Source organism: Nonomuraea sp. NPDC059023 (genome assembly GCF_042740095.1).
Taxonomy (GTDB): domain Bacteria; phylum Actinomycetota; class Actinomycetes; order Streptosporangiales; family Streptosporangiaceae; genus Nonomuraea.
The window spans coordinates 1-112,721 of record NZ_JBHYIO010000022.1 but is presented as its reverse complement, the minus strand read 5'-3'; the positions used below and the strand labels follow the sequence as shown (position 1 = coordinate 112,721).

101 protein-coding genes (1 of these 101 running past the window's edge) are annotated in these 112,721 nt (G+C 71.6%); 39 read left to right on the top strand and 62 right to left on the bottom strand.

Going from position 1 to position 112,721, the window contains the following annotated elements; genetic code table 11:
• Positions 1 to 411, top strand: partial view of an RNB domain-containing ribonuclease gene (locus ACFWYW_RS33080; protein WP_379623585.1) — the end only. Its footprint begins 1,011 nt before the window's first position; 411 of the gene's 1,422 nt are visible here — the last part of the coding sequence; the start codon falls outside the window, past its left edge; its stop codon occupies positions 409 to 411.
• 138 nt (positions 412 to 549) lie between these two features.
• Here ACFWYW_RS33080 and ACFWYW_RS33075 read toward each other — a convergent pair whose 3' ends face one another.
• Complete coding sequence (locus ACFWYW_RS33075) at positions 550 to 1,419, bottom strand: LysR family transcriptional regulator (protein WP_379623583.1); 870 nt, start codon at positions 1,417 to 1,419, stop codon at positions 550 to 552.
• 70 nt (positions 1,420 to 1,489) lie between these two features.
• On the opposite strand from ACFWYW_RS33075, the gene ACFWYW_RS33070 reads away from it, so the two are divergent.
• The gene (locus tag ACFWYW_RS33070) at positions 1,490 to 2,188 is read left to right on the top strand and encodes a hypothetical protein (RefSeq protein WP_379623581.1); all 699 of its coding nucleotides are present in this window, start codon (positions 1,490 to 1,492) and stop codon (positions 2,186 to 2,188) included.
• Here the strand turns inward: ACFWYW_RS33070 and ACFWYW_RS33065 are convergent.
• From ACFWYW_RS33065 to ACFWYW_RS33040, 6 genes are all read right to left on the bottom strand, one after another.
• The gene (locus ACFWYW_RS33065; RefSeq protein ID WP_379623579.1) at positions 2,178 to 3,041 is read right to left on the bottom strand and encodes an aminoglycoside phosphotransferase family protein; all 864 of its coding nucleotides are present in this window, start codon (positions 3,039 to 3,041) and stop codon (positions 2,178 to 2,180) included. The genes ACFWYW_RS33070 and ACFWYW_RS33065 overlap by 11 nt on opposite strands.
• A 99-nt stretch (positions 3,042 to 3,140) precedes the next feature.
• Positions 3,141 to 3,311, bottom strand: coding sequence for a hypothetical protein (locus ACFWYW_RS33060; RefSeq protein WP_379623577.1), 171 nt, complete (start codon positions 3,309 to 3,311; stop codon positions 3,141 to 3,143).
• A 184-nt stretch (positions 3,312 to 3,495) separates the two neighbouring features.
• A complete protein-coding gene (locus ACFWYW_RS33055) occupies positions 3,496 to 5,091 on the bottom strand; it encodes a hypothetical protein (protein ID WP_379623575.1) in 1,596 nt (531 codons plus the stop codon).
• Positions 5,092 to 5,106: 15 nt separating this feature from the next.
• Complete coding sequence (locus ACFWYW_RS33050) at positions 5,107 to 6,735, bottom strand: acyl-CoA dehydrogenase family protein (RefSeq protein WP_379623573.1); 1,629 nt, start codon at positions 6,733 to 6,735, stop codon at positions 5,107 to 5,109.
• A 28-nt stretch (positions 6,736 to 6,763) separates the two neighbouring features.
• Positions 6,764 to 7,039: an acyl carrier protein gene (locus ACFWYW_RS33045; protein ID WP_379623571.1), complete on the bottom strand. Its 276-nt coding sequence runs from the start codon at positions 7,037 to 7,039 to the stop codon at positions 6,764 to 6,766.
• 122 nt (positions 7,040 to 7,161) lie between these two features.
• Complete coding sequence (locus tag ACFWYW_RS33040; protein ID WP_379623569.1) at positions 7,162 to 9,723, bottom strand: glycosyl hydrolase family 18 protein; 2,562 nt, start codon at positions 9,721 to 9,723, stop codon at positions 7,162 to 7,164.
• Between the two features lie 154 nt (positions 9,724 to 9,877).
• Here ACFWYW_RS33040 and ACFWYW_RS33035 point away from each other — a divergent pair, with 154 nt between their 5' ends.
• Entirely contained in the window at positions 9,878 to 11,611 is a 1,734-nt protein-coding gene (locus ACFWYW_RS33035; protein WP_379623567.1) for a CBM35 domain-containing protein, read from the top strand.
• A gap of 226 nt (positions 11,612 to 11,837) precedes the next feature.
• Entirely contained in the window at positions 11,838 to 12,704 is an 867-nt protein-coding gene (locus tag ACFWYW_RS33030; RefSeq protein WP_379623565.1) for a lytic polysaccharide monooxygenase, read from the top strand.
• 45 nt (positions 12,705 to 12,749) lie between these two features.
• On the opposite strand, the gene ACFWYW_RS33025 is transcribed toward ACFWYW_RS33030, so the two are convergent.
• Positions 12,750 to 15,473, bottom strand: coding sequence for a DEAD/DEAH box helicase (locus ACFWYW_RS33025; protein WP_379623563.1), 2,724 nt, complete (start codon positions 15,471 to 15,473; stop codon positions 12,750 to 12,752).
• Between the two features lie 69 nt (positions 15,474 to 15,542).
• On the opposite strand from ACFWYW_RS33025, the gene ACFWYW_RS33020 reads away from it, so the two are divergent.
• Entirely contained in the window at positions 15,543 to 16,481 is a 939-nt protein-coding gene (locus tag ACFWYW_RS33020; RefSeq protein ID WP_379623561.1) for a BtrH N-terminal domain-containing protein, read from the top strand.
• Positions 16,482 to 16,501: 20 nt separating this feature from the next.
• On the opposite strand, the gene ACFWYW_RS33015 is transcribed toward ACFWYW_RS33020, so the two are convergent.
• Positions 16,502 to 17,392 carry a diacylglycerol kinase gene (locus ACFWYW_RS33015; protein ID WP_379623559.1) on the bottom strand — a complete coding sequence of 297 codons (891 nt, stop codon included), beginning with the start codon at positions 17,390 to 17,392 and terminating at the stop codon, positions 16,502 to 16,504.
• Positions 17,393 to 17,498: 106 nt separating this feature from the next.
• On the opposite strand from ACFWYW_RS33015, the gene ACFWYW_RS33010 reads away from it, so the two are divergent.
• On the top strand, positions 17,499 to 18,701 hold the full coding sequence (locus ACFWYW_RS33010) for a cytochrome P450 (RefSeq protein ID WP_379623557.1): 1,203 nt from the start codon (positions 17,499 to 17,501) through the stop codon (positions 18,699 to 18,701).
• Between the two features lie 9 nt (positions 18,702 to 18,710).
• Here the strand turns inward: ACFWYW_RS33010 and tatC are convergent, their stop codons facing one another.
• The 5 genes from tatC to ACFWYW_RS32985 form a co-directional block, all read right to left on the bottom strand.
• Positions 18,711 to 19,613 carry a twin-arginine translocase subunit TatC gene (gene tatC, locus ACFWYW_RS33005; RefSeq protein WP_379623555.1) on the bottom strand — a complete coding sequence of 301 codons (903 nt, stop codon included), beginning with the start codon at positions 19,611 to 19,613 and terminating at the stop codon, positions 18,711 to 18,713.
• A 26-nt stretch (positions 19,614 to 19,639) separates the two neighbouring features.
• Positions 19,640 to 19,963 (bottom strand): Sec-independent protein translocase subunit TatA, encoded by a 324-nt coding sequence (gene tatA / locus ACFWYW_RS33000; RefSeq protein ID WP_379623553.1) that lies wholly within the window; start codon positions 19,961 to 19,963, stop codon positions 19,640 to 19,642.
• Between the two features lie 68 nt (positions 19,964 to 20,031).
• Positions 20,032 to 20,220 (bottom strand): hypothetical protein, encoded by a 189-nt coding sequence (locus tag ACFWYW_RS32995; protein WP_379623551.1) that lies wholly within the window; start codon positions 20,218 to 20,220, stop codon positions 20,032 to 20,034.
• Positions 20,217 to 21,182, bottom strand: coding sequence for a helix-turn-helix transcriptional regulator (locus ACFWYW_RS32990; protein WP_379623549.1), 966 nt, complete (start codon positions 21,180 to 21,182; stop codon positions 20,217 to 20,219). Before ACFWYW_RS32990 ends, ACFWYW_RS32995 begins: the two co-directional genes overlap by 4 nt.
• Positions 21,183 to 21,222: 40 nt before the next feature.
• Positions 21,223 to 22,170 (bottom strand): helix-turn-helix transcriptional regulator, encoded by a 948-nt coding sequence (locus ACFWYW_RS32985; protein ID WP_379623547.1) that lies wholly within the window; start codon positions 22,168 to 22,170, stop codon positions 21,223 to 21,225.
• Between the two features lie 40 nt (positions 22,171 to 22,210).
• Here ACFWYW_RS32985 and ACFWYW_RS32980 point away from each other — a divergent pair, with 40 nt between their 5' ends.
• Both ACFWYW_RS32980 and ACFWYW_RS32975 read left to right on the top strand, forming a co-directional pair.
• On the top strand, positions 22,211 to 23,278 hold the full coding sequence (locus ACFWYW_RS32980) for a DUF3866 family protein (protein ID WP_379623545.1): 1,068 nt from the start codon (positions 22,211 to 22,213) through the stop codon (positions 23,276 to 23,278).
• Positions 23,279 to 23,358: 80 nt separating this feature from the next.
• Positions 23,359 to 24,543, top strand: a complete 1,185-nt coding sequence (locus ACFWYW_RS32975) for a monooxygenase (RefSeq protein WP_379623543.1) — start codon at positions 23,359 to 23,361, stop codon at positions 24,541 to 24,543.
• On the opposite strand, the gene ACFWYW_RS32970 is transcribed toward ACFWYW_RS32975, so the two are convergent.
• The 6 genes from ACFWYW_RS32970 to ACFWYW_RS32945 form a co-directional block, all read right to left on the bottom strand.
• Positions 24,480 to 24,968: a DUF3291 domain-containing protein gene (locus ACFWYW_RS32970; protein ID WP_379623541.1), complete on the bottom strand. Its 489-nt coding sequence runs from the start codon at positions 24,966 to 24,968 to the stop codon at positions 24,480 to 24,482. The genes ACFWYW_RS32975 and ACFWYW_RS32970 overlap by 64 nt on opposite strands.
• Before the next feature lie 32 nt (positions 24,969 to 25,000).
• On the bottom strand, positions 25,001 to 25,651 hold the full coding sequence (locus tag ACFWYW_RS32965; protein WP_379623539.1) for a helix-turn-helix transcriptional regulator: 651 nt from the start codon (positions 25,649 to 25,651) through the stop codon (positions 25,001 to 25,003).
• A gap of 24 nt (positions 25,652 to 25,675) precedes the next feature.
• A complete protein-coding gene (locus tag ACFWYW_RS32960) occupies positions 25,676 to 26,569 on the bottom strand; it encodes an FKBP-type peptidyl-prolyl cis-trans isomerase (RefSeq protein ID WP_379623537.1) in 894 nt (297 codons plus the stop codon).
• An 80-nt stretch (positions 26,570 to 26,649) separates the two neighbouring features.
• Positions 26,650 to 27,576, bottom strand: a complete 927-nt coding sequence (locus ACFWYW_RS32955) for an FKBP-type peptidyl-prolyl cis-trans isomerase (RefSeq protein ID WP_379623535.1) — start codon at positions 27,574 to 27,576, stop codon at positions 26,650 to 26,652.
• Between the two features lie 77 nt (positions 27,577 to 27,653).
• A complete protein-coding gene (gene pafA / locus ACFWYW_RS32950; protein ID WP_379623533.1) occupies positions 27,654 to 29,012 on the bottom strand; it encodes a Pup--protein ligase in 1,359 nt (452 codons plus the stop codon).
• Positions 29,013 to 29,097: 85 nt separating this feature from the next.
• Positions 29,098 to 29,826: a GntR family transcriptional regulator gene (locus ACFWYW_RS32945; RefSeq protein ID WP_379623531.1), complete on the bottom strand. Its 729-nt coding sequence runs from the start codon at positions 29,824 to 29,826 to the stop codon at positions 29,098 to 29,100.
• Between the two features lie 102 nt (positions 29,827 to 29,928).
• Between ACFWYW_RS32945 and ACFWYW_RS32940 the strand changes: the two genes are divergently transcribed.
• From ACFWYW_RS32940 to ACFWYW_RS32930, 3 genes are read left to right on the top strand one after another with little or no spacing between them, the layout of a single operon-like run.
• Positions 29,929 to 31,038, top strand: coding sequence for a mandelate racemase/muconate lactonizing enzyme family protein (locus tag ACFWYW_RS32940; protein ID WP_379623529.1), 1,110 nt, complete (start codon positions 29,929 to 29,931; stop codon positions 31,036 to 31,038).
• Between the two features lie 2 nt (positions 31,039 to 31,040).
• Entirely contained in the window at positions 31,041 to 32,330 is a 1,290-nt protein-coding gene (locus tag ACFWYW_RS32935; protein ID WP_379623527.1) for a cation:dicarboxylate symporter family transporter, read from the top strand.
• Positions 32,305 to 33,471, top strand: a complete 1,167-nt coding sequence (locus tag ACFWYW_RS32930) for a mandelate racemase/muconate lactonizing enzyme family protein (protein WP_379623525.1) — start codon at positions 32,305 to 32,307, stop codon at positions 33,469 to 33,471. The genes ACFWYW_RS32935 and ACFWYW_RS32930 overlap by 26 nt, the downstream gene beginning before the upstream one ends.
• Before the next feature lie 399 nt (positions 33,472 to 33,870).
• Here ACFWYW_RS32930 and ACFWYW_RS32925 read toward each other — a convergent pair whose 3' ends face one another.
• The 6 genes from ACFWYW_RS32925 to prcB all read right to left on the bottom strand — a co-directional run bounded on the left by ACFWYW_RS32925 (position 33,871) and on the right by prcB (position 39,598).
• Positions 33,871 to 35,484, bottom strand: coding sequence for an ATP-binding cassette domain-containing protein (locus ACFWYW_RS32925; protein WP_379623523.1), 1,614 nt, complete (start codon positions 35,482 to 35,484; stop codon positions 33,871 to 33,873).
• A gap of 181 nt (positions 35,485 to 35,665) precedes the next feature.
• A complete protein-coding gene (locus tag ACFWYW_RS32920; RefSeq protein WP_379641147.1) occupies positions 35,666 to 36,256 on the bottom strand; it encodes a class F sortase in 591 nt (196 codons plus the stop codon).
• A gap of 78 nt (positions 36,257 to 36,334) precedes the next feature.
• On the bottom strand, positions 36,335 to 36,898 hold the full coding sequence (locus ACFWYW_RS32915; protein ID WP_379623519.1) for a hypothetical protein: 564 nt from the start codon (positions 36,896 to 36,898) through the stop codon (positions 36,335 to 36,337).
• 75 nt (positions 36,899 to 36,973) lie between these two features.
• On the bottom strand, positions 36,974 to 37,537 hold the full coding sequence (locus ACFWYW_RS32910) for a hypothetical protein (RefSeq protein ID WP_379623517.1): 564 nt from the start codon (positions 37,535 to 37,537) through the stop codon (positions 36,974 to 36,976).
• Between the two features lie 405 nt (positions 37,538 to 37,942).
• The gene (prcA, locus tag ACFWYW_RS32905; RefSeq protein WP_379622125.1) at positions 37,943 to 38,728 is read right to left on the bottom strand and encodes a proteasome subunit alpha; all 786 of its coding nucleotides are present in this window, start codon (positions 38,726 to 38,728) and stop codon (positions 37,943 to 37,945) included.
• Between the two features lie 21 nt (positions 38,729 to 38,749).
• Entirely contained in the window at positions 38,750 to 39,598 is an 849-nt protein-coding gene (prcB, locus tag ACFWYW_RS32900) for a proteasome subunit beta (protein ID WP_379622127.1), read from the bottom strand.
• A 172-nt stretch (positions 39,599 to 39,770) separates the two neighbouring features.
• Here prcB and ACFWYW_RS32895 point away from each other — a divergent pair, with 172 nt between their 5' ends.
• Genes ACFWYW_RS32895 through ACFWYW_RS32880 form a run of 4 tightly spaced genes read left to right on the top strand, consistent with a single transcriptional unit; the run spans position 39,771 to position 43,886 of the window.
• Positions 39,771 to 41,123, top strand: a complete 1,353-nt coding sequence (locus tag ACFWYW_RS32895) for an extracellular solute-binding protein (RefSeq protein ID WP_379622129.1) — start codon at positions 39,771 to 39,773, stop codon at positions 41,121 to 41,123.
• Complete coding sequence (locus ACFWYW_RS32890; protein ID WP_379622131.1) at positions 41,120 to 42,031, top strand: carbohydrate ABC transporter permease; 912 nt, start codon at positions 41,120 to 41,122, stop codon at positions 42,029 to 42,031. Before ACFWYW_RS32895 ends, ACFWYW_RS32890 begins: the two co-directional genes overlap by 4 nt.
• Positions 42,028 to 42,846, top strand: a complete 819-nt coding sequence (locus ACFWYW_RS32885) for a carbohydrate ABC transporter permease (protein ID WP_379622133.1) — start codon at positions 42,028 to 42,030, stop codon at positions 42,844 to 42,846. The genes ACFWYW_RS32890 and ACFWYW_RS32885 overlap by 4 nt, the downstream gene beginning before the upstream one ends.
• Complete coding sequence (locus tag ACFWYW_RS32880) at positions 42,843 to 43,886, top strand: ABC transporter ATP-binding protein (protein ID WP_379622135.1); 1,044 nt, start codon at positions 42,843 to 42,845, stop codon at positions 43,884 to 43,886. The genes ACFWYW_RS32885 and ACFWYW_RS32880 overlap by 4 nt, the downstream gene beginning before the upstream one ends.
• Before the next feature lie 52 nt (positions 43,887 to 43,938).
• On the opposite strand, the gene ACFWYW_RS32875 is transcribed toward ACFWYW_RS32880, so the two are convergent.
• The gene (locus tag ACFWYW_RS32875) at positions 43,939 to 44,796 is read right to left on the bottom strand and encodes an alpha/beta fold hydrolase (RefSeq protein ID WP_379622137.1); all 858 of its coding nucleotides are present in this window, start codon (positions 44,794 to 44,796) and stop codon (positions 43,939 to 43,941) included.
• Between the two features lie 86 nt (positions 44,797 to 44,882).
• Here ACFWYW_RS32875 and ACFWYW_RS32870 point away from each other — a divergent pair, with 86 nt between their 5' ends.
• From ACFWYW_RS32870 to ACFWYW_RS32860, 3 genes are all read left to right on the top strand, one after another.
• Complete coding sequence (locus ACFWYW_RS32870) at positions 44,883 to 45,326, top strand: MarR family winged helix-turn-helix transcriptional regulator (RefSeq protein WP_379622139.1); 444 nt, start codon at positions 44,883 to 44,885, stop codon at positions 45,324 to 45,326.
• 64 nt (positions 45,327 to 45,390) lie between these two features.
• On the top strand, positions 45,391 to 45,813 hold the full coding sequence (locus ACFWYW_RS32865) for a luciferase family protein (RefSeq protein ID WP_379622141.1): 423 nt from the start codon (positions 45,391 to 45,393) through the stop codon (positions 45,811 to 45,813).
• 115 nt (positions 45,814 to 45,928) lie between these two features.
• Complete coding sequence (locus ACFWYW_RS32860; RefSeq protein WP_379622143.1) at positions 45,929 to 46,963, top strand: DNA polymerase IV; 1,035 nt, start codon at positions 45,929 to 45,931, stop codon at positions 46,961 to 46,963.
• Here ACFWYW_RS32860 and ACFWYW_RS32855 read toward each other — a convergent pair.
• The 3 genes from ACFWYW_RS32855 to ACFWYW_RS32845 are packed head-to-tail and all read right to left on the bottom strand — an operon-like array spanning position 46,953 to position 50,781.
• Positions 46,953 to 49,205 (bottom strand): ATP-binding cassette domain-containing protein, encoded by a 2,253-nt coding sequence (locus ACFWYW_RS32855; RefSeq protein WP_379622145.1) that lies wholly within the window; start codon positions 49,203 to 49,205, stop codon positions 46,953 to 46,955. The two genes, ACFWYW_RS32860 and ACFWYW_RS32855, sit on opposite strands and share 11 nt — an antisense overlap.
• Positions 49,202 to 50,011: an ABC transporter permease gene (locus ACFWYW_RS32850; RefSeq protein WP_379622147.1), complete on the bottom strand. Its 810-nt coding sequence runs from the start codon at positions 50,009 to 50,011 to the stop codon at positions 49,202 to 49,204. The genes ACFWYW_RS32855 and ACFWYW_RS32850 overlap by 4 nt, the downstream gene beginning before the upstream one ends.
• Positions 50,008 to 50,781 (bottom strand): ABC transporter ATP-binding protein, encoded by a 774-nt coding sequence (locus tag ACFWYW_RS32845; protein ID WP_379622149.1) that lies wholly within the window; start codon positions 50,779 to 50,781, stop codon positions 50,008 to 50,010. Before ACFWYW_RS32845 ends, ACFWYW_RS32850 begins: the two co-directional genes overlap by 4 nt.
• Before the next feature lie 58 nt (positions 50,782 to 50,839).
• Here ACFWYW_RS32845 and ACFWYW_RS32840 point away from each other — a divergent pair, with 58 nt between their 5' ends.
• The gene (locus ACFWYW_RS32840; RefSeq protein ID WP_379622151.1) at positions 50,840 to 51,592 is read left to right on the top strand and encodes a TetR/AcrR family transcriptional regulator; all 753 of its coding nucleotides are present in this window, start codon (positions 50,840 to 50,842) and stop codon (positions 51,590 to 51,592) included.
• 473 nt (positions 51,593 to 52,065) lie between these two features.
• Here ACFWYW_RS32840 and ACFWYW_RS32835 read toward each other — a convergent pair whose 3' ends face one another.
• The 5 genes from ACFWYW_RS32835 to lysA form a co-directional block, all read right to left on the bottom strand.
• Complete coding sequence (locus ACFWYW_RS32835; protein ID WP_184968246.1) at positions 52,066 to 52,275, bottom strand: ubiquitin-like protein Pup; 210 nt, start codon at positions 52,273 to 52,275, stop codon at positions 52,066 to 52,068.
• A gap of 430 nt (positions 52,276 to 52,705) precedes the next feature.
• On the bottom strand, positions 52,706 to 54,220 hold the full coding sequence (gene dop, locus ACFWYW_RS32830; RefSeq protein ID WP_379622153.1) for a depupylase/deamidase Dop: 1,515 nt from the start codon (positions 54,218 to 54,220) through the stop codon (positions 52,706 to 52,708).
• A gap of 86 nt (positions 54,221 to 54,306) precedes the next feature.
• Positions 54,307 to 55,410: an acyltransferase family protein gene (locus tag ACFWYW_RS32825; protein ID WP_379622155.1), complete on the bottom strand. Its 1,104-nt coding sequence runs from the start codon at positions 55,408 to 55,410 to the stop codon at positions 54,307 to 54,309.
• A gap of 90 nt (positions 55,411 to 55,500) precedes the next feature.
• On the bottom strand, positions 55,501 to 56,559 hold the full coding sequence (locus tag ACFWYW_RS32820) for a diaminopropionate ammonia-lyase (protein ID WP_379622157.1): 1,059 nt from the start codon (positions 56,557 to 56,559) through the stop codon (positions 55,501 to 55,503).
• Positions 56,560 to 56,570: 11 nt separating this feature from the next.
• On the bottom strand, positions 56,571 to 57,809 hold the full coding sequence (gene lysA / locus ACFWYW_RS32815) for a diaminopimelate decarboxylase (RefSeq protein ID WP_379622159.1): 1,239 nt from the start codon (positions 57,807 to 57,809) through the stop codon (positions 56,571 to 56,573).
• Positions 57,810 to 57,931: 122 nt separating this feature from the next.
• On the opposite strand from lysA, the gene ACFWYW_RS32810 reads away from it, so the two are divergent.
• Genes ACFWYW_RS32810 through ACFWYW_RS32785 form a run of 6 tightly spaced genes read left to right on the top strand, consistent with a single transcriptional unit; the run spans position 57,932 to position 63,747 of the window.
• Complete coding sequence (locus ACFWYW_RS32810) at positions 57,932 to 58,801, top strand: ABC transporter substrate-binding protein (protein ID WP_379622161.1); 870 nt, start codon at positions 57,932 to 57,934, stop codon at positions 58,799 to 58,801.
• A complete protein-coding gene (locus ACFWYW_RS32805) occupies positions 58,798 to 59,637 on the top strand; it encodes an amino acid ABC transporter permease (RefSeq protein WP_379622163.1) in 840 nt (279 codons plus the stop codon). Before ACFWYW_RS32810 ends, ACFWYW_RS32805 begins: the two co-directional genes overlap by 4 nt.
• A 2-nt stretch (positions 59,638 to 59,639) precedes the next feature.
• A complete protein-coding gene (locus ACFWYW_RS32800; protein ID WP_379622251.1) occupies positions 59,640 to 60,392 on the top strand; it encodes an amino acid ABC transporter ATP-binding protein in 753 nt (250 codons plus the stop codon).
• Positions 60,392 to 62,044, top strand: a complete 1,653-nt coding sequence (locus tag ACFWYW_RS32795) for an amidohydrolase family protein (protein WP_379622166.1) — start codon at positions 60,392 to 60,394, stop codon at positions 62,042 to 62,044. The genes ACFWYW_RS32800 and ACFWYW_RS32795 overlap by 1 nt, the downstream gene beginning before the upstream one ends.
• A complete protein-coding gene (locus ACFWYW_RS32790) occupies positions 62,041 to 62,775 on the top strand; it encodes a serine hydrolase (RefSeq protein WP_379622168.1) in 735 nt (244 codons plus the stop codon). Before ACFWYW_RS32795 ends, ACFWYW_RS32790 begins: the two co-directional genes overlap by 4 nt.
• A 48-nt stretch (positions 62,776 to 62,823) precedes the next feature.
• Positions 62,824 to 63,747, top strand: coding sequence for a LysR family transcriptional regulator (locus ACFWYW_RS32785; RefSeq protein WP_379638379.1), 924 nt, complete (start codon positions 62,824 to 62,826; stop codon positions 63,745 to 63,747).
• A gap of 64 nt (positions 63,748 to 63,811) precedes the next feature.
• Here the strand turns inward: ACFWYW_RS32785 and arc are convergent, their stop codons facing one another.
• Together arc and ACFWYW_RS32775 are read right to left on the bottom strand one after the other, a co-directional pair.
• On the bottom strand, positions 63,812 to 65,575 hold the full coding sequence (gene arc / locus ACFWYW_RS32780; RefSeq protein WP_184968230.1) for a proteasome ATPase: 1,764 nt from the start codon (positions 65,573 to 65,575) through the stop codon (positions 63,812 to 63,814).
• A 204-nt stretch (positions 65,576 to 65,779) separates the two neighbouring features.
• Positions 65,780 to 66,628, bottom strand: coding sequence for a tRNA (adenine-N1)-methyltransferase (locus tag ACFWYW_RS32775; RefSeq protein WP_379622173.1), 849 nt, complete (start codon positions 66,626 to 66,628; stop codon positions 65,780 to 65,782).
• 55 nt (positions 66,629 to 66,683) lie between these two features.
• Between ACFWYW_RS32775 and ACFWYW_RS32770 the strand changes: the two genes are divergently transcribed.
• Both ACFWYW_RS32770 and ACFWYW_RS32765 read left to right on the top strand, forming a co-directional pair.
• Positions 66,684 to 67,790, top strand: a complete 1,107-nt coding sequence (locus ACFWYW_RS32770) for a GNAT family N-acetyltransferase (RefSeq protein WP_379622175.1) — start codon at positions 66,684 to 66,686, stop codon at positions 67,788 to 67,790.
• 90 nt (positions 67,791 to 67,880) lie between these two features.
• On the top strand, positions 67,881 to 68,375 hold the full coding sequence (locus ACFWYW_RS32765) for a hypothetical protein (RefSeq protein WP_379622177.1): 495 nt from the start codon (positions 67,881 to 67,883) through the stop codon (positions 68,373 to 68,375).
• Positions 68,376 to 68,626: 251 nt separating this feature from the next.
• On the opposite strand, the gene ACFWYW_RS32760 is transcribed toward ACFWYW_RS32765, so the two are convergent.
• Both ACFWYW_RS32760 and ACFWYW_RS32755 read right to left on the bottom strand, forming a co-directional pair.
• Positions 68,627 to 68,983 carry a hypothetical protein gene (locus ACFWYW_RS32760; protein ID WP_379622179.1) on the bottom strand — a complete coding sequence of 119 codons (357 nt, stop codon included), beginning with the start codon at positions 68,981 to 68,983 and terminating at the stop codon, positions 68,627 to 68,629.
• 5 nt (positions 68,984 to 68,988) lie between these two features.
• Positions 68,989 to 69,951, bottom strand: coding sequence for a DUF4145 domain-containing protein (locus ACFWYW_RS32755; protein WP_379622253.1), 963 nt, complete (start codon positions 69,949 to 69,951; stop codon positions 68,989 to 68,991).
• Between the two features lie 203 nt (positions 69,952 to 70,154).
• Here ACFWYW_RS32755 and ACFWYW_RS32750 point away from each other — a divergent pair, with 203 nt between their 5' ends.
• The gene (locus tag ACFWYW_RS32750) at positions 70,155 to 73,199 is read left to right on the top strand and encodes an AAA family ATPase (protein ID WP_379622181.1); all 3,045 of its coding nucleotides are present in this window, start codon (positions 70,155 to 70,157) and stop codon (positions 73,197 to 73,199) included.
• A gap of 259 nt (positions 73,200 to 73,458) precedes the next feature.
• Here ACFWYW_RS32750 and ACFWYW_RS32745 read toward each other — a convergent pair whose 3' ends face one another.
• Positions 73,459 to 74,946 (bottom strand): FHA domain-containing protein, encoded by a 1,488-nt coding sequence (locus ACFWYW_RS32745; protein ID WP_379622183.1) that lies wholly within the window; start codon positions 74,944 to 74,946, stop codon positions 73,459 to 73,461.
• 195 nt (positions 74,947 to 75,141) lie between these two features.
• Entirely contained in the window at positions 75,142 to 76,230 is a 1,089-nt protein-coding gene (locus ACFWYW_RS32740) for a site-2 protease family protein (protein WP_379622185.1), read from the bottom strand.
• 152 nt (positions 76,231 to 76,382) lie between these two features.
• Here ACFWYW_RS32740 and ACFWYW_RS32735 point away from each other — a divergent pair, with 152 nt between their 5' ends.
• The 3 genes from ACFWYW_RS32735 to ACFWYW_RS32725 all read left to right on the top strand — a co-directional run bounded on the left by ACFWYW_RS32735 (position 76,383) and on the right by ACFWYW_RS32725 (position 79,644).
• A complete protein-coding gene (locus ACFWYW_RS32735) occupies positions 76,383 to 77,240 on the top strand; it encodes a RecB family exonuclease (protein ID WP_379622187.1) in 858 nt (285 codons plus the stop codon).
• 545 nt (positions 77,241 to 77,785) lie between these two features.
• Positions 77,786 to 78,964 carry a histidine kinase gene (locus ACFWYW_RS32730; protein WP_379622189.1) on the top strand — a complete coding sequence of 393 codons (1,179 nt, stop codon included), beginning with the start codon at positions 77,786 to 77,788 and terminating at the stop codon, positions 78,962 to 78,964.
• The gene (locus ACFWYW_RS32725) at positions 78,961 to 79,644 is read left to right on the top strand and encodes a response regulator (RefSeq protein ID WP_379622191.1); all 684 of its coding nucleotides are present in this window, start codon (positions 78,961 to 78,963) and stop codon (positions 79,642 to 79,644) included. Before ACFWYW_RS32730 ends, ACFWYW_RS32725 begins: the two co-directional genes overlap by 4 nt.
• A gap of 485 nt (positions 79,645 to 80,129) precedes the next feature.
• On the opposite strand, the gene ACFWYW_RS32720 is transcribed toward ACFWYW_RS32725, so the two are convergent.
• The 8 genes from ACFWYW_RS32720 to metH form a co-directional block, all read right to left on the bottom strand.
• Positions 80,130 to 81,149 (bottom strand): ABC transporter ATP-binding protein, encoded by a 1,020-nt coding sequence (locus ACFWYW_RS32720; RefSeq protein ID WP_379622193.1) that lies wholly within the window; start codon positions 81,147 to 81,149, stop codon positions 80,130 to 80,132.
• Positions 81,146 to 82,171 carry an ABC transporter ATP-binding protein gene (locus ACFWYW_RS32715; protein WP_379622196.1) on the bottom strand — a complete coding sequence of 342 codons (1,026 nt, stop codon included), beginning with the start codon at positions 82,169 to 82,171 and terminating at the stop codon, positions 81,146 to 81,148. The genes ACFWYW_RS32720 and ACFWYW_RS32715 overlap by 4 nt, the downstream gene beginning before the upstream one ends.
• Positions 82,168 to 83,187: an ABC transporter permease gene (locus tag ACFWYW_RS32710; RefSeq protein WP_379622198.1), complete on the bottom strand. Its 1,020-nt coding sequence runs from the start codon at positions 83,185 to 83,187 to the stop codon at positions 82,168 to 82,170. The genes ACFWYW_RS32715 and ACFWYW_RS32710 overlap by 4 nt, the downstream gene beginning before the upstream one ends.
• A 95-nt stretch (positions 83,188 to 83,282) precedes the next feature.
• Positions 83,283 to 85,049 (bottom strand): ABC transporter substrate-binding protein, encoded by a 1,767-nt coding sequence (locus tag ACFWYW_RS32705; protein ID WP_379622200.1) that lies wholly within the window; start codon positions 85,047 to 85,049, stop codon positions 83,283 to 83,285.
• 69 nt (positions 85,050 to 85,118) lie between these two features.
• A complete protein-coding gene (locus ACFWYW_RS32700) occupies positions 85,119 to 86,117 on the bottom strand; it encodes an ABC transporter permease (RefSeq protein WP_379622202.1) in 999 nt (332 codons plus the stop codon).
• 297 nt (positions 86,118 to 86,414) lie between these two features.
• Positions 86,415 to 86,918 (bottom strand): cellulose synthase, encoded by a 504-nt coding sequence (locus ACFWYW_RS32695; protein WP_379622204.1) that lies wholly within the window; start codon positions 86,916 to 86,918, stop codon positions 86,415 to 86,417.
• Between the two features lie 613 nt (positions 86,919 to 87,531).
• Positions 87,532 to 88,200 carry an HAD family hydrolase gene (locus ACFWYW_RS32690; RefSeq protein ID WP_379622206.1) on the bottom strand — a complete coding sequence of 223 codons (669 nt, stop codon included), beginning with the start codon at positions 88,198 to 88,200 and terminating at the stop codon, positions 87,532 to 87,534.
• A gap of 552 nt (positions 88,201 to 88,752) precedes the next feature.
• Positions 88,753 to 92,217 (bottom strand): methionine synthase, encoded by a 3,465-nt coding sequence (metH, locus tag ACFWYW_RS32685; RefSeq protein ID WP_379622208.1) that lies wholly within the window; start codon positions 92,215 to 92,217, stop codon positions 88,753 to 88,755.
• Between the two features lie 79 nt (positions 92,218 to 92,296).
• Here metH and ACFWYW_RS32680 point away from each other — a divergent pair, with 79 nt between their 5' ends.
• From ACFWYW_RS32680 to ACFWYW_RS32660, 5 genes are all read left to right on the top strand, one after another.
• Positions 92,297 to 92,752, top strand: coding sequence for a universal stress protein (locus tag ACFWYW_RS32680; RefSeq protein WP_379622210.1), 456 nt, complete (start codon positions 92,297 to 92,299; stop codon positions 92,750 to 92,752).
• Positions 92,753 to 92,856: 104 nt separating this feature from the next.
• Positions 92,857 to 93,711, top strand: coding sequence for a PAC2 family protein (locus ACFWYW_RS32675; RefSeq protein WP_184968192.1), 855 nt, complete (start codon positions 92,857 to 92,859; stop codon positions 93,709 to 93,711).
• A gap of 253 nt (positions 93,712 to 93,964) precedes the next feature.
• A complete protein-coding gene (locus ACFWYW_RS32670; protein ID WP_379622212.1) occupies positions 93,965 to 94,450 on the top strand; it encodes a hypothetical protein in 486 nt (161 codons plus the stop codon).
• A 91-nt stretch (positions 94,451 to 94,541) separates the two neighbouring features.
• Positions 94,542 to 94,952 carry a hypothetical protein gene (locus ACFWYW_RS32665; RefSeq protein ID WP_379622214.1) on the top strand — a complete coding sequence of 137 codons (411 nt, stop codon included), beginning with the start codon at positions 94,542 to 94,544 and terminating at the stop codon, positions 94,950 to 94,952.
• The gene (locus ACFWYW_RS32660; RefSeq protein ID WP_379622216.1) at positions 94,949 to 95,146 is read left to right on the top strand and encodes a DUF6186 family protein; all 198 of its coding nucleotides are present in this window, start codon (positions 94,949 to 94,951) and stop codon (positions 95,144 to 95,146) included. The genes ACFWYW_RS32665 and ACFWYW_RS32660 overlap by 4 nt, the downstream gene beginning before the upstream one ends.
• On the opposite strand, the gene ACFWYW_RS32655 is transcribed toward ACFWYW_RS32660, so the two are convergent.
• The 7 genes from ACFWYW_RS32655 to ACFWYW_RS32625 form a co-directional block, all read right to left on the bottom strand.
• A complete protein-coding gene (locus tag ACFWYW_RS32655) occupies positions 95,077 to 95,784 on the bottom strand; it encodes a sirohydrochlorin chelatase (protein ID WP_379622218.1) in 708 nt (235 codons plus the stop codon). The genes ACFWYW_RS32660 and ACFWYW_RS32655 overlap by 70 nt on opposite strands.
• The gene (locus ACFWYW_RS32650) at positions 95,781 to 96,917 is read right to left on the bottom strand and encodes a uroporphyrinogen-III synthase (RefSeq protein ID WP_379622220.1); all 1,137 of its coding nucleotides are present in this window, start codon (positions 96,915 to 96,917) and stop codon (positions 95,781 to 95,783) included. The genes ACFWYW_RS32655 and ACFWYW_RS32650 overlap by 4 nt, the downstream gene beginning before the upstream one ends.
• Positions 96,914 to 97,252 carry a nitrite reductase small subunit NirD gene (gene nirD / locus ACFWYW_RS32645; protein WP_379622222.1) on the bottom strand — a complete coding sequence of 113 codons (339 nt, stop codon included), beginning with the start codon at positions 97,250 to 97,252 and terminating at the stop codon, positions 96,914 to 96,916. Before nirD ends, ACFWYW_RS32650 begins: the two co-directional genes overlap by 4 nt.
• Entirely contained in the window at positions 97,249 to 99,687 is a 2,439-nt protein-coding gene (nirB, locus tag ACFWYW_RS32640) for a nitrite reductase large subunit NirB (RefSeq protein WP_379622224.1), read from the bottom strand. Before nirB ends, nirD begins: the two co-directional genes overlap by 4 nt.
• A complete protein-coding gene (locus tag ACFWYW_RS32635; RefSeq protein WP_379641146.1) occupies positions 99,684 to 101,090 on the bottom strand; it encodes an FAD-dependent oxidoreductase in 1,407 nt (468 codons plus the stop codon). Before ACFWYW_RS32635 ends, nirB begins: the two co-directional genes overlap by 4 nt.
• Positions 101,087 to 103,138: a molybdopterin oxidoreductase family protein gene (locus ACFWYW_RS32630; RefSeq protein WP_379622230.1), complete on the bottom strand. Its 2,052-nt coding sequence runs from the start codon at positions 103,136 to 103,138 to the stop codon at positions 101,087 to 101,089. Before ACFWYW_RS32630 ends, ACFWYW_RS32635 begins: the two co-directional genes overlap by 4 nt.
• Before the next feature lie 86 nt (positions 103,139 to 103,224).
• The gene (locus ACFWYW_RS32625; RefSeq protein WP_379622232.1) at positions 103,225 to 104,535 is read right to left on the bottom strand and encodes an MFS transporter; all 1,311 of its coding nucleotides are present in this window, start codon (positions 104,533 to 104,535) and stop codon (positions 103,225 to 103,227) included.
• A 178-nt stretch (positions 104,536 to 104,713) separates the two neighbouring features.
• Between ACFWYW_RS32625 and ACFWYW_RS32620 the strand changes: the two genes are divergently transcribed.
• Complete coding sequence (locus tag ACFWYW_RS32620; RefSeq protein ID WP_379622234.1) at positions 104,714 to 105,193, top strand: peptide deformylase; 480 nt, start codon at positions 104,714 to 104,716, stop codon at positions 105,191 to 105,193.
• Between the two features lie 50 nt (positions 105,194 to 105,243).
• Here ACFWYW_RS32620 and ACFWYW_RS32615 read toward each other — a convergent pair whose 3' ends face one another.
• The 6 genes from ACFWYW_RS32615 to ACFWYW_RS32590 all read right to left on the bottom strand — a co-directional run bounded on the left by ACFWYW_RS32615 (position 105,244) and on the right by ACFWYW_RS32590 (position 110,464).
• Positions 105,244 to 105,846: a D-glycero-alpha-D-manno-heptose-1,7-bisphosphate 7-phosphatase gene (locus ACFWYW_RS32615; protein WP_379622236.1), complete on the bottom strand. Its 603-nt coding sequence runs from the start codon at positions 105,844 to 105,846 to the stop codon at positions 105,244 to 105,246.
• 702 nt (positions 105,847 to 106,548) lie between these two features.
• Positions 106,549 to 107,769, bottom strand: coding sequence for a cysteine--1-D-myo-inosityl 2-amino-2-deoxy-alpha-D-glucopyranoside ligase (mshC, locus tag ACFWYW_RS32610; RefSeq protein ID WP_379622238.1), 1,221 nt, complete (start codon positions 107,767 to 107,769; stop codon positions 106,549 to 106,551).
• The gene (locus ACFWYW_RS32605; protein ID WP_379622240.1) at positions 107,766 to 108,422 is read right to left on the bottom strand and encodes an NRDE family protein; all 657 of its coding nucleotides are present in this window, start codon (positions 108,420 to 108,422) and stop codon (positions 107,766 to 107,768) included. Before ACFWYW_RS32605 ends, mshC begins: the two co-directional genes overlap by 4 nt.
• Positions 108,423 to 108,455: 33 nt before the next feature.
• Entirely contained in the window at positions 108,456 to 109,223 is a 768-nt protein-coding gene (locus tag ACFWYW_RS32600) for an SCO1664 family protein (protein ID WP_379622242.1), read from the bottom strand.
• The gene (locus tag ACFWYW_RS32595; RefSeq protein WP_379622243.1) at positions 109,220 to 109,768 is read right to left on the bottom strand and encodes a DUF3090 domain-containing protein; all 549 of its coding nucleotides are present in this window, start codon (positions 109,766 to 109,768) and stop codon (positions 109,220 to 109,222) included. The genes ACFWYW_RS32600 and ACFWYW_RS32595 overlap by 4 nt, the downstream gene beginning before the upstream one ends.
• A 9-nt stretch (positions 109,769 to 109,777) precedes the next feature.
• A complete protein-coding gene (locus tag ACFWYW_RS32590) occupies positions 109,778 to 110,464 on the bottom strand; it encodes an MSMEG_4193 family putative phosphomutase (RefSeq protein WP_379622245.1) in 687 nt (228 codons plus the stop codon).
• 64 nt (positions 110,465 to 110,528) lie between these two features.
• Between ACFWYW_RS32590 and ACFWYW_RS32585 the strand changes: the two genes are divergently transcribed.
• Both ACFWYW_RS32585 and ACFWYW_RS32580 read left to right on the top strand, forming a co-directional pair.
• Positions 110,529 to 111,476, top strand: a complete 948-nt coding sequence (locus tag ACFWYW_RS32585; protein ID WP_379622247.1) for an aldo/keto reductase — start codon at positions 110,529 to 110,531, stop codon at positions 111,474 to 111,476.
• Between the two features lie 125 nt (positions 111,477 to 111,601).
• Positions 111,602 to 112,411 (top strand): hypothetical protein, encoded by an 810-nt coding sequence (locus ACFWYW_RS32580; protein WP_379622249.1) that lies wholly within the window; start codon positions 111,602 to 111,604, stop codon positions 112,409 to 112,411.
• Positions 112,412 to 112,721 lie beyond the last annotated feature (310 nt).

The window sequence follows — 112,721 nt, the reverse complement described above, 5'->3', positions numbered from 1 at the left end:
GCGGTGGCGGCGCCGTACGCGCACGTGACCGCGCCGCTGCGGCGCCTGGTGGACCGCTACGCCACCGAGGTGTGCCTGGCGGTGGCGGCGGGCGAGCCGATCCCCGACGCGATACGCGCGGCGCTGCCCGAGTTGCCCGAGGTCATGTCGGCGACCGGGCGGCGCGCCGGCGGGGTGGAGCGGGCCTGCGTGGACCTGGTGGAGGCCTTCCTGCTGCGCGAACGCATCGGCCAGGACTTCCCCGCGGTCGTGATCGACGTGGACGAGCGCGGCACCGGCGGTCAGGTCCAGCTCGTGGAACCCGCCGTGATCGCGCGCTGCGACGGCGCCCTGCCGCTGGGCGAGCGCGTCACGGTACGGCTCGCCAAGGCCGACCCCGCGACCCGCGAAATCCGCTTCACCCTCCCCTGAGGCGCTGCCCGAACGCACCGAGCCGTGGCGGGGCCGCACGTCTCGATCTCCGGCCGGACCCGTCCGAGGGCCCCCTGTGTGACCCTTCAGCGACGTGGCCCGCCCGCCGTGGAGCGTGTCGACGGGCGGCTCCGGGTGTCAGGCGGGCGCGGGAGAGGGCGTCAAGGCGTCGCGTACCTCGGCGGCGGGGCCCGGGGGCAGCCAGGCGTGCAGCAGTTCGACCCGGTGCACCAGCCGCGGCCCCAGCAGCGGCACCCCCTCCCCCACCGACGCGGGCAGCAACGTGAGCCCGTGCCCGGCCCTGACCAGGTTGAGCACGGTGTGCACGTCGTCGCCGGCATAGGCCAGGCCCTCCCTGAAGCCTTCGCCGACCAGTTCGCGCAGCCGTTCCAGCGAGCACAGCGAGGTCTGGAGCCAGACCGCGTCCACCAGGTCGCCCAGCCGCAGCCCCGCGCGCCCGGCCAGCGGGTGCCCGCCGGGCAGCGCCACGACCAGGTCCTCCTCGGCCACGCCGAGCGCGCTCATCGGCCCGGCGTCGGGCAGCCGCAGCGGGTCGCTGGGCGCGGTGATGCCGTCGGCCAGGCCGAGTTCGGCGCGGCCGGTGGCGACCTCGACGGCCACACCGTCCCGGCTCGCGGTCCTCAGCTCGACGTGCAGGCGGGGCTGGGCGGCGCGGGCGCGCGCCAGCCGTGCCGCGATGCCGGGGGTGACGGCCAGCGGCGTGGCGGCCACCGTGAGCCGGTGGGCGGGCGCGGCGGCGGTACGCCGCACGTCGGCACGGGCGGCGTCGATGCGCAGCAGCAGCGGCCCGGCGTGCTCCAGCAACCGCGCCCCCGCCTCGGTCAGCTCGACCGGGCGCCGGCGCAGCAGCGGCAGCCCCAGGTCGGCCTCCAGCGCGGCGATCTGCTGGGAGACGGCGGACTGGGTGTAGCCGAGCTCCTCGGCGGCGGCCGAGAACGACCCCAGGTGAGCCACGCGGACGAGGGTGCGGAGCAGGCGCGAGTCCATCAGCAATTCTTATCAGAACACCAGGAACTGTCGTTGGCCTTATCCGCGCGGGACGGGCAGGCTGATGGCCATGAGAATCGCCCTGGTCGCCGACCGTTCGCCCAGCGTACGGGCCCACGCCCGCGTACCCCGGATCCTCGAGTCCCTGCGCGAGCGCGACGGCCTCGCCCTCGACGCCTACTGGATCCCGACACCCGAGGCCGTGTCCGGCCTGGAGGGCTTCGACGGCATCTGGGTACTGCCCGGCAGCCCGTACGCCAGCGAGGAGGGCGCGGTCAACGCCGCCCGCACGGCCCGCGAGCACGGCATACCCTTCCTCGGCACGTGCGGCGGCTTCCAGCACGCGCTGCTGGAGTTCGCGCGCGGGGTGTGCGGCCTGGACGTCGCCCACGCCGAGAACGACCCGGACGGCGGGCGGTTCCTGCTGACGCCGCTGCGGTGCTCGCTGGCCGGGCACGAGAGCCTGGTCCTGCTGACGCCCGGCTCGCTGGCCGAGCGGGTGATCGGCGCGCCTTCGACCGTGGCCGCGTACAACTGCTCCTACGGGCTGGACCCCGGGCACGAGGCGCTCATGAGCGCGGGCGGGCTGGCCTTCACCGGCCGGGCCGAGGACGGGTCGGTGCGGGTGGCCGAGATCCCCGGCCACCCGTTCTTCCTGGGCACGTTGTTCCAGCCGGAGTTGTCCGGCGAGCGGTCCCGGCCGCATCCGGTCATCTCGGCCTTCGCCGCGGCGGTCGCCGTCCGGGCGGCGTCCGCGCTCAGCCGGTGAGGGCCTGGGTGATCTGGCGGGTGGTCTGCCCGGCGACCCGGGGGTTGACCGCGGCGTAGGCGTTGTAGGCGTTCAGGCCGGTGGTGAGCGCCCAGCCCCGCCCCCTCAGCCAGGTGGCCTCGTCCACGTCCAGGGCCGTGCGGAAGGCGGTGCGGCCGGCGGGCGACATCAGGGTGTAGGCGATGGTCAGGTCGCAGGCCGGGTCACCGGCGCCGAGGCCGCCGAAGTCGATGACCGCGCTGAGCCGGCCGCCGACGGTCAGCAGGTTGCCGGTGTGGAAGTCGCCGTGGAACCAAACCGGATCGTGTCCCCACTCCGGCGCCGCCAGCGCCTCCTCCCACAGCGCGGTCATGGCCGCGCCGTCGAAGGCGCCGTCCGCCCGGGCGATCGCCGCGCGGGTGGAGTCGTCGCGGGCGGCCAGCGGCTCCCCTTGCAACTCGCTCCCCAGGGGTACGGCGAAGGCCTGGAGCGCCAGCAGGAACGCGGCCAGATCCACCGCGGCCTCGCCGGAGTCGGCCAGCGCCTCCACCGTGGCGACCTCGCCCTCCAGCCAGCGCGAGACCCCCCACGGCCAGGGATAGCCGAAGTCCGGCCGGCCCACCGCGACCGGCGCCGGGATGGCCAGCGGCAGGTGGGGGGCCAGGCGCGGCAGCCACTCCAGTTCCTTGGCCGCCTGCTCGATGGCGCCGGAGTGGCGCGGCAGCCGTACGGAGAGTTCCTCGCCCAGCCGGTAGATCATGTGGTCGGAGCCGCCCGGGTCCACGAGATGGAGCGGAAGCCCGGCCCACTGCGGGAACTGGCTGTCCACCAGCCGTCTGGCCAGCGCGGCGTCGATGTGGGGTCTGAGCGGCAAGAGCCCTCCTGGCGATCACGGATGCTGCCCGTGATTCTCGCCGCAAACCGGGCGAGCCGCACACCGGGACGTGTGCGGCTCGCCGTGGGAGGGCCGGGATCACTTCTTCATGGGGCTCCAGCCGGCGCCCACGCCCATGAGGTGCAGGGCGACGCAGAGCAGGCCGGCGGTGCCGAGCGTGGCGACGGTGATCACGCCGCCGACGGCCACGTCGGCGATCTCGAAGATCAGGGCGAGGAGGAACAGCAGGGCGGCGACGAGGGCGAACATCTCAACCTCCTGGCAAGGAGCCGGACACCGCGTGGGGGGCGGGCCTCAGCGGATGCGTCCGAGGGGCTGACGGGCTTCGACATGGGGATGTCCGCCGAGATCGCCAAGGAAACTGGCCCGGAGGTGACGATGGGTGAACCATTGACGACAGCATCTTGACCGGGCGGTCAGTTTGCGGCGCGGGTCAGGCGAGTTCCACGTCGTGGTCGGAGAAGAGCCGCCGCTGCTCGGCGGCCTTGCGCAGCCGTACCAGCGCGACTCTGCGCACGCCGCCGTCCTCGGGCTGCTCCTGACCCAGGAGTACGGCCAGCCGCCGCAGGCACAGCAGCAGCCAGCCCCCGCACATGTGGTAGCCGTCCCTGCCCCGCGCCCGCATCCACGCGGCGGCGCAGGCGGCGGCGGCCTCGGCGTGCGCGCAGCCGGAGCGGCGGGCGCGGAAGAAGCCGAGCAGTTCCAGCAGCCGGGGCGCGTGCGGTCCCGGCAGCCCGTCCTCGCCGATCACGCGGGCCGCGGCGGCCAGGCCGTTCTCGCGGGGCGGCGGCGCGGCGGGCGACGGGCCCAGCCAGGACAGTTCCGGCGGCACCTGCACGAAAGGGTCGGGCGGCAGGTCGTCCTCGGGCAGCGCGGGCGGCAACTGGTCGTCGGCCAGCGCGCCCGCCACGGCGCTGTCGCGGCGCATCTTCTCCACGATGCCGGCGCGGTACCCCGGCCCGCCGAGCGCGCCCGCCAGCGTCTCCACGGCGTCGCCCGCCAGCCGCGCCGCCAGGCAGGCCAGGCGGGCGCTGGCCGCGGCGAAGGCATGCGGGTCCTCACGCGCGGTCCGGCACAGCTCGTGGCAGAGCGCCTCCCCGATCAGCAGATCCGCATAGGCGTCGGTGAGCCGCCGCGCAAGCACCTCACCCGCCACAGCCCCGCCCGGCCCCGCGGCCTCGGCCACAGCCCGGCCCGGTCCGGCGGAGTCCGCCGCGTCGCGGCCCGGCCCCTCCGCGTACGGCAGTGCCGTCCGCAGGCACGTGTCGAGCGCCCCGAGCGCCAGCGCCGCCACCAGCAGCCGCGCCACCGGCAGCGTGCGCCCGGCCGTGGTCAGCCCCTGCCCGAGCCCGCCGACCACCTGCGCGTCCCCGGCGGGCACCCCGGCCAGCGTCAGCCGGCTGAGCGCGCCGCCGCGCAGGCCGTGCGCCTCGTGCGCGGGCTGGAACCACCAGTGCTCGCCGTCCCCGCGCAGCAGCAGAAAGGTCGTGGGCCCGTCACCCGTACGGGCCAGCACCGTCGTCCCGGCGGCGTGGCTGCCGTTGTCGATCAGCGACGTACGCCCGTCCAGCCGCCACGCGTGCCGGTCGCCGAAGGCGGCGATCTCGCGGGCCAGGATGTCCACGCCCTGCTCGGCCTCGCCGACCGGCAGCCCCATCAGCTCGTGCTCGCGCAGCAGCCCGGCCACGGCCCTGCGCTGCGACTGGCTGCCGTCGCGCCAGACGGGCAGCGCCGACAGGAAGCTGGCCGCGATCGCCGTGGCGGCGGTGAGGTCGCGCCTGGCCAGCACCCTGAACAGGGCGAAGGCCTCCTCCAGCGAGGTGAGCCTGCCGCCGGAGACCGCCGGGATCAGGTACTCGGCCAGCCCCCACGCCAGCGCCGACCCGCACAGGTGCCGGGGGAAGCGGGCGTCGCGGTCGGCGCGGACGGCGGCGTGGAAGGATGCGGGGTTGCGCTCGTCCATGGGGTCGGCCAGCGCCCGGTCGAGCTGGGCGGCGACCGCCAGCGCGCGGGTGATCGCCTCGTCCATGCGCTCTCCTCCCCGTCAGGCCGGCCGCGACAGGGACAGCGCGGACCGGCCGGCGTACTCCATGGCCAGCTCCAGGAACAGGCTCTCGACGTTCTCGCCGGGCAGCGGCGTGCCGGGGCGCAGCACGGCGGTGAGCGCGGGCGCCAGCCAGTGCAGCCGCTCCCCGGCCAGGTGCCGCCTGGCCAGGCAGAGCGCGGCGAAGACCCGGGCGTAGCGCTCCCCCGCGCGCTGGCCGGCCTCGGTGCCGGGATCGGCGGGCTCGCGGGCGTCGGCGCGCAGGCGGGCGCCTTCGGCCAGCAGCAGCGCCGCCGATCCGGCCAGGGCAGGCTCGTGGGTCCGCAGCGCCGTACACACCTCGTCGAGTCCTGCCGTGACGGGGTCGATTCCGCTCGCGACGGCGAGCGCGCGCAGCCCCGAGGGGTACGGCGGCGCCACGCACCCGGGCAGGAAGGCCGGATCGGCGCGGCGCGGGTCGGCCCCGGGCGCGTCCAGGCAGGACAGCTGGGCGGCGAGCGCGCCGAGCATGTCGTGGGCGGCGCCGTGCAGCAGGACGAACAGCCGCGCGTCGCGCAGGAGCTTGTCGAAGATGCCCGACCAGTGGTCCTGGCGCAGCAGGTAGCGGGGGCCGAGCACGCCGGCCAGCCGGCGCAGCCGCTGCTCGGCCAGGTGCGGGACCAGGTACTTGGCGACGGCGGAGGAGACGGGCGCGAGCGCGGGCAGGCGCTGCAGGAGGCGGGCGCAGGTGCTCGCGACGGTCTCGGCGACGCGCAGGTCGAGGTAGGCGGCGGCCAGTTCGGCGCGGACGGGCGGCAGGTCGATGGCGCGGCCGCCGTGCACGCGCTGGTGGCGCAGGAAGTCGAAGGCGCAGCGCAGGCCGGTGTCGAGGGCGCCGAGGCCGAAGGCGGGCAGGACGGTCCTGATCGTGGCGAGCGTACGGCCGGCCAGGTCGGCGCCGCCGCCGGGACGGCCGAGCACCGCCGAGGCGGGCACGAACGCGCCGTGGAAGCGGATCCCGGCCACGTCGGCGCCGCGTACGCCGTGCGTGGACACGCGGGGCAGCAGTTCGTACCCGGCGGTGGGCAGCTGCTCCAGGTCGGTGAGCAGGAGGGTGTCGGCGCCGGTCTCGGGCTCGCGGGCCTGCAGGCAGGCGAAGCGGGCCATGCGCACGTCGCTGACCATGGTCGCGGTGCCTTCGAGGCGGTAGCCGCCGTCGGCGCGGCAGGCGGTGAGCGTGTCCGTGACGCCCTCCCGCGGCCGGTGCTCGGGCTCCCGCAGGGACAGCGCCGACCATTGGCCGCGCAGGGCGGCGTCGGCGTAGGCGCGCTGCTGGGCGGGGGTGCCGGCCTGCCAGACGGGGACGCCGGCCATCCAGGGCGAGGTGGCGATCAGGGCGGCGGTGGGGTCGCGCCCGGCCACGACGCGGGCCAGCGCGAGCAGTTCCTCCAGCGAGGTGAGGCGGCCGCCGAGCGCGGCGGGCACCAGGAACGCCGGGTAGCCCCAGCCGCGCAGGCGGTCCAGGGAGGCGTGTGGACGGCGTTCCGCGCGGTCACCGGCCATGGCGGCGGCGTAGGTGAGCGGGCCGTTCGGCAGGTGGGGGTCGCCGAGGGTGTGCTCAAGGGCCTCGGCGGACGGGAAGGTGTTCAATGCCGCTCTCCTGACCCGCTCGGTGTTCTCAGGCGGCCTGCTCCTGCTCGCGCAGGCACAGCCGGTGGACCTCGTCGGCCAGTTCGCTCAGCGTGGCGGTGCGGAAGAGCACCTCGTTGTCGAGCTCGATGCCGAAGGCGCGCTCGATGCGGCCGCCGATGCGCAGCAGCTTGATCGATTCGACGAGGCTGAGGTCGGTGATGCGCGAGCCGGGCATGATGCCGCCCTCCTCGACCTGGAGGACGCGGGCCACGATGCCCTTCATCGTGTTGCACACGGCCTGCTGGGTGAGCTGGTCGCCCATTTCGGGTACACCTCCGCCTTCTTTTTCCGCCTATACAGGCAGTAAAGCCAGGCGGGCGGGGTGATCCAACCCCTGCCGTGCCGGGGCGACCCCTATCCAGAAGGGGTCGCCCCGGAGCGGGCTTACCGGAGGCCGGCGTCGAGGGCGGTGGTCAGGGTGCCGGTGTCACCGGACATCTCCCAGATCATCGCGCCCAGCAGGCCCTTGCTCTTGATCCATGCGGTCTTCTTGCCGATCGACCAGGTGTCGTCGAAGCTCCACCACTGGCCGCCTGGACCGGTGTAGCAGTAGGTGGCGACGGCGGCCTCGTCGTGCTTGACCGCGCACCCGGGCACGCCGGCGATGAGGTTGCTGTAGCCGCGGGTGCCGGCCTCCTCGGCGAACTGGCCGGGGGCGGCGCCGTTGGCCGACTGCCACTCGCCGGCCTTGCCGCCCTCGGCGACCTCCTTCCAGCCCCGGCCGTAGTAGGCCAGGCCGATGGTCAGCTTGCGCGGGTTGACTCCGGCGTTGAGGTAGACGTTGACCGCCTTCTCCACGCTGAAATCGGGGTTGTAGGGGCTGTCGGCGTCCAGGTAGAGGTTGCCCTGGTGGCCGGTGCGGAAGGGCTCCCACGAGTTGTCGCTGCCGGCGCCGTGGAAGTCGTAGCCCTGGATGTTGAAGATGTCGAGGTTGGGGGCGATGTTGGGCAGGTCCCAGCCGGCCGCGATCTTGGCCGGGTCGGCGGGGGTGAACGCGGTCAGCTGGTAGCGCTTGCCCGTGGTGGTGGTCAGGGCGTCGAGCTGGCGGCGGAACTCGGCGATGAGCAGCGTGTTGTTGGCCTTGTCGTTGGGGCTGACGTGGTTGCCGGCGTGTCCTTCGGCGCCGGGCCACTCCCAGTCGAGGTCGATGCCGTCGAAGACGCCCGCGGCCGCGCCGGGGCCGCCGGCGGCGTTGACCACCGGCAGGTTGCCCTTGATGTAGATGTCGATACAGGAGGAGACGAACTTCTTGCGGGCGGCGTCGGTGGCGGCCACGTCGGAGAAGTACTTGGAGTAGGTCCAGCCGCCGAGCGAGATGAGCACCTTCAGGTGCGGGTGCTTGGCCTTGAGCTTCTTGATCTGGTTGAAGTTGCCGCGCAGCTTCTCCCAGCCGGTGTCGGCCACGCCGTCCACGGACTGGCCGGCGCTGAAGGGCCGGCCGTAGTCGGCCTCGGCGTCGCCGGCGCCGTCGCCCTGGCTGGGGTCCTGCGGGTTGGGCGTGGTGCCCTTGGTGACACCCTGCAGGCAGGTCAGGTTGACCGGGTCGATGTTGGCGAAGGCGTAGTTGATGTGGGTGAGCTTGGCGGCGGCGCCGGTGGTGTCCAGGTTGCGGACGAAATACTGGCGGCCGTAGATGCCCCACTGCACGAAGTAGCCGACGCGGGCGTAACCGGTCTCGACGATGTCGAGCGTGGTCACGGCGACGGGGGCGGTGGCGGCCGAGAGGTTGTCGTACAGGTCCCGGGCGCGCACGGTGAAGTTGTAGGCGGTGGACGGCGACAGCCCGGTGACCGTCGTGGTGGTGCCGGTGACGGTGGCGGCCAGCGTCGAGCCGGCGTAGACGTCGTAGTTGGCCACGCCGGTGTTGTCGGTGGCGGCGTTCCAGGCGAGCGTCACGCTGGCGGAGGTACGCGCGGTGCTGCGCAGGTTGCCGGGCACCGTCGGCGCCTGGGTGTCGTCGGCGGGGTTGTTGGTCGTGACCGTGACCGGGGCGCTGGCCGCCGAGAGCGTGCCCTTGCGGTCCTTGGCCTTGACGGTGAAGGTGTAGGACGTGTTCGGGGTCAGGCCGGAGACGGTGGCCTCGGTGCCGGTGACGCTGGTGGCCAGGGCGCTGCCGTTGTAGACCTCGTACCCGGTGATCGGCAGGCTGCCGGGGGTGGCCGCGTCCCAGGCGAGGGAGACGGTCTTGGTGGTCTTCACCGGCGAGCGCGGGTTGCCGGGCGCGCCGGGCGGGGCGTCGGCGGAGCCGTCGCAGTTGACGTCGTTGACGCGGCAGCTCGTGGGCTCGGCGTTGGCGCTGCTGACCGTGAACGCCGGGCTGTAGGGCTCGGTCGTACGGCCGGCCGCGATGGTGGTGTTGTAGTGGGCGGGCGAGAGCGTCACCGTGCGCCCGCTCTGGCTGATGGAGGCGTGCTGGGCGTTGCTCGCGGTGACGCCGGCGGGCAGGTCGAAGACGACGCTCCAGCCGTTGAGCGCGGCGGTGCCGTTGTTGGCCACGACGATCTTGGCGGAGGTGCCGTTGACGTCATAGGTGGCGGTGACGGGCGCGGGGGCGGGTGGCTCGGGTCCGGTTCCGTCGCAGTTCGCGCCGTTGACCTTGCAACTGGTCGGCTGTACGGCGGAGCTGAGCGTGACCTTGGGGCTGAACGGCTCGGTACTCTTGCCCGGCTGGAGATTGTCGATGTAGTAGGCCGGGGTGAGCGTCACCTTGGTGCCGTTCTGGCGGATGGTGGCGTTCTGGGGATTGCTCGCGGTGACGCCCGAGGGTAACTCGAACACGATCGACCAGCCCGTGACGGCGCTCGTGCCGGGGTTGCTGACCACGAACGTGCCGGTCGTCCCCGACAGGCTGAACGCGGCCAGCAGCCGGCCGGCGGCGTTGGCGGGCAGGGTCGACAGAGCGAGAACCACGAGGACGGCGATCAGGGGGGTGAGTGATCGGCGCACGTGCCAGGCCTTTCTTTAAAGAAAGTTTCCTAAGAATTACGCGGATCGTAAGCCCGCTGGGACGGCCATGCAAGGGAATGACTGGCAATCCTCACCAGAACGGATCAGCATGGTCGTTAGGAACCTTTCCTAATAAATTCGGAAGGAGCATGGCATGGGCCGCTTATCGGTGCTTTCCTTATGCGTCCTGGTGCTGTCCCTGGTCGCGGTCCTGCCCGCCCAGGCCGCCACCACCCGCTACGAGGCCGAGAACGCCACCAGCGTCCAGGGCGTGGTCGAGGCCAACCACCCGGGCTTCTCCGGCACCGGATTCGTCAACAGTGACAACGTGGCGGGGCCGTACACGGAATGGACGGTGCGCGCGCCCGCGGCGGGAACCGCGACCCTCGCCCTGCGCTTCGCCAACGGCACGTCCACGGCCCGCACCTCCGACGTCGCCGTCAACGGCACGCTCGTCTCGTCCGGGCGCTCCTTCGGCCCGACCGGCGCGTGGAGCGCCTGGGCCACCTCCACCCTGACCGCGGCGCTGCGCGCGGGCGACAACACCGTCCGCGTCACCTCCACCGGCGCGGGCGGCAACCCCAACCTCGACTTCCTCGACGTGACCACCACCGGCGCGCCGGCCACCGAGTACCAGGCGGAGAGCGCCGTCCTGTCACAGGCGAGCGTGGCCACCAACCACGCCGGTTACACCGGCTCCGGCTTCGTCGACTACGTCAACGCGCCCGGCGGGTCCATCGAGTGGAGCGTCAACGTCGCCGAGGCCGGCGTGCACACGCTGACCGTCCGCTACGCCAACGGCACCACCGCCGCCCGGCCCATGGACCTCGCCGTCAACGGCGCCATCGTCGCGGCGGGCGTGTCCTTCCCCGGTACCGGCGCCTGGAGCACCTGGAGCGAGAAGCAGGTCGCGGTGACGCTGGCCGCGGGCCTCAGCACCGTCCGGGCGACCGGGACCACCGCCACCGGCGGCCCGAACGTCGACCGGATCACCGTCAGCGGCGCGAGCGGCCCCGACGGCCAGGCGCCCACCGCGCCCGCCGGCGCGCGCGTGACCGGCACCTCGGCCACCAGCATCTCGCTGGCCTGGACCGAGTCGAGCGACAACGTCGGCGTCACCGGCTACCGCGTCTACGAGGGCACCGTCGTCGTGGCCACCTCGCCGGCACCCGCCGCCACCGTCGGCGGCCTGGCCACCGGCTCCACCCACACCTACACCGTCACCGCGCTCGACGCCGCCGGCAACGAGTCGGCCGCCAGCGCGCCGGTGACCGGCCGTGCCGACACCGGGACCGGCGGGCCCACCGCCGATCAACTGCTGTCCAAGGTCACCACCTGCCCGCAGATCTCCAACGGCCGCTACAAGACCGACGCCGACGTCGCCACGGGCACCGTCCCGGTCTGCGCCAAGACCGGCGCGGTCCACTGGACGGGCGACATGGACATCGACTGCGACGGGGTGCGCACCGCGCAGTGCAACGAGGACACCGACTGCTGCTTCCAGCCCCAGACCTTCTGCCCGGCCAGCGGCGGCGGCTACCTCAACGCGGCGCGCCTGCCGTACATGGTGGTTCCGAGTCCCGGCGGCACCTGGGACTACCGCACCAGGGGCATCGGCTGCGGCACCGTGGTCGCGATCGTCTACAACGGCCAGGTGGAGTACACGGTGATGGGCGACACCGGCCCCGCGGCGATCATCGGCGAGGCCTCGTACGCGGCCGCGGCGAACCTGGGCATCAACCCCGATCCCAAGAACGGCGGCACCGACGGCCCGGTGACCTACATCGTCTTCACCGGAACCGGGACCAAGGTCCAGACCATCGACGACCACGACCAGGCGATCACACTGGGACGGCAGCTCGCCCAGCGGTTCGTGCAGGACAACTAGGGAAGAACCCGGCCCCCGCGGCTGCGCACGCACGGGGGCCGGGGGCCTGATGCTCGAATTTACAGGAAAGTTTCCTGCAAATTCGGGAGCGTAGGGTTTCGTCATTCATCCGTCAATCCCTTGCGTCAAACCGTCCCTTCGGCGATAGTTGAACTCTTAGGAAAGTTTCCTAAAAGATACATCGGCCGCTGCGCGCTCCTCACCCCCCGTTCTCCAGGAGAGACAGTTGCGAACCCGAAACAAGGTGGCCCTCGCGACCACCGCCAGCCTGCCCCTGGCCCTGCTGGCCTCCGTCCTCACCAGCACCCCGGCCCTTGCCCACGGCACCATGTCCAACCCGCCCAGCCGCGTCTACACCTGCAAGAACGAAGGCCCCGAGACGCCCAAGTCCGACGCCTGCAAGGCGGCCGTCGCCGCCGGCGGGACCCAGGCCTTCTACGACTGGAACGAGGTCTCCCTGCTGGAGGCCGGCGGGCGCCACCGTCAGATCATCCCGGACGGCAAGCTCTGCAGCGCGGGCCGTGACAAGTACCGGGGCCTGGACCTGCAGCGCGCCGACTGGCCCGCCACGCAGTTCAGCGCAGGGCCGCGCACCATCACCTACCACGCCTCCGCGCCGCACTCGAACAGCAACTTCGAGTTCTACATCACCCGCGAAGGCTGGAACCCGACGCAGCCGCTGCGCTGGTCGGACCTGGTGCACATCAAGACGTTCAACAACTTCAACCCCACGACGTTCACGAACTGGACGATCGACATCCCGCAGCGCACCGGGCGGCACATCCTGTACTCGATCTGGCAGCGGGTCGTAGGCAGCAACGAGGCCTTCTACACCTGCTCCGACGTGCAGTTCGGCGGCTCGAACCCGACGCCGACGCCGACCCCCACGCCGACCCCGACACCGACACCGACCCCGACGCCCACACCGACCCCCACTCCCACGCAGCCTGGCGGTACGTGGGCCTCGGGCACCGCCTACCGCCCCGGCGACCGGGTCACCTACAACGGCGTCACCTACCAGTGCCTGCAGTCGCACACCGCGCTGCCCGGCTGGGAGCCGCCGAACGTCGCCGCCCTCTGGCAGCGCGTCTAGACCGCGCCCGGGCGCGCTCCCGAGCGGAGCGCGCCCTTGACGGGCTCAGGTCAGTGACGAGTAGGCCACCACGCCGCGGCGCATCGCGTCCATCGCCTTGCCCGCGGTCGCCTTGACCTTGCTGTCCTTCGGCGCCGCCGCGCCGAGCTGGCTGAGCAGGTCCATGAGCTGCTTGACCCACCGGACGAAGTCGCCCGCGGCCAGCTCGCCGCCGTTGACGCCGTCGGCCAGCACGGCGTCCAGGCTGTGCCCCTTGGTCCAGCGGAAGGCCGCCCACGCGAAGCCCAGGTCGGGCTCGCGGATCGTCTGCAGGGCGTGGTCGTTCTCGATCGCCTCCAGCTCGCCCCACAGCCGCACCATCTTGGTCAGCGCGTCCTGGGCGCGTCCCGCCGGGATCTTGGGACGGCGGGCGTCGTCGGCCTGGCGCGACTCGAAGACCAGCGCGGACACGCACGCCGCCAGCTCGGCCGGGTCGAGCTCCTCCCACAACCCCTGGCGCAGGCACTCGGCGGTCAGCAGGTCGAGCTCGGTGTAGAGGCGGCCCAGGCGGCGGCCCTCCTCGGTGACGCTCTCGTCCTCCAGGTAACCGAGCTGCTCCAGCACCGCGCAGATGCGGTCGAAGGTGCGCGAGATGACGTGCGAGCGCCCCTCGACCCTGCGGCGCAGGCCCTCGGTCTCGCGCAGCAGCTTGTAGTAGCGCTCGGCCCAGCGCGCGTGGTCCTCACGCTCGTCGCACCCGTGGCACGGATGCCGGCGGATACGGCGCCGCAGCTCGTTGATCTCCTCGTCCTCCACCGCGTGGTCGCGGGCGCGCTGCGGCTTGCCCAGATCGCGGTCGCCGATCTTGGCCAGCAGCGTGGAGACGAGGTTGGCACGCTCCTTGGGCGCGCGCGGGTTGAAGTTCTTGGGGATGCGCAGCTTCTCGATCGGCTCGACCGGCACCGGGAAGTCGGCCGGGTCGAGCTTCTTGACCTGCTTGCCGATCGTCAGCACCAGCGGACTCGGGCCGTGGCCGCGCGGGTTGCGCCCCGGGTCGAGCACGATCGCCAGCCCCGCCCGGCGCCCGCCGGGCACCCGGATGACGTCACCGGGCTGCAGGGCCTCCAGCGACTTGACCGCCGCCGCCCGCCGCGCCGCGCCGCGCTCCTTGGACAGCTCCGCCTCGCGGTCGGACAACCGGCGGCGCAGCGCCGCGTACTCGGGGAAGTCGCCCAGGTGGCAGGTCATGGCCTCCTGGTAGCCGTCGAGCGCCTCCTCCTGCTTGCGCAGCTGCTTGGCCAGCCCGACCACGGCCCGGTCGGCCTGGAACTGGGCGAAGGAGGCCTCCAGCAGCGTCTTGGTGCGCTCCCTGCCGAACTGGCCGACGAGGTTGACGGCCATGTTGTAGGAGGGCTGGAAGCTGGAGCGCAGCGGGTACGTGCGGGTGCCGGCCAGGCCCGCCACGGCCAGCGGGTCCATGCCGGGCTGCCACAGCACGACGGCGTGGCCCTCGACGTCGATGCCGCGCCGCCCGGCCCGGCCGGTCAGCTGCGTGTACTCGCCGGGTGTGAGGTCGGCGTGGGTCTCGCCGTTCCACTTGTCGAGCTTCTCGATGACCACGCTGCGGGCGGGCATGTTGATGCCCAGCGCCAGCGTCTCGGTGGCGAAGACCGCCTTGACCAGGCCGCGCGTGAACAGCTCCTCGACGACCTCCTTGAAGGCCGGCAGCATGCCCGCGTGGTGGGCGGCCAGGCCGCGCTCCAGGCAGTCGCGCCACTCCAGGTAGCCGAGGACGGCGAGGTCCTCGTCGGGCAGGTGGGCGGTGCGCTCGTCGACGATCTGGCGGATCTCGTGCTGCTCGCGCTCGGTCGTCAGCCGGATCCCGGCGTACAGGCACTGCATGACCGCGGCGTCGCAGCCGGCGCGGGAGAAGATGAAGCTGATCGAGGGCAGCAGACCCTCGCCGTCGAGCTTCTCGATGACCTGGGCGCGGTCCGGCGGCCGCGAGCGCTGGGGACGGCCGTAGCCGCGCCGGCCCTTGCCCTGGGTGAGGCGCTCGGCGTCACGCGTGACCCGCATGAGCGTCGGGTTGATACGCGGGGTGAGCTCGTCGGTGATGAACAGGTCGTAGATCCTGTTGCCGATCATCATGTGCTGCCACAGCGGCACCGGGCGGTGCTCGTCGACGATCACTGTGGTGTCGCCGCGCACCTCCCCCATCCACTCGCCGAACTCCTCGGCGTTGGAGACCGTCGCCGACAGCGCCACCAGCCTGACCGACTCGGGCAGGTGGATGATGACCTCTTCCCACACCGCGCCGCGGAAGCGGTCGGCCAGGTAGTGCACCTCGTCCATGACGACGAAGCCGAGGCCGGACAGCGTGGAGGAGCCCGCGTACAGCATGTTGCGCAGGACCTCGGTGGTCATGACCACGATCGGGGCCTCGCCGTTGACGCTGTTGTCGCCGGTGAGCAGGCCCACCTTGGCGGTGCCGTACCTCTTGACCAGGTCGTTGTACTTCTGGTTGGACAGCGCCTTGATCGGGGTGGTGTAGAAGCACTTCATGCCCATTTCCAGGGCGATGTGCACGGCGAACTCGCCGACGACCGTCTTGCCCGATCCGGTGGGGGCGGCCACCAGGACCCCGTCGCCGGCCTCCAGCGCCCGGCACGCGTCGAGCTGGAACTCGTCGAGCTCGAAGTCGTACAGTCCACGGAACGACCTGAGGGCCGTGCCGTCGTCCCCGAATTTCTCGCGGAAGGCCGCGTAGCGCTCCGCTGGCGTCGTCATACCGATCAGCCTACCGAAACCGCCTTTCCGGTCAGGCCAGGTAGCCGGGCGGCCGGGGTGGACTCTCCCATGGGCGGAGAGCCCATGCTGGTCCTCATGATGCTCCACGACATTTCCCCGTACGGCACCGCCCACTGCGAGACCAGCGCGCTGGGCGTGCTCCTGCGCCACCAGGGCGCGGACCTGTCCGAGCCCATGCTCTTCGGCCTGGGCTCCGGGCTCGGCTTCATCTACTGGCAGGGCTTCGTCGGCGGGCGGATCAAGCCCATGGAGCTGACCGGGAACCTGGCCAGGCGGCTCGGCCTCGACCTGGTGGTACGCGAGAGCGCCTCGGCCCGGAAGGGGTGGGAGAACGTGCGGGCGGCGCTGGAGTCCGGGCTGCCGGTGGGCCTGCAGCTCGACAGCTACCACCTGGAGTACTTCACCACCAAGGTGCGCTTCGGCGGCCACGTGGTGGCCATGTACGGCTACGACGGCGAACGCGCGTACCTGGTGGACACCGATCAGCAGGGCGGCGCGGTGACCACCAGCCTGGAGAGCCTGGCGGCGGCGCGGGCAGAGCGGGGGCCGATGACCGCCCGCCACCTGTCCTTCACCCTCACCGGCCGGCCCGGCGCCCTCGCCGCCGTGATCGGCCCGGCCATCCGCGCCAACGCGGCCGACTTCCTGTCCGCGCCCATCGCCAACTTCGGCCACCGCGGGATCGCCAAGACGGCCGACCTGGTGGAGGGGTTGCCGCCGGAGACCGGCATGCTGATGGAGCGCGCGGGCACCGGGGGCGCGTTGTTCCGCAACCTGTACCGGGACTTCCTGGCCGAGTGCCTGACGATCGCCGAGGACCCGGCGCTGCGGCGGGCGCACACGATGTACGCCGGGATCGCGCCGATGTGGAGCGCGGTGGCGGAACTGCTGACCGGCGGCAAGGCGCGGGACGCGGCGGCGATCCTGCGGGAGCTGTCGGAGCGGGAGCGGGCCGCCATGGAGACGCTCGCCACCGTGGCGATCTGACGACGCCTTTACAAAGTAGATCAGGTGAGGACGTGCAGGGCGCCGGGCTCGATCCGGCAGGTGACCGGGGCCGGGCCGACGCGCTCGCCGTCGGCGTAGGCGACCACGTCCGGCGCCTCCAGCGTGACCGTGCGGACCCGGTGGATCGAGACCGCCGGATGCCGCACGTGCGTGCCCCGGTACACGCTGGGGAACACCCGCAGGAACTCCCCCTTCGACACCGCCCGCAGCACCATCACGTCCAGCAGCCCGTCGTCGGGCCGCGCGTCCGGGCAGACCCGCATGCCCGCGCCGTAGGAGCTGGTGTTGGCCACCGACACCAGCATCGCCTCCCGCTCGATCACCTCGCCGCCGTCCAGCGTCACCCGGAACGGGATCGGCCGGAACGTGCGCAGTTCCTCCACCAGCGCCACCAGGTACTTCGCCATGCCCGGCGGCCACGTCCGCCGGTTGGCCCGCTCGTTCACCCGGGAGTCGAACCCGCAGCACACCACTCCCGCGAACCACTCCCCCACGTCGTCGCCGGCATCGATCCAGGCGGCGTCGGCCCGCCGGGAACGCATGCGCAGCACCACGTCCGCAGCGGCCAGCGGGTCCTTGCGCGGCAGGCCGAAGGCGGCGGCGATATCGTTGCCCGTGCCCGCGGGGATGATGCCCAGCGGCACGCCGGTCCCCGCCACGGCCTGGACCGCCAGGTGCACCAGCCCGTCACCGCCGAAGGCGACCAGGGCGTCGGGGCGTTCGGCGGCGGCCGTACACGCTCGGGCGAGGGCGTCGGCGGCGTCATCGCCGACGATCACCGACACGTCGGCGCCCCCGTCACGCAGGCGGCGCACCACCGGCTCCAGCAGGCGCACGGTACGGCCGCCGCGCGCGGCCGGGTTCACGAGGAGGGCGAGTTGCACGGACACGCCCGGAACCTACCGGGGATTCGGGAAGGACACCAGATCAGCCTGCCCCCGGGCTTGAGGCTGCGCCCCGCCTGACCTGCGCGAAACGGCCAGAAGTCTCCGGGCCGTGTTCAACGACAGGCTGGAATACATGGCGAACACCCCTGATTTCCCGATGCCCCGCGACGCCCGCTGCCCCTTCGACCCGCCGCCGGGCCTGACGCTACACGGCCCGGTCGCCCGCGTACGCCTCTGGGACGGCGGCACGGCCTGGATGGTCACCCGGCACGCCGACGCCCGGGCGCTGCTGGCCGACCCGCGCGTCAGCGTCGACGTCGCCGAGCCCGGCTTCCCGCACACCAACGCCGTCAGCAAGGCCCGCGACGCCCGGATGAAGACCCTGATGCAGATGGACGCGCCCGAGCACGTCACCCACCGGCGGCTGCTGACCGCCGACTTCACGGTCAGGAGGATGGAGGCGCTGCGGCCCAGGATCCAGGAGATCGTGGACGGGCTCATCGACGCCCTGCTCGACGGCCCGAAGCCCGCCGACCTGTTCGAGGCGTTCGCGATGCCGGTGCCGTCGCTGGTGATCTGCGAGCTGCTGGGCGTGCCGTACGCCGAACGCGGCTTCTTCCAGCGTGTGGCCGGCGAGCTCGTCATGGACGAGGGCGACCCCGCACGGGCCCTGGCGGCCAGCGAGGAGCTCCACGCCTACCTGGAGCGGCTGGTGGACCACAGACGGGCCGAGCCGGGCGAGGACGTGCTCAGCAGGCTGGCCGTCGAAGGCGTGCTGAGCCGCGCCGAGATCGCGACGACGGGCCAGCTGCTGCTGGTGGCCGGGCACGACACGACCGCGAACATGATCGCCCTCGGCACCGCCGCGCTGCTGGCGAACCCCGCGCAGCTGGCCGCGGTCCGCGACGGCTCGGTCGCCCCGGCCGCCGCGGCCGAGGAACTGCTGCGCTACCTGTCGGTCACCCACACCGAGGCGCGCCGCGTCGCCCGCGAGGACATCGAGGTCGGCGGGCAGCTGATCCGCCGGGGCGAGGGGATCATCGTGGTGAAGAGCACCGCCAACCGGGACCCGTCGGCCTTTCCCACGCCGGACGCCCTCGACGTGGGCAGGGAGAGCCGCCACCACATCGCGTTCGGCTTCGGCCCGCACCAGTGCCTGGGGCAGCCGCTGGCCCGCGTGGAGCTGCAGGTCGTGTTCGGCACGTTGTTCCGCCGCGTGCCGACGCTGGCGCCGGCCGTACCGCTGGAGCGGCTCGAGTTCAAGGAGCAGGCGGTCTTCTACGGCGTGCGCGCGCTGCCGGTCACCTGGTGAAGGCCGTGATCACCGGGTGTCGGGGCCGGTCTCCATGTCGGTGTTGTCCGCCGTGACGTCCGCGGGGGTCTCCAGCGGCGAGGCCTCGTCGTCATCCAGGCCGGAGTAGTCCTCGGTCGCGGGCAGGCGCCGCTCGCGCAGGAACATCACGAACTCGGCCAGCGCGAACAGGATCAGCATCGGCACGGTCAGGGCGAGCATGGTGAAGACGTCGCCGCCCGGCGTGATGATCGCGCTGAAGACGAAGAGCAGGAAGACGATCAGGCGGCGGTGCTTGGCCAGCGTCGCCCGGGGCAGCACCCCGATGATGTTCAGGAAGACCATGAGCAGCGGCACCTCGAAGGAGACGCCGAACACCAGCAGCATGATCACCCAGTAGCTGAGGTACTCGTTCATCTCGATGAACGGCAGCGCGCTCTCGGGCATGAACGACAGCAGGAAGCCGAGGCCGGTGTCCATCACGAGGTAGGCGAAGGCGGCGCCCACGAGGAACAGCGGGACGGCGATCGCCAGGAATGTGACGGTGTACTTCTTCTCGTTGCGGTAGAGGGCCGGCGTCACGAACCGCCAGACCTGGTACAGCCACACCGGAGAGGCGGCCACGAGCCCGAAAAGCGCGGCGACCTGCAGGTTGACGAAGAAGGACTCGAAGACGCCGCGCACGGCGAACGTGCACTCGGGCCGCAGCTGCTGGGAGATCTTCAGCGAGCAGTACGGCTCGGCCATGAACTTCCAGATCGGATCGAAGAAGATCAACCCGACGATGGTGGTCACGGCCAGGGCGAGGACGGAGATGACGATGCGGTTGCGCAGCTCACGGAGGTGATCCATGAGCGGCATGCGGCCCTCGGAGTCCTGAGGTGCCTCCGAGCCCCCGGAGCTCTCGGAGCTCGTCCGTTTGAGCAGCGCCATGTGCGGTCCTCGTCCGTGTGGTTGGGTCAGGCCTGCTTGTCGGCTTGCGCGTTGGCACGCAGCCGGGCGGCCTCCTCCTCAAGGCGGCGGGCCTGCTCCTCCGGCGTCAGCGGAGGCACGGCCGGCGGGATCTGCTGCGGGCTGACGGGCGCGGCCGGCTGCTGCACGGTCTGCCCCTGTACCACCGTGGTCTTGGAGTCGTCGTCGTCTTCCTTGCGCAGGTCGCTGGTCTCAGCCTTGAAGATGCGCAGGGACCGGCCCACACCGCGGGCGAGGTCGGGGAGCTTCTTGCCGCCGAACAGCAGGAGAAGCACCACGATGATGACGATCCACTCAGGTCCGAAGGACATGGAAAACTTCCTTTAGTGCGAGCGAGAGGCTTTCTCAGCCACGATCGTACGCTGCTCGGGGCCCAGACTCATCCCTCCACGGCCTTGTTCATCCCGATTTGACCCCGCAGGCGTTCCTCGGCGGGCGAAATCCGGGCCTCGGCGCGCGTGAGTTCCCTGCTCAGCTCGCGTGCCGCGGACAGGACCCGCACCCCCGCGGCCACCAGGACGGCGATGCCCGCGACCCCGAGCCCGATCGCCACGAAGATCCACGTCATGACCGGTGAGCGTACAGGGCCAGGGCGCGCTCGGCCTCCTCGCGCACCCGCTCCGCCATCGCCCCGGGGGCGACCACGCGGCCGGTGTCACCCAGCCGCAGCGCCAGCTTGAGCACCCAGTCCTCGTCACGGGCGCGCAGCGCGATGCGCAGCCGGCCCTCGCCCAGCTCGGTCACGCCCTCGACCGGGTAGTACTCCGCCACCCACCGCCCGGCCGCGCTGACCTCCAGCTCGACCAGCTCGTCGGTCGGCGAGGGCCGGAAGACGCCCTGGGTGACGTCGATCGGCTCGGCGTCGGCGGGCGGGTCGGCGGGCACGTCCAGCACGTCGACGCCCACGACGCGGTCGAGCCGGAACAGCCGCATCGCCTCCGCGCGGTAGCACCAGCCCTCCATGTAGGTGCGGCCGTCCACGACCATGACCCGGGTGGGGTCGACCTCGCGCGGGGTCACCTCGTCGCGGCCCGGCACGTAGTAGCGCAGCGACAGGCGGCGCTTCCTGTTGAGCGCGTCGCGCACCCGGGGCAGCGCGTCCGGGGCGGCGTCGACGTCCACCGCGACCTGGCTGCTGACGGCGGCGGCGCCCTCGCCGGCGGCGCGCTCCAGCTTGGCCACCACGCGCGGCAGCGCGTCACCGGGCACCTCGGCGAACTCCGGCATCGCGCCGAGCATCCGCAGCGCCACCAGCAGGGCGCTGGCCTCGTCGATCCCCAGGCGCAGCGGCCTGGCGATGGTGTCGGCGTTGTCGATGACGATCTCGCCGCCGTCCCAGGAGACGTCGATGAGGTCGCCGGGGGTGTGGCCGGGCAGGCCGCACATCCACACCAGCTGCAGGTCGTCGATGAGCTGCTTCTCGCTGAGGCCGAACACCTCGGCCACCTCGCCGACCTGCGCACCCGGGTGCGACATCAGGTACGGCACGAGCGACAGCAACCTCGGCAGCCGATCCGCGCTTCCGCTCACGCCCAAGCCCCCTTCACCACGACCGACCGGACCACGCGGCTCATGCCAGCGCCCCCTTCAACCGCCGGATGACCGCCTCGCGGGCGTCGGGCGGGTCGAGAAGCTCCACGTCGGAGCCCATGCTGGCGATCCAGCCCGCCAGCCGCTCCGGGTCGGAGAAGCCCAGCTCCACCTCGTCCCATCCGCCGCCGCCCGCGCGGGTGACGGAGGCGAGCTGGCGCAGCCCCTCCCCGGCGCCCTGCCGTACGCGCAGGGTGGCCACGCGCTCCTCCATCGGCTCCTCGGGGAAGCCGATCATCTCGCGCACGTCGACGCCCGGCGGCACCTCGACGGCGCCCGGCCTGCCCACGGCGGCGACCTGCCCGATGATGCGGCTGAGGCGGAAGGCGCGCGGCGCGTCGCGGTCGCGGTCGAAGCCGGCCAGGTACCAGCGGCCGCGCCGGCTGACCACGCCCCACGGCTCCACGGTGCGGGTGCGCACGTTCTCGCTGCCGGCGCTGCGGTAGTCGAAGCGGACCACGCGCCGGTCGCGCACGGCGTCCCAGAGCGCGGGGAAGGCGGGGTCGCGGGTGTCGACGCGCAGCTCCAGCGCCCCGCCGCCGGCCGCGTCGGTGGCCACGCCGCCCGCGCGCAGCTTCAGCAGCGCCCCCGAGGCCGCCTCGGCCAGGCTGGCACGCTGCCACACCTGCGCGGCCAGGCCGAGCACCGCGGCCTCGTCGGCCTCCAGCGTGATCTCGGGCAGCTCGTAGGACTGGCGCTCGATGCGGTAGCCGGGCTCGTCCTCCCACGGGTCGCGCACGACGTCGATGGGGATGCCGATCTCGCGCAGCTCGTTCTTGTCGCGCTCGAACATGCGCTGGAACGCCTCGTCGCCGTCGCGGTCGTAGCCCGGCACGGCCTGGCGGATCTGCTCGGCCGACAACGGCCGGCGCGTGGCGAGCAGGCAGATCACAAGATTGAGCAACCGCTCGGTCTTACGGCGCGACATCTGCCCTCACTCCTCCTGTGTTCGACGCTACCCTGCCCTGGTGATCAGATGGCGCATGGGCGAGGTGACGCGGATCCGGCGCGAGTGGCCTGGGGCGGTGGAGCTCGACGTCGCCGTTCCCGAGGGTGAGTGCCGGGCGCTGGCCTACCCTCCCCTGGTGGGCCGCCCGGAACCCGGCGACGAGGTGCTGCTCAACACGACGGCACTCGCGATGGGTCTCGGTACGGGAGGTTACGCCATGGTGGTGGCCGTCCCGAACAGATTGCCGGAAGATCCCACCGGTCCCGGTCACCTCGTGAAGGCTCGCTACACCCCGCTGCAGGCCACGGTGCTGGGCGCGGACGAGCAGGATTCGCCCTACCACGAGCTTCTGCGCGAGGCCGACTCGCTGGACGGCATGCCGGTCGTGGTGGCCGACCTGCACTCGGCGCTGGCGCCGATCCTGTGCGGCCTGTACGCCGCGCGCCCCGGCGTGCGCGTGGCCTACGTGATGCTGGACGGCGGCGCCCTGCCCGCCTGGTTCTCCATGTCGTGCGCGAAGCTGCGCGAGATCGGCTGGCTGAGCGGCGTCGTGACGGTTGGCCAGGCCTTCGGCGGCGACGTCGAGGCGGTCACCACGCACACCGGGCTGCTGGCGGCCAGGCACGTGCTGGAGGCGGACGTGGCCATCGTGACCCAGGGCCCCGGCAATCTCGGCACGGGCACGCGGTGGGGTTTCTCCGGCGTGTCGGCGGGCGAGGCGGTCAACGCGGCCGCCGTGCTGCGCGGGCGGCCGGTGGCGGCGCTGCGGGTCAGCGAGGGCGACAGGCGCGAGCGGCACGTGGGCGTCTCCCACCACTCGCTGACCGCCTATGGGCGGGTGGCGCTGGCCCCGGCGCAGGTGCCGGTGCCGGAGCTGCCGGGGGCGTTCGGGGAGCGGGTCAGGGACCAGGCCGAGATGCTGGCCGTACGGCATGAGCTGGTGGCGGTGCCGGTCGAGGGCCTGCACGAGGCGCTGAGCGCCGCGCCCGTGCGGTTGTCGACGATGGGACGCGGGCTGGAGGAGGATCTGGCCTATTTCCTCACCTCAGCGGCGGCGGGCCGGCATACGGCAGGCCTTCTGGGGTAGACGCGGGCTCCGACCTGAGGCGTAGACGGATCAGCCCTGAGTGTGATGACGCTCACGCCCGGACGCGAGAGCGTGGAGGCATGACAAGCACACGCATCGGGGCGGGCGTCGTGCTGGCCGTCGCGGCAATGCTGCTGGCGGCCTGCGGGAACGGACCGGCCCGGGGATCAGGCACCACCGCGTCACCGTCGCCGCCGCCGTCGGCGACGGCTTCGCATGGAGGGCACGGACTGCATGGTTCTGCCACCCCGGCGCCGGCCGCCCCGCTGCGTGCGGGTGAACGTTTCGTGACGGCGACCATGCCCAAGCCGTACAAGCCCGAGCCCGCGGCCGGCGGCACCGACGTCTACCGCTGCTTCCTGATCGATCCCGGCCTGGCCGGGGCCGACGCGTTCCTGACCGGCACCCAGTTCGCCGCCCAGAACACCGACGTGGTCCATCACGCGATCCTGTTCTCGCTGGCGCCTGACGGGCTGGCGGCCGCGAAGAAGATCGACGCCAAGGACGAGGGCGAGGGCTGGACCTGCTTCGGCGACGCCGGCGTGCGCGAGGCCTCGTGGATCGGCCACTGGGCGCCCGGCACGAACGAGGTTCTGCTGGATCCGAAGCTCGGCTATCCGATGGCCAAGGGCGGCGCGCTGGTCATGCAGGTCCACTACAGCACGCTGGCGCTGGACGGGAAGCCCGCCGGCACCGACCAGTCGAGCGTGCGGCTGCGCCTGGCCACGGGCCCGCGCACGCCGCTGGCGACGACGTTGTTCCCCGCGCCGATCGAGCTGCCGTGCACCGCGAGCGAGAAGGGCCCGCTGTGCGAGCGCGAGGCGGCGGTCGCGGACGTGGGCAAGCGCTTCGGCCGCGACTCGGCCGCGGTGGTCAACGTGCTGATGAAGCGGTGTGAGAAGGACGGGATCAAACCGGGGGCCACGCAGCACTGCGACGTGACCTCGCCCTCGGCCTTCACGCTGCACGCGCTGGCCGGGCACATGCACCTGCTGGGCCGTTCGATCAAGGTGGAGCTCAACCCGGGCAAGGCGGGCGGGCGCACGCTGCTCGACGTGCCCGAGTACAACTTCGACAACCAGGCGCTGCAGCCGCTGCCCGAGCCGGTGGCGGTCAAGAAGGGCGACACCATTCGGGTGACGTGCACGCACGACGCCTCGCTGCGCGCCCAGTTGCCGCTGCTGCAGAAGCTGCCGCCGCGCTACGTGGTCTGGGGCGAGGGCACCCAGGACGAGATGTGCCTGGGCATCGGGGTCGCCTCGTAGAAGTCCTTGAAGGTGAACGCCTCGGGGCCGGGTCCTTCGGCCCTGAGGCGTTGCAGCCGTGCGAAACCGTCGGCCGTCGTGGGCAGTTCCCCCACCGGAATCCACCACATCACCGCGTACGGCTCCGCGATGTGCTCGAACCACTCCCGGCGCCGCCGCAGGTAGTCCAGGTGGGCGGAGCGGTAGACGAAGTTCCACAGCGTCTCGCGTGACTCCCACACCGACAGCGTGGTGGCCAGGTAGTCGTCGTGGTCGTAACTCAGCAGTTCCCTGGGGTCCTCGTCGTTGGCCCGCATCCGCCAGACGAAGCCGGGGGCGGCGTCGGCGAGGGCGTTGATGGGCTCGAGTCCGTCAATGAAGTCGGCGATGCGGGGGTCGTCGGCGGGGGCGAGCAGGCGGGCGACGTTCATCTGTGCCAGGTGCATGGGCTTCACCTCACCATGCCCGCACTTCTATGTCAATCTTCATTTATTTTAGAAGGGTCGGCGACGGTGACGCAGCACTCCCCCGGCCGGGGATCGAGCGCGGCCAGGCCGGGATCGCCGCCCATGCCTTCCAGCAGCCCCTGGCACAGGGCCAGGTTCATCGCGCACACCAGCACCGGCTGCTCCTCCGACAGCGTGTGGAAAGGGCAGTTGCGCATGCGCAGGACGCCGCCGTCGGTGTAGGGCTCGTAGCCCCGCTCGCGCAGCACGGCGGCGATCGGCTCGTCGCGGCGGTCCCGGGCCAGGCGCTCGCCCGCCCGGCGCGCGACCGTCTCGGCCCGGTCCTCGGCGCCCAGCGTCTCGACCACCTCGGCCAGCAGGCCGGCCAGCACGCCGTAGTCGCGCGGCGGCAGGTTCACCGACCGCTCGGTCTTGGCCCGCCGGTAGACCTTGGCCGGGCGGCCGCTGCCCGGACCCTTCTTGTCCGGGGCGCGAAAGCCCGCCTCCAGCAGCCCGGCCTCGACCAGCTTGTCGAGGTGGTGGGCGGCCAGCGTGCGGGAGACGCCGGCGGCCTCGGCCGCCTCCGCCCTGCCGACCTCACCGCCCCGGGCCACGACGTGGTCGTACAGGGCCCGCCGTACCGGGTCCTGCAGGTGCGCCAGCGCGTCGAGGTCGTCGTTCACGCCCGCGAGTCTAGGTCCCCGCGCTCATCGGTAGGCGGCCAGCACGTCCACGACGAAGACCAGGGTGTCGGCGCCGCGGATGCCGAAGGCGGGCAGGCCCGCGCTGCCGTAGGCCGTGCGCGGCGGGGCGACGACCAGCACGCGGCTGCCGACGGGCACGCCGGTCAGCGCGCGCTCCCACGCCTTGATGACGCCGCCGTCGCCGACCATGAACGCCCGCGGCCGCCCGCTCCTCCAGGTGGAGTCGAACACGCTCCGCCGCGCCCACACCGCGCCCTCGTACTGCGTGACCACGAGCTGCCCCCGCTCGACCCGCGGCCCGTCCCCCCTGACCAGGATCTTGGCGGCGTAGCGTGCGGGCGGCCGGGCCAGCGGCAGCGACAGCACCGGCCGCGCGCCGCCGCCGACCCTGATTCCCGCGTACGCGCCCGCGCGCCCCTTGACCGACTCGCCCTTGGCGTGCGCGCCCAGGATGTCGATCACGTAGAAGAGGCCGTCGGACGGGCCGACGCCCTGCGGCGGGTTGGCGCCGAAGCCCTCCGCGGGCGGGATGGCGGCGATCACCCGGCTGCCCACCGCCCGCCCGCGCAGCGCCTTGTCCAGCCCGGGAACGAGCTGCCCGACCGGAAAGGCGGCCGGAGCGCCGCGGGTGAAGCTGGAGTCGACCCGGCGGTTCTCCCGGCCGTCCCAGACATGCGCGGTGTAGTGGACGATCGCCACGTCCGTCGCGCCCAGCCGGGCGCCCTTTCCCGCGGTCAGCTGGTCGATCCGCAGACTGCCCGGGGGCTTGCCCGCGGGGAAGACCACCGAGGGCCTGGCGCCGAACGCGCCGCCGACCTTCAGCCCGGGGTCCCGCGCGGCGGGGGCGGTGCACGCGGTCAGCGCGAGGGCCGGGATCAGGAGCAGGATCGGCCGCATCGACGTCCTTCCGCACCAACGCCAGTGGCCCGGGGCGATGCCCCGGGCCACGAGATGCTACCGCGCTGTCAGACCAGCTGTCAGTAAGCCGCGAGGACGTCCACGACGAACACGAGCGTGCTGTTGGCGGGGATGCCGTTCTGCTCCTGAGCGCCGTAACCCATGGCGGGCGGGATGCTCATCACGACACGGCTGCCGACCGGCACGCCGACCAGGCCCTTCTGCCAGCCCTGGATGACGCCGCTCAGCGGGAAGTTGGCCGGCTGGCCCCGCTCCCAGCTGGAGTCGAACTGCTTGTCGGTGCCCCAGATCTTGCCGGTGTAGTGCACGTCGAGGGTCTGGTTGGCCGCGACGGGCTTGCCGGTGCCCTTGATGACGGTCTTGACGACCAGGTCCTTGGGCGCCTTGTCACCGGTCTTGGTGGTCAGCGTGGGCGCCTTCTCGCCGCCCGGGCTGACGACCTTGACGCCCTTGATGGACTCCTTGGTCTCCTCGCCGGAGGCGGACTTGAGCGCGGCGGGCGCGCCGCCGACCACGTCCAGCACGAACACCTTGGTCGCCTGGGCGGCCTGCTGTTGCTGCTGCGGGGCGGCGTCGGCGGCCAGGATCGCCAGCAGCCTGCCGCCGTGCTTGACCTTGCCGAAGCCGTCCTGCAGGACCTTGGGCAGTTGCTGGTCGATCGCGATGGTCTCCGGCTGCTTGGAGTCGTAGGAGGAGCCCTGCAGGGCGTTGGTCTTGCCGTCCCAGTCGTAGACGGTCAGGTTGACGATCAGCTTGTCGCCGCTCTTGATGGCCGGGCCGGTGCCCGCGTTGATCACCTCGTAGGACGACTTGGCGGCGGGCGTACCCGAGGGGAAGGTCACCGTCGGCTTGGCGTTGAGGTTGCCTGCGACCTTCACCCCCGACGACGCGGTGGCCGATGTGGAGCCGGTCGGCTCGGCGGTTCCGCACGCGGCGGCGGTGAAGATCAAAGGCACGGCGGCCAGTACGGCCAGGCGGCGGCGCATGGACTTCCCTCGGGACAGACGTCTAGGTTTCGCGCCACACTATCCGAGACTGATGTAGGCCCGGGGTAAACGACCCACTACATTCCGGCGATGAGCTTGTCCACCCTCTCGTCCACACTGCGGAACGGGTCCTTGCACAGCACGGTCCGCTGCGCCTGGTCGTTGAGCTTCAGGTGCACCCAGTCGACGGTGAAGTCGCGGCGCTTCTCCTGCGCCTTGCGGATGAACTCGCCGCGCAGCCGTGCCCTGGTCGTCTGCGGCGGCACCGACTTGGCCTCGAAGATCTTCAGGTCGGAGGCCACCCGCTCCACCGCGCCGCGCTTCTGCAGCAGGTAGAACAGTCCGCGCTTGCGGTGCACGTCGTGGTAGGCCAGGTCCAGTTGCGCCACGCGCGGCGAGGACAGCGGCAGGTCGTACTTCTTGCGATACCGCTCGATCAGCTGATATTTCGTGACCCAGTCGATCTCGCGCGAGACCAGGTCGAGGTTGCCCGTCTCGACCGCGCGCAGCGTGCGCTCCCACAACTCCAGCACCCGGTGGGCGATCGGGTCGCCGCCGCGGCGGTCGACGAAGTCCTTGGCCTTGGACAGGTACTCCTGCTGGATCTCCAGGCTGGAGGCCTCGCGGCCGTTGGCCAGGCGTACCCGGCGGCGGCCCGTCATGTCGTGGGAGACCTCGCGGATGGCCCTGATCGGGTTCTCCAGCGACAGGTCGCGCATCACCGTGCCCGCCTCGATCATGCGCAGCACCAGGTCGGTCGCGCCGACCTTGAGCAGCATCGTGGACTCGCTCATGTTGGAGTCGCCCACGATGACGTGCAGGCGGCGGAAGCGCTCGGCGTCGGCGTGGGGCTCGTCGCGGGTGTTGATGATCGGCCGCGACCTCGTGGTGGCGCTGGAGACGCCCTCCCAGATGTGCTCGGCACGCTGCGAGACGCAGTAGACCGCCCCGCGCGGCGTCTGCAGCACCTTGCCCGCGCCGCAGATGATCTGCCGGGTGACCAGGAACGGGATGAGCACGTCGGCCAGGCGGCCGAACTCCCCGTGCCGGCCGACCAGGTAGTTCTCGTGGCAGCCGTAGGAGTTGCCGGCGGAGTCGGTGTTGTTCTTGAAGAGATAGATGTCGCCGGCGATGCCCTCCTCGCGCAGGCGTTTCTCGGCGTCGACGAGAAGGCCTTCGAGGATGCGCTCGCCCGCCTTGTCGTGCGTCACGAGTTCGACGACGTTGTCACACTCGGGGGTGGCGTATTCGGGGTGGCTGCCCACGTCGAGGTAGAGGCGGGCGCCGTTGCGGAGGAAGACATTGCTTGATCGGCCCCAGGACACGACTCGGCGGAAGAGGTAGCGCGCGACCTCGTCCGGAGACAGCCTGCGCTGTCCCCTGAACGTGCAGGTCACGCCGTACTCGTTCTCGAGTCCGAAGATGCGACGATCCATCACCTCACACTATGCCCACGGATCGGCGAGCGGGAGGGATCTTGCCTGGCGTTTTTGCGCCGCCCGCGCCGCATGTCCCGACATATCACTCTTTGTTCGATACGGCGCGCGGTACGCCGTGCGATACCCCATGCGGTGCGTCGTGTGGCGCGCCGCCCAGCATGCGGCCCTTGCCGGCCAGGATGTGCTCCTCCATCAGGCGGCCGGCCGTGACCGCGTCACCGGCGGCGATGCGCTCGACGATCTCCCGGTGCTGGGCGTTGGAGGTCTGCCGGGCGGTGTCCGGCTCCAGGCCGTGCCGCCGGAACAGGTGCAGTTCCTTGGAAATATCGTCATAAAGCTCGACCAAACGGGGATTGCCGGACAGCGCCACCAGGCGCCGGTGCAGGTCCACGTTGAGCGGATAGTAGTGATCCATGTCGGCGCAGCCCCGGAGCCGCTCGACCACCTCCAGCAGTTCGGCCACGTCGTCCTCGCCGGCCCGCCCGGCGGCCAGCCGCCCGGCCAGCCCGAACAGGCTCGCCCGGATGTCGTAGAGCTGGGCCGCCTGCTCGACCGAGATCTCCCTGACGAACATGCCGCGATTGGCACGGAACTCGGCCAGCCGGCTGCGTTCGAGCTGGCGGCAGGCCTCGCGGACCGGCCCGCGGCTGACGCCCAGCCGCATGGCCAGCGCCGACTCGTTGATCCGGTCGCCGCCTTTCAGCGTGCCGTTGATGATCATGTTTTCGAGCTCTTCGACGATCAGCTGGGGAAGTGAGGTGGCCTGCCGCTCGGCCACCCTGCGCCGGAGCGCGTCGGTGTAGTCGCCCACCCGATCTTCCCTACCCCAGCTCTTCACAAATTGCAAATCGTTGACAGTTGACGATTTTCGGGGAGAAGCTCCTTCCATCACCCCCTGCCACGAAGGACCAGCATGAAGATCAAGGACATCCGGGCCAGCGTGCACACCACCTCGATCGAGGTGCCGCTGCTGGAGGGCCGCGTCGCCGGGTACGGCAGAGCCGAGCAGAAGGAGTTCGTCTTCTGCGAGGTCGAGACCGACGAGGGCCTGACCGGCGTGGCCATCACCGGCCACTTCCTGGCCCGCTCCGTCGTCGCCGCCCTGGAACACCACTTCCTGCCTGTCGTCACCGGCCTCGACCCGCGGGAGGTCGAGGCCGTCCACCAGCGCGTCTGGCAGAAGCTCAACCCCCGGACGATGACCGGCGTGGTCTCCAGCGCCCTGTCCATGCTGGACATCGCCCTGTGGGACATCGCCGGCAAGCACGAGGGCCGCCCGGTGGCCTCCCTGCTCGGCGGCGCCCGTACACAGTTGCCGGTGTATGTGACGTTCGGCTTCCCGCAGTACGACAGGGACCAGCTCGCCGAGGCCGCCCGTCTCCAGGTGGCGGCCGGGTTCACCGCGCTGAAGATGGTCGTCGGCGTGGACGGGGGCGGCTGGCGCGAGGACGCCCGCCGGATCCGGGCCGTGCGCGAGGCGGTGGGCGGCGACGTGGACCTCATGATCGACGCCAACTACCTGTTCACGCCCACCGAGGCCAAGTACCTGGCCCGCGCCGTCGAGGACTGCGACCTGACCTGGTTCGAGGAACCGCTGCACCAGAACGACGCGCGCGCCCTGGCCGACCTGCGCGAGCACACCTCGATCCCGCTGGCCGCCGGGCAGATGGAAGGCCACCGCTGGCGCCTGCGCGAACTGGTCGAACGCCGCGCCGTGGACATCCTGCAGCCCAACCCCTGCTACTGCGGCGGCTTCACCGAGGCGCGCAAGGCCGCCCACCTGGCCCAGGTCTACAACCTGCCGATCGCGCACGGCGGCGGCTGGCCGCTGTTCAGCATGCACACCCTCGCGGGGATGATGAACGGCTGGATCCTCGAGTGGCACCTCGGCATGGGCCAGGTCGGCCTGCAGTTGTTCCCCGGCTCCCCCGTGCCCGAGGCCGGGACGATCTCGCTGTCCGGCCGGCCGGGGCTCGGCCTCGACGTCGACCGCGGGGCTCTCCGCGAGACCCTGGTGCGCTAGCCATGCGGGCGTTGGCGCGTAACACCAGCATGCAGGTGCTCGTCGCGGCCGTCGCCGCCGCGATCTTCGGGTTGCTGTGGCCGGAGACCGGCGCCCAGCTCAAGCCCCTGGCCGACGTCTTCATCGCGCTCATCAAGCTGGTGATCGCGCCGGTGGTGTTCCTGGTCGTGGTCAGCGGCATCGTCTCGGCCGGCAACCTGAGGTCCGTCGGCAGGATCGCGCTGAAGGCGATCATCTACTTCGAGATCGTCACCACGCTCGGCATGCTCATCGGCCTGGCCGCCGTCAACCTCCTGCGGCCCGGCGCCGGGGTCGCCCCGCCCGCCGGCGCCTCGGAGGAGCTGACGGACTACGTCAAGGGCGGCACCGAGCGTACCTTCGCCGACTGGCTCACCCACATGATCCCCGACAACGCCGTCGGCTCGTTCGCCACCGGCGAGGTCCTCCAGGTGCTGATCTTCGCCGTGCTGTTCGCCCTGGCCCTGCTCGCCCTGCCGCCCGAGGTGGGCGAGCCGATCGCCCGCGGCTGCACGCGGCTGGCCGAGGTGTTCTTCAGCATGATCCGGTTCATCATGTACCTGGCGCCGATCGGCACCTTCGGCGCCGTCGCGTACACGGTCGGGAAGTACGGCCCGGAGACCCTGACCGCGCTCATGAAGCTCGTCGGCGTCTCCGTCCTCGCGCTGGCCGTGTTCATGCTGGTCGTGCTGGTCCCGGTCTGCCGCATGGCCGGTTTCTCCTACCTGCGCCTGGTCCGCGCCCTGCGCCGCGAGCTGTACATCGTGCTCGGGACCTCCTCGTCGGAGTCGGTCATGCCTCAGCTCATGGCCCGCCTGGAGGAGTTCGGGTGCAAGCGCTCGGTGGTCGGGCTGGTCGTCCCGACCGGCTACTCCTTCAACCTCGACGGCGTCGCCGTCGTCATCCCCATCTGCGTCGTCTTCATCGGTCAGGTGTACGGCGTGCCGCTCGGCCTCGGCGACCAGCTCCTGCTGTTCCTGGTGTTCCTGGTGCTGTCCAAGGGCACCGCCGGGGTCACCGGGTCGGCGTTCGTGACGCTGGCCAACACCGTGGCGGCGGTGCGGCTGGTGCCCGTCGCCGGCCTCGCGCTGGTGCTTTCGGTCGACCGTTTCCTCTCCCTGATCAGGGCGGTCACGAACGTGCTCGGCAACGCCGTGGCCGCGGTGGTCGTGGCCCGGTGGGAGGACGGCGGCCTCGACCGCGAACTGTTCGAGAAGACCATCGGCGCCCCACGCAAGGAGAAGGCCCATGCCGCGGATCATCGCCGTCCGTGAGGCAACCATCCCGATCAGCTCGTCCATCGCCAACGCCTACATTCGGTTCGGCCGCATGGACTGCTCCATCGTGGCGGTCGTCAGCGACGTCATCAGGAACGGCCGCCCGGTGACCGGCTACGGCTTCAGCTCCAACGGCCGCTACAGCGCGGGCGAGATCATCCGCCGCCGCGTCGCGCCGCGCCTGCTCGAAGCCGATCCGGACAGCCTGCTGACCGACGACGGCGTCACCTTCGACCCGGTCAAGGCGCTGCCCGTCATGACCGGCGACGAGAAGCCCGGCGGCCACGGCGAACGTTCCGTCGCGGTCGGCGTGCTCGACATGGCCCTGCACGACCTGGCCGCCAAGATCGAGGACAAGCCGCTGTACCGCTGGCTGTGCGAGCGCCACGCCCTCGGCGAGCCGGACGGCTCCGTCTTCGTCTACGCCGCCGGCGGCTACTACGCCCCCGGCAAGACGCTCAAGGACCTCCAGGCGGAGATGCGGCGCTTCCTCGGCCTCGGCTACACCACCGTCAAGATGAAGATCGGCGGCGCCTCCCTGCGGGAGGACCTGCGCCGCGTCGAGGCCGTCCTCGACGTCGTGGACGGCGCCCACCTCGCCGTGGACGCCAACGGCCGCTTCGACCTCGCCACCGCCCTGGCGTACGGCGCCGCCCTGGAGCCCTACGGCCTGGCCTGGTACGAGGAGCCCGGCGACCCGCTCGACTACGCCCTGCACGCCACCCTGGCCGAGCGGTACCCGGGGCCGCTGGCCACCGGCGAGAACCTCTTCTCCCTCCCCGACGCCCGCAACCTCCTGCGGTACGCCGGCATGCGCCCCGACCGCGACCTCATCCAGATCGACCCGGTCCTCAGTTACGGCCTGGCCGAATACCTGCGCATCCAGGCCATGCTCCGGCGGCACGGCTGGTCCGCCCGGCGCTGCGTCCCGCATGGCGGACACCAGTTCGCCCTGCACATCGCCGCCGCCCTGAAGCTCGGGGGCAACGAGTCCTACCCGGGCGAGTTCGAGCCCACGGGCGGCTTCGCCGACGACGCCGTGGTCGAGAACGGCCACCTCCGGCTACCCGACCTTCCGGGCATCGGCCTGGAGAACAAGGCGAACCTCCACCGGATCCTCCAATCCCTCCACCCCTGACACCGGCACCCCCGGCCAAGGGACAAAACCGGAGACCGGCGCCCCTGTCGCACGCGACGTCGCGCCAAAGGCATCGAGCCGGAGAGACCGGCCCAAGGCATCGGGCCGAACACCGGCCCGGCCACGGCACGAGGTCCCGGACCGAAGACCTGACCTCCCCGGGAAACCGGGCCGGAGGCCTTACCTTGCGCGGGGCATCGTGCCGGAGGCCTTGCCCGCCAAGGGCATTGGGGCGGGATCGGGGTGAGGGGTGCGCCGGTAACCGGCCAGCGGGGCGGGCGTCACGGCGGCCCGCCACGCGCGCCGGCCTGCCGTCTCCCTGAACGGAGGCCGGCCACGTGCGGCGGGTGGGGGTGGGCGCGGCTGGGCCGTAACGGATCATCGTGGTTTGACCGAACGTCACCGCAGCGACAGCCGCGGCCAGTCGGCGACGTCGCGGAGCAGTTGCCGGTCGTGGGTGGCCATGACCACGGCGGCGGCCGTCGCGTGGAGGGCCTGCGTGAGTTCCTCCACCAGCGCCATCGACAGGTGGTTGGTCGGCTCGTCCAGCAGGATCACCTGCGGGCGGGCCGCCAGCAGCAACGCCAGGTCCAGGCGGCGCTGCTGGCCGATCGACAGCTCCGACACCGGCCGGTGCGCGGCCTGCGACGGCAGCAGGCCCAGGCTCGACAGGCCCACCCGCTCCGCCTCCGCCAGCACGCCGGTGCTGACCAGCCGTGCCATCGCCGCGTCGAACACCTCATGGGCCGGCCGCCGCGACGGCTCCGGGGACTCCTGCGACAGCAGTCCCACCCGCCCGCCGCGCTGCACACTGCCCGCGCCGGGTTCGAGCCTCTGCGCGAGTACGGCCAGCAGCGTCGACTTGCCGGCGCCGTTCGGACCGGTCACCACGAGGCGGTCGCCCGCGCGCAGGTGCACCGACCGGGGCCCGCGCAGCCTCCCGGCCACCTCCACCCCGTCGGCGCGCAGCAGCGTCACGCCTGGCGGAGCGGGCAGCGGCGGCGCCTGGAAGCGCATCGGCGGCTTCGGCACGTCCAGTACCTGCGCCTCGAGCGCCTCCTGCCGCCGGTGTACGGCCCGCACCAGCGCGGGCGCCCGGGTGGCCCGCGTGTGTTTGCCGGTGCCCTTCTCGGGACGCCAGCCGGTGCTGAGCCGGTTCTGCGCGGCCGACAGGTCGTCGGCCAGGCGCTGGCGTTCGCTCTGCTGGTCGCGGTAGTCGGACTCCCAGCGTTCGCGCTCGGCCGTGCGGCCCTCGCGGTAGCCCTCGTAGCCGCCGCCGTACGTACGGGGACGCCCGTCGCGGGTCGGGTCGAGGTCGAGCACGGTGGTGACGACGTCGCTGAGCAGCGCCCGGTCGTGGCTGACCAGCACCACGCCGCCCGGATGCTCGCGCAGCCGGGCGGTCAGGTAGTCCAGGCCCGCCGCGTCGAGATGGTTGGTCGGCTCGTCGAGCAGCAGCAGGTCGTGCCCGGCGCCGAGCAGGCAGGCCAGCCGGATCCGGTAGCGCTGCCCGACCGAAAGCCCCGCCAGCGGCCGGGCACGGTCGTCGACCGCGCCCAGCGCGGCCAGCGAGACGTCCACGCGCCGGTCGGCCTCCCACGCGCCGATCGACTCGGCGTCGGCCAGCGCGCGTTCGTACTCCTGCTCGGCGCCCGGCCGCCCCTCGGCCAGCGCCTCCGTGGACTCCTCGAACGCCGCCAGGACCCGCCGTACCTCGGCGAGCTCCACGTCGATGAGGTCCCCAACGCTACGGTCGTCGCCGACGGGCATCTCCTGGTCGGCCACACCGATGGTGCCGGCCCGGCTGACCTCGCCCGCGTCCGCGGCCAGAACCCCGGCCAGGACCTGCAGCAACGTGGTCTTGCCCCGGCCGTTCTCACCGACGACGCCCAGGCGTTCGCCCGGGGAGACGGTGAGGCTCACACCGACCAGAACCGGCCGCCCGCCACGCGTGACGCGAAGATCGGTGGCGCTCAGGTGGGCGCGGGCGCGCAGGGAAAGAGCGGTAGACACACTTCCTCCAAGAACGGGGCTCAGCCCCGCGAAAAGAAACGGACGGCGGATACGCCTCGCCGCGCCCGGGGCCACTCATGGGGCCGCGTCGGACGTAGTCGGGGGCTTGGCGCCGTCCCTCTTAGAGGAAGAAGTAATAGTGCATGTAATGAGCATATCGGACAGCCCGCAGGGCCGCCCCTCATTTTCCGGTACGGCCGGCGAGGTCGGCGAAGACGACCACGTTGTCGGCGTACTCCCGCTTGACCGGGTCGAACGTGCCGCCGCAGGTGATCAGGCGAAGTTCCGGACGGTCGGTGTCGGTGTAGACGCGCTCGGACGGGAAGTGCCGCTTGGGAAAGGCCTCGACCGAGCGGACCCGGAACATCGCCGTCGAGGCGTCGGCCCGGGTCACCTTGATCAACGCGTCGGGCCGGAGGGTGGCGACGCCGTGGAAGACGGCGGGGCCGGTGGTGGAGTCCACATGGCCGAACAGGGCTGCGGCACCCGGCTCGCCGGGCGCGGGTCCGTGCTTGTACCAGCTGACCAGATGCGCCTGACGCGCCTGCGGGACGCGGGCGGTGCCGTCCTTGTTGAGGCCACGTGGGGTGATCCCGGCCTTGACCTTGAGCCCGGGAATCTCCAGGCGGACCGGGGCAGACCGCGACATGGGCGCGACAGCCGCCGAGTGGACCAGATCCCGAAGCCCCTCGAACACCTTCTCCAGCCCGGGCTTCCCCACCACCACAAGCACGACCCCGGCCAGCAGAACCCCCACAGCCCCGGCCCTCACAAGCCCACCCCGCCCGCGGCCCCTCCCGGACCGAGCCCGCACCACACCGGTGTCACGGGGTTGTAGGGGCGGCGCATGTCAGCCCCTGCGGCGGTTGCGGCGGCGCATCGCGGCGACTCCGCCGAGCGCCAGCGCTCCGATCCCGGCCCACAAGAGAGCGCCTCCCGGGGCGCCACGCTGCAGACCGGTCTCCTCCCCCTGATCCGCCTGGGCCGCATGGCCGGGCTGAGCGGCGTTGGCGGGCTGGGGTGCGGGGGCTGGGGCCGTACCGCCGAAGCCGGTGTATGCGCCGCCGTGTGGGCGGCCGCCCACCACCGTGAACGTGGCTCGGCTGGTGGGCTCGTCCTCGTCGTCGCAGTACCCGAAGACCGGCTGGCGGCCCCGCGGAGTGCCGATGGGTACGCGTACGTCGTCCTCGAACCGGCCGTCGCCCAGGTCGTCGATCGGGATCTCCCCGAACGAGGTGGGCCCGTCGATCATCCCCGACTCGGAATCGGGGTCGCACAGCAGCCGGACCGTCACCCATCCACCGGCCCGTACGGTCGACGGCCGCAGGCCCAGGTCCTCATCGGCCCGTGCCGGGACCGCGGCCACCCCCAACGCCACGGTGATACCGGCCAAAGCGGCGGCGATCCCACGCATCTGCTGCCTCCAGCGGTGATCCACTTCCTATGACCACCTACCGCCGCAAGCCCCAACGTAAGACCCACCTTGGGACTACGGGGTGTAAATCTCCTGCACTCGGACGATCTTCCCCTTGTAGACGGTGATCAGAGCCGGACGCTCGTACTGCTTGGCCCGCTTGATCAGCACCGACTGCGAGCACCGCTTGTTGCCGAGTCCGGTGTTGCGGTCGACGGTCATGTTCCGCATGGACGCCTTGCATCCGAACGCCGACAGGAACACCACGTTCTTCGCGATCGGCGAGGCGTAGGCCCGCACGTCACCCTCGGGCGGCCCCACGAAGTAGCCCTCGGTCTGGGTGCCCTTCTTCCACTTGATCGGCTCGTACTCGGCCTTGACGCCGCTGACGTGGGTGATCCAGCCGCGCAGGATGCCGTCGCGCCGCGAGTGGACGCCCTTGGTGAAGTCGTGCCCGGGGTCCGCCTGGAAGGTGGTCCCGAAGATCTTGGGTGCCTTGAACTTGGGGATCGCCGTGAACGCGGCGGTCGCGGGCAGCGTGACCGTGCTCCGGGTACCGGCGTGGGCGGTGCTGACGAAGGAAAGAGTCAAGGCGGCCACTGCACCGCCGGCCAGGATGTATCGGGTCGAAGTCTTCACACGATCTACGATCCCCGCACACGCCCCCTGGTTCGCGCAGCACCACGTGACACACGTCACACCCCATCACCAGGAGACGGCGACTCCGCTGACCCCGGCTACCAGTGCACCCACCCGGCACGGCCGTACCCGAGAGGCGGGCGCCGCTCGGAACCGGCGCCGAACCAGGGCGAAGACCGACAGACAGGACACCGACGCGCACGGCCGCCGGACAGGCGCGGCTCGGAGCCAAAGGCGGGTGTGGGTAGAACCACAAGTCAGCCGCATACAAGAAGCGGCCGAGAGGCGCGGGCAGGAGCGGAAGGCGGGGTGGCGGATCGGGCGTGCGTGGGCGCCGCGGCGTTTTGCCGCGGCGCCCAGGTACCGCTTCGGCCCAGAAACCGTGGAGCCCATGGCCCCAGGTCGCTACAGGGGTGAGGAGCCGTCGTCGATGTCGCCGTCCGGGCCCGTCGGCGGGCCGGTGGGGGCGTCGTCGGGTTCCGTTGTGGCGGCGGCGGGCGGGGTGGGCGGGGCGGCGGGGAGGATGCGCTCCAGGCGCGCCCCCGTCAGCCGCTGGAACTTGCGGTGCTCGCGGTTGCGGTCCAGCACCGCGACCTCGAGCTGGGCCACCGGCGGCCGTTCGCCACCAGGCTCCGTCAGCGCCACCAGCGCGACCTCAAGGGCGTCGGCCAGCGGCATCGCCTCGCGGTAGCGCTCCTTCAGGCGGCCGGAGACGGCCTCGGCCTGGCCGCCCATCACGGTGAAGCCGTGCTCGTCGAAGACGGAGCCGTCGAAGGTGAGCCGGTAGATGGCGTCGCCGTCGGGCGTCTCGCCGACCTCGGCCACCACGACCTCGACCTCCAGCGACTTGATCGACTCGGTGAAGATCCGGCCGAGGTTGGAGGCGTAGAGGTTGGCCAGGCCGCGGCCGGTCACGTCGGAGCGGTCGTAGGTGTAGCCGTTGATGTCGGCATAGCGGATGCCGCCCAGCCGCAGTTCCTCGAACTCGTTGTAGCGCCCGACCGCGGCGAAGCCGATCTTGTCGTAGATCTCGCTGATCTTGTGCAACGCCCGCGACGGGTTGGGCGCGACGAACAGGATGCCGTCCTCGTACTGCAGTACGACGACCGAGCGGCCCCGCGCGATGCCCTTGCGCGCGTAGTCCGCCTTGTCCCGCATGATCTGCTCAGGGGAGGCATATCCAAAAGGCATGGACACCGCAGGTGTTCCTTTCTAGCGCAGCGGGGCGATGGGGCCGTCGGGGGAGATCAACCGGGCTTCGAGCATCTGCTCGACGTATCCGGAGACCTCCTCGTCGGTGAGCCGGCGGAACCCGTTGGTGTCGATCACCGACACGATGGGCCAGATCTTCCTGGTCACGTCGGGTCCGCCCGTCGCCGAGTCGTCGTCGGCCGCGTCGTAGAGCGCCTGGATGAGCGTCATCACGGTGTCGTCGGCGCCGGCGCCGTCGCGGTAGAGCTTCTTCAGCGAGCCGCGGGCGAAGATGGAGCCGGAGCCGATCGCGTCGAAACGCTCCCGCTCGTACGGCCCGCCCGCCACGTCATAGCTGAAGATGCGCCCCTCGTCCTTGTCGGGGTCGTAGGCGGCGAACAGCGGCACCACCACCAGACCCTGCATCGCCATGCCGAGGTTGCCGCGGATCATCGTGGCCAGGCGGTTGGCCTTGCCGTTGACCGACAGCGTGCGGCCTTCCATCTTCTCGTAGTGCTCCAGCTCCACGCGGTAGAGCCGGGCCATCTCGATGCCGGTGCTCGCCGTGCCCGCGATGCCCATGACGGAGTAGTCGTCGGTGCGGAACACCTTCTGCACGTCACGCTGCGAGATCATGTTCCCCGAGGTGGCCCGCCGGTCTCCGGCCATGACCACGCCGCCGGCGAAGGTGGCCGCCACGATCGTCGTGGCGTGCGGAACCTGGTCGCCGATGGGGGTGGCCAGGATCTCGCCGCGTACCGGGAGCAACTCCGGGGCGTGCGAGCTGACGAACTCGGTGAACGACGAACTCCCCGAGTTCACGAAAAATCGGTCAACCAAGCCGGCGGGCAGATCCCTGTGCGATGCCACGCGACTCCCTCCTCAAACGTCACTACCTCTAGCCAGACCCTACTCATGTTGCGTTGCCCCATGCACTTCCCACGATCAGCTCAGGGCGAACCGTTCATCAGATCGTTTCTTTACGCCCGGGTCGGGTCGTGCGATTGTCGGTATGTCTGCACGTCCTCAACTGGAGGCCGACATGCGACCTGTGCTCATCGGCGCCGCCCTCCTCCTCGCCCTCGCCGCCTGCGGCACCGGCCGGCCGTCGAGCCCCGGGAGCGTGACCCTCACGATCGCCGCCAACTCGATCTCCGGCGGCAAGAACTCCGAGAGCGCCGACTGGATCCGGAGCTGGGTGATCCCCGAGTTCGAGCGGAGTCATCAGAACGTCAAGGTGCTGTTCCAGCCGAGCGGCGTCGAGGACGAGCAGTACAAGACGAAGATCGCCCTGGATCTCAAGTCGAAGACCGGCGCCGACGTCATCGACCTGGACGGCATCTGGGTGGGCGAGTTCGCGCAGGCCGGCTACATCAAGCCGCTGGCGGAGGTGGGCGGGCCCACGGTGGACGGCTGGGAGGGCTGGTCGCAGATCCCGCAGGCCGTACAGGGGCTCGGCATCTTCGACGGCAAGAAGTACGCGCTCCCGCAGGGCACCGACGGCCGCGTGCTGTTCTACAACCGGACGCTGTTCAAGAAGGCGGGCCTGCCGGAGCCGTGGCGGCCGGCGAGCTGGCAGGAGATCATCGACGCCGGGACCAGGCTCAAGGCGGCCGGGGTGCCGGTGCCGATCCAGATCAACGCCGGCACCGCGATGGGCGAGGCCACCACCATGCAGGGCGCGCTGCCGCTGCTGACCGGCGCCGGCTCGGAGATCTACACCACCGGCAAGTGGACCGGCGCCTCCCAGGCGATGAAGGACGTGCTCGGCTTCTACCAGCAGATCTACTCCAAGGGCCTGGGCGATCCGAAGCTGCAGCAGGAGGCCAAGGGCCGCGACAAGTCCTTCGCCCAGTTCGCCGAGGGCAAGATCGCGATCCTGGCGGAGAGCGACTACTTCTGGCGCTCGGTCATCGAGCCGAAGGCGGGCGTGGCGCCCATGGCCGAGCGTGACGCGGTCGTCGGTTACGCCAAGATCCCGGCCAGGCAGGCGGGCGGCGGCATCCGCGGCCAGGACTTCGTCTCGATGTCCGGCGGCGCGGTACGGGTGCTCAACCCCTTCTCCAAGAACCCGAAGCTGGCCTGGGAGCTGCTGGCGTTCATGCACTCGGCGGCGGCGACCAAGTCGCAGCTGGCCGGGCAGGTGCGCATCAGCGCCCGCGACGACGTCAACTCCGAGGTGCTGACGGTCGACCCGATGCTCAGGTACATCGCGGAGGAGGTCCTGCCGATCACGGCGTACCGGCCGCCGCTGGCGGTCTATCCGCAGGTGTCGGTCGCGCTTCAGGAGGCCACGGCCGCGGTCGTGGCGGGCGCCTCGCCCGAGGAGGCGGCGGGCGCGTACCAGACCAAGCTGGAGCGGCTGGTCGGCGGCGCGGCCAACATCGCGGGATGATCACCGATGCCGCCGGGCTCGGGCGCGCCAGGGCCACCGCGTTCGTGCTGCCCGCGCTCGTGCTCGTCGCGGTCTTCCTCGTCTTCCCCGCGCTCTGGACGATCTACCTGGGGCTCACCGACTACCGGCTGACCGGGCTCCAGGCGGCCGACCCGCAGGTGGTCGGGCTGGAGAACTACACCTCCGCGCTCGGCGACCCGCGTTTCCTGTCCTCGCTGTGGCTGACCGTCGCCTACGTGGGCGGCTCGGCCGTGATCGGCCAGGCGGGGCTCGGGTTCGCGCTCGCGTGGGTGCTGCGCTCCCGGCGCGGGGCGGTGCGGCGGCTGGTCGAGGGCGTGGTGCTGCTGTCGTGGATCCTGCCGTCGACGGTGGTGGGGTTCCTGTGGTTCGCGCTGCTCGACCGCGACGACGGCACGCTCAACGCGCTGCTCGGCACGCCGGGGTTCGCGTGGCTGCTGGACCACCCGCTGCTGTCGATCATCATCTTCAACACCTGGCGGGGCACCGCGTTCTCGATGATGTTGTACTCGGCGGCGCTGGAGAACGTGCCGCCCTCCCACCTGGAGACCGCCCGCCTGGCCGGCGCCAACGTCTTCCAGCAGTTGCGCGACGTCGTCTTCCCGCTCATCCGCCGGCACGTGCTGACGAACCTGCTGCTGATCAGCCTGTGGACGTTCAACGACTTCACGCCGTTCGTCCTGACCGGCGGCGGGCCCGAGGGCCGCTCGGAGATCCTGCCGATCTACGTCTACAACCTCGCGCTGCGCGGCGGCGAGCTCGGCGTCGGCGCCGCGGTCTCCTTCCTCATCCTGCTCATCAACCTCGTCTTCGCGCTGGCCTACCTGCGGCTGCTGCGCGGGCGGCGGCGGCAGGAGGCCACGGCCGCCGCGGGAGGGCCACCGGCATGATCAGGCACACGGTCGGCAGGCTCGTCTCCACGGTCTTCGTCGCGCTGGTCCTGGCGTTGTTCGCGCTGCCGATGTTGTGGCTGGCCGCGGCGCCGTTCGACGCCTCCCCCACGATCACGACGTCGGTGCCGGAGTTCACGCTCGCCAACTTCGCCGCCATCCTCGACAACCCCTACGCGCTGGGCTCCATCGGCAACTCGCTGATCCAGGGCGGGGGCGCGGCGGTGCTGGTGGTCGTGCTGGCCGCGCTCGCCGCGTACGCGCTCTCGCGGGTGTCGGTGCCCGGCAGGGACGTACTCCTTTATCTGCTTCTGCTGCTGTCGTCCGTGGTCACCGGGACCGCGGCCATGGTCCCGATCTTCGAGCTGGCCACCCGGCTCAACCTCATCGACACCCATCTGGGCGTCATTCTGGTCGTCTCCGGCGGCCTGCTGCCCGCGGCGATCTTCATACTCAAGGACTTCATGGACGAGACGCCCACGTCCTACGAGGAGTCCGCGCGGGTCTTCGGCGCCTCGCCGCTGCAGATCCTGCGGCACATCACCGTCCCGCTCGTACGCCCCGGCCTGGCCACGATCGGCGTCTGGGCGCTGGCCAGCGTGTGGGGCGGGTTCCTGTTCCAGTTCATCCTGCTGCGCGATCCGGAGAAGTCGCCGGGCTCGGTGATCCTCTACACCCTCTACACCGAGGGCGGCGCGCCCAAGCTCGATCTCATCTCGACGTTCTCGCTGCTCTACTCGCTGCCGGTCGTGGCCATGTACCTGTTCGTCTCCCAGCGGTACGGCTTCCGCTTCCACGGAGGTATCAAGCGGTGATCTCGCTGCACGGCCTGACCAAGGTGTTCCCCGGCGGTGTGCGCGCCCTGGACACGATCGACCTGACGGTGGCCGACGGCGAGTTCTTCGCGCTGCTGGGCCCGTCGGGCTGCGGCAAGACGACGCTGCTGCGGACGATCGCCGGTCTCGAAACCCCCACAGCAGGAAATATCCGCATCAACGAGGCGGATGTCACCCGCCTGCCCCCGGGCCGCCGCGACGTCGCCATGGTCTTCCAGGACTACGCGATCTTTCCCCACATGGACGTCACCGACAACATCGCCTACCCGCTGCGCATCAAGAAGGTCCCCCGCGCCGAACGTGTGCGCAAGGCCGCCGAGGTGGCCCGCCGCCTGTCGCTGGCCGACCTGCTGCACCGCCGCCCCGCCCAGCTGTCCGGCGGCCAGCAGCAGCGGGTGGCGCTGGCCCGCGCGATCGCCTGCCATCCGGCCGCGTTCCTGTTCGACGAGCCGCTGTCCAACCTCGACGCCCGGCTGCGCCTGGAGGCGCGCACGTTCCTCAAGCGCCTGCAGCGCGAACTGGCCGTCACCACGGTCTTCGTCACCCACGACCAGGCCGAGGCGCTGGCGCTGGCCGACCGCATCGCCGTCATGTCGGCCGGACGCATGGTGCAGATCGGCACCCCCGCCGAGATCTTCCAGCGGCCCGCCACCACGTTCGTCGCCTCGTTCATCGGCTCCACCCCGATGAACCTGCTGCCCGGCACGAACACCGGCGGCGCGCTGCGTGTCGCGGGCGCCGTCCGCGCCGCTCCCGCCGGTCTCGGCGAGGGCGACGAGATCGTGTACGGCGTGCGGCCCGAATACATGCGCCTGTCGGAGACCGAACGCCAGGACGGCATCCCGGGCACCGTGGCCGTGCTGGAGAACCTGGGCACCGGCGTGCTGGTCACGCTCGAGTCCGGCGGCCACCTGGTGCAGGCGGTCGTGCCCGAGGGCACTGAGCCGGCGCTGGGGGTGCGACGCTGGGCCGTACCGGCTCGATCGCTCGTCTACCGCGACGGCGCGCTGCTCGCCTGACCGCCCGCACGGGATCAAGCCGTGCGATCCAGGAATGGGCGGCCGCGGCGGGTCAGGAGCGCGCGGCGGTGTGGTCCAGGATCGCCGGGACGACCTCGTCCCAGGTGCGCCGGGGGAAGATCTCGTGCCCGACGCCCTCCAGCACCCTCGCCCGCGCCCCGGGGATCGCCGCGGCCAGCGCCTGCCCGTGTCCCGGTGGGAACAGCGGGTCGTCACCGCCCTGGAAGACCAGCACCGGCACCGCGATCTCGCCGAGCCGTTCGCGCCACGGCTTGCCGGCGTCGATGAGGAACGGGTTGGTGAGCTGGGCGGCCAGGTTCGGCGTGCGGTCCACGACCCGCGCGGCCATGGCCCGCAGCGCCGCCTCGTCGAAAACCGCCCCAGCGTAGGGGCGCTCGCCCTCGACCAGGTAGTCGAGCGCGGCCGCGCGGTCGGACCAGTCGGGCTCCGGCTGCTCCCCGGCGAACAGCGCCAGGATCCTGTCCGCCATCGGCGGCAGGTCGGGGGACTCGTGGCCGGGGCCGCCCGGGGTGGCGCCGGTGAGGGTGAGGGAGGCGACGCGGCCGGGGTGGCCGAGCGCCACCAGCTGCGCGACGGCGGCGCCCTGCGACATGCCGACGAGGTGGGCCTGGTCCAGGCCGAGCGCCTCGATCAGCGCGGCGGCGTCGTCCGCGAGGTCGTTCAGGCCGTACGCCGGCTCGCCCGCCGGATAGCTGGTCGAACGGCCGGCGTCACGGCTGTCGAAGCGCACCACCCGCCGCCCGCCCGCGACGAGCCGGGCGACGAACTCCTCCTCCCAGGCCACGAGCGACTGCCCCGCGCCGTGAAGCAGGAGGATCGCCGGGTCTCCCGCGTCACCGGACGTCTCGACGTTCAGCTCGACCCCGTTGACCGCCAGCCTGCGTTCCATGCCCACACTCCCATCAATTCGTTACGTGTAACGAAACTCTATCTCAAGATCTGTTACATGTCACCAAAACCCTCTAGACTGCAGGGGTGACCGAGACGAGGGACGAGACCGCGCTCGCGGCGTGGGAGGCCTACCGCCGCCTGCGCCTGCACGTCGACGCCGAGATCGCCCGCGACGTGGAACGCGCGAGCGGCCTGTCGATGGCCGACTACGACGTGCTGGCCGCCCTGGCCGAGCTCTCGGGCGGCGAGCACTGCATCCGCGTGCGCGGCCTCGCCGGCCACCTGCGCTGGGCCCACAGCCGCCTGTCGCGCCAGCTCGGCCGGATGGAGCAGCGCGGGCTCGTCGGCCGGGAGAAGTGCGAGCTCGACGGCCGCGGCGAGGACGTCGTGCTCACCGGCGAGGGCCGCCGCGCGTACGACCGCGCGGCGCCCGTCCACCTCGGCGCGGTACGCCGCCACCTCACCGGAGCGCTCTCCCCCGAACAGCTGGCCGCCTTCATCGCGGTCGCCCGGCGCATCGCTCCATAACGATTGGGAACACCCTGGCGGTATCCACCTTTGCTCCGCGTGCGCGGAGGACGACGATGAGCACATGCGAGCAAGCGGCATCGCCCTGGGTTCCCAGGCCGGCCGGGTGCTGACGCTCCTGCGCGAGTGGCCCGGCCTTGAGGCGACAGCCCCGTACTGCACATGCGGAGTCGGCGTGGCCGCCGGCACCTGCCAGATCCTCCACCTGCACGCCGACGACGACGCCGAACTCCGCCTCACCCGCCCGGCCATCTGCCGCATGTACCCGGCGCTGGCCGGTACCGAGCGGGTCGTGTTCGGGCGCAGCGAGGACTGGATCGGCATCCGCCTCGACACCGCACACGACACCGACCTTCTGCTCACCCTGCTCAGCGTGGCCATCAAGGCCTGCGACCGCGGCGATTGCCGCCAGGCGGTCACCCCCTGCTCGGCCGCCCTCTACCGCGACGAACCGGTCCGCCTGCCCGCCGGCACGGCCCTGGCCTGACCCCCGCCCGCCGTACCCTCACCGCGAACTCCCGGACGTGCGGCGGGCAGGCGTTCCCCGCGCGCCGGCACGGCCCGCGGCGACCCCGCACGTCGTGAGGCGGGATACTGGAGGGGTGTCCACCAGGGACTGGATCCTGCATCTCGACCTCGACTCGTTCATGGCGTCGGTCGAGATCCTGCGGCACCCCGAACTGCGGGACCGCCCGGTCATCGTGGGCGGCAACGGCGATCCGACCGTCCCCCGCACGGTCGTGGCGACCGCCTCCTATGCCGCCCGCGAGCACGGCGTGCATTCCGGGATGCCCATGCGCACGGCGTTGCGCAAGTGCCCGGACGGCGTGTTCCTGCCCAGCGACATGCCCGCCTACGAGGCCGCCTCCGCCCGCGTCATGGAGGTCCTGCGGGCCTTCCCGATCACGCTGGAGGTGTGGGGGCTCGACGAGGCGTTCATCGGCGCCCGCACCGGCGACCCGTTCGCGCTGGCCCGTTCGCTGCAGCGGGCGGTCACCGAGGAGACCGGGCTGACCTGCTCCATCGGCATCGGCGACAACAAGCACCAGGCGAAGCTGGCGGCCCAGTTCCGCAAGCCGCAGGGGGTCTCCCAGCTCACCACCGAGCAGTGGACGGAGGTGATGGGCGAGCGCCCCACCTCCGCGCTGTGGGGCATCGGCGCCAAGACCACCAAGAAGCTCGCCGACCTGGGCCTGCACACCGTCGCCGACCTGGCCGCCGCCGATCCCGCCGGCCTGGCCGGGCGCTTCGGCCCCACGAACGGGCCCTGGCTGCGCTACCTCGCGCTCGGCAAGGGCGAGACGACCGTGACCGACACCCCGTGGGTCCCTCGCGGCCACAGCCACGAGAGCACGTTCCCGACGAACCTCACCGATCCGGCCGCCGTCCGCGAGCACGTGACGGCCTTCGCCCGCCGCCTCGCGGCCGAGGCCGCCGGCGAGGGCCGGACCGTCATCCGGGTGACGGTGAAAGTGCGCTTCGCCCCGTTCATCACCCAGACCCGGCAGACCAAGCTCGCCGCGGCCACCGTCGACCCGGCTCCCATCGAGGCCGCCGCCCTGGCCGCCCTCGGCCGCTTCACCCTGGACCGGCCGGTGCGGCTGCTGGGCGTGGGCGTGGAGTACGTCAGCCGCTGAGGCGCAGGTGGTGGGCGGTGTGGGTGGCGGCCGACTCGATCATCGACCGCGGGGTGCCGGTGAAGACGACCTGGCCGCCGTCGTGCCCGGCCTCGGGGCCCAGGTCGATGATCCAGTCGGCGGCGCGGACCACGTCCAGGTTGTGCTCGATGACGACCACGGTCGAGCCGGCGTCCACCATGCGGTCCAGCAGCGCGACGAGGTGGTCGATGTCGGCGAGGTGCAGGCCGGTGGTCGGCTCGTCGAGGATGAGGGTACGGCCCGGCGCCGCCAGTTCGGCGGCCAGCTTGAGCCGCTGGCGTTCGCCTCCTGACAGGGAGGTGAGGGGCTGGCCCAGGGTGAGGTAGCCGAGGCCGACGTCGGCCAGGCGGGTGAGGGTGTCGCGTACCGGCTTCTGGGGGAAGTGCGCCTGCGCCTCGGCGACGCTCATCTCGAAGACCTCGGCGATCGAGCGTCCGCCGACCGTGTGAAGCTGGGCCTCCGGGGTGAAGCGGCGGCCGCGGCAGGTCTCGCAGCGCGTGGTGACTCCTTCCATGAACGCCAGGTCGGTGTAGATGAGGCCGGTGCCTTCGCAGCCGGGGCAGCCGCCGGTCGAGTTGGGGGTGAACAGGCCCGGCGGGCGGCCGGTCGAGCGGGCGTAGATCTGGCGGATGGAGTCGAGCAGGCCGGTGAACGTCGCGGGGCTGGAGCGCCGCGAGCCGCGGATCGGCCGCTGGTCGATCACGACGGCGTCCGGGGCGGCGGCGGGCAGGTGGCCGAGGATGAGGCTGCTCTTGCCGGAACCGGCCACGCCGGTGACGACCGTCAGCACGTCGCGGGGGACGCCGACGGTGACGTCGCGCAGGTTGTTCGTGGACGCGTGCTCGATGACCATCCAGTCGTTCACCGGTCGGGGTTCGCCGCGCCTGACCCGGTCGGCGCGCAGACCGGCGCCGGTCGGGGTGTCCGCCCGGCGCAGCCGCTCGTAGGTGCCCTCGAAGACGACCTGCCCGCCCGCGCCGCCGGCGCCGGGGCCCATGTCGACGCAGTGGTCGGCGATCGCCATGATCTCGGGGGCGTGCTCGACCACGATCACCGTGTTGCCCCGGTCGCGCAGGGCCAGCAGCATCGCGCCGAGCGTGTCCACGTCGCGCGGGTGCAGCCCGACGGTCGGCTCGTCGAAGACGTACAGCATGTCGCTGAGCGCGCTGCCCAGGTGGCGCACCATCTTGACGCGCTGCGACTCCCCTCCCGACAGCGTCGAGGTGGCCCGGCCGAGGCTCAGGTACCCCAGCCCGAGCGTGACCATCCGGCTCAGGTGCTCGCGCAGCACGGCCACCAGCGGCGCCACCTCGGGACGGTCGAACTCCCCGAGTACGGCCAGCAGATCGTCGGCCTGCATCGCGTTGCAGTCGGCGATCGAACGCCCGGCGATGCGGCTGGCCCGCGCCGGTGCGGCCAGCCGGGAGCCCGCGCACTCCGGGCAGCGCCGCCTGGCCACGATCCGCTCGAACGCCTCCCGCTGCGCCCCCTTGAGCGACTCCGGCTCCTTCTGCAGGTAGATGCGGGTGAACCGGGGCACCACGCCCTCGTAGGCGGTGCCGACCGCGTCCATGCCCGCGGGGGGTTTGAGCGTTCCCGGGGGCGCGTGCAGGAGGATCTCGCGTTCCTCCGGGGTGTAGTCGCGTACCTTCTTGTCGACGTCGAAGAAGCCCGAGCGGGCGTACGCCTTCCACATCCACTGGCCGGGCGCGAACGCCGGGAACCTGATCGCCCCCTCCGCCAGCGACCGGTCCTCGTCGACGAGTTCCGGCACCACCACGGTGGCCGCCACCCCGAGCCCCTGGCAGAGCGGGCACATCCCGGCGGGGTCGTTGAAGCTGTAGGCGTTGGAGTAGCCGGCGGACGGCTCGCCGAGCCTGGAGAACAGCAGCCGCAGCCGCGCCCCGATGTCGGTCGCGGTGCCCACGGTCGAGCGCGGGCCGCCGCTGAGCCGCTTCTGGTCCACGATGATCACCGCGGACAGGTTCTCCAGGTGGTCGACGTCCGGCTGGCCGTAGCTGGGCAGGCGGCCCTGCGCGAAGGCGGAGAACGTCTCGTTGAGCTGGCGCCCCGACTCCGCCGCGAGCGTGTCGAACACCAGCGACGACTTGCCCGACCCCGACACGCCGGTGACGACGGTCAGCTTGCGCTTGGGGATGTCGACGTCGACGTTCTTGAGCGTGTTCTCCCGCGCGCCGCGTACCCGGATCATCTCGCTCATCGGCTCAGTCCCTGGAACGCGCGGATCGCCAGCGGGCAGAACACCGCGGCCAGCACCAGCGGCGCCACCAGCGCGAACAGCAGCGCGTGGTCGGCCGCCCAGGTCAGACCCCGCAATGGGACGCCGGTGAACAGCTCGCGCACCGCGCTGGCCGTGGCCGACAGCGGGTTGTGCTCGGCGATCGCGCCCAGCCACGGCGGCATCGTGGACGGCCGCACGAACACCGTCGACAGGAACCCGACCGGCCACGACAGCAGTTGCACCGCCCCGACCGCCTCCGGGGAGCCCACCCGCAGCCCCGCCCACACCCCGACCCAGAGCAGCCCGAACCGCAACCACAGCAGCAGCCCGTACGCCGCCAGCGCCGGCAGGATGCCGCTCTCCCACCGCCAGCCGAGCGCCAGCCCCGCCAGCGTGATCACCACGAGCTCCACGGCCGAGGTCAGCATGTCCGCCAGCACCCGGCCGAGCAGCACGGCCCCCGGCGAGATCGGCAGCGAGCGGAAGCGGTCGGTCACGGTCCTGGTCGCGTCGGTGGTGACCGCGATCATCGTCGTCTCGATGCCGGACAACATCGTGAAGGCCAGCACGCCCGGGATCACGAACAGGATGTACTGCGCCGCGCTGCCCGCGATCGCGCCGCCGAGCAGCCCGCCCATGAGCAGGATGACGAGCACCGGGAAGAACACCTGGACCGCGAAGCCGACCGGCCGCGCCCGCCAGTGCCGCAGCGTACGGCCGGCCAGGATCAGCGCCTCCCGCCAGACGTGGGTCCGCGCCGGAGCCGCCGGGATCGTCGTCGTCATGAGGCCGCCACTTCCTCGTGCAGGTGCAGGTAGACGTCTTCGAGCGTCGGCTCGCGCAACTCCATACGCGGTTCGCCGACGAGCTTCTTCAGGTCGCCGGGCGTGCCCTCGGCGATCACCCGGCCCTCGCGCAGGATCACCACGTCGTCGGCCAGCGCGTCGGCCTCGTCCAGGTACTGGGTGGTCAGCAGCACCGTCGTGCCAGCGGCGGTGAGCGCCCTGACCGATGACCACAGCTCGCGGCGCGCCCGCGGGTCCAGGCCGGTGGTCGGCTCGTCGATGAACAGCACCGCCGGGATGGTGATCAGCGACGTCGCCAGGTCGAGCCGTCTGCGCATGCCGCCGGAGAACGAGCCCACCGGGCGCCTGCCCACCTCGTGCAGGCCCGCCGTACCGAGGAGCTCACCCGCCCGCTCGCGGGCGCGGCGGCGGTCGAGCCCGGCCAGCCGGCCGAACAGCTCGAGGTTCTCACGGGCGCTGAGCACCTCGTCCAGGGCCGCGTACTGGCCGACGAGCCCGATCGAGGCCCGCACCCGCGTGCCCTCGGCCCGCACGTCGCCTCCTGCGACCCGGACGATGCCCGCGTCCGCCCTGGTCAGCGTGGTCAGAATGCGGATCATCGTGGTCTTGCCCGCCCCGTTGCCGCCGAGCAGCGCGCAGACCCTGCCCGCCCGGACGGTGAGGTCGACGCCGTCGAGCGCGGGACGTTCGTTGCCCGGGAAGTGCTTGCGCACCCCTCTGGCGAAGATCGGTGCGGATTCGCCGGTCATGTGGCCTCCCTTCGATTTAGACAATGTATAATACATCGTAAACAGATGGGAGCGGAGAATGGCGAAGAGAGCCGAACGGCCCGGCGACCCGATCAAGCTGATCGGCCTGCTGTGGAAACCCACCGAAGCGGTGAGCAGGTCCGGCCTCACGCCCAGACGCGTCACCGGCGCGGCCATCGCGGTCGCCGACGCCGAAGGCCTCGACGCGCTCACCATCCGCAGGGTCGCCGGCGACCTGGGCGTGAGCCCCATGGCCCTCTACCCGCACGTCGCCGGGCGCGCGGAACTCATCGAACTGATGCTCGACGCCGTCGCCGCCGAGGTGTACGCCACCGGCCCGCCCCCGGCCGCGGCGGCGACCTGGCGGGCCAGGATCGAACGCGTCGCCCAGGCCAACTGGGACCACCACATGGCCCACCCCTGGACCGTCGACGTCGCCCCCGGCCGCCCCGTGCCGGGACCCGGCGTGTCAGGCAAGTACGAGGCCGAACTCGCCGCGCTGGACGGGCTCGGGCTCGGCGACATCGAGATGGACCAGACGCTCACCGCGGTCCTGGGCCTCGTCTCCAGCAGCGCCCGCGGGGTCATCTCGATGCGGCGCGTCTGGCAGGAGAGCTCCCTCACCGACGTGCAGTGGTGGGAGAGCGTCGCCCCGGCCCTGGCCACAGCCATGGGCGGCGTGTCCTACCCCATCGCCCAGCGCGTCTCGACCACGGTCGGCGAGACCACCGGCATGTCCACCGACCCGGAGGGCGCGTTCCGCCTCGGGCTCACCATGCTGATGGACGGCCTGGCCCACCGCATCACGTAACACCATCACCGGAGGCCCGGGGCGGCCCATCGCAGTGAGGACGCGAGGGCAGCACCTCGCGGTGGGGATGTTGAGGCAGCACCTCGTCGTCAGCGTGTGCCGCGAACTGGGCGGTAGCACCCGCCACGCCGCCGCGCCCGGTCGCGGCCGGCGGTGGAGAGGGTCGGCGAAGGTCCAGGGAACGGTCTGACGGTCGGCGCGGAGCCCGCCCCGGCAGGCGAGCGCGCGCTCGAAGTCGTCGTTGGGTCATGCCATGGTCAGCCCATTCCCGGTGGACCCGTTTCGCCCGTACTCCTCCTCGATCTCCCCGCGGACCTCACGCGCGCCGGTCCACGACCGCACCGGCCGCGGCGGCCTCGCGCACGCCCCTCCCTCGCGCGATGACCCGAATGAACCGCACCCGGAGAGCGACCACAGCCCGGGCACCACTCACCTCGCGAGGGCGTTTCCACCCCTTTGCTAGATGTTTGCCCCTACTGGCCGCCCTTTTGGACGTAGGAGCGAACAAATTCCTCTGCGTTCTCTTCGAGCACTTCGTCGATTTCGTCCAGGATCGCATCGACATCGTCCGTGAGCTTCTCCTGCCGCTCCTGGACGTCGGCGGACGCCGAGGCTTCGGTCTCCTCGACCTCGCTCTCACGCCGCCCGGCCTGCTTCTGGCCGCCGGTGTCCTTTGTCGCCATGTCCTACCTACCTCCGCTTGGGGGACTGTCTCTAAGCCATATCTTCCCCGAACCGAGCGACATTTCGCGTCCATCACCGCGCGATCTTCGCTCGACCCGGAACCACTGCTCCACCCTACGTAAACCCGAGCCGGACGCGACGGCTCAGCCATGGCAGGCAGCGCCGGTCGTTCTGGGCCCACGAAGCGGGTCAAAGCCGCCATGGTGACCTGGAGGCCCCGTCCGCGTGGTTACGGGCGGCGTTACGGCGGGCCGGGCGGCGCGCCCTGCCTGCCGTATCCCTGGACGGAGGGAGGGTGGTCGGCGGGTGGCGGTGGGGGCGGCTTGCCGTAGCGGACAGGAGGGGTTGTGCCCGCAACGCACGAAAAGCGCCCGCGACAAGGCGCGGGCGAAGAGAGCGCGCAAACCAGCTGAAAAGGCAGAAGACGCGCTAGTCGCCGCCGGTGAGGGCGGCGACGAGGTCGGCGGCGGTGCGGCAGCGGTCGAAGAGCTCGCCGACGTGGGCTTTCGTGCCGCGCAGCGGTTCCAGGGTGGGCACGCGCTGCAGGGACTCGCGGCCCGGGATGTCGAAGATGACCGAGTCCCAGGAGGCAGCCGCCACCGACTCGCTGTACTGGCGCAGGCAGCGGCCGCGGAAGTACGCGCGGGTGTCGTTGGGCGGGTTCTCGACGGCGCGCTGGACGTCGTCCTCCGTGACCAGGCGCTGCATGCGGCCGCGGGCGACCAGGCGGTTGTACAGGCCGCGGTCGGGGCGGATGTCGGAGTACTGCAGGTCGACGAGCTGCAGGCGCGGGTGGGACCAGGCGAGGCCGTCGCGGGTGCGGTAGCCCTCGAGGAGTTCGAGCTTGGCGACCCAGTCGAGTTCGCGCGAGAGCTGCATCGGGTCGTCGGCCAGGCGGGTGAGGACGGACTCCCAGCGGTCGAGGATGTCCTTGTTCATCTCGTCCTGGGCGGTGCCGCGCTCTTCGACGTACTTTCTGGCCTGCTCCAGGTACTCCATCTGCAGCTGGATGGCCGTCAGTTTGCGGCCGTCGCGCATGGCGATCTCGTAGCGGCAGGTGGGGTCGTGGGAGACCGCGCGCAGGGCCTGGACGGGGTTGTCGACGGCGAGGTCGCGGGTCAGGAAGCCGTCTTCGATCATGGCGAGGACGAGCGCCGTGGAGCCCAGCTTCAGGTATGTCGAAATTTCCGACATGTTGGCATCGCCGATGATCACGTGCAGGCGGCGGTACTTCTCCGGATCGGCGTGCGGCTCGTCGCGCGTGTTGATGATGGGGCGCTTGAGCGTCGTCTCCAGGCCCACCTCGACCTCGAAGAAGTCGGCCCGCTGGGAGATCTGGAAGCCCTCGCCGCGCGAGTCCTGGCCGATGCCGACCTTGCCCGCCCCGGTCACGACCTGCCGCGAGACGAAGAACGGCGTCAGATGACGCACGATGTCGGCGAACGGCGTGGCCCGGCGCATGAGGTAGTTCTCGTGGCAGCCGTAGGAGGCGCCCTTGGCGTCGGTGTTGTTCTTGTAGAGCTGGATGGGGGCGTTCGTGGGGATCGCCGAGGCGCGGGTGGCGGCGTCGTACATGACGCGTTCTCCGGCCTTGTCCCAGATGACGGCGGCGCGGGGGTTGGTGCACTCGGGAGTGGAGTACTCCGGGTGGGCGTGGTCGACGTAGAGCCGGGCGCCGTTGGTGAGGATGACGTTGGCCAGGCCGAGGTCCTCGTCGGTGAGCTGGCTGGGATCGGCCACCTCCCTGGCCAGGTCGAAGCCGCGCGCGTCGCGCAGCGGGTTCTCCTCCTCGAAGTCCCATCTGGCGCGTCGCGCCCGGGCCGCCGAGGCGGCCAGGTAGGCGTTCACGACCTGCGATGAGGTCACCATCGCGTTGGCGCCTGGCTGACCTGGTACGGAAATGCCGTACTCGGTCTCGATGCCCATCACCCGACGCACCGTCATGCGCACCTCTCGTCGTCCAGCCAAATCGCTATCCGCCGTTTATATGCCCGAGCCTATGCCCTTCACAGTGCCCCAAGGCCACAGAGTTATGGCACCGACGCCTTTTCGACCTGTGTGGAGGGCGCTGCTGGGGTTCGGGATGACTTGCGTGGTCTGAGAAGTCGCTGGACCGGACGTTCGACGCACGCGTAGACGAGATAGGACACCAAGATCGCGGCGAGCAGGGTCACGAGGGCGATCAGCCAGGGCGGCAGGCCGCCCGCGAGCAGCGGGATGAGGACGACGGCCGCGGCCGAGTGGAACAGGTACAGCGGGTAGGTGGTGCCGCCCAGCGCGGTCAGCAGGCCGTTGGAACGCATCCGCAGGAGCCCGAGCGCGACCAGGGCCATGACCACGAAGATCGCGGTGACGGTGAGGATGACGCCGAGGTCGGTGACCGGCATGGCGGCCGATCCGGCGGCCTTGACCCGGCGTTCGACGCGTTCGAGCGCGGCGTTGAGCGCCAGGGCCCATCCGGCCACGACGTAGAGCCAGGGCAGCCAGGAGGAGCCGCGCCGGTGGATCAGGTAGAGGGACATGCCGGCGACGAAGTACGGGGCGTAGGCGGGCATGACGATCTCGTTGACGACCTGGTTGTCCAGGAACAGGGCGCCGGTGGCGGCGGCCAGCCAGACGCCGCCGAGTATCAGGATCCGGTTGGCGGTGATGCCGATGAGGATCATGACGGCCATGATCAGGTAGAAGCGCAGCTCGGCCCAGAGCGACCAGTAGACGCCGACCGCGTCGATGCCCTTGAACAGGCGCTGGAACATGGTGGCGTTCAGGGCGTACTCGGCGCCGGTCAGCTTGGGGTCGGGCCCCTTGAGCGCGAGCACGCCGTACAGGCCGAAGGCGGCGGCGAGGCTCAGCCAGTAGGCCGGATACAGGCGGACGAACCGCGAGCGCGCGAAGGCCCCCAGCCCGCGGCCCCAGGCGCTCATGAGGATCACGAACCCGCTGATCATGAAGAACAGCTCGACGCCCAGGATTCCCAGCCCGGCCAGGGGGGCGACGGCGGGGAACAGCTCGGCGGGCTGCTCACCCCACACCGACCTGAAGGCCACCAGGTAGTGGAAGGCCACTACGGCCAGCGCCGCGACGAACCGCAGCAGATCCAGTTCAGCAAGCCGCTCCGGCGCCCGACGATGCACGCCCGCTTTGACGCGTCTCGTGCGTCACTTGGTTCCCATCTGTCCCATGCGTTTATTTTCGCGGTGATTTGCAACCCCGCGCTGCCGCCTCTAAACCGGCCCCTCCGTGCCGATGACCAGGACGGTGGAGTCAGGGCCGAGCCGCAGCGCGCTCCGCGTGTCGTCGTCCAGGGCCATCAGCCCCGCCGTACCCGTGGCTCCGCACGGCGAGACGCGCACGCCCTCCTCGCCCATCGCGGCGGCGGCCAGGGCGGCCTGGGCGTCGGTCACGGTGACGAACGCGTCGGCCAGGTGCCCGAGGAGCCGGAAGGCCAGGAGGGAGGGCTCCAGGCAGTCCAGGCGGCCCAGGGAGGTCGGGGAGCCCTTCACCCGCAGCGGCTCACCCGCCCGCACGCTCTCCAGCAGGCAGGGGGCGCCCTCGGGCTCCACCACGACCACCACCGGGTCCTCGCCCCACCGGTCGCGCACGTAGGCGGCGGCCGCCGCGGCCAGGCCGCCCACCCCAGCCTGCGCGAACACGTGCGTGGGCGCGGCGCCCGCCTCGTAGACCTCGTCGAGCAGGGCGGTGTAGCCGCGCATGACGTCCAGGGGCACCCGGGTGTAGCCGGGCCAGGAGCTGTCGGAGATGAGCCGCCAGCCGTTGCCGGTGGCCGCCCGGAGGGCGTCGGCCATGCTCTCGTCGTAGTCGGCGCCGCTGCGCCGTACCCGGGCGCCGAGGGCCCGGAGCCGATCGGCGAACTCCTCGGGCACCTCATGGCTCAGATAGACCACGCAGGTCCCGCCGAGCGCCCTGGCCCCGGCGGCCACGGAGATCCCGTGGTTTCCCGCGCTGGCGCACACGAACGGCGCACGGGCCGCCACCTCCCGCAGCCGCCCCTCCCCCGCGTCCGGCCCCGCCTCCTCGCCGACCAGCCTGGCCACCGCGTAACCGCCGCCGAGCGCCTTGAAGCTCCCCAGTCCCATGCGGTCGCTCTCGTCCTTGACCAGGATCTTCCCGACGCGCTGCCCGGCGGCCAGCCGCGCAAGCGCCGTCAGGGGCGTCGGCGCGGCGGCGAAGTGATCGCGGACCTGACGGGCGTGCGCGACGCCGATCAGGTCCCGGTCGGTGCTGGTGTACGGCGAGCGGCCGGGATTGAGCATGGCGGCCATGCTAACCAGGGTTACGGATAGAGCCGGAGAAGGTCGGATTCGGTTTCCCCGCGGACCACCACGCGGGCCGCGCCGTCCCGGACGGCGACGACCGGCGGCCGGGGCACGTGGTTGTAGTTGCTGGCCATCGAGCGCTGGTAGGCCCCGCTGGCGGGCACCGCGAGCACGTCGCCGGGCTCCAGGTCGCCGGGAAGGCGGGCGTCGCGGACGAGGACGTCGCCGCTCTCGCAGTGCTTGCCGACCACCGTGAACCCACGGGCGGGAGCGGAGGAGGCGCGGGAGGCCAGGACGGCCGTGTACGGGGAGCCGTACATCGCGGGGCGGGGGTTGTCGCTCATGCCGCCGTCCACGCTGACGTAGCCGCCCTTGATGGTGCCGACCGTGTACAGGGCGACGGTGGAGGGCCCGGCGATGGAGCGGCCGGGTTCGACGGACAGGTGCAGGCCGCCGGTCTCCTTCTGCAGGATGGTCACGAGGTCCGACGGTGCGGGCGGCCGGGGGTCGCCGGGACGGTAGGCGATGCCCAGGCCGCCGCCGAGGTCGAGGCGGTCGACGTCCATGGCGCGGGCGAAGGCGGTCATGCGCCGGGCGGCCTCGGCGAAGCCGTCCAGTTGCAGGATCTGCGAGCCGATGTGGGAGTGCAGGCCCGACAGGCGCAGGGACGGCCGGGCGCGGACCAGGCGGACGGCGCGTTCGGCGTCGCCCGCCGACAGCGAGAAGCCGAACTTGGAGTCCTCTCCGCCGGTCGCGATGGACTTGTGGGTGCGGGCGTCGACGCCCGGGGTGACGCGGATCATGACGGGCTGGACGCTCCCGTGCCCGGCGGCGATGGCGGCCAGCCGTTCCAGCTCGGCGAAGGAGTCCAGCACGACGCAGCCGACGCCCCACGCGACGGCGCGGCGCAGTTCGTCCTCGGACTTGTTGTTGCCGTGGAAGACCACGCGCTCGGGCGGCATGCCGCCGGCCTGGGCGACGGCCAGTTCGCCGCCGGTGCACACGTCGAGGTTGAGCCCGAGCCGGTCCAGCCAGCGCACGACCTCCGGGCACAGGAACGCCTTGCCGCCGTAGTGCACGTCGCCGCCGGGCAGCGCGTCGCGCCAGGCCTGGGCGCGGGCGCGGAAGTCGGCCTCGTCGAGGATGTAGGCGGGGGTGCCGTGTTCGCGGGCCAGGTCGGTGACGGCCAGGCCGCCGAGGTGCAGCACGCCTTCGGCCCAGGTCGCGCTCGCCGGCCACACGCTGTCGATGCTCATGTCGCGTCAGCGTAGGAAGCGTCGCGGGTGCCGGTGCCTCAGCATCGAGGGTTTCGATGCTGAGGGGCAGAAGCGTGCACATCCCTTGGGATCGGGCGAAGTGCTCGCCAACGATGGCCGCCATGCGAAAACACCTGGTCATCGCGCTGGTCGCGGTGTGCGCGCTGGGCGCGGGCTGCGGCAGGTCGTCCTCCGGTACGGCGGCGCCCTCAGCCCCGGAGTCGGGCGGCAAGAGCGCCAAGGAACTGGTGCCGCAGAGCGTCCGCGAGGCGGGCGTGCTGCGTGTGGCGACGTCGGAGGGCTATCCGCCGATGGAGATGTACAAGCCGGGCACGCAGGAGCTCACCGGCGTGGACCCGGACCTGGCCACGGCGATCGGCACGCGGCTCGGGCTGAAGACGACGGTGACGAACGCGGCGTTCGACGGGCTCATCCCTGGCCTGCAGGGCGGCCGGTGGGACATCGCGATGTCGTCGCTGAGCGACACGGCCCAGCGCCGCCAGGCGGTCGACTTCGTCGACTACTTCAACGCGGGCGGCTCGGTGATGGTCAAGAAGGGCAACCCGGAGGGCATCACGTCGCTGGCGGACCTGTGCGGCAAGAAGGTCGTGCTGGCAAAGGGCTCCTCGAACCTGGAGATCGGCAAGCGCCAGAACGACAAGTGCGAAAAGAAGATGGAGATCCTGCAGAGCGAGGACGCGCCGACCGGCCTGCTGACGATCGACTCGGGCCGGACGGTGGCGACGATCGTGGACTCGCCGGTGGCGTACATGTTCGCGAAGGACACCGGCAAGTACGAGGTGCTGGCCGAGCAGTACGACGCCGGCCCCTGGGGCATCGCGGTCGGCAAGCAGAACACGGGCCTGCGCGACGCGATCGCCAAGGCGCTGCAGGAGATGGTCGACGACGGCTCCTACAAGGCGGTGCTCGACAAGTACGGCACCGGCCCCAACGCGGTCTCCAAGGTGACCGTCAACACGGGTGCGCCGTGACGGCCGAGCTTCCGATCGAGGCGGTGAAGCCGCGGCGGCCGGGACCGATGGTCGCCGCGGCCGCCGCCGCGCTGGGGCTGGTGTGGCTGGCGTACACGGTCGTCGTCAACGAGAACCTGCACTGGGACGTGATCGTGGCGTTCCTGTTCGACGGCAGGATTCTGGGCGGGCTGCTGGTCACGATCGCGCTGACGGTGCTGTCGATGGGGCTGGGCGTGGTGCTGGGGGTGACGGCGGCGGTGATGCAGCTGTCGGACAGCCCGGTGCTGCGCGGCGCCTCGGCGTTGTACACGTGGTTCTTCCGCGGCACGCCGCTGCTGGTTCAGCTGATCTTCTGGTTCAACATCGGGCTGGTGTTCCCGGTGATCGGGATCGGCGTGCCGTTCGGCGGGCCGATGCTCGTGGAGTGGCAGGCGCACCAGCTGATCACGCCGTTCATCGCGGCGCTGCTGGGGCTGACGATCAACGAGGGCGCGTACATGGCGGAGATCGTCCGGGCGGGCATCCGCTCGGTGGATCCCGGCCAGCGCGAGGCGGCCGAGTCGCTCGGCATGTCGCACAGGAAGATCCTGCGCCGGGTGGTGCTGCCGCAGGCGATGCGGGTGATCATCCCGCCGACCGGCAACCAGTTCATCTCGATGCTGAAGACGACCTCGATGGTGTCGGTGATCGCCGGGGCGGAGCTGCTGACCGTCTCGCAGCGCATCTACCTGGAGAACTTCGAGGTGATCGCGCTGCTGGTGGTGGCGTCGCTGTGGTACCTGCTGCTGACGAGCGTCGCCAGCGTCGGCCAGCACTTCCTGGAAAGACGCTTCAGCAGGGGGTACGCGTCGTGAGCATGGTCAGGCTGCAGTCGGTCAGGAAGAAATACGGCGCGCTGGAGGTGCTCAAGGGCGTCAGCCTGGAGGTGCCGGAGGGCGGTGTGGTGTGCGTCGTGGGCCCGTCGGGTTCCGGCAAGTCGACGCTCCTGCGCTGCGTCAACCGGCTGGAGACGATCGACTCGGGCCGGGTCTGGGTGGACGGCGAGCTCGTCGGCTACCGGGAGCGGGCCGGGCTGCTGCACCTGCTGCGGCCCGATGAGCTGTGCGGGCAGCGGCAGAAGGTCGGCATGGTGTTCCAGCGCTTCCACCTGTTCCCGCACATGACGGCGCTGGAGAACGTGATGGAGGGACCGTGCGCGGTCCAGCGCGTGCCACGCGCGCGGGCGGCGCGGCGGGCCGGGGAACTGCTGGCGCGGGTGGGGCTGGCCGACCGTGCCGGGCACTACCCGTCGCAGCTGTCGGGCGGCCAGCAGCAGCGGGTGGCGATCGCCCGTAGCCTGGCGATGAACCCGAAGGTGATGCTGTTCGACGAGCCGACCAGCGCTCTGGACCCGGAGCTGGTGCAGGAGGTACTGGCGGTCATGCGCGATCTGGCGGCGAGCGGGATGACCATGATCGTGGTGACGCACGAGATGGGCTTCGCGCGGGAGGCGGGCGACCACCTGGTGTTCGTGGACGACGGGCTGATCGTGGAGGAGGGGCCGCCGCGCGAGGTGCTGGCCAATCCCCGCCACGAGCGGACCCGGGCGTTCCTCGGGCAGGTGCTGTGATGCTGGACCTGCTCATCACGGGCGCGCGCCTGGCCGACGGCACGGGCGCGCCCCTGCGCCCGGCCGACGTCGGCGCTCTGGACGGCCGCGTGGTCCTCCTGCCGCCCTCAAGCCCCTCCCCTCAGGGGTACGGCCCCGCCCCCGGATCCCCTTCCCCTCAGGGGTACGCCCCGGGCGCCGGATCTCAGCCGGATCCCCGGGCGCGCGTGGTGCTGGACGGGGCCGGGATGGTGGTGGCGCCCGGGTTCATCGACGTGCACACCCACTCCGACGCCGCCTCGCTGTTCGGCCCCGAGTTCGCGGAGCTGGCCGCGGCGCCGGTGCGGATGGGGGTGACGACGGAGATCTGCGGCAACTGCGGGTCGAGCCTGTTCCCCGCGCTGCCGGAGCGGCTGGAGGAGCTGTCACGGTCAAGCCGGACCTCTTTCGGCGGCCGAGTACCGATATTTCGTGACTTCGCGGGGTTTGCGGAGGCGCATGCCGGGGCGCCCCGGGCCAATCATCTCGCCTCGCTGGTCGGGCACGGCACGCTGCGGGCGGGGGTGGTCGGGTATGAGGACCGGGCGGCTTCGCCGTACGAGCTGGACGTCATGTGCGGACTGCTCGGCGACGCGCTCGCGGCGGGCGCGGCCGGGCTCTCGACCGGACTGATCTACACGCCGGGCACCTACGGCGGCACCGACGAGGTGGTCGCGCTGGCGAGCGTGGCCGCGCGGTACGGCCGGCCGTACGTGACCCATCTGCGCGACGAGATGGCGCGCGTGGAGGAGGCGCTGGAGGAGGCGGCCGAGATCGCCCGCAGGAGCGGCGCGGCGCTGCACGTCTCCCACCACAAGACCGCGGGCAGGCACGCCTGGGGCAGGACCGAGCGGACCCTCGCCCGCCTGGCCGAGCTGCGCGCCGGGGGCATGGACGTCACCTGCGACGTCTACCCCTACACGGCGGGGAGCACGTCGCTGTCGGCGATGCTGCCGCCGTGGGCCAACGACGGCGGCACCCCCGCCCTGCTGGAACGGCTGCGCGACCCCGCCCAGCGCGACAGGATGCGCCACGCGATCGCCGAGGGCGTGCCCGGCTGGGAGAACACGGTCGGCAACGGCGGCTGGGACCTCATCTCGGTGGCCTCGGCCGTGGGGCACCGAGAGCTGGAGGGCCGCACGATCGCCTCGCTCGGCGGCGACCCGGTGGACGCGGCGGCCGAGCTGCTGCTGGCCGAGGGCGGCCAGGTGACGATCATCAGCCATTCGATGCGCGAGGACGACGTGCGCCGGGTGCTGGCGGCGGAGTTCACGATGATCGGCTCGGACGGCGTGCCGAAGCCGGGGCGGCCGCATCCGCGGATCGCCGGGACGTTCCCGCGGGTGCTGGGGCACTACGCGCGAGAGGAGGGCCTGTTGTCGCTGGAGGCGGCGGTGCACAAGATGACCGGGATGGCCGCCGGGCGCTTCGGCCTGGCCGGTCGCGGGGTGGTGCGCGACGGGGCCCATGCCGATCTGGTGGTGTTCGACCCGGCGGCGATCGCGGACGCGGCCACCTACGCCGACCCGCTGCTGCCCCCTCGGGGGATGGCGGCGGTCGTGGTGGCGGGCGAGCCGACGGTGGCCGGCGGCGAGCCGACCGGCGCCACGCCCGGCGGGATCGTCACCCCATGACGCTCGCCGAGCTCGCGGCGGCCTGCCCGGGAACGCTGGCGGTGGCGGTACGCCGCCCCGGCGGCGGATTCGGGATCAACGAGGACGCCGAGCTGCCGCTGGCCAGCGTCGGCAAGCTCCTCCTGCTGGCCGAGGTCGCGATGAGCATCGACGGCGGCATCCTCGACCCCGCCACGCCCGTGCGCCTGGAGGAGGAGGACTACTGCGGCGGCTCCGGCGTGCTGCTCGGGCTGAGCGCGCGCACGTGGAGCGTCGCCGACCTGGCCCTCATGACCGCGGCCGTCAGCGACAACACCGCCACCAACGCGCTGCTGCGCACCGTCGGCCTCGACCGGGTCAACGCGGCGGGGGCGGCGCTCGGCCTGACCCGTACGCGGCTGCTCGACCGCATCCGCGAGCCGCGCGGCCCTGAGCACCCGCCGACGTTCGCCGTGGGGACCGCGGCGGAGCTGGCGGGCCTGGCCGCGCTGGTGGCCGGGAGCAACGGCTGGCAGGTGCAGCTGCGCGAGTGGATGCTGGCCAACACCGACCACACGCTCGTGCCCGCGCTGGTCCGGCACGACCCGGAGGGCGCGTGGCTGGCCAACAAGACCGGCACCGACGAGGGCGTGCGGGCCGACGTCGGGCTGATGGGCGAGCGCGCCTACGCCGTGCTCGCCTGCGGCCCGGCCGGCAGCGAGGACGACCTGGCCGCCGCCGTACGCCAGGCGGGCCTGCTCATCGCCGCCTGACCTGGGCTGATTAGGGTAGGCCCACGTCCGTTCGACAGAGGAGGCCGCATGCTCGGCAGCCATCGTCTCCGGGTGCTGCTGGAGGTGTTCCGCACCGGCAGCATCGCGGGGGCCGCGCGCGGCCTGAAGCTGTCGCCGTCGGCCGTCTCCCACCAGCTCGCCAAGCTGGAGGAGGAGGCGGGCGTCGGGCTGGTGGAGCGCAACGCGCAGAGCCTGCGGCTGACCGAGGCCGGCCGCCGGCTGGCCCACCGGGCGCAGGAGGTCGTCGACATCCTGGAGGCGGCCGAGAAGGACCTGCTGGCCCAGGCCCGGGTCGACGCGGGCGAGCTGCGGATCGGCTTCTTCGCCTCGGCCGGGTACCGCCTGCTGCCGCTGGCCCTGTCGCGCTTCGCCACCCGCTATCCGAGCGTGCGGCTCGACCTGGTGGAGGGCCAGCCGTACGAGCTGCTGCCCGATCTCGAGCGCGGCGCGCTCGACGTGCTCGTGGTCTTCGAGCACGCGCTGGATCCGTGGAAGTGCCCGGACGGGGTGGAGGTCCTGCACCTGTTCGACGAGCCGCAACTGCTCGTGGTGCCCGCCGGCCACCAGGCCGCCCAGCGTCCCCGGGTACGGCTGGCGGAGCTGGCCGGTGAGCACTGGATCACGACGTTCGGCGCCGAGCATCCGGTCTCGACGCTGGAACGCGCCAGCGCGCTGGAGGGCTTCACCCCGCAGGTGCGCTGCCGCAGCGACCACTACGAGGTGACGATCGGCCTGGTACGCGCCGGGCTGGGCGTGGCGCTGGTGCCGAGCCTGGGCCTGCAGGGCGTCACCGGCGTCCAGGTGTGCCGGGTGGTCAACCAGCGGCTGTTCCGCCGCATCGGCGTGGCCCGCCGTCCCACGAACCCGAACCCGGCGGCCCGCTCCTTCATCGCCTACCTGCGCACCGCCGCGGCCCAGCTCCTCAACTCCCTGGACCCCGGACTGCGCTGAGGCCACCCCGGAAACGGAAGGGCCGCGCGGAGGAGATCCGCGCGGCCACCTCACGTCCGTGGCGTTACAGGTACTGGCCCGTGTTGGCGACGGTGTCGATGGAACGGCCGGCCTCGGATCCCTGCTTGCCGGAGACCAGGGTGCGGATGTACACGATCCGCTCGCCCTTCTTTCCGGAGATCCGCGCCCAGTCGTCCGGGTTGGTGGTGTTGGGCAGGTCCTCGTTCTCGGAGAACTCATCGACGCAGGCGGCCAGCAGGTGCTGCACCCGCAGGCCCTTCTGCCCCGTCTCCAGGAACTGCTTGATGGCCATCTTCTTGCCCCGGTCGACGATGTTCTGGATCATCGCGCCGGAGTTGAAGTCCTTGAAGTACAGGACTTCCTTGTCGCCGTTGGCGTAGGTCACCTCGAGGAAGCGGTTCTCCTCGCTCTCGGTGTACATGCGCTCCACGACGCTCTGGATCATGCCCGCGATGGTGCCCTCGCGCGATTCGCCGTGCTCGCTGAGGTCCTCCGGGTGCAGGGGAAGTCCGGTGACGAGGTACTTGGAGAAGATGTCCTTCGCCGCCTCGGCGTCCGGCCGCTCGATCTTGATCTTGACGTCCAGGCGGCCGGGCCGCAGGATCGCCGGGTCGATCATGTCCTCGCGGTTGGAGGCGCCGATGACGATGACGTTCTCCAGGCCCTCGACGCCGTCGATCTCCGACAGCAACTGGGGCACGATGGTGTTCTCGACGTCGGAGCTGACGCCAGAGCCTCGGGTGCGGAAGATCGAGTCCATCTCGTCGAAGAACACGATCACCGGGGTGCCCTCTGAGGCCTTCTCACGCGCCCGCTGGAAGACCAGGCGGATGTGCCGCTCGGTCTCACCGACGTACTTGTTGAGCAGCTCCGGGCCCTTGATGTTGAGGAAGAAGCTCTTGCCTTCCTGGCCGGTCTTCTCGGCGACCTGCTTGGCCAGCGAGTTGGCGACCGCCTTGGCGATGAGCGTCTTGCCGCAGCCGGGCGGGCCGTACAGCAGCACGCCCTTCGGGGGCCTGAGCTTGTGCTCGCGGAAGAGGTCGGCGTGCAGGTAGGGCAGCTCGATGGCGTCCCTGATCTGCTCGATCTGCCGCATGAGGCCGCCGATCTCCTCGTAGGAGATGTCCGGGACCTCTTCGAGCACCAGCTCTTCGACTTCGGATTTGGGAATGCGCTCGTAGACGTAGCCGGAGCGCGGCTCGAGCAGCAGCGAGTCGCCGGCCCTGATGGGCTGGTCGACCAGCGACTCGGCCAGGCGCACGACGCGTTCCTCGTCGGCGTGCGAGATGACCAGGGCGCGCTTGCCGTTGTCGAGCAGTTCCTTGAGCATCACGATCTCGCCGACCTCTTCGTAGCCGAGTGCCTCGACCACGTTGAGCGCCTCGTTGAGCATGACCTCCTGGCCACGCCGGAGCGAGTCGACGTCGACGGCCGGGCTGACGTTCACGCGGAGCTTGCGCCCTCCGGTGAACACCTCGATCGTGCCGTCTTCTCTGGCCTCCAGGAAGGTGCCGAACCCGGATGGCGGTTGCGCCAGCCGGTCCACCTCTTCCTTGAGGGCGACGATCTGGTCCCTGGCCTCCTTGAGAGTTGCCACCAGGCGTTCGTTCTGGCCGGTCACCGCCGCCAGATTCGCCTGGACCTCATGGAGACGCTCTTCCAGGACCCTGGCCTGACGGGGTGACTCGGCCAGCTTCCGCCTCAGCGCGGTGATCTCCTCTTGGAGGAAGGAGACCTGTGTTGTGAGATCAGCGACCTCCCGTTCGCGCTGCGCGGCTCGAGCCTCAGCATCATCGCGAGCTGCCACGCCCCGTCACCTCCTTCCCAGTCGAGGGCGACTACTAAGGACCTTACCTATCTCGGGCCCCTCCGTAACCTGGCCGGGCAGTGTTCGTAGAGTGACATTCGGTATTCGGTGAATAATCCCCAATGGTGCGTTTAATCCTGCCAGCATATGAACACGGCGAGATGTTCCCGTGTCACGCACCAACGCACCCTCGTGGCCAAATTGTCATAGTTCTTCGGTGGTCCCCTTCGGTCGTCTGCGGCGCGGCGGCGGTGTGACGCCGTCGGCCATGCGGCGGGCGGTGACGAGGAACCCGGTGTGGCCGATCATCCGATGATCAGGCCTTACGGCCAAGCCCTCGACATGCCAGTCGCGAAGGAGGGTCTCCCACGCATGGGGCTCGGTGAAACTCCCGTGATCCCGAATCGTCTCCACCGTCTTGGACATCTGGGTCGTCGTGGCGACGTAACAGCAGATGACCCCGCCCGGGGTGAGGGCCTTGGCGGCCGCTTCCACGCACTCCCACGGGGCCAGCATGTCGAGGATGACCCGGTCGACGTCGATCTCGTCGATGCTCTCGTTGAGGTCGCCGACGACCAGGCGCCAGGTGTCGGTCTCGCCGCCGTAGAACTTCTCGACGTTCTTGCGGGCCACGTCGGCGAACTCCTGGCGGCGCTCGTACGACGTGACGTGCCCCTCAGGACCGACGGCCCGCAGCAGGAAGCAGGTCAGGGCACCCGAGCCGACCCCCGCCTCGATCACCCGCGCGCCCGGGAAGACGTCGGCCATGCCGACGATCATCGAGGCGTCCTTCGGGTAGATCACCGCGGCGCCGCGCGGCATCGCCAGCGTGTAGTCCTGCAGCAGGTGCCGGAAGGCGAGGTACTGGGTGCCGCCGGAAGAACGCACCACCGAGCCCTCGGGCTGGCCGATCAGCTCGGCGTGGGGGATGGCGCCCTTGTGGGTGTGGAAGACGCCGTCCTCCTTGAGCGTGATCGTGTGGCGCTTGTTCTTGGGGTCGGTGAGCTGCACCTGATCCCCCGCCTGGAAAGGCCCATGCCTGCGGAAACCCATGGCGGCAAGGTTATAGGGATTTCGACTGGTCCCAGACGCGCGATATGAAGGGGGGATGTTTCCGCGCGATGTGATCTCCGCCGGCCCGCTGCTGCTGCGGCCCCCCACCGACGACGACACCCAGGCGGTCGTGCAGGCCTGTGACGACCCGGTGACGGCCAGGTTCCTGCCGTTCCTCGCCTCGCCGTACACGGCCGAGGACGCCCGCGACTACCTGCGCGGGACCGAGGAGAAGTGGGCGAAGGGCGGCGCGGAGTTCACGATCACCCGCGAGGGCCGTTTCGTGGGCTCGGCCGGATTGCAGCCGATCGACCGCTATGGCACCACCTCGGTCGGCTACCTTGTCGCGCCGCACGCCCGCGGCACCGGCGTGGCCAGCACCGTCGCCAGGGCGCTCGCCGACTGGGCGCTCGACCACGGGGCCGCCCGCGTCGAACTCGAGGCCGAGGTGAGCAACCTCGCCAGCCTGCGCGCCGCCTACAAGGCCGGGTTCCGGCAGGAGGGCATCAGGCGCGAGGGCAAGCGGCTGCGCGACGGCAGCAGGACCGACCAGGTGACGTTCGGCAGGGTGGCGGGCGAGCCGGTCGAGGCGGCCGAGCCGTACTTTCCGTTCTTTCCCGGCGGTCACCTCACCGACGGCGTGGTACGGCTGGCGCCGATCGGCGAGCAGCACGCCGAGGGGTTCCTGGCGATGATGGGCGACCCGGTCGTGCGCTCGTACTCGATGGCGCCCCCCGGCCCGCTGCCGGACTACGTGCGCCGCTGCCGCTACACCGGCTTCTGGTGGATGTCGGGCCAGCGGGTGGAGGTGGTGATCGAGGACGCGGCCACGGGCGCCTTCGCCGGGCACGTGCAGCTGGTGAACGTGACGCAGGTCCTCCACCAGGCCATGGTCGGCTACTCGCTGGTGCCGGGCTTCCGCGGCAGGGGCTTCATGAGCAGGGCGCTGGCGCTGCTGGTGGAGTGGGCGTTCGCGGCCACCCCGCTGCGCCGCCTGACGGCCGGGACCGCCGTGGACAACACCGCCTCCCACCGGGTGCTGGAGCGGGCCGGCTTCACCCGCCAGCACGTGCATCCCCAGCTTCTCCCCCGTCTCGACGGCGGCTGGTCGGACGATGTGGAGTGGCTGCTCCTGCATCCCAAACTGGGGGAAAAATCCTGATTACCGGTTGAAGGTCTGGCCAAGGGCGGATTTGGGAGGTAATAGTCGAAACCACCGACCCATCAGGCACCGCCGGCCGTTGGGACTTCCATGAGGATCAGCCGCACCGACGTCGCTGTGCACGATCTCATCCAGGACTTCTCCCGCGTGGACGTGGGGGCGCTCATCGACCGCCTGGCCCGGTCGGCGGCGGTCGTGACGGCCGCCGGGTACGCCGGGTTCGTCCAGGTGGATCCGCTCCAGGAGCTGGCCAGATCCGTGGCCCTGCACGGCCCGCCGGGCGACCCGCTGGGCGTGCGGGCCTGGCTGGCCGAGTCCGGGGTGCTGAAGGAACTGGCCGTCTGCCGCGGGCCCGTGCTGCTGGCGCGGGACGTGCCGGTGGGCGAGCCGGGGTTCCTGGCGGTGCCGGTGCCGCTGGCGACGCGGGAGCAGGCGTTCCTGTGGACCGCGGGGCGGGACTTCGACGACTTCGACACGCACCTGCTCGGCCGCTTCGCCACGGCCGCGGGGCGGGCGCTTGAGGCGGCCAGCGGGATGGAGGCGGCCGTACGCCTGCTCCGCGGCGTCCAGGCCTTCGCCCCCTGACCACCCTTCACAGGCATTGGACCCCTGACCGCGCATCGCATGCCTCCGACCCAGACCCACCCGTCGCAGGCCTTGTTCCCATCGCGCGTCGCAGGCCTTCGCCTTGTGGCCGCCCGTCCGGGTCTTCCCGCCTGACCGGGGTGTGAGCGCCTGACCGGGGTGTGAGCGCCTGTTCGGGGTGTGAGCGCCTGTTCGGGCGGTGGCGCGCGTGTCTCAGGGCGTGCGCCGTTGTCGGGTCCGCCGGGCCGGTGTCAGGGGCCCGCGGTGTGGAGGGCGTCGCGGAGCAGGGCGTCCACCTGGCGGGCGAGCCGGTCGACGTCCACGTCACCCCGCAGGTCGAGCTCGGTCACCTGCTGTCCCACCCGCAGTTTCAGCGTGACGCCGCGCCCGCGCACCCGCAGCCACATCTCCACGGTACGGCCCAGCGCCTCCGCCTGAGCCTCGCCCTCCATCGCCACCAGCAGTTCCGGCTGCCCGGAACCCATCCGCCCCGGCCCCGGCCGCCCCGCACGCAGGGTGACCCGCCCCCGCAGCGCGTCCACGTCACGCAGCCACTCCTCCAGGGAGTGCAGCAGGTCGGCCTCCCCCTCCAGCGTGATGTCGGGCATGGCTCTCATTTCACGATCGCGGCGGTCCGGGCGGAGGTCACCCGGATCAGGTCCCGGGGCGCGAGCTCCAGTTCCAGCCCGTGCCGCCCGCTGGGGATGTACACGCTGTCCTGCCCGGCCGCGCCCGCGTCGAGCACCGACGGCAGGTACGGCAGCGCCACCGGGCTCAGGACGTCGGCCGCGATCGCCTCGCCGATGCGTTCGACGTCGGCCCGCGTGGCCACCCGGGCGGCGCCGGCGCCGAACGCGGCGGCCAGGGCGTTCTCGTCGATGCGGCCCTCGATGGCGGCGATGGCCAGGACGGCGTGGTGGCCCAGGTAGAGGACGACGGCCTTGAGCATGCGGGGCGGCGGGACGCCGAGGGACAGCGCCACGGCGGCGCGGGACTTGGTGTGGGCGGGGTCGTGCGGATAGGGGTGGACGGCGAAAGGCGTACGCGTTTTCCGGAGAATGCGCATGGCCGTGGTCTCGACGGCCGTTGAACGGCGTTTCCCGGGTGGGCGCGCTCGCCGTACCTGAAAGTCACGATATTTCGGGGAAAATACATATAAATAGTCAATGAAGGCTTCGGCGAGTTCCACCGCGTCGGCGGCCTCCTGGCGGGTGAGCGGGGCGGCGCCGAGGTGGGCGGCCTCGTTGCCGAGTTCGCGCAGTTCCTCGGCCCAGCTCAGGAGCCAGCCGTCGATCCGGCCGGCCGCCCGCAGTTCGCGCAGGGCGTGGAAGAGCGTGCGGCCGGTGATGCCGTGGTCGGCGCAGACCGCCTCCAGCAGGCGCCGCACGTGCAGCACCGCCGCGGCCCCTGAACCAGCGCGCAGGCCCGCCCTGGCCTGGGTGAGCTCGGCCCGCACGAGGACCGGAACCTGCTCGCCGATCTCCCGTCCGGGCACCGGCCACAGCACCTCGGCGGGGCGGGCGGGCAGGTCGTCGGGGTCGGCGTCCGGCGCGGGCTCCCCGGACAGCAGCAGCATCACCTGGCGGCAACTCTGACAGGCGGCCAGCACAAAAGGCCGCAATTCGGACGGGAGAAAAACCCGGTGCGGCGCGTCCGCTTCACGGGCCAGAGTCTGCCGTCCGCAACCCGGGCAATCGACGTCGAATTTCGCCCCCCACCGCGCCACAGAACGGAAGATATTCGATCACATTAATTGCATCAAGGGCGTAATCTCCCAGTATGAAGACCTGGCCGTTCGCCGGGCGCAGGCAGGAACTGGAACATCTGGTCCGCCTCGCGCGCGATCCGACCGCGCAGGGCGTGCTCGTCGCCGGTCCCGCCGGGGTGGGCAAGAGCAGGCTCGCCGGGAAGATCCTGGAGGCCTTCCGGCCGGGCAGGGTCACGCTTCTCCCGATCACCGCGACCAAGGCGGCCAGCGGCATCCCCAACGGCGCGCTGGCCGACCTCATCCCCCGCGACCATCCGCCCCACCTGGTCAACACGCTGCGCTGGGCGGGCGAGGAACTCCTCAAGCAGGCCCGCGGCCGCACCCTCGTCCTCGCCGTGGACGACGCGCACCTGCTCGACAGCCACTCGGCCGAGGTCGTCGCCTCCCTGGTACGGGGCCGCCAGGCCCGCCTCGTGGCCACGCTCCGCACCGGCGAACCCGCGCCCGACTCGATGACCGGGCTGTGGCGCGACGGCCACGTCCGCCGCCTCGACGTGGACCCGTTCAGCGACGCCGACCTCGTGGCCGTGCTCGCCGCGGCGCTCGGCGGACCGCCCGACGACGCCACCGCCCGGCGCCTGGGCGAGATCACCGAGGGCAACGCGCTGTTCCTGCAGGAGGTCGTGACGGCGGCGCGCGCCGCTGGATCGCTCCACCCCATCCAGGGCGTGTGGAAGCTGACCGGCGACCCGCCGCTGGCCCCGCGCCTGGCCGACCTCATCCACGAACGCATCGGCGCCCTCTCGCCCGCCATGAAGGCGGTACTGGAGTACACGGCCTTCGCCGAGCCGGTGGGCGCCAGAACCCTGTCGGCCCTGTGCTCGGAGGAGGCGGTGCTGGAGGCGGAGGAACGCGGCCTCATCAAGGTCGCCGTGGACCGCCGCCGCGAGATCGCCCGCCTCGGCCACCCCCTCTACGGCGAGGTCGCCCGCGAGCACTGCCCGGAACTGCGCCGCCGCCGCAGGCACGCCGACCTCGTCGCCGCCGTCGAACCCACCGGCCTGCGCCGCGTCGAGGACCTCGTCCGTGTCACCGTGTGGCGGCTGACCGCCGGCCTGGGCGCGGCCCCCGAGCCGCTGCTGGCCGCCTGCCGCCTGGCGTGGGCGGCGCACGACTACCCGACCGCGATCCGCCTGGGCGAGGCCGCGGTGGAGGCGGGCATGGACGCGAGTACGGACGCGGGTACGGCGAGCGTTCCCACGACGGCGAGCACGCCCGCAACGGCCCGCGGCGCCACCGAGACGGCCACCGGGAACGCGGCGGCGGCGGCGATCCAGCTGGCCACCGTCCTCGACTACGCCCAGCAGCCCGACCGGGCTCGCGCGGTCCTGGACGCCGTCGCCCCGCCCCGCGACGAACCCGGCCGCGCCCGCCTGGTCCAGGCCGTCGCCAGCAACCTGGCCTGGGGCATGGATCGCCTGGGCGACGCCCTCGACCTCCTGGCCACCACCGAGAAGTCCCTGCGAGATCCCGCCCTGCGCCTGCAACTGGCCACCCGCCGCCTGTCCCTGACCGCCTCGGCCGCCCGCCCCGCCGACGCCCTCCACCTGAGCGACGCCCTCCTGTCCTCCGGCCCACCCCCGCCCCCTTCCGGCCCGGCCCTGCCGCCCGCCGCCAAGACCGCGCACGGCCATCCCCTGACCGGCCCACCCGCCTTCTCGCCGCCTCAGCCCGGCGCGCCAACGTCCGCCGCGCGGCCGGCGGAGGAGCCGGGCACCGGCGACCCCGTGCCGCTCAAGGCCGTCGTCACCGGCACCTCCGGCCTGCCGCTACCGGAAGACGCACCCCTCCCCCAAGCGGCCACCCTCCCGGAGGAGGCCGCCCTCCCCGACGCGACAGCACTTCCCGACACGACGACCCTTCCCGTCGCGACGGCCTCTCCCGGGGAGGAGCCCGGCCCCCCACAGGCGCGCGGCGTGCGGCTGGGCCCGGTGTTGCGGGCACAGGTGCTGAACTCCCGCGCCCTGGCCCTCTGCTACTCCGGCCGCACCAGAGAGGCCGCCGACCTGGTCCGCGAGGTCATGGACGAGGCCCAGTCCTGGCGCGACGGCATCCCCGCCCTGGTCTCGCCCCTGCACTCCACCTGGGCCATGTGCGGCTACTTCGCCGGCGACCTCCCCCTCATGGACCAGGCGATCGCCTCCATGCGCGCCGAACTGGCCGGTCAGCGCGGATGGTCGCGCGGTGAGGGCAGCCTGGCCCTGTCACGGGGCCACGCGGCGACCCTCAGAGGCGAACTGGGCGCCGCACTCCTCATCCTCCACTCCCCGGCCAACCACGAGACCGCCGTGACCGTAGGCGGCTGTATGGGGGCGTATGCGGCGGTTCAAGCGCTTCGGGGTGACGCCCCGGCCGCCCGTGCCACCCTGCGCGCCGCCCTCGACCGCAACCGCGCCACGTGGACCGCGTTCACCCGCTGGGTGGCGCTGACCCGCGTATGGATAGCCGCCGCGGCCGGCGAACTGGACCACGCCGCCGAACTCGCCCTCTCCGCCGCCGCGGAGTGCCGCGAGGCGGGCCTGTCGGCGTTCGAGTCGGTGGCCCTGCACGACGCGGTCCGCCTCGGCGCACCCCACTCCGCCCTCCCCCGCCTGGAAGAGCTCGCCTCAGTGATGGACGGCTCCCGGGTACGGCTGGCCGCCCGCCAGGCCCGCGCCCTGTCCGCCGACGACCCGGGCGGCCTCCTGGACGTGGCGGCCGGCTTCGACACCCTGGGCATGCGCCTGCACGCGGCCGAGGCAGCAGCCCAGGCCGCGTCCCTGCTCCGCCGTACCCGCGGAGAAAAGGCGGCACGGGCGGCGGCCACCGAGGCCTGGTCCCTGGCCGGGGCCTGCCAGGGCGTCGACACCCCCGCCCTGCGCGGCCTGGCCGCCCCCAACCTCACCAGCCGGGAACTCCAGGTAGCCAAGCTGACGGCCGCCGGCCTGAGCCACCGCGAGATCGCCGAACGCCTGGGCATCGCCATCCGAACCGCCATGAACCACCGCAACCAGGCCTACTGGAAACTGGGCGTCAACTCCCCCGCCGAACTGGCCAAGGCCCTAACCCGCCACTGACACCTGCCGCGTGTCCGGGCATTCCGGGAGCGCATCCGGGTGTGGTGGGCGCGGTCAGCCTGCCCGCGTTGCGCACGTCACGGCGGGGCGGGCGCGCGGCCGATGACCGTTCCCCTGGAGGCCGCACGCCAGCCACGGCGGGTGGGGGTGGGCGTGGCTTGCCGTAACCCCAAAAGCCGTGAGCCTGAGAGCCGTAACCCTAAAAGCCGTAACCCCCAAGAGCTGTGACGCGAGGAGCCGCCGACAAGAGCCCAGCCAATTATCCCCGGTGCGCCTCGAAGCGCATGGTGCGGGAGACGCCGACGCGGACGGTGGTGCCGGGGGTGATGGTGACGGGCTCGTTCGGGGGGATGTCGTAGAAGTTGGGGTCGCCGGGCGGCTGGATCTGGGTGCCGTTGACGGAGCCGAGGTCGACGAGGTTGACGTCCCAGCCGTCCAGGGCGACGCGCAGGTGGCGGCGGGAGACCGAGCCGTCGGGGCTGGTGACCTTGGCGGGGCGGGCGGTGCCACCGGCCACCTCGGGGGCGCGCTCGGGGTCGCGGCCCAGCAGGTAGTCGGCCTCCAGGGGCAGCGCCATGCCGTCGTCCAGGATGAGGACGCCGAGCGACGGGCGCGGGCCCTTGTAGGGGACGAGCGTGCGCTGCACGAGGGCGATGCCGCAGACCGCGCAGTAGGGGACGCGGGGGTCGTTGAAGTGGTCGTTCTTGCAGTCCACGCCGTAGACCATGGGGCGCTGGTCGCCGTCGGAGGGCGCGGCGCCGTTGCCTGCGGGCTGGTCGTCGTGCCTGGGCGGGGACGGCGGTACCTGCGGGGGCGCCTGCTGTGGCGGCGGGCCCCACGGGTCCTGCGCGGGCTGCTGCCCGGACGGCTGCTGCTCGAACGGCGGCTGGTCGAACGGCGGCTGGTCGAAGGAGGAGGGCTGCTGCGCCTCGAAGGGGGGCGGCTGGTCGAAGGTGGACTGCTGCTCGAACGGCGGCTGATCGAAGGAGGACGGCTGCTGCGCCTCGAAGGGCGGCGGCTGGTCGAAGTGCGGCTCGGGCGTCGGCTGCGGGCCGGACGGCGGGCGCTCGTCGCGGGCGGGCTCCGGGCTCGGCATCGGGTACGGAGCCATCTGCACGGGAGCCGGCTCCGGCTCCGGCTTGGGCTGCGGCAGGAGGTCGGGGTCCATGTGGATGGCGGTGTGCGGGAGTTCCTCGGTCAGCGGCCGCGAAGCCGGGCGCCGTTCGGCGGGCTTGGCGGGCGCCGGAGCGGGGGCCGCGGGCGCCTGGGCGGGCGCGTCGATCATGTCGGCGACCAGGCCGGCGCCGCCGACCACGCCGCCGTCGAACTGGACCGCCGGATGCGGCTGCCCCGCCCCGGGCAGGCTCAGCTCGACCCGGTGCACGTGTCCGGAGATGAGCCGGTCGGCCCAGGTGAGGGAGTCGCTGCCGGACAGGCGGGTCTCGCCGTCGGCGGTGGTGACCGTGGCGGTGGCCGCCCCGCTGACGAGTACGGCCACGCCGCCGCCCACCGGCCCGGCCACGGCGCAGGTGGCCGGGTCGCCGGTCATCGCGCGGGCCAGCGCCTGGGCGGCGCGGCGGGCCAGGGCCCTGCCGTCGCCACCGGTGGCGGCGGTCTCCCGCAAGGCCTCGATCAGCTCGGTTCCGGTCGCCTCAGAAGCGTCGCATACCAGCAGCAGGCCGCCCACGTAGGCGACCAGCCCGTTGCCAGGAAGCGGACGCACCACTCCGAAGCCCTGGTCCGTCACTGAACCTCTCCTCCCCGGAAGCCGGCGGTTGTGCGGCACCGGCACCTTGGTGCTGGCCGCCAGCCTTACGCATACCCAGTCGGCCGCGGAGCCAAGGTCTCGATTCGGTGAAACCCCTGGACCGTGGCAAACCCCGCACTGGTGCAAGTCTGACCAAATGGCACCCTATCGGCCAGACCTGCGGGGGGAAAACAGTCAGACCCCGGAGAAGACCCGGTTGACGTCGGCGGTGGCCAGTACGCCGTAGATCTCGCCACCCCGCTCGACCAGCAGATACTCGGCCGCAGGCGACTCGCGCATGGCGTCGATCAAGGGCTCTCCGGTGAGGTCGGCGGCCAGGACCATGGCGGGTTCCAGGGACTTGGCCAGCGCGCCCACCTCGACCCACGGGCGGCGGTGTTCGGGGGTGGCCTGGACGGCGGCCTCGTTGACGATCGCCACCGGCCTGCCGTCGTGGTCGACCACGACGACGGCGCCCGCCTTCTGCTCGGCGGCCTGGCGCAGCGCCTCCGACAGCGGCGTCGAGGCGATCACCGGGATCGCCCTGCGGGCCAGCCGGCGGGCGTTGACCTGGGGGATGCGGGCACGGATGCGGGCGACGTTCAGCGCCTGGCTGGCACCCATCCAGATGAACGAGGCCAGCACCACCGACCAGACGAGCTGCAGCGTGTCGATCGGACGGTCGCTCAGCAGCGACAGCGCGACCGGGACGAGGATCAGCACGACCGCCAGGCCCCTGCCGGTCCAGCCGGCGGCGACGGTGCCGCGCCCCGGGCTGGCGGTGAGCTTCCACACGCCGGCGCGCAGCATGCGCCCGCCGTCGAGGGGCAGGCCGGGCAGCAGGTTGAACACGCCGACGATCAGGTTCGACCACCACAGCTGCCGGATCAGGATCTCGGGGATGCCGGCCCCGTCGACCAGGAACGCGTCGGCCAGCAGCCCCACCGCCGCCAGCCCCAGCGACAGGATCGGCCCCGCCGCGGCGATCATGAACTCCTTGCCGGGCGTCGGCGGCTCCTTCTCGATCTCGGACACGCCGCCGAGGAGGTAGAGCGTGATGCGCCGGACCGGCAGGCCGTACCACTTCGCGAGGACGCTGTGGGCGAGCTCGTGCAAAAGCACGGACAGATAGAGGAGTACGGCGAAGGCGAAGGCCACCCCGTAAGCCTCGAAGTCCCCCATGCCGGGCAGGCGGAAGACGTCCTGGAAGGTGATGGTGATGAAGCCCGCGATGATGAGCCAGGTCCACGACACATACACGGGGATGCCGAACGGGCTTCCCATCCGAAGACCGGAGAATTCCTGCCGCGGCCGCTGGTCGCTCACTGGACTCCCTTTGAGATCGTGCTGTTGCTGCCTTGATGCTACGCGGCGGATCGCGCGAACCTGGTTTCGCGGCCCCCATTCTGTCGGGGTCTTGACCTACAGTGCGGTGCATGACGTTGACCGAACCGGTGATCATCGGAGCCCTTTCCCCCTCCCGGGCGGGCGACTTCATGACCTGTCCCCTTCTCTACCGCTTCCGGGTGATCGACCAGTTGCCGGAGAAGCCGTCGCAGGCGGCCGTGCGCGGCACCGTGGTCCACGCCGTGCTGGAGCGCCTGTATGACCTGCCCGCGCCGCGCCGGTCGGTGGCGGCGGCGCTGGAGCTGCTCGACCCGCAGTGGGAGCGCCTGCTGGGCGAGGAGCCCGCGTTCGCCGGGATGTTCGCCGACGACGCCGAGCAACGCGAGTGGCTCGACCAGGCGCGGGCGATGCTGGAGCGCTACTTCACCCTGGAGGACCCGACCCGGCTCGAACCCGCCGAACGTGAGCTGTATGTGGAGGCCGTGCTCGACAGCGGCCTCCTGCTGCGCGGCTACGTCGACCGGCTGGACGTGGCGCCCACGGGCGAGGTGCGGGTGGTCGACTACAAGACCGGCAGCGCCCCCGGGCCCGACTTCGAGGCCAAGGCGCTGTTCCAGATGAAGTTCTACGCGCTGGTGCTGTGGCGGCTGCGCGGTTCGGTGCCGCGGTTGCTGCAGCTGGTGTATCTGGGCGGCGCCGGCGAGGTCCTCCGGTACGCCCCCGACGAGGCCGACCTGCGCGCCACCGAACGGAAGGTGGAGGCGCTGTGGACGGCGATCCGGCGGGCGCTGGAGACCGGTGAGTGGCGGGCACGGCGCTCGCGGTTGTGCGACTGGTGCGACCACCAGGCGTTGTGCCCGGAGTTCGGCGGCGCTCCCCCACCCGTCCCGGACCGCCGCCCCGGCGACGCCGTCCGCACCCGCCGAGCGGCAACCGACGAACTGTAACCCCGCGCTGCACATCGGGGGTGGCGTGCGTCCTCTTGCGTCCAGCCTTCCAGCACCCGGCCCCCCGGCACCCAGCCTTCCAGCACCCGGCCCTCTGGCACCACGGCCCCGGCGCCACGGCCTTCGGTGCGCGGGCGGAGGGCGCCATGGGCACGATGGTCTCGGCGTCGGTGGAGTGCCATGGCTCTGACCGTGAGTGCCTTACCGGGTGCCTGAGGCTCCGGGCTCCCGCGCGATGTGGGCGGCGCGTCAAGGGCCTTGTCCGGCCGGGGCGGCTCTCGCGGCGGTCTTGGTGTGGGCCGGAGCGCCCGCGGTCCTGGCGCTGCGCCTGAGGCGGGCCGGCGGGGTCGGTTCGTCGCGGGGCTGGGGTGGGATGGTTCGCGCCGCTGGCTGGGTGGGGGTCATTCGCGCTGGGGCTGGGGGTGGGGTGGTTTGCGCGGGCGGCTGGGGTGGGGTCATCCGCGTCGGGGGCTGGGGTGGTGAGGAGGGCGGATTCCTCCCAAGGTAGGAGGAGTCACGGCTTGAGCTGGGCCTACAGTGAATTCGTGCGCAACGATCGAGCCCTGTTTCGCGACACGGTCCTTGCCGTGGTGCTGGCCGCGGGCTCGCTCGCGTTGTTTCTCTTCTACGACGCCGCCGACCTCCTGTCCCAGCCGGGCCAGCCCGCCGACGCGGTACGGTCGCCGGATCTGGTGGGCGGGGCGCTGGTCGTGCTGACGGCGGTGCCACTGGCCGTCCGGCGGCAGTGGCCGGTCGGGGCGCTGCTGGCGAGCGCGGTCCCGGACACCCTGTTCAACGCGCTCGGCTACAGCATGGGCCTGGCCAGCGTCGCCGGGCTGGTACTGCTGTACTCGGTGGCGGCCAGGCGCGGGCTGGCGGTGGCGCTGGCGGCGCTGATGTTCGCCACGCTGGTCTATGCCACGGGGGCGCTGCTCAGCCCGCTCGACGCGCTGACCTGGGCGGACCATCTCGTCGTGGTGGTACTCCTGGCCGGCGCCTGGGGGGTGGGCCGGGCCATCCGGCTGCGGCGGGCGTACTTCGAGGAGCTCAAGGACCGGGCGGCGCGGCTGGAGCGGGCCAGGGAGGCCGACACGCGGGCGGCGCGCGCCGAGGAGCGCTCGCGGATCGCGCGTGAGCTGCACGACGTGATCGCGCACCACGTGAGCGTGATGACGGTGCAGGCCGCGGCGGCGCGCAAGGTGCTGCTGTCCGATCCCGAACTGGCCAGCGAGGCGCTGTCGGCGGTCGAGCACACCGGGCGCAAGGCGATGGCGGAGATGCGCGACATCGTGGGCGTGCTGCGCGCCGGTTCGCCGGCCGAGCTGGGGCCGCAGCCCGGGATGTCGGCGTTGCCGGCGCTGGTGGAGCAGATGCGCGAGGCGGGGCTGACGACGCGGCTGACGGTCGAGGGGCACGAGACACCTGTTCCCGCGGGGATTGAGCTGGCGGCATATCGGCTGGTTCAGGAGGGTTTGACCAACAGCTTGCGGCACGCCGGGCCGGGGGCCGAGGCCGTGGTGACCGTACGGCACGAGCCGCGCGAACTGGACGTGCGAGTCGCCGACGACGGCCGGGGCGCGGCCGGAGTGGCGGCGCGGCCGGGGCATGGCTTGGTGGGGATTCGCGAGCGGGTGGCGCTTTATGGTGGAATCCTGAGCATCGGTCCTCGACCGGGGGGCGGTTTCGAGGTGCGGGCGAGGTTCCCGCTGAAGGACGGAAGATGACGATCAGAGTGCTGCTGGTGGACGACCAGCCGCTGCTGCGTACCGGTTTCCGCCTGATTCTCGAGGCCGAGCCCGACATCACGGTGGTGGGCCAGGCCGGCGACGGCAAGGACGCGCAGGAGCAGACCAGGGCGCTGCTGCCCGACGTGGTGCTGATGGACATCCGGATGCCCGGCGTCGACGGCATCGAGGCCACGCGGCGCATCGTGCGCGAGGCGGCGTCCGGGGCGCATGTGCCGAAGGTGCTGGTGCTGACCACGTTCGACCTGGACGAGTACATCGTGGAGGCGTTGCGGGCCGGGGCCTCGGGGTTCCTGCTCAAGGACGTGCCGCCGGACGAGCTCGTGCAGGCGATCCGGGTCGTGGCCGACGGCGACGCGATCGTGGCGCCGAGCGTGACGCGGCGCCTGCTGGACCGCTTCGCCGCCAAGCTGCCCTCCGCCTACCAGGAGAGCACCCCGGCGCGGCTGGACCGGCTGACGGAGCGGGAGCTGGAGGTGCTCAAGCTCATCGCCAAGGGCATGTCCAACGCGGAGATCGCGGCCAAGCTGGTGGTGAGCGAGACCACGGTCAAGACGCACGTGGGCAACGTCCTGACCAAGCTCGGCCTGCGCGACCGCGTCCAGGCCGTGGTCCTGGCCTACGAAACCGGCCTGATCACCCCAGGCGCCCTGTCCTAGCCAACCGCCCCCTTGAGACGAGCCGGGGCCGACCCCTTGAGGCGAGCCCGAGGGCGCCGGGTTTTGCGCGGGCGAGCCTGAGGTGCCCACCCTTGAGGTGAGCCTGAGGTGCCCACCCTTGAGGTGAGCCTGAGGGCGCCCCCTTGGGCGAACCTGAGGGCGTTGGGTTTTGCGCGGGCGACAGCCAGGGGCGCGCCGCGCGGTGAGGAGCCGTGCGGTGGGGGTCGGCGCGGGGTGCGGTGGCGAGCTGGGCAGCGGTGCCCGGTGCACGGATCGCCGTTGCGGCCGGAACCACGTCAGACTGCCGGGCGACCTTGCACGGGCGCGCGCCGATGTCGGCGGGGGGCGTCTTGATGGCTTGCCGTAATGGAAAAACGGCCGTGACAGAAAGCGCGGCCGTGACAGAAAGCGCGTGACAGAAGCGCCGTGGCGAAAGAACCGCGCCCACCGAGGTGATGGGGGCGCGGTTCAGGGGCGATCGGCGGTCAGGACGCGCCGCTCAGAGACGGCGCGGGGGTGACGGCGTTTTCGGGGAAGTGGCAGGCGACGCGGTGGCCGCTGGACAGTTCCTCGAGCGGTGGTTCCACCGTCTTGCAGATCTCCTGCGCCTTCCAGCAGCGTGTGTGGAAGCGGCACGCGGGCGGCGGGTTCAGCGGGCTGGGGACGTCGCCGGTCAGCCGGATGCGCTCGCGGTCCTTGCGGTTCTTCGGGTCCGGCACCGGCACCGCCGACAGCAGCGCGTTGGTGTACGGGTGCATGGGCGAGCTGTAGAGCCGCTTGCGGTCGGCGATCTCGACGATCTTGCCGAGGTACATGACCGCGACCCGGTCGCTGATGTGGCGGACCACCGACAGGTCGTGGGCGATGACCACGTACGTCAGGTCGAGCTCGTTCTGCAGGTCTTCCAGGAGGTTGACGACCTGGGCCTGGATGGAGACGTCCAGGGCCGAGACGGGCTCGTCGGCGATGATCAGCTTGGGCTTGAGCGCGAGCGTGCGGGCGATGCCGATGCGCTGGCGCTGGCCGCCGGAGAACTCGTGCGGGTAGCGGTTGTAGTGCTCGGGGTTGAGGCCGACCAGCTCCAGGATCTCCTGGACCGCCTTCTTGACGCCGCCCTCGGTGTTGATCCCCTGGATGCGGAACGGCGCGCCGACGATGGCGCCGACCGTGTGCCGGGGGTTCAGGGAGGAGTACGGGTCCTGGAAGATCATCTGCATGTCGCGGCGGAGCGGCCGGAGCCGGCCCTGCGGCATGTGCGTGATGTCCTGGCCCTCGAAGACGACCTGGCCGCCCGTGGGCTCCAGGAGGCGGGTGACGAGGCGGCCGGTGGTCGACTTGCCACAGCCGGACTCGCCGACCAGGCCCAGCGTCTCACCCTTGAAGACGTCGAAGGAGATCCCGTCGACGGCCTTGACCGCGCCGACCTGCCGCTTGAACAGGCCCTTGGTCACGGGGAAGTGCTTCTGCAGGTCCCGAACGGACAGCAGCGGCTCGTTTTCGCTCACTGGGTCTCCAGCACTGGCTTGATCTCATTCTCCCACAGCGCGCGCCGCTCGGCCTTGGCCATGTGGCAACGCACCATGTGCCCGCCCTCGGTTTCGAGCAGGGCCGGGACCTCGGTGTTGGACTTGCCCTCGGTCCGGTCGGCGTAGGGGCAGCGCGGGTGGAACGCGCAGCCGTCGGGCACGTTGATGAGCGAAGGGGGCGAGCCCTTGATCGGCAGCAGCCGTTCGGTGCGCTCGCGGTCCAGCCGCGGCATCGATCCCAGTAGACCCCATGTGTAGGGGTGCTCGGGACGGTAGAAGATGTCTTCGGCGGCGCCGTACTCGATGCACTTTCCGCCGTACATCACCAGGATGTCGTCGGACAGTTCGGCGACGACGCCCAGGTCGTGGGTGATGATGATCAGCGCGGAGTTGAACTCCGTCTGAAGGTCGCGCATGAGGTCGAGGATCTGCGCCTGCACGGTCACGTCGAGCGCGGTGGTCGGCTCGTCGGCGATGAGCAGTTCCGGGTCGCACGACAGCGCCATCGCGATCATGGCGCGCTGGCGCATGCCGCCGGAGAAGTGGTGCGGGTAGTCGTCGACGCGCTTGCCCGGGGTCGGGATGCCGACGCGGCCGAGCATGTCGATGGCGTGTTTGCGGGCGACCGACTTCGACACGTCGTGGTGGATGCGGTAGGCCTCGATGATCTGGTCGCCGACCGTGTAGTACGGGTGCATGGCCGACAGCGGATCCTGGAAGATCATCGCCATCTTCTTGCCGCGCAGCCGGCGTACGTGCTCGGGCGTGGCGGAGACGAGTTCCTCGCCGTCGAGCCAGATCTCGCCGGAGATCTTGGCCCGGCCGCCCTTGTGCAGGCCGAGGATGCCGAGGCTGGTGACGGACTTGCCGGAGCCGGACTCGCCCACGATGCCGAGCGTCTTGCCGCGCTCAAGGCTGAACGACAGGCCGTCCACGGACTTGACCAGGCCGTCGTCGGTCGGGAAGTGGACCTTGAGGTCCTTCAGTTCCAGGAAAGTCACGAAAGCCTCACTCTCGGGTCCACGACCGCGTAGAGCAGGTCGACGATCAGGTTGGCGACGACCACGAAGAGGGCGGCCAGCAGGGTCACGCCCATGACCTTGGGCAGGTCCTGGTCGGTGATGGCCTGGATGGCGTACTTGCCGAGCCCGTTGAGGGAAAAGGCGCTCTCCGTCAGTACGGCGCCGCCGATGAGCAGGCCGAAGTCGAGACCGAAGATCGTGATGATGGGGGTCAGCGCCCCGCGTAGCCCGTGTTTGACGACCACTCTGCGTTCCTTCAGGCCCTTGGCCCTGGCAGTGCGGATGTAGTCCTCGTTCATGGTCTCCAGCATTCCGGCCCGGGTCAGGCGCGCGTACCCGGCGGCGAACTGGAAGGCCAGCGTCACCCACGGCAGGAGCAGCGCGTAGGCCCAGAGTGGCAGGGAGTCCTGGATGGTGGTGTAGGTGCCGCCTTGGGCGGCGAAGGCGAAGGGATTTCCGTAGGAGAAGACCTGGAGCGCGATGAGCGCGGTGAAGAAGATCGGCAGCGAGACTCCGGCCAGTGCGATGATCATCGCGGTCCGGTCGAAGACGCTGCCTCTTCGCAGGGCCGACAGCACGCCGATGCCCACGCCCAGGCCGACCCAGAGGACGGCGGCGCCCAGGGCTAGCGACAGCGTGACCGGGAGCCGGTTCATCAGGTCGGGGAACACCGGCTGCTGCGTGATGAACGAGTAACCCAGGCAGGGCGGCGGGCACTGCTCGACACCGGCGCCGTAGTCGTACTCCGCCCCGGCGACGATGCCCTTGACGTACCTCCCGTACTGGACGACCAGCGGGTCGTTGAACCCGAGCCGTTCCGCCGCGAGCTTGGCGGTCTCCCCGGTGGCGGTGCGGCCGACGTAGCGGCTGGCCATGCCCTCGGGGGTGGCGCCGGCGAGTTGCGGCACGAGGAAGAAGATCGCGAAGGTGACCATGCTGACGATTCCGAGCATGACCACTGCGCCGATCAGACGCCTGATGATGTATGTGACCACAGTGCCCGGCCCGGTGGCCGCCGGGAGGATCGCTCCCGGCGGCCACCTGTGGCCTTCACCTGCCTTTAACTACTCGTTGACTGCGGGAAGAGGACCTACTCGACGCCCATCGCGACGTAGTCGTACATCTGCTGACCGTCGGAGATGAGGACGTTGGTCACGCCCTTGCCGCGGACGAGCAGCGACTTGGCCCAGATGCCCGGCATGATGACGGACTCTTCCATGACCCGCTTGTCGATCTCCGCCCACATCGGCTCGCGCTTGGCGACGTCGGCCTCGACGCGCGCCTTGTCGAGCATGGCGTCCACGTCGGGGATGCGGACCGAGGTGTTGGACGAGCCGCCACCCTCACGGATGACGCGGCTGTCGGTGATCTGCTGCAGGAAGCCGTAGCCGTCAGGCCAGTCGGAGCCCCAGCCGTTGACGACCAGGCCCAGGTTCTCCTTCACGACGAAGGACGGCCTGCCGGCGAAGCTGGAGAAGTAGTCCTTCAGCGGGTACGGCTTGATCGTGACGTTGATGCCGGCCCGGGCCAGCGAGTCCTTGATCGCCTCGGCGGTCGCCTTCTCCTTGGGCCGCTCGGCGCGGTAGGAGACGGAGGTCTCGAAGCCGTTCGGCTGACCGCACTTGGTCAGGTGCTCCTTGGCCTTGGCGATGTCGCCCTTGCCCTCGGGAGAGGGGTAGAGGTCGATCTTCTGGGCGCCGGGGATCGTCGGCGGCAGCAGGTTGGTCGCGATCTCGCCACCGGTCGAGCCGCCGTAGGCGGCGACGTAGCCGGTCTTGTCCATCGCGTACTGCACGGCGATCCGGCAGTCCTTGTTGTCGAACGGCTTCACCGTCGGGTTGATCGAGGTGTACCAGAGGCGCTGGATGGTGATGTTGTCGGCGCGAGCCTTCAGAGCCGGGTCCGGCAGGACCTTGCTCAGCGCGGCCGGCTGGACACCGGTGCCCTCGATGGCGACGTGGAGGTCACCGGAGATGACCCGGTTGTCCATGTCGTCGGCGTTGACGTTCGTCGTGACCTCGTACTTGTCCGGCAGGGCCGGACGGTTCGGGTCGACGGCCTCGCTCCAGTGCGGGTTACGGACCAGCGTGAAGCCCTTGCCGATCTCGTTCTTCTCGAACATGTACGGACCGGAGGAGATCACGTGCTCGCGGTACTTCGCGCCGGTGTCCTTGGCCTCGGGGACCGGGATCGTCGGCGACATCTGGACGATGTAGTCGAAGCCGGAGTAGGGCTCCTTGAGGTGGAAGACGACGGTCTTGTCGTCCGGTGCCTCGACGGCGGAGCTGAAGTCGGCGCCCTTCGACTTGTACGGGCCCTTGTAGTCCTTGGGCCAGTTCAGCATGTCGTTGAGGTAGGTGGGGCCGTTGGGGAAGGTCACCTTGTCGAAGGCGCGGGCCACCGCGTACGCGACGTCCTTGGCCACGATCGGGGTGCCGTCCTCGTACTTCAGGCCGTCACGCAGCGTGTAGGTCCAGGTCTTGAAGTCGGCGCTCGGCTTGCCGGCCTCCGCGGCCAGGTCCGGAACCGGCTTGGCGCCCTCGGCCCCGGGCTTGCCGGGGAAGAACATCAGGGCGCGGCCGTACAGCCGGATGAAGTTCCACGAGTAGCCGTAGTAGGTGTCGGCCGGGTCGAGGGAGTCCCAGTCACCGGAGTTCGCCAGCTTGAGGGTGCCGCCCTTCTTCGTGGACGGGTTGAACACCCCCGTCAGCGCGGCGTTGAACTCCTCCTTGACGGCGGGCTTGCCTGACTCGCCGGCCTTGGGAGGCGTCTGGGTGCTGGTGCCTCCACAGGCCGCCAGGCCCATGGCGAGCGCCGCGACGAGCGCGGCCTTCGCCAGAGCGGGCTTTTTCATCATCTCTTACTACACCCCTTGTAGGTAGGAGCCAGGAAATTGCGGTGGTCGGTCATGCGGTGGTCGGGCAGGTCATCGGTTGCCGCGCGGGTCGAGCGCGTCGCGCAGGCCGTCACCGAAGAGGTTGAAGGCGAGCACGGTGAGGAAGATCGCGAGACCCGGGAAGATCGCGAAGTGCGGGACGGTGTAGATGCGCGCCGCGTCGGAGAGCATGCCGCCCCAGGTCGGGGTCGGCGGGCGCACGCCCACACCGAGGAAGCTCAGCGCCGCCTCGAACAGGATGTTCGACGGAATCAGGAGCGTCGAGTAGATGAGGATCGGGGCCACGAGGTTGGGCAGGACCTCACGGAAGATGATGTACGGCCCGCGCGCCCCCAGGCTCCTGGCGGCGTCGACGAACTCCCGCTCGCGCAGCGAGAGCGTCTGGCCCCGGACGATACGCCCGATGTAGGGCCAGTTGAAGAAGCCGATGATGAAGATCAGCAGGGAGACGCGCAACGCGTCGCCGGAGAGCCCGAACGCGGTGTCGGGCACCACACCGGCCAGGGCGATGGCGAACACCAGCAGCGGGAAGGCCAGGAACACGTCCATGAGGCGGCTGATGACGGTGTCGACCCAGCCGCCGAAGAAGCCGGCCGTGACGCCGAGGATGGTGCCGATGCCGACCGAGAGCAGCGTGGCCAGGAAGGCGATGAGCAGCGAGATGCGCGCGCCGTAGACGACGCGGCTGAAGATGTCGCGGCCCCACTGCGGGTCGACGCCGAAGAGGTAGTCCCAGCTGATTCCGCCGAAGCGGTCCTTGGGGATCTGGGTCTCCTGGTCGATCATGTCGCGGTGGAACTCGAGCGGCGGGTGCCCGAACCACTTCACGATCAGCGGAGCGAAGACGGCGACCAGGATCAGGAAGATGATGACGCCGGCGCCGACCATGGCGACCTTGTCGCGCTTCAGGCGCAACCACGCGATCTGCCCCAGTGAACGGCCCTGGATCGCCTTGCGGTCCACGCCCGTTACCACGGCTTCAGGAACTGCTTCCTTCGCCGACTCGGGAACATCCAGCGGTGCGGTCATGCGCGCCCTCCCACGCCCGCACCCGCAATGCCAGAAGTTGTGCGCATTGACTTCTGGCCCCCTGGGTTGCAGACGACATCGTCCGTTCGGCGGTGCCCGGTCAGGGACCGCCGTGATTGCAGGACCGTATGTCACGGCCCCAGGGTGCAGAATGTATGCGCTGAGCTGCGCTGACTAGTCCCTCAGACAGCTATGTGGCTCAACTGTGATTCTCGTGAAACTCATTCGTATTGATCTTGACGTGTTTGTCTACACGCAGTTCCGGTTGGGTCTCGGAACTGTGACATTGCACTGATTTCACCCGATACCGCGGCGCTTCAGGATCTCCTCGATGTCAGAGAAGTCATCGTCTTTTGTCCGCCCCTTGGCGGGGGCGGGCGACGGATTGACGGCCTGCGGCGCCGTGGCCGCCTGGGCGGCCGGCGTCTCGCCCGTCTTGACCCCGCTCTTGACCTTCGCCTGCTTGGGCGGCTTCGGTGTGGCCCCGCCGACGCCGCGCTTGCGCATCACGCCGGAGACCACGAACAGCACCACCGCCAGCCCCGCCAGCCCGACCCCCGCCCACACGAACGGGTTGATGATCCCAGCGACCAGACCGGTCACGAACCCGACCACGGACGCCACGATCCCCCAGATCAGCGCGTGGGCCCCGGTCAGGTAGGCGGCGATGGGCAGCAGCGACCACGCCACCCCGCGGATCCCGGCGGTGGCGCCCCTGCGCCGCCAGGCCAGGAAGCTCAGCACCAGCCCCAGGCCGGTGGCCCCGGCACAGACCGGCAGCCACAAAATGGTGTTGAACATGCCCACATCCCCTAGCTCTCGGTTACACCCATCCTGGCACGCGCACGCGCGCCGCCCCCTCATCCCTAAGAACGGCCCATCCCCTAGGGGAGGTTCCGCCGCTCTCTTTGTTCCGTCCGTAGTGCGAGCCCTCGTGTCGTTGTGACGGCGAGCTCTTGTGTTGTTGCGACGGCTTCGCCGTCTTTCCGCCTCTCCTTTACGGCTCCGCCCCCGCACCCCCGCCCCACCGCCGTGCGCGGGCGCCCGTCAAGCGCCGCCAGTGAGGGCCCACGGGGTCCCCGCCGTAACGCCGCCCCCATGACACGCGGCGCGGCCCCCTACCCGGCGCCCAGCGTCACGCATCCACCCCGAGGCGTCCCTGCTTCTCTCCCAGGCCCGACCGCTCTTCCCAGGCCCGGCAGCGCCTCCCCAGGAGAGCAACTCCCCGAGGCGCGACCCCGCCGGGGGGCTCAGCGGGCATGCGCTGGCCGGGACACGCCCCGGTGAGCCCGGTGGGCCAGTCCCGCGGCGCTCACCCGAGCGTGCCGCAGGTCTCGTGCGTGCCACGGCGCCCGTTCGTGCCGCGGCCCCGGCTGTTGGAGCTGGACCGAGTGGGGTGTCTAGCCCGTTCGTGCTAGACGGGGCGGGGGGCCGGGGTGTGGGTGGTGACCAGGTCGCGTAGGTGGGCCGGGGTTACTTCTGCCAGGGAGGAGACGACCAGGCGGCCCGGGGCGGGTTCTATGGGGAGGAGGCTGGGGACCGCCACCACCGCGCAGCCCGCGGCCGTTCCCGCCGCCACCCCGTTCGGGGAGTCCTCCAGGACCACGCTGCGGGCCGGGGAGACGTCCAGCAGGCCCGCGGCGGTCAGGTAGGGCTCGGGGTCGGGCTTGGTGCGTTCGACGTCGTCGGCGGTGATGATGACGTCGAAGCGGTCACGGCCCACGAAGGCCAGGATGGCTTCGGCGATCTCCTTGAGCGACGAGGTGACCAGCCCCACCGGCACGCCTTCGGCGCGCAGGGCCTCCAGCAGTTCCAGGGCGCCGGGCATGACGTCGACGCCGCCCGCCAGGCGGGCCACCATGCCGTCGATCATCCAGGTGCGCAGGGTCTGCGGGGGCACCGAGGAGCCGGAGACGTCCAGCATGTAGGCGACGGTGCGCTCCATGGAGCCGCCTACGAGGTGGGTCTGGTGCTCGTGGTTCCATTCGCCGCCGAGCCTGGCCATGCAGTCGGTCTCCACCAGCAGCCACACCTTCTCGGTGTCGACCAGAAGCCCGTCCATGTCGAAGAACGCCGCGTCCATCCATCCCCCGTTCCGTCCGGTTGCCACCCCTGCCCAGGGGCAGAGAACAACAGCCGCCCCGAGCCTCCACATTCCCAGCCGCCGAGAATTCACCGACAACCGGGTCCCACAAACCGCCCCAACAGCCTTGGCAACACCTATCTCCCCAGATAGCACGTTCCCAGCGGGCCCCAAAACCCAACCCCGCACCCTCCCAACCCTGAAGCCCCGGCCAGAACCCTCGGTGGGGACGCCCAGAGCTCGTGGGGTGCCGTCCTGGACCCGAGGAGCCAGGCCGGGCGGGAAGCTCGCCAAGGCATCGGACCAACATTCATGGTCAGGCCGGTGACCACGGTGGGTGGCCAGGCGTGCCTTGTCGCGGCGGGGCGTGTGTCCGGCTGCCGGGCGCACGGACCGCGTGGCCCGCCCGCGACGGCGGGCGGTGGCCCGCTCGGCTTGCCGTAACGGAAAACTTGCCGTCACGGACATCAGACCGTTACGAAAACCGGCCGTCACGGAGAACAAACAGGCCGCACGGCCCGCCCGAACCGGGGGACGGCGAGCTGAAGAGACCTACACGTTGAAGTACTTCGCCTCCGGGTGGTGGGCGACGAGGGCGCTGGTGGCCTGTTCGGGGTGGAGCTGGAACTCCTCCGACAAGGTCACCCCGATGCGCTCCGGGTCCAGAAGCTGGAAGAGCTGGACCTGGTCCTCGAGGTTGGGGCAGGCGGGGTAGCCGAAGGAGTAGCGGCAGCCCTGGATGTTGACCTTGAGCATGTCGTCCAGCGACTCCTCGCCCCCGATGCCCCACTCGGAGCGGACGCGGGCGTGCCAGTACTCGGCCAGCGCCTCGGTGAGCTGGACGGACAGGCCGTGGAGTTCGAGGTAGTCGCGGTAGGCGTCCTTGGCGAACAGTTCGGCGGTGGCTTCGGAGATCTTGCCGCCCATCGTGGCCACCTGGAAGCCGACCATGTCGACCTCGCCCGAGTCCTTGGAGCGGAAGAAGTCCGACAGGCACAGGTGCCGGTCGCGGCGCTGGCGCGGGAAGGTGAAGCGGGTGCGCTCGTTTCCGGCGTCGTCGAGGATGATGAGCGAGTCGCCGTCGCTCACGCACGGGAAGTAGCCGTAGACGACCGCCGCCTCCAGCAGGCCCTCGGTCTGCATGCGGTCGAGCCACATGCGCAGCCTCGGGCGGCCCTCGGTCTCGACGAGTTCCTCGTAGCCGGGTCCGTCGCCGCCGCGGGTGGGCTTGAGTCCCCACTGGCCGAGGAAGAGCGCGCGCTCGTCCAGGAAGGCGGAGTACTCGGCGAGCGAGATGCCCTTGACGATGCGGTCGCCGGTGAACGGCGAGCGCGGCAGCGGGTTGTCGGCGGCCACGTCGGAGCGGGCGGGCAGCGCCTCCACGGGCGTGCGGACCAGGGTGGCGCCGGACTTGACGCGGCGCTCGCGCAGCGGCGGCAGCGTGGCGCCCTCGACGCCGCGCTTGACGGCCATGAAGGAGTCCATGAGGCGCAGGCCCTCGAAGGCGTCGCGCGCGTAGCGGACCTCGCCCTGGAAGAGCTCGGCGAGGTCCTGCTCGACGTAGGCGCGGGTGAGGGCGGCGCCGCCGAGCAGCACCGGGTAGCGCTCGGAGATGCCGCGGGAGTTCATCTCCTCGAGGTTCTCCTTCATGATGACGGTCGACTTGACCAGCAGGCCGGACATGCCGATGACGTCGGCCTTCTGCTCGTCGGCGGCCTCCAGGATGGCGCTGACCGGCTGCTTGATGCCGAGGTTGACGACCTCGTAGCCGTTGTTGGACAGGATGATGTCGACGAGGTTCTTGCCGATGTCGTGGACGTCGCCCTTGACGGTGGCCAGCACGATGCGGCCCTTGGTCTCGCCCTCGACCTTCTCCATGTGGGGTTCGAGGTGGGCGACGGCGGTCTTCATGACCTCCGCCGACTGCAGCACGAACGGCAGCTGCATCTGCCCGGAGCCGAACAGCTCGCCGACGGTCTTCATCCCGTCGAGCAGCGTGTCGTTGATGATCTCCAGGGCGGGGCGCTGGGTGAGGGCCTCGTCGAGGTCGGCCTCCAGGCCCTTCTTCTCGCCGTCGATGATGCGGTGCTTGAGCCGCTCCCCCAGCGGCATGGCGGCGAGCTCGGCCGACTTGCTCTGGCGCATCGCGGCGGCGTCGACGCCTTCGAACAGGTCCATGTAGCGCTGCAGCGGGTCGTAGCCCTCGCGGCGGCGGTCGTAGACCATGTCGAGGGCGACTTCGCGCTGCTCGTCGGGGATACGGGCCATCGGCAGGATCTTGGAGGCGTGCACGATGGCCGAGTCGAGGCCGGCGTTGACGCACTCGTTGAGGAAGACCGAGTTGAGCACGATGCGGGCGGCCGGGTTGAGGCCGAAGGAGATGTTCGACAGGCCCAGCGTCGTCTGCACGCCCGGGTAGCGCCGCTTGAGCTCGCGGATGGCCTCGATGGTCTCGACGCCGTCGCGGCGGGTCTCCTCCTGGCCGGTGGCGATGGGGAAGGTCAGGCAGTCGACGATGATGTCCTCGACGCGCATGCCCCAGTTGCCGGTCAGGTCGTCGATGAGGCGGCTGGCGACGCGCACCTTCCACTCGGCGGTGCGGGCCTGGCCCTCCTCGTCGATGGTCAGGGCGACGACGGCGGAGCCGTGCTCATCGACCAGCCGCATGATCTTCTGGAAGCGGGAGTCGGGGCCGTCGCCGTCCTCGTAGTTGACGGAGTTGACGGCGGCGCGCCCGCCCAGCATCTCCAGGCCGGCCCGCAGGACCTCGGGCTCGGTGGAGTCGAGCATGATCGGCAGCGTGGAGGCGGTGGCGAAGCGGAAGGCCAGTTCCTTCATGTCGGCCACGCCGTCGCGGCCGACGTAGTCGACGCACAGGTCGAGCATGTGGGCGCCGCCGCGGGCCTGGTCGCGGGCGGTCTCGACGCAGTCGTCCCAGCGGCCTTCGAGCATCGCCTCGCGGAAGGCCTTGGAGCCGTTGGTGTTGCAGCGCTCGCCGATGGCCAGGTAGCTGGTGTCCTGGCGGAAGGGGACCGTCTGGTAGAGCGAGGAGGCGCCGGGCTCGGGGTGGGGGCGGCGGTTGACCACCTCGCGCCCGCGCACGCGGTCGACGACCTGGCGCAGGTGCTCGGGGGTGGTGCCGCAGCAGCCGCCGACCAGGGACAGGCCGTAGTCGCGGGTGAAGGTCTCGTGCGCGTCGGACAGCTCTTCGGCGCTGAGCGGGTAGTAGGCGCCGTCGGAGGTGAGCACGGGCAGGCCCGCGTTGGGCATGCACGACAGCCTGGTACGCGAGTGGCGGGCGAGGTAGCGCAGGTGCTCGCTCATCTCGGCCGGGCCGGTGGCGCAGTTGAGGCCGATGACGTCGACGCCGAGGGGTTCGATCGCGGTGAGCGCCGCGCCGATCTCGGAGCCGAGCAGCATGGCGCCGTTGGTCTCGATGGTGACCTGGGCGATGACCGGCACGTCGCGCCCGGAGTCGGCCACGGCGCGCTTGGCGCCGATGACGGCCGCCTTGACCTGGAGGAGGTCCTGGCAGGTCTCGATGATGAGGGCGTCGGCGCCGCCGGAGATCAGGCCGGCCGCGTTGTCCATGTAGGCGTCGCGCAGCTTCTCGTACGGCAGGTGCCCCAGCGTGGGCAGCTTGGTGCCCGGCCCCATGGAGCCGAGGACGAAGCGCGGGTGGTCGGGCGTGGACCAGTGGTCGGCGCGCTCGCGCGCGATGCGCGCCCCGGCCTCCGAGTACTCGAAGACGCGCTCGGGGATGTCGTACTCGCCCAGCGCCGCGAGGTTCGCGCCGAAGGTGTTGGTCTCCACGCAGTCGACGCCCACCTCGAAGTAGGCGTCGTGCACGCTCTGCACGATGTCGGGCCGGGTGACGTTGAGGACCTCGTTGCACCCTTCGAGGTCCAGGAAGTCCTCGAGCGTGGGATCGGCTGCCTGCAGCATCGTCCCCATGGCCCCGTCGGCGACCATTACGCGCTGGGACAGTACTTCGCGGAAGGATGGGGAGTTGCTCATGGGCCCCAGCTTATCGGCTGCGATCGAGGCGCTATGGTGCCGGGGAAGATATTCAATAAAGCGTCCAATAGGAGGCGCTGTGCGTTATCAGACCATTCTCGTCGGGACCGACGGTTCCTCCTCCTCCCTGCGCGCCGTCACCGCCGCCGCGGAACTGGCCGCGGCGACCCGCGCCCGGCTGGTGGTGGCCTGCGCCTACCTGCCGATGCGCGAGAGCGAGCGGGCCCCGGCGGCCGACCGGCTGGGCGAGCTGGCGTACAAGGTGAGCGGGTCGACTCCGGCCGAGGACACGCTGCGGGCGGCGCGCGAGAGCGCGGTGGCCGCGGGGGCCGGGGAGGTCGTGCTGGCCGCCGAGGAGGGCGAGGCCGTGGACGTGCTGGTCCGGCTGGCCGGCGAGTACCGGGCCGAGCTGCTCGTCGTGGGCAACAGGGGGCTGAACTCGCTGGCCGGGAGGCTGCTGGGATCGGTGCCCTCCGGCGTCTCGCACCGGGCCGGGTGCGACGTGCTCATCGTGCGGACCACGTCGGGGCGGTGACGCCCGTACCAGGCAGTACGCCCGTGGCGCAACGAGATCAGTGACGCGAGACCCCCCTCAGCGCATAGGCTTAGTCGAATGCCAGCCGAAGGAGGAGGCGACACGTGATCGAGCTCGAAAGGTTCCCCGAGCTCGTCGACCCGGTGCTGATCGCCGCGTTCGAGGGGTGGAACGACGCGGGCGAGGCCTCCAGCGGTGTCATCAGCCACCTGGAGAGCGCCTGGAAGGCGGAGCCGCTGACCGAGCTCGATCCTGAAGACTATTACGACTTCCAGGTGACCAGGCCGGTGGTGGAGCTGACCGACGGGGCCGAGCGCCGTATCGTGTGGCCGACGACGCGGTTCTCGCTGGCCAGGCCGCCGGGGTCCGAGCGTGACGTGGTGCTGCTGCGCGGCATCGAGCCGAACATGCGCTGGAAGTCGTTCTGCGAGGAGATCATCGAGGTCTGCCGCGAGCTGGGCATCGAGACGACGGTCATGCTGGGCGCGCTGCTCAACGACTCGCCGCACACCCGCCCGGTGCCGATCCTGGGCACCGCCTCCGACGAGGGGCTGGCGCGCTCGCTCAACCTGGAGCTCAGCCGCTACGAGGGCCCGACGGGCATCGTGGGGGTGCTGCAGCACGCCTTCGCGCTGGGCGGGCTGAGCGCGATCTCCCTGTGGGCCTCGGTGCCCCACTACGTCGCCCAGCCGCCCAACCCGAAGGCGACGCTGGCGCTGCTGCGCCGCCTGGAGGACGTGCTGGAGATCTCCATGCCGCTCGGCGAGCTCGACGAGGAGGCGCGCGCGTGGGAGCACGGCGTGGACGAGCTGGCCTCGCAGGACAGCGAGGTGGCCGAGTACGTCAAGGAGCTGGAGGAGCGCAAGGACGCCGCGGAGCTGCCCGAGGCCAGCGGCGATGCCATCGCGGCGGAGTTCGAGCGCTATCTGCGGCGCCGCGACCGCGATACTGACAGCTGATTCTCAGGTCATTGTTGCCATATTTCTCCCGGGTTTCAGGTAATAATCAGTGACTCGCGCCATTTGTACACAGTTGGAACACCAGCCGGCAACAATTGCATAACCAGGAGAAACACGGCTCCATAACAACGGCGAAATCGCCGGGTGCCACGTCGAACCTACCCATGTGACTGCGCACGTTAGGCCAACCATGGCGACTCCCCACCTAGATCCGCACCAAAGAAGTCAGGACACCAGGCGGCGTGTACTCGAGATGGCCGTCTCGCTCCGCGAGGACCGCACCGGCGGGCCCGTGGACCACTTCCTCGCCCTGCTCCAGGATCGCCTGCCCCTGTGGCTGCGCATCCTGCACGACCTCTCGCACCTGGTCGGCAAGGGCCGCGTCAACGACAACCTGCTGCCCATCGCACGGGCCGGGATCGACTACTACGCCGAGATCCAGTCGGCGGCGCTGCCCGCCTTCACCTCGCCCAGCGTGACGGTCCGCTTCCGCGAGGCGATCCGCGACAACGGCCTCGGGCCACTGGCCGAGATCGCGCCGCTGGCCGCCTACCTCGGCGCCGAGCAGCGGATCGGCCGGGTGACCGCCGCGGCGGATCCCGATGCCAGCGCCCGCCTCCTGCTGGCGGGATGCTTCAGGCACGCCTACAACGAGATGTTCTTCGGAGCCTATTCCGGGCCCACGCGGGACGTGAGCGCGGAGGAGATCGTTCGCGAGCTTCGGCTTGAATCCGGGTAAATAGCCCAGAATCGGTTTTGAGGGTACGGCGGAGCGTCGCCGTACCCTCTTTGTTGTCCGCGAACCCCCGAGGAGAGCCATGGAGAGCCATATGGAAACGGGTGAACCCGAGCTGCGGGCGCACCGGCGCCGCCCACTGAGCTGGGTGCTCGGCGGGGCGGTGCTGGCGACCGCCTGGGCCGGCGGCGGGCGGCTGCCGTCGTTCGGCGGGCTCACGTACGCGGTCGTGGGCGTGGTCGGAGTGGTCGCGCTGGTGGCGGCGCTGTGGCCAGGGCTGCCGCGCCGGGAGGCGCCGCGGCGGCTGTCCGCGCCGGGCTGGCAGGTGTGGGTGGCGCTGTTCGCGGCGTTCGGCGTGTGGGAGGTGTGGGCCCTGCTGGCGGGTGACGATCCCGGGCAGCCGACGGTCAGCGACCTGCTGGATCCCGTGCTGCTGTCGCCGGACTGGCGGGGCTTGTTCTGGGTGGCGTGGCTGGTGGTCGGATGGGGGCTGGTGCGGCGATGACGTGGGAGATCACGGTCTTCGGCTATGTGGTGGCGGCGGTGGCCATGCTGGTGCTCGAGGTGGTCGCGCGACTGCCCGGGTCCACGACGCCGACGGCGGGCGACTGCTTCGCCTGGGTGATGCGTCATCCGGCGGGCCGGGTGCTGGTCATCCTGTCGTGGTGGTGGCTGGGCTGGCACTTCCTGGCCCGCTGAACCTCGTCGAAGCGCCGCCAGATCAGCGCGGCCAGGCCCGGGTCGGCGCCGATCGGGGCGCTGACCAGGGCGGCGCCGGACCGCCGCAGGCGGGTGTGGAAGAAGCCGGGGGCCAGCAGGTAGGAGGCGAGCGCCGTCCTGCGGCCCCACTCCCGAGGCAGGGCGGGGGTGCCCGACGCGGCGAAGGCGGCGGTGACCGGGCGGCCCAGCCGTACCGACAGCAGGCGGGCCTGAGCGCGCACATCGGCCAGGGCCGCTGGGTCGGAGGAGCCGGCGGCGGCGAGCACCACCGCGTCGTCAGGGCGCAGCCCGGCCTCGGTGAGGCGGCGGGCCAGGGCCCGCGACAGCAGCGGGTGGGGGCCGAGCGGGCGGGCCAGGCGAACGCCGGGGCGGGTGCGGGAGACGATCTCGGGCAGGTCGACGTGGGCGTGGTAGCCGCCGGCCAGCAGGAGCGGGACGATCGTCACCGGGCCGGGCAGGCCGGGGAGCTCGCCGGACAGCAGTGGGCGGCTGATCTCCAGGTAGGCCAGGTGCACGCGGTGGCCGGGGCGGCGGGCGCGGACCGCTTCGGCCAGGTCGCGCAGGACGGCCTCGCCGCGGGCGTCGCGGGTTCCGTGCGCGGCCAGGACCAGCGTCACCGGACGGCCAGGCGGTAGCCGCGCTTGACGACGGTCTCCACGATCCCGGGCGGGCCCAGGGCGCGGCGCAGGCGGGTGATGGCCATCTCGACGGCGTGCTCGGCCGACTCGCGGGCGGGGCTTCCGGGCAGGACCAGGCGCAGTTCCGCGCGGGCCACGACGTGTCCCGGCTTGTCGGCCAGGCGCTTGAGCACGGCCATGGGCGCGGGCGGCAGGGGCCGCAGTTCGCCGTCCACGACGACGGCGTGGCCGCGGATCTCCAGCCGGTGCCCGCCCGCGGTGACGCGCGCGACGCCGAACTCGGGCAGATGCCTGGCCAGCGCCCGCGCGAGCGCGCCGAGGCGGGAGCGTTCCGGCTGCAGGGTCGGCACGCCGCGCTCGACCAGCGGGTGTGCGGTGACCGGGCCCACGCAGGCCGCCACGACGCCGCCGGAGAACGCCCCCAGCAGCGCCTCCTCCTGGCCGCGGGCGCGGGCCTCGCGGAGCATGGCGAGGACGGCGGGGGCGCTGGTGAAGGCGACGGCGTCCACGGCGCCGGTGACGGCCTGGTTGACCAGGCGGCGCAGCGGCGAGGTGTCGCGGTAGGGCAGCCAGCGGTAGACGGGCACCTCGATCACCTCGGCGCCCGCGCGCCGCAGGTCGGCCACGAATCCGGCCAGGGGCTCGCCGTGCAGTTGTACGGCGATGCGCCGCCCGCCCAGATCCTGCGCCAGCAGGTACTCCTTGACCTCGTCGCAGGACTCGGTGGCCGGGGTCCAGTGGTCGCTGAGCCCGGCGGCGCGCACCGCTCCCCTGGCTTTGGGGCCGCGGGTGAGCAGGCGGGCCCCGGTGAGGCGTTCGGCCAGCTCGCCGGAGAGCCCCCAGCCCTCGGCGGCGGCCATCCAGCCGCGAAAGCCCACCCCGGTGGTGATGACGACGTCGTCGATGGGCGCGGCGAGGGCCAGGCGGGTGGCGTCCAGCAGGTCGCCGTCCTGTTCCAGGGGGACCAGGCGGATGGCGGGCGCGCTGACCACGCGGGCGCCGCGCCGTTGCAGCAGCGCGCCGAACTCCTCGCGCCGCCGGGTGGCGGTCACGCCCACGGTGAACCCGGCCAGTGAGTCGGGCGCCGTCTCCGGCACGGTCCGGCCGGTCATGCCCGCACCTCGACGTGCCCGTCCCGCAGCCGGACGGGATGGACGGGGATCGCCGCGCCGCCTCCGTCCAGGCATTCACCGCTGGCCAGCGAGAACACCTGTTTGTGCATGGGCGAGGCCACCGTGGGCTCGCCGCCCCTGGTGCCGACGATGCCGCGGGACAGGATGTAGGCGCCGCTGAACGGGTCCCGGTTGCCGACGGCGTACACCCGGCCGCCGAAGTCGCGGAACACGGCGATCTGGCGGCCGTTCACCAGCGCGCAGACGCCGCGCTCCGGCAGCAGGTCGGTGTAGCGGCAGACGGTGGTCCACACATCGTGTAGCAGCGTGGTCATCCCACGACCTCCAAGGGGATCAGAACGGGCTGGATCTGCTCGCGCACCGTCTCGAAGGAGATGGACGGGTCGGGCGTGCCGGGGGCGTTGACGAAGCTGACGAAGCGGGCGAGCTTGCCGGGGTCCTCCAGCGTGGCCCGCCACTCGTCCTCGTATCCGGCCACGTGCCGCGCCATCCGCGCGTCCAGGTCGGCGCAGATGCCCAGCGAGTCCTCGACGACGACCTCGCGCAGGTAGCCAAGGCCGCCCTCCAGCGCTTCGAGCCAGGCGGCGGTGCGCTGGAGCCGGTCGGCGGTGCGGATGTAGAACATCAGGAAGCGGTCGATGGTCCGCACCAGTTCGGCGGTGCTCAGGTCGGCGGCCAGCAGGTCGGCGTGGCGCGGGGTGAAGCCGCCGTTGCCGCCGACGTAGAGGTTCCAGCCGCTTTCGGTGGCGATGACGCCGAAGTCCTTGGATCGGGCCTCGGCGCATTCGCGGGCGCACCCGGACACGGCCGACTTCAGCTTGTGCGGGGCGCGCAGGCCCCGGTAGCGCAGTTCGAGCGCGATGGCCAGGCCAACGGAGTCCTGTACGCCGTACCGGCACCAGGCCGAGCCCACGCAGGACTTCACCGTCCGCAGCGCCTTGCCGTAGGCGTGGCCGGACTCGAACCCGGCGTCCACCAGCCGCCGCCAGATGCCCGGCAGCTGCTCCACCCGGGCGCCGAACAGGTCGATCCGCTGCCCGCCGGTGATCTTGGTGTAGAGGCCGTAGTCGCGCGCCACCTCGCCGATGACGATGAGCTTGTCGGGCGTGATCTCGCCGCCGGGCACCCGCGGGACGACGGAGTAGGTGCCGTTCTTCTGGATGTTGGCCAGAAAGTGGTCGTTGGTGTCCTGCAGGGCCGCCCGCTCGCCCTCCAGCACGTGCCCGCTGTGCAGGGAGGCCAGGATCGAGGCGACGGTCGGCTTGCACACGTCGCAGCCCCTGCCGGTGCCGTGCGCGGCGATGAGCTCGGAGAACGTGGTGATCCCGCGGACCCGCACGATGTCGTACAGCTCGGCGCGGCTGTGGGCGAAGTGCTCGCACAACGCCTTGGGCAGCTCGACGCCGGACTTCTCCAGCAGCCGCTTCAGCATGGGCAGGCACGAGCCGCACGAACTGCCCGCGCGGGTGCACTCCTTGAGCGCGGGCACGTCGGCCGCGCCGTCCCCGATCGCGGTGCGCACCCGTCCGGCGCTGACGTTGTTGCACGAGCACACCTGCGCGTCGTCGGGCAGGTCGAGGGCGAGGCCGCCGCCGCTGAACAGCAGGTCCGACGGCGCCGCGGGCAGCGCCTTTCCGACGAAGGGCCGCAGCGCGGAGTACGGCGCCGCGTCCCCCACACAGATGCCGCCCAGCAGCGTCGAGGCGTCGTCGGAGACGAACAGCCGCTTGTAGACCCCGGCGACCGGGTCCATGTAGGTGACGTCAAGCGCCCCCTCCATCGCCCCGAACTGCGCCACCTCGACGCCGAGCAGCTTCAGCTTGGTCGACAGGTCGGCGCCGCCGAAGACCGAGCGGCCCCCGGTGATCCGGTCGGCGGCCACCTCGGCCATCGTGTTGCACGGTCCGACCAGCCCGTACACCTGCCCACCGGCCAGGGCGCACTCCCCCACGGCGTAGACGGCGGGATCGGAGGTGCGCATGCCGTCGTCGACGACGATGCCGCCCCGTTGGCCGACCTCCAGCCCGCAGGCCCTGGCCAGCTCGTCGCGGGGCCGTACGCCGGCGGAGACCACCACGACGGCGGCCGGCAGTTCCTCGCCGCCGCTCAGCAGGACGCGGCCCGGTTCGATCCGCTCCAGCGACACGCCGGGGCGCACGCCGATGCCGAGCGCCTCGATGTGGCTCTTGAGCACGGCGCCGCCGCCCTCGTCCACCTGGCGCGGCATCAGCCAGGGGGCCAGTTCGACGATGTGGGTGCGCAGCCCGAGGCCTTGGAGCGCGTCGGCGGCCTCCAGGCCCAGGAGCCCGCCGCCCACCACGACCCCCGAGTCGCGGCCGGACGCCCGTGCTTTCGCGGCGGCGGCACTGATGGCGTCCAGGTCGGCGATCGTGCGGTAGACCAGGGCGTCACCGGCGCCCGGCACCGGGGGCACGAACGGGGCCGAGCCGGTGGCCAGCACCAGGACGTCGTAGGGCTCGACGTGTCCGTCGGCGGTGGTCACGGTGCGGGCCGCGCGGTCGACGGCGGTGACGCGGGAGCTCAGCCGGGTGACGACGCCGGGGGGCGGGGTGTAGGTGAGGTCGGCGGCGCTCGTGCCCTTCAGGTAGGAGGTCAGCGCCACCCGGTCGTAGGCGGGCAGCGGCTCCTCCCCCAGCACCGTGATCCGCCCGTCGTATCCGCGCTCGGCCAGCGACTCCAGCAGCCGCTGGGCGGCGGGGCCGTAGCCGACGACCACGAGCCTGATCATGCGTTCACCCCTTCCTGCTCGCACAGCCAGTCCACGATGCCCTCGACCGCGTCGCGGCAGGTGCCGCAGCCGGTCGTGGCCCTGGTGGCCGCGCTGACCGCGGCCAGGTCCCGGGCGCCCGCCTCCCAGCAGGCGCGGATCTGGCCCTTCGTGACGTTGTTGCAATGGCAGACCTTGGCGGCGTCCGGCATCCGGACGGGGCTGTCGGCCACCGCCCCGGCGCCCGGCAGGCCGGGGAACAGCAGCCCCGCGCGGTCGCCGGGCAGCGGTCCGCCGCGGTCGTACAGCTGGGTGAGGGTGCCGACCGCGTCGCTCTCCCCCAGCAGGATCGCGCCGACCAGGCGGCCGTCGCGGATGACGAGCTTGCGGTACGTACCGCGGGCGCGATGGCTGAACCTGACCACCTCGGCCTGGTCCTCCTCCAGGTGCGTCTCGCCCATGGCGGCCAGCTCGACGCTGCGCGCCTTGAGGCGGGTGACCAGGCGCGAGCCCCGGTAGCGCGCCTTGCCGCCGGTGATGACGTCGGCGGCGACCGCGGCCTGCTCCCAGGCGGGGGCGACCAGGCCGTAGACGGTGCCGTCGTGCTCGGCGCACTCGCCGACGGCGAAGATCGACGGGTCGTCGGTGCGCAGCTCGTCGTCCACGACGACGGCCCGCCGTACCTCCAGACCGGCCTGCGCGGCGAGTCCGGTGAGCGGACGCACGCCGCAGGCGAGCACCACGAGGTCGGCCTCCACCAGCTCCTCCGCCGGTCCCGCGCCCAGGTGGACGCCGGAATCGGTGATGGCGGTGACGGTGACGCCGGTGCGGGTCTCGACGCCGAGCTCGCCCAGCGTCTCGCCGAGCATGAGCCCGGCCTCGGCGTCGAGCTGGCGTTCCATGAGGTGTCCGGCCAGGTGCAGGAGCGTGACGGGCAGGCCGCGCCCGGCCAGGCCGCGCGCGGCCTCCACGCCGAGCAGCCCGCCGCCCACGACGACGGCGCGCCGGGCGTGCGCGGCCGCGGCCACGATGCGCTCACAGTCCCCGAGCGTGCGGAACGGCACCGCCCGCGCCACCCCCGGGATGGGCGGCACGACCGCCTCGCTGCCGGTGGCCAGGACCAGCACGTCGTACGGCTCCCGCCGCCCGTCCCGGGTGATGACCGCCTGGGTGTCGCGGTCGATCTGGACGACCTCGGCGCCGAGGACCGCCTGGACGCCGTGCTCGGCGTACCAGGCGGCGTCCAGCAGGCGTACCTGGTCGGGCCCCGAGCTCCCGGCCAGGACGTTGGACAGCAGCACCCGGTTGTAGGGCTGCCACGGCTCGGCGCCGAAGACGGTGACCCTGACCCGCGGGTCGCGCGCCCGTACCTCGCTGACCAGGCGCGAGCCGGCCATGCCGTTGCCGATGACGACGAGTCTCATGCCACCTTCTCCAATTTCACGGCGCACACCTTGAACTCCGGCATCCGCGAGGCCGGGTCGAGCGCGGGGTTGGTGAGGCGGTTGGCGCCCTCCCAGTGGAACGGCATGAACACGGTGTCGCGCCGGATCGCGGAGGTGATCCTGGCGACGGCCTCCGCGCTGCCGCGGCGGCTGTGCACGCGGACCAGGTCGCCGGCGCCGATGCCGAGTTGTGCGGCCAGGTCGGGGTGGAGTTCGACGAACGGTTCCGGGGCCGCCTCGACCAGGGCGGCGACGCGGCGCGTCTGGGCGCCGCTCTGGTACTGGGCCAGGACCCGGCCGGTGGTCAGGTGCACCGGGTAGTCGTCGTCGGGTTCCTCGGCGGGCGGGCGGTGCTCGACCGGGGTGAAGCGGGCGCGGCCGTCGGGGGTGGCGAAGCGGTCGAGGAAGGGGCGGGGCGTGCCGGGGTGGTCCTCGGCGGGGCAGGGCCAGAACACGCCGGTCTCGGCGGCGATCCGGTCGTAGGTGATGCCGGCGTAGTCGGCGACGCCGCCCGCGCTGGCGCGGCGCAGCTCGTCGAAGACGGCGGGCGGGCTGGCCGTCCAGGTGTGGCCGAGCCCGGCCGCGATGCCCTGGATGATCTCCAGGTCGGTCCTGACCTCGCCGGGCGGCGGGAACGCGCGCCGCCGCAGCAGCACGCGGCCTTCGAGGTTGGTCATGGTGCCGTCCTGTTCCGCCCACTGGGCGGCGGGCAGGACGACGTCGGCCAGCGCGGCCGTCTCCGACAGCACCACGTCGGCGACGACCAGCAGGCCGAGGCGGCGCAGCCGGTCGGCGAGCGTGCCGGAGCGCGGCGCGGACACGACCGGGTTGGAGCCGAACAGCAGCAGCGCCCTGGGCCCTTCGGCGGTGCCGAGCACGTCCAGGAGTTCCTGGGCGGAGCGGCCGGGTCCGGGCAGCGCCGACGGCTCGACGCCCCAGACCGCCGCCACGTGGGCGCGCGCCGCCGGATCGTCGATCCTGCGGTAGCCGGGCAGCTGGTCGGCCTTCTGCCCGTGCTCGCGGCCGCCCTGCCCGTTGCCCTGGCCGGTCAGGCAGCCGTAGCCGCTGCCGGGGGTGCCGGGCAGGCCGAGCGCGAGGGCCAGGTTGACGAAGGCGGAGACGGTGTCGGTCCCCTTGGCGTGCTGCTCGGCGCCACGCCCGGTGAGAATGTACGCGTTATCCGCATTTTTCAGCATGTGTACGGCCGAGCGCATCCGAGCCACCGGCACCCCGGTGATCCGCTCCACCCGCTCCGGCCACCAGGAGGCCACCGACGTCCGCACCGCCGCGAACCCCGAGGTCCGCGCCGCCACGTACGCCGCGTCCACCCCGCCCTCGGCGATCAGCAGGTGCAGCAGCCCGAGCGCCAGCGCCAGATCGGTGCCCGGCGCCGGCTGCAGATGCAGCGCCGCCAGCTTGGCGGTGGGCGTCAGCCGCGGGTCCACCACGATCAGCCGCGGCCCGCCCAGGTGGCGCACGAGCGGCGGCATGGTCTCGGCGACGTTCGCCCCGGCCAGCAGGACGACGTCGGCCCCGGCCAGGTCGGTCAGCGGAAACGGCAGGCCCCGGTCCAGCCCGAACGCCCTGTTGGCCGCGGCCGCCGCCGAGGACATGCAGAAGCGGCCGTTGTAGTCGATCTGGCTGGTGCCGAGGGCCACGCGGGCCAGCTTGCCCAGGTGGTAGGCGCTCTCGTTGGTGAGCCCGCCGCCGCCGAAGACCGCCACGCCGTCGGGGCCGTGCTCCGCGCGGATCGCGGCCAGGCGCCTGGACACGTGGTCCAGGGCCTTCTCCCAGGTGGCGGGCTCGCCGTACAGGAGGGGGGTGGTGAGCCGGGCACCCGGCCGGAGCAGGTCGCCGGCGGTCCAGCCCTTCTGGCACAGCGCCCCGCCCCCGTGCCCGTTGGCCGGGATGTCGGTTCTGGGGGCGATCGCGACCTCGCCGCCGCGCGCGGTGACGGTCATGCCGCACTGCAGCGCGCAGTAGGGGCAGTGCGTCTTCACGGACGCGCCGTCGGGGGGTGAGGTCACGGGTTCGATCGTGCTTTCGGGTGGTTTCACCCCTGGGTCCCTTCTGTTACTGCTGTGCTAACAGCGCCTCACCGCGCGTGTGAGACTCACACGCGGGCGTGGGCGAGGCTGGGCAGGCGGGCCGCGCCGAGCGTGCGCAGGTAGCACCACCAGGTCAGCGCGGTGCAGGCGGCGTAGAAGAGGGCGAAGGCCAGGAAGGCCGCCGCGGGGCTGCCGGTCTGGGCGAACGACATGCCGAAGCCCCGGTTGATGAGGAAGCCGCCGAAGGCCCCGACCGCGGAGATGATGCCGATCGCGGCCGAGGCCTGGCGCTTGCCGTACACGAGGGCCTGCTCGCCGTCGCCGCGCTCGGCGCGCGCCTTCGCCTGGAAGATGGCCGGGATCATGCGGTACGTCGAGCCGTTGCCGATGCCCGAGGTCACGAACAGCAGCTGGAAGGCCAGGAAGAACGCCCAGAACCCGCCGCCCGCCGCGGCCGCCCACGTCAGCAGCACGCCCGCGCCCATCGCGGCGAACGTCCAGAGCGTCACCCGCGCGCCGCCCAGCCGGTCGGCCAGCCACCCTCCCACCGGCCGGATCAGCGAGCCGGCCAGTGGTCCCGCGAAGGCCACCGCCGTCCACGGCGCCGCCGGGAACAGGCTCTTGGCCAGCAGCGGGAAGGCGGTGGAGTAGCCGATGAACGAGCCGAACGTGCCGATGTAGAGGAACGACATGATCCACGTCTGGCCGCTGCGCGCGACGGCGAGCTGCTCGCGCGGCTCGGCCTTGGCGGTGGCCAGGTTGTCCATGAAGAACCAGGCGCAGACCGCCGACACCACGATGAACGGCACCCAGAACCAGCCCGCCGCCGCCAGCCCCAGCGCGCCGATCACCAGCGGCACCACGAGCTGCACCGAGCTGACCCCGATGTTGCCGCCCGCCGCGTTGAGCCCGAGCGCCGAGCCCTGCTTGCTCTGCGGGTAGAAGTAGGTGATGTTGGCCATGCTGGAGGCGAAGTTCCCGCCGCCGAGACCGGCCGTGGCCGCGATCACCAGCAGCACCCAGAACGGCGTGGCCGGATCGCTCACCGCGAACCCGAGCGCGATCGCGGGAATGAGCAGCAGCAGCGCGCTGACCACCGTGAACGTCCGCCCGCCGAACCTGGCGGGCCCGAAGGTGTACGGCAGGCGCAGCGCCGACCCGACCAGGTTCGGCAGCGCCACCAGCCAGAACAGCTCGTCGGTGGACAGGTCGAGGCGGCCCGTCTTGGCCGCCACCACGCTCCACAGCGTCCAGACGGTGAAGCCGAGGTGCTCGGCCAGGATGGAGAAGACGAGGTTGCGCCGGGCGACCTTCTTGCCGGTGCGCTCCCAGAAGGCGGGGTCGTCGGGGTGCCATTCGGCGATCCATCGGGTCATGGCCGTGACCGTAGGCAGCGCTCGTTACGCACGCTGACGGGCTGTGACGGTGCGGCGGTTACAGCGGACTCACCGCCGTAACCCCGGCAACACGGATGTAACGCCCGGCTCCAGGTTGGCGGCGATCATTGCTGGGAAACTGTTCCCTGACATCGCGCGAGATCTCGGGGAGTTGCGTGTGAGGGTCCAGGCGATCCGGCTGTTCGGCGATCCGGTGCTGCGTTCGGTGGCGGAGCCGGTGAAGGAGTTCGACCGGGAGCTCCGGGGACTGGTGAAGTCCCTGACCATCACGATGCGGTCGGGAGCGGGCCGCGCCGGGCTGGCGGCGCCGCAGATCGGGGTGCCGTCGCGGGTGCTCGTCTACGACTACGACGGCAAGGCCGGGCACCTCGTCAACCCCCGGCTGGAGCTGTCGGAGCGGAAGGTGACCGCGGACGAGGCCTGCCTGTCGGCGCCGAGCGCCTGGTGGCCGCTGGAGCGTTCCTACATGGTGGTGGCGCGCGGGCGGGACATGTTCGGCAAGGCGGTCACGGTGCGGGCGCTGGGCGTGCTGGCCAGGGTGCTGCAGCACGAGTGCGACCACCTGGACGGGGTGCTGTTCAGCGACCACCTCCCGGCCGACGAACGCGAGCGCTTCCTGGCCACCGTCGCCCCGTAGAGGATCCTCACCGGCGGTTCCTTGCCGCCGTCGGTCCTACCGGCGGGTCTTCACCAGCGGTTCCAGCCGACGGCGCGCGCCCAGTCGGCCAGGCCGGCGCCGCGCAGGCCCGCGCCCGCGAGCACGGGCTCGCTGAGGACGCGGTCGGCCACGTCGTTCAGGTCCGAGGCCACCTCGTCGGCGGCGTCGATCTCCTCGGGCCTGGTCAGCGGGGTCGGCACCAGGATGCCGCGCGCCCCGGCGGCACGCGCGGTCTCCATGTCCTTGCCGAGGTCGCCCACGACCATGCACTCGCGCGGGCTGACGTCCAGGATGGCCGCCGCTCTGATCACCAGGCCGGGCGCGGGCTTGCGGCAGGTGCAGCCGTCGCCGTCGGCGTGCACGCAGATGGCCCACGCGTCGAACGGCCCCAGCAGCGCCTCCACCGTGGAGTTGACCTGGTCCATGTCATCCGGCGACAGCAGGCCGCGGGCCACGTCCGACTGGTTGATGACCACCCCGACCGGCACGTCGGCGCGGCGCAACCGGCTGAGCGCCGCGCCGGCGCCGGGCATGGCCACCACGCGCCCCGGGTCGCCGTTGTGGGGAACATCCCTGATCAGCGTCCCGTCGCGGTCGAACAGGACGGCCGCGGGACGATGATGATCGAACACTTTCGCACCTCCGTCAGAACGCCGCCCAGCTACCCGCCGGGCCACGCCCCAAACGACGTCCCGGTCGGCCAGAGCGCGTCCGGCCCCGGCGTCAAGCACGAGTTTCCACGCTCCGGCGCGAACCACGAAGCGAAGCGTCCCAGGCTGGGAGGGCGTTTCCGGACCGGCCTCCGCGTGGCGTGAAAGTGGCGCCTTGAATGCGGTAACAATGCCGCGGTAGGTGTGGTAGCTTCTGCCCCGCATATGAGAGCCCCCGGCCCCTTGGTGTCACTCCAGCAGCCGGGGAACTCGCATCACTCGGGGGTTCAGCTAGCGCGCAGCTAGCTGAGCCCCTTACTCCTCTGAAGCAGATCGAGCAGACCGATCAGCACTTGGATCACCGCCAGCAGCGCGTACTGCGGATCGGACTCCTCGAACCTGGCCCTCATAGCTCCCACCCTTCGGACCCCAGACGGTTCCTGGAGTTGATCGCGGGGTCAGCTCGACCAACCCGCGGGGAGCGGATCGAGCGGTGAGAGTTATGACCGGGCAGAAGGTACCAGGTTTCGTGCTTTCCTGGACAAGAATGCGGTCTCTTTGGTGAACTCGCAGGTCAGCGGCCTGCCTGCGGTTCGCGATTTACTCCAAGGGTGCTCATGTTTCTTGAATGGAATTCCATTCGACATAAGCGTCACCGCGAAAGGCGGCTTACTTTCGCATGCTTTAAAGGCGTACGCCCAGCAGCGCGTCGGTGAGGGCACGGACCAGGGCGGGGGCGGCGGGGTCGGGGCCGGGCCCGTCGGCCAGGGCCTGGGTGGCCCAGGTGTCCACGGCATCCAGGGCTCCCGGGGCGTCCAGGTCGTCGGACAGCCGGGCGCGTACCTCCGCCAGCAGGTCGTCGGCGCGCGGGCCCGAGGGCAGCGCGGTCGCCTCGCGCCAGCGGGACAGGCGGGCCTCCGCGGCCGCAAGCTGGCCGGGGGTGTACTCCCAGTCCGAGCGGTAGTGGTGGGCCAGCAGGACCAGGCGGATCGCCATCGGGTCGTGTCCGGTGCGCAGCCGGGAGACGAAGACCAGGTTCCCCTTCGACTTCGACATCTTCTCGCCGTCGAGGCCGACCATTCCGGCGTGGGTGTAGAAGCGGGCGAAGGGCCACTCGCCGGTGACGGCGTGGCCTTCCGAGGCGCCGCACTCGTGGTGCGGGAAGATCAGGTCGGAGCCGCCGCCCGCCACGTCGTAGCCGGGGCCCAGGCTGGCCAGGGAGATCGCGGTGCACTCGATGTGCCAGCCGGGACGGCCGCGCCCCAGCGCGGTGTCCCAGGCGGGCTCGCCCGGCCGCTCCGCGCGCCACAGCAGCCAGTCGAGCGGGTCGCGCTTGCCCGGCCGGTCGGGGTCGCCGCCGCGCTCGGCGAACAACGTCAGCATCTCCTGCTCGGAGTAGCCGGACACCTCGCCGAACTTCGGCGCGGCGGCCCGGCTGAAGTAGATGTCGCCGTCGAGATCGTAGGTGTACGGCCCCAGCCGCTCGATCAGCTCGGCCACCTCGCCCACGACCTCGGTCACGCCCACGTACTCGCGCGGCGGCACGATGCGCAGGGCCTCCATGTCGGTGCGGAACAACTCGATCTCGCGCTCGGCCAGGTCCTGCCAGGCGATGCCGGTCTGCTCGGCCCGCTCCAGCAGCGGATCGTCCACGTCGGTGGCGTTCTGCGTGTAGTGGACCTCGTGCCCGGAGTCTCGCCACACGCGGCCGACCAGGTCGAAGGCGAGATAGGTGTTGGCGTGGCCCAGGTGGGTGGCGTCGTAGGGCGTGATGCCGCACACATACATGCGGGCCACGGGGCCCGGATCGGTCTGCCTGACCTGCCTCGCGGCGGTGTCGTAAAGCCGCAGCGGGACGCTCTCGCCGGACAGTTCAGGAATGTTCGGGGCAGACCACGATCTCATGCCTGTGAGCCTATCCGGCCGGTGAGGTCGCCGAACTCGGTGGTCACCGCGCCGGCGGCGAGCGTGACCATGGTCACCGAGAGCGAGGCGAAGACCCGGCCGTCCGGCAGGACGTGGCGCAGGATCAGCGCGCCCGGCTCGGCGGAGTGCGGGTCGCCGGTGAGGGACCACCAGTCGTCCGTGGCGGCGAAGCGGGGCTGCTGGGCGATGACCCGGGGGTCGCCGGGATCCATGCCGCTGTTGACGATGACGCTGACGCCTTCCGGCAGGGTGGTGGCGGCCTGCCGTACGCCGTCCCAGCTCCACAGGCGCGCGCCGGACGGATCCGCGAGCACCAGGTGGAAGGGGTCGTAGACGGACAGGTCCCCCGCGGGCAGGCCGCCCTCGGCCAGGGCCCTGAGCGGGAGGTCGCCGCGGGAGACGCGGATCTTGTCGGGGGCGGGGACGCCGCGGCCGTTGAGCAGGGCCGCGGCGCGGCGGGTGGCGGGGTCGACGGCGAGCCAGGTGCCGCCCGCCTTGAGGTCACGGCCGCCGACGACGCCGGGATGTTCGGGCCAGTGCTCGCCGGGCCCCTCCCAGGGCCGGTCGGCGAACTCGTCACGCACGCCCATCAGGGTCAGGGGGTCGCCGGTTCTCACGATCACCGTGCACATGGGGCACAGCGTAGTAAACGCTCCAGTACCGGCTCAGATGGGGGGCCAGGGTATGGCGGGCCAGTCCTCCGACGGATAGGGGTGTACCCCGGTGTCCAGCAGGCGGCGTACGCGGTTCCAGGTGGCCTCCACCTCGGCCAGCGTCAGCAGCTGGCGCAGGCGGCGGCCGAGCGCGCCCGACTCGATGTCGCGTTCGAGCTTGGCCAGGACCGCCACCGCGTCGCGGGCCAGCGGCTTGCCCCGCCACTGCCACAGCACGGTGCGCAGCTTGTCCTCGGCGGCGAAGCAGACGCCGTGGTCGACGCCGTAGACGTGCCCGTCGGGCAGCGGCAGCAGGTGGCCGCCCTTGCGGTCGGCGTTGTTGACCACCGCGTCGAACACGGCCATCCGGCGCAGCCCGGGGTGGCGGCTGCGGACCAGGCGCATGAGGTCGATCTCGTGCTCGGTGTCGATCCACAACTGGCACATGCCGGGTCCGAACGGCCCGTCCCGGTAGACGGTCGGCGGCACGATGCCCCACCCGGTGGCCTGCGAGACCTCGAAGGCCGCGACCTCGCGGGCGGCGAGCGTGCCGTCGGGGAAGTCCCACAGGGGGCGTTCGCCGCGCACCGGTTTGTAGACGCAGGCCGCCGTGCGCCCGCCCAGGGTCAGCGAGCAGTACAGCGTCATGTTGGTGGCCTCGACCAGGCGTCCGGCCACCTCCAGGCGGCCATCGCGCAGCAGCCTCAGCGCCCCCTCGTCCTGCACGGCCGAGGGCTGGGCGTTTCTGACTACCGGCTCGCTCTCCTGGGCACTGCTCACGACGCTGCCTCACCCCCGCGGTATCCGTTCAGGCGCACGCACACATGTCCTTCGGCGTCGAGCGGCTGGCCGCACAGAGGGCACGGCGGCCGCCCGGCGGCGACGATCTGCAGGGCCCGCGCGGTGAAGGCGCGGGCTGCCCCCGCGCTCATCCGCACCCTCAGCATGGCGGGCTCCGGAGCGGCCTCGTCCTCCTCGTCGACGATCTCCTGGGCCTCGATGACCACCTGGGAGGTGTCGGGATCCCAGGCCAGGGCCATCGTGCCCACCTTGAAGTCCTCGTCGAGAGGGGTGTCGAGCGGGCCGTCGTCGGTCAGGTCGCTGGGAGCGAGGGCGGGGATCTGGGCGGTGCCTCCACTGCGCCGCAGCACCTCGTCGAGCAGCTCGTCGAGCCTGCCCGCGAGCGCCGCCACCTGGAGCTTCTCCAGCGCGACCGTGGTCAGCCGGCCTTCGGCACGGGCCTGAAGGAAGAAGGCTCGCGCCCCCGGCTGCCCCAAGGCACCGGCCACGAACCGCTCGGGTGGGTCGTAGTCGAAGACCGGCATAGCCTGACCTTACGTGGTCCCGGATCCGCCGCCGACGGCGGCATCGCTCCCGGTGAGTTTTTCTCCCCCGTCTTTCTCCTCCGAATCCTCGGGAAGCCGCAATTCCCCCATATCGTTAACTCTGCTAACAAAGGGACGCAAGGGTGTATAGCGAATCACGGTGAGCGCCGCCGGATCCGACGTAATGCGCTGAAACTGATCGAGATGGAGCCCCAGAGCGTCCGCCACGATCGCCTTGATCACGTCGCCGTGGCTGCAGACGAGGTAGACACCCTTCCCCCCGAGCCGCTCGTTCCACTCGCGCACCGCGGCCACCGCCCGCCGCTGCACCTCCGCCATGGCCTCGCCGCCCGGAAAGACCACCGCGCTCGGATGCGCCTGCACGACCTTCCACAGCGGCTCCTCGGCGAGCTCCTTGAGCTCGCGCCCGGTCCACTCGCCGTAGCCGCACTCGATGAAGCGCTCGTCGGTCTGTACGGCCAGCCCGCGCCCCTCCGCGACCGCGGCGGCGGTCTCCTGGCAGCGCTCCAGCGGGCTGGAGACGATCGCGTCCAGGCGCACCTGGGAGATCCGCCCCGCCAGGGCCGCGGCCTGAGCCCGCCCCGCCTCGCTCAGATGCACGCCCGGAGTGCGCCCTGCCAGCACCGGACCGGTCAAATCGGTCAGCCCGTGACGGGCCAGGAGAAGCGTGGTCACCTGGCAAGTGTCGCAGGCGTCGATCCCCGTGTTGGACGCGGCTGGGCGGTACCCTGGCGGGATCATGGAGCAGCGTTATGTCGGCCGCAGCGGCCTGTCGGTATCCCGGCTCGGACTCGGCACGATGACCTGGGGACGCGACACCGACGCCGACGACGCGGCGGTGCAGCTGCGCACCTTCCTGGAGGCCGGGGGCAACCTCGTCGACACCGCCGACGTCTACACGGGCGGCGACGCCGAACGCCTGCTCGGCCGGATGCTGCGCGACGCGGTGCCGCGCTCGGAACTGGTCATCTCCACCAAGGCCGTGGTCACCCCGACCGGCCGCAGGCCCCGCGACGCCTCGCGCCGCCACCTGATCGCCGCCTGCGACGCCTCGCTCAACCGCCTCGGGCTCGACTACGTCGACCTGTGGCAGCTCCACACCTTCGACCCTGAGGTGCCGCTGGAGGAGACGCTCGCCGCGCTGGACGCCATCGTCACCTCCGGCCGCGCCGTCTACGCCGGCGTCTGCGACTACTCCGGCTGGCAGCTGGCCGCCGCCGCGGTCGCCCAGCGCGCGGTCCCCGGCCGCGTCCCGATCACCTCGGCCCAGGCCGAGTACTCCCTGCTGGCCCGCGAGCCCGAGCGGGAACTGCTGCCCGCCGCCGAGCACGTGGGCGCGGGCGTGCTGGCCTGGTCGCCGCTGGGCAGGGGCGTGCTGACCGGCAAGTACCGCACCGGCATCCCGTCCGACTCGCGCGCCGCCACCCCGCACTTCTCCGACTTCGTCCGGCCGTACCTCGACGAGCGTTCGCGCAGCGTGGTGGAGTCGGTCATGACCGCCGCCGACGGCCTGGGCGTCTCGCCGCTGGCCGTCGCGCTGTCGTGGGTGCGCGACCAGCCCGGTGTGGCCTCCGCGATCGTCGGCGCGCGCACGACTTCCCAGCTCAACGCCGTCCTGCTGGCCGAGGACGTGATCCTGCCGCGGGAGATCAGGGAGGCGCTCGACGACGTGTCGTCGCTCGACTGAGCAAGGAATGAGAGCGCCACTCGCGTATCACTAGTCGATACCGAATCGCAACTTTCGCCGAGAAACACCTGCCTCTCGGCGGTGATGTCCATAAAGATTTCCTCCGAGGCGAAGTAGGAGGGCGCATGGGGAGCAGGGCCGCAATCACGACGGGTGTACTCGCCGTGGCGTTGGCCGCCATCCCGGCAGCGGCGCCGGCCGTCGCGGCCGTCCAGGACTGCGCCAAGGGCGGCGGGCTGCTCTCCGGCGTGACCAACAGCCTGTGCGACGTGGTGAACGCCGTCACCAGCACCGTGGACGGATTAACGGGCAAGGCCGCCGAGCCGGTGACCAACGGGCTGAACGAGACCACGGACGAGGTCCTCGGCACCGTGGGCAAGGCGGTGCCGACCGGCAAGCCCGCCCCCACGCCGTCGAGCACTCGCCCGCCCTCGACGAAGAGCCCCGAACTGCTGGGCGACGTCTGCCTGCCCGTGCTGGCCTGCGACGACCAGAGCGTGCTCGACGTCCTGACCCCCACACCCACTCAAACCACCCGCGAACCCCGGCCGGTCCCGTCCACCCGCCCCACCCACCGCCGCGACGAGACCCAGGTCATGCCCACGCAGGCCCCGACCCCGCCGCAGAGCGAGCCCTACCTGATGGACACCGCGGAACCGGTGGAAGAGCGCGTCACCGCCAACCCGGAAGAGCCACGCATCGACCTGCTGTGGCCCAACCCGTACGCCGACGAGCTCACGGTCCCGCTGCAGGACCGCCGCCAGGTGGTCCGCCCGAGCACCCCGGCCTCCGACGCGCTGGGCACCGCCCTGACCGCCGTCCTGCTCGCCTCCGCCATCCTCGCCACCCGCGTCGCCCACCAACGCAAACGCCGCGAAGAGCACTCCATCCCCTTCGAACCCACCCCCACCCCGGGCCGCCATCGCCTCGCCTGATCTTTTCTCCGGCCGCGTGTATTCCGCGGGTTCGGGCGCGTGGTTCATCCGTTACGGCAAGCCGCCCCACCCGCCCCGCCGCCGTGGGTGACCGCCCGTCGAGCGCTGGTCGTGAGGGCCCACGTGGTCCCCGCCGCTACAACGCCCTCTTGGCCCGCCACGTGCCACCCAATCCCGGAAAGCACAGGGGGCATCCCAGGAAGCACACGGGACGGCGGGGTGGGGGGCGGTCCGGCCCGGCGCCGTTGGGCGGCGGGCCGGTGGGGCACGGTGTCTGGCCGGCGGGGCGGTGTTGCGGCGGGGACCACGT

Bases quoted from the DNA above. Each gene is read 5' to 3' on its own strand.
- ACFWYW_RS33075 (WP_379623583.1), bottom strand. From the start codon at position 1,419: ATGGACTCGCGCCTGCTCCGCACCCTCGTCCGCGTGGCTCACCTGGGG.
- ACFWYW_RS33070 (WP_379623581.1), top strand. From the start codon at position 1,490: ATGAGAATCGCCCTGGTCGCCGACCGTTCGCCCAGCGTACGGGCCCAC.
- ACFWYW_RS33060 (WP_379623577.1), bottom strand. From the start codon at position 3,311: ATGTTCGCCCTCGTCGCCGCCCTGCTGTTCCTCCTCGCCCTGATCTTC.
- ACFWYW_RS33055 (WP_379623575.1), bottom strand. From the start codon at position 5,091: ATGGACGAGGCGATCACCCGCGCGCTGGCGGTCGCCGCCCAGCTCGAC.
- ACFWYW_RS33045 (WP_379623571.1), bottom strand. From the start codon at position 7,039: ATGGGCGACCAGCTCACCCAGCAGGCCGTGTGCAACACGATGAAGGGC.
- ACFWYW_RS33035 (WP_379623567.1), top strand. From the start codon at position 9,878: ATGGGCCGCTTATCGGTGCTTTCCTTATGCGTCCTGGTGCTGTCCCTG.
- ACFWYW_RS33025 (WP_379623563.1), bottom strand. From the start codon at position 15,473: ATGACGACGCCAGCGGAGCGCTACGCGGCCTTCCGCGAGAAATTCGGG.
- ACFWYW_RS33020 (WP_379623561.1), top strand. From the start codon at position 15,543: ATGGGCGGAGAGCCCATGCTGGTCCTCATGATGCTCCACGACATTTCC.
- tatC (WP_379623555.1), bottom strand. From the start codon at position 19,613: ATGGCGCTGCTCAAACGGACGAGCTCCGAGAGCTCCGGGGGCTCGGAG.
- tatA (WP_379623553.1), bottom strand. From the start codon at position 19,963: ATGTCCTTCGGACCTGAGTGGATCGTCATCATCGTGGTGCTTCTCCTG.
- ACFWYW_RS32995 (WP_379623551.1), bottom strand. From the start codon at position 20,220: ATGACGTGGATCTTCGTGGCGATCGGGCTCGGGGTCGCGGGCATCGCC.
- ACFWYW_RS32985 (WP_379623547.1), bottom strand. From the start codon at position 22,170: ATGTCGCGCCGTAAGACCGAGCGGTTGCTCAATCTTGTGATCTGCCTG.
- ACFWYW_RS32975 (WP_379623543.1), top strand. From the start codon at position 23,359: ATGACAAGCACACGCATCGGGGCGGGCGTCGTGCTGGCCGTCGCGGCA.
- ACFWYW_RS32970 (WP_379623541.1), bottom strand. From the start codon at position 24,968: ATGCACCTGGCACAGATGAACGTCGCCCGCCTGCTCGCCCCCGCCGAC.
- ACFWYW_RS32960 (WP_379623537.1), bottom strand. From the start codon at position 26,569: ATGCGGCCGATCCTGCTCCTGATCCCGGCCCTCGCGCTGACCGCGTGC.
- ACFWYW_RS32955 (WP_379623535.1), bottom strand. From the start codon at position 27,576: ATGCGCCGCCGCCTGGCCGTACTGGCCGCCGTGCCTTTGATCTTCACC.
- pafA (WP_379623533.1), bottom strand. From the start codon at position 29,012: ATGGATCGTCGCATCTTCGGACTCGAGAACGAGTACGGCGTGACCTGC.
- ACFWYW_RS32940 (WP_379623529.1), top strand. From the start codon at position 29,929: ATGAAGATCAAGGACATCCGGGCCAGCGTGCACACCACCTCGATCGAG.
- ACFWYW_RS32935 (WP_379623527.1), top strand. From the start codon at position 31,041: ATGCGGGCGTTGGCGCGTAACACCAGCATGCAGGTGCTCGTCGCGGCC.
- ACFWYW_RS32930 (WP_379623525.1), top strand. From the start codon at position 32,305: ATGCCGCGGATCATCGCCGTCCGTGAGGCAACCATCCCGATCAGCTCG.
- ACFWYW_RS32915 (WP_379623519.1), bottom strand. From the start codon at position 36,898: ATGCGTGGGATCGCCGCCGCTTTGGCCGGTATCACCGTGGCGTTGGGG.
- prcA (WP_379622125.1), bottom strand. From the start codon at position 38,728: ATGCCTTTTGGATATGCCTCCCCTGAGCAGATCATGCGGGACAAGGCG.
- ACFWYW_RS32895 (WP_379622129.1), top strand. From the start codon at position 39,771: ATGCGACCTGTGCTCATCGGCGCCGCCCTCCTCCTCGCCCTCGCCGCC.
- ACFWYW_RS32890 (WP_379622131.1), top strand. From the start codon at position 41,120: ATGATCACCGATGCCGCCGGGCTCGGGCGCGCCAGGGCCACCGCGTTC.
- ACFWYW_RS32885 (WP_379622133.1), top strand. From the start codon at position 42,028: ATGATCAGGCACACGGTCGGCAGGCTCGTCTCCACGGTCTTCGTCGCG.
- ACFWYW_RS32875 (WP_379622137.1), bottom strand. From the start codon at position 44,796: ATGGAACGCAGGCTGGCGGTCAACGGGGTCGAGCTGAACGTCGAGACG.
- ACFWYW_RS32865 (WP_379622141.1), top strand. From the start codon at position 45,391: ATGCGAGCAAGCGGCATCGCCCTGGGTTCCCAGGCCGGCCGGGTGCTG.
- ACFWYW_RS32855 (WP_379622145.1), bottom strand. From the start codon at position 49,205: ATGAGCGAGATGATCCGGGTACGCGGCGCGCGGGAGAACACGCTCAAG.
- ACFWYW_RS32850 (WP_379622147.1), bottom strand. From the start codon at position 50,011: ATGACGACGACGATCCCGGCGGCTCCGGCGCGGACCCACGTCTGGCGG.
- ACFWYW_RS32845 (WP_379622149.1), bottom strand. From the start codon at position 50,781: ATGACCGGCGAATCCGCACCGATCTTCGCCAGAGGGGTGCGCAAGCAC.
- ACFWYW_RS32840 (WP_379622151.1), top strand. From the start codon at position 50,840: ATGGCGAAGAGAGCCGAACGGCCCGGCGACCCGATCAAGCTGATCGGC.
- ACFWYW_RS32835 (WP_184968246.1), bottom strand. From the start codon at position 52,275: ATGGCGACAAAGGACACCGGCGGCCAGAAGCAGGCCGGGCGGCGTGAG.
- dop (WP_379622153.1), bottom strand. From the start codon at position 54,220: ATGACGGTGCGTCGGGTGATGGGCATCGAGACCGAGTACGGCATTTCC.
- ACFWYW_RS32820 (WP_379622157.1), bottom strand. From the start codon at position 56,559: ATGGCCGCCATGCTCAATCCCGGCCGCTCGCCGTACACCAGCACCGAC.
- lysA (WP_379622159.1), bottom strand. From the start codon at position 57,809: ATGAGCATCGACAGCGTGTGGCCGGCGAGCGCGACCTGGGCCGAAGGC.
- ACFWYW_RS32810 (WP_379622161.1), top strand. From the start codon at position 57,932: ATGCGAAAACACCTGGTCATCGCGCTGGTCGCGGTGTGCGCGCTGGGC.
- ACFWYW_RS32800 (WP_379622251.1), top strand. From the start codon at position 59,640: ATGGTCAGGCTGCAGTCGGTCAGGAAGAAATACGGCGCGCTGGAGGTG.
- ACFWYW_RS32795 (WP_379622166.1), top strand. From the start codon at position 60,392: ATGCTGGACCTGCTCATCACGGGCGCGCGCCTGGCCGACGGCACGGGC.
- ACFWYW_RS32790 (WP_379622168.1), top strand. From the start codon at position 62,041: ATGACGCTCGCCGAGCTCGCGGCGGCCTGCCCGGGAACGCTGGCGGTG.
- ACFWYW_RS32785 (WP_379638379.1), top strand. From the start codon at position 62,824: ATGCTCGGCAGCCATCGTCTCCGGGTGCTGCTGGAGGTGTTCCGCACC.
- ACFWYW_RS32775 (WP_379622173.1), bottom strand. From the start codon at position 66,628: ATGGGTTTCCGCAGGCATGGGCCTTTCCAGGCGGGGGATCAGGTGCAG.
- ACFWYW_RS32770 (WP_379622175.1), top strand. From the start codon at position 66,684: ATGTTTCCGCGCGATGTGATCTCCGCCGGCCCGCTGCTGCTGCGGCCC.
- ACFWYW_RS32765 (WP_379622177.1), top strand. From the start codon at position 67,881: ATGAGGATCAGCCGCACCGACGTCGCTGTGCACGATCTCATCCAGGAC.
- ACFWYW_RS32760 (WP_379622179.1), bottom strand. From the start codon at position 68,983: ATGCCCGACATCACGCTGGAGGGGGAGGCCGACCTGCTGCACTCCCTG.
- ACFWYW_RS32755 (WP_379622253.1), bottom strand. From the start codon at position 69,951: ATGCTGCTGCTGTCCGGGGAGCCCGCGCCGGACGCCGACCCCGACGAC.
- ACFWYW_RS32750 (WP_379622181.1), top strand. From the start codon at position 70,155: ATGAAGACCTGGCCGTTCGCCGGGCGCAGGCAGGAACTGGAACATCTG.
- ACFWYW_RS32740 (WP_379622185.1), bottom strand. From the start codon at position 76,230: ATGGGAAGCCCGTTCGGCATCCCCGTGTATGTGTCGTGGACCTGGCTC.
- ACFWYW_RS32735 (WP_379622187.1), top strand. From the start codon at position 76,383: ATGACGTTGACCGAACCGGTGATCATCGGAGCCCTTTCCCCCTCCCGG.
- ACFWYW_RS32725 (WP_379622191.1), top strand. From the start codon at position 78,961: ATGACGATCAGAGTGCTGCTGGTGGACGACCAGCCGCTGCTGCGTACC.
- ACFWYW_RS32705 (WP_379622200.1), bottom strand. From the start codon at position 85,049: ATGATGAAAAAGCCCGCTCTGGCGAAGGCCGCGCTCGTCGCGGCGCTC.
- ACFWYW_RS32700 (WP_379622202.1), bottom strand. From the start codon at position 86,117: ATGACCGCACCGCTGGATGTTCCCGAGTCGGCGAAGGAAGCAGTTCCT.
- ACFWYW_RS32695 (WP_379622204.1), bottom strand. From the start codon at position 86,918: ATGTTCAACACCATTTTGTGGCTGCCGGTCTGTGCCGGGGCCACCGGC.
- ACFWYW_RS32690 (WP_379622206.1), bottom strand. From the start codon at position 88,200: ATGGACGCGGCGTTCTTCGACATGGACGGGCTTCTGGTCGACACCGAG.
- metH (WP_379622208.1), bottom strand. From the start codon at position 92,217: ATGAGCAACTCCCCATCCTTCCGCGAAGTACTGTCCCAGCGCGTAATG.
- ACFWYW_RS32670 (WP_379622212.1), top strand. From the start codon at position 93,965: ATGGCCGTCTCGCTCCGCGAGGACCGCACCGGCGGGCCCGTGGACCAC.
- ACFWYW_RS32665 (WP_379622214.1), top strand. From the start codon at position 94,542: ATGGAAACGGGTGAACCCGAGCTGCGGGCGCACCGGCGCCGCCCACTG.
- ACFWYW_RS32660 (WP_379622216.1), top strand. From the start codon at position 94,949: ATGACGTGGGAGATCACGGTCTTCGGCTATGTGGTGGCGGCGGTGGCC.
- ACFWYW_RS32650 (WP_379622220.1), bottom strand. From the start codon at position 96,917: ATGACCGGCCGGACCGTGCCGGAGACGGCGCCCGACTCACTGGCCGGG.
- nirD (WP_379622222.1), bottom strand. From the start codon at position 97,252: ATGACCACGCTGCTACACGATGTGTGGACCACCGTCTGCCGCTACACC.
- nirB (WP_379622224.1), bottom strand. From the start codon at position 99,687: ATGATCAGGCTCGTGGTCGTCGGCTACGGCCCCGCCGCCCAGCGGCTG.
- ACFWYW_RS32635 (WP_379641146.1), bottom strand. From the start codon at position 101,090: ATGAGACTCGTCGTCATCGGCAACGGCATGGCCGGCTCGCGCCTGGTC.
- ACFWYW_RS32625 (WP_379622232.1), bottom strand. From the start codon at position 104,535: ATGACCCGATGGATCGCCGAATGGCACCCCGACGACCCCGCCTTCTGG.
- mshC (WP_379622238.1), bottom strand. From the start codon at position 107,769: ATGAGATCGTGGTCTGCCCCGAACATTCCTGAACTGTCCGGCGAGAGC.
- ACFWYW_RS32605 (WP_379622240.1), bottom strand. From the start codon at position 108,422: ATGTGCACGGTGATCGTGAGAACCGGCGACCCCCTGACCCTGATGGGC.
- ACFWYW_RS32595 (WP_379622243.1), bottom strand. From the start codon at position 109,768: ATGCCGGTCTTCGACTACGACCCACCCGAGCGGTTCGTGGCCGGTGCC.
- ACFWYW_RS32585 (WP_379622247.1), top strand. From the start codon at position 110,529: ATGGAGCAGCGTTATGTCGGCCGCAGCGGCCTGTCGGTATCCCGGCTC.
- ACFWYW_RS32580 (WP_379622249.1), top strand. From the start codon at position 111,602: ATGGGGAGCAGGGCCGCAATCACGACGGGTGTACTCGCCGTGGCGTTG.